The sequence below is a fragment of the Xanthomonas sp. NCPPB 3761 genome (assembly GCF_041475705.2).
GTDB classification, from domain to species: domain Bacteria; phylum Pseudomonadota; class Gammaproteobacteria; order Xanthomonadales; family Xanthomonadaceae; genus Xanthomonas; species Xanthomonas phaseoli.
This window is the reverse complement of sequence record NZ_CM191262.1, coordinates 4,335,001-4,448,975: the sequence shown is the minus strand read 5'-3', so window position 1 is coordinate 4,448,975 and position 113,975 is coordinate 4,335,001. Positions and strand designations below refer to the sequence as shown.

General features: G+C 65.5%; 103 protein-coding genes, 1 tRNA gene, 1 rRNA gene, 1 other RNA gene and 4 pseudogenes (2 of these 110 only partly in view). 51 read left to right on the top strand and 59 right to left on the bottom strand.

Translation table 11 applies throughout. The features are described from left to right. Positions 1-890 carry the 5' portion of an IS256-like element ISXax1 family transposase gene (locus ACCQ00_RS19455; protein WP_011345585.1) on the bottom strand. It extends 337 nt beyond the left edge of the window, so the window shows 890 of its 1,227 coding nt (coding positions 1-890); it begins with the start codon at positions 888-890; the stop codon falls past the left edge of the window. Between the two features lie 67 nt (positions 891-957). Here ACCQ00_RS19455 and ACCQ00_RS19450 point away from each other — a divergent pair. The 10 genes and pseudogenes from ACCQ00_RS19450 to ACCQ00_RS19405 all read left to right on the top strand — a co-directional run. After that, positions 958-1,248 (top strand): annotated as a pseudogene (locus tag ACCQ00_RS19450) (DUF6624 domain-containing protein); the annotation flags it as partial. Between the two features lie 392 nt (positions 1,249-1,640). Further along, positions 1,641-3,146, top strand: coding sequence for a catalase KatB (gene katB / locus ACCQ00_RS19445; protein ID WP_170922321.1), 1,506 nt, complete (start codon positions 1,641-1,643; stop codon positions 3,144-3,146). 59 nt (positions 3,147-3,205) lie between these two features. Continuing rightward, on the top strand, positions 3,206-3,811 hold the full coding sequence (locus ACCQ00_RS19440; RefSeq protein WP_046831395.1) for an ankyrin repeat domain-containing protein: 606 nt from the start codon (positions 3,206-3,208) through the stop codon (positions 3,809-3,811). 575 nt (positions 3,812-4,386) lie between these two features. Then, positions 4,387-4,611, top strand: coding sequence for a hypothetical protein (locus tag ACCQ00_RS19435; protein WP_010374918.1), 225 nt, complete (start codon positions 4,387-4,389; stop codon positions 4,609-4,611). Positions 4,612-5,067: 456 nt separating this feature from the next. After that, positions 5,068-6,072 carry a tRNA dihydrouridine(20/20a) synthase DusA gene (dusA, locus tag ACCQ00_RS19430; RefSeq protein ID WP_039568430.1) on the top strand — a complete coding sequence of 335 codons (1,005 nt, stop codon included), beginning with the start codon at positions 5,068-5,070 and terminating at the stop codon, positions 6,070-6,072. Between the two features lie 266 nt (positions 6,073-6,338). Continuing rightward, complete coding sequence (locus tag ACCQ00_RS19425; RefSeq protein ID WP_017154912.1) at positions 6,339-6,701, top strand: hypothetical protein; 363 nt, start codon at positions 6,339-6,341, stop codon at positions 6,699-6,701. A 72-nt stretch (positions 6,702-6,773) separates the two neighbouring features. Then, complete coding sequence (locus tag ACCQ00_RS19420; RefSeq protein WP_002808458.1) at positions 6,774-7,457, top strand: response regulator transcription factor; 684 nt, start codon at positions 6,774-6,776, stop codon at positions 7,455-7,457. A 74-nt stretch (positions 7,458-7,531) separates the two neighbouring features. Further along, complete coding sequence (locus ACCQ00_RS19415) at positions 7,532-8,902, top strand: ATP-binding protein (protein WP_008576455.1); 1,371 nt, start codon at positions 7,532-7,534, stop codon at positions 8,900-8,902. 118 nt (positions 8,903-9,020) lie between these two features. After that, complete coding sequence (locus ACCQ00_RS19410) at positions 9,021-10,610, top strand: DUF1800 domain-containing protein (protein WP_039568433.1); 1,590 nt, start codon at positions 9,021-9,023, stop codon at positions 10,608-10,610. 114 nt (positions 10,611-10,724) lie between these two features. Beyond that, the gene (locus ACCQ00_RS19405; RefSeq protein WP_017154910.1) at positions 10,725-11,909 is read left to right on the top strand and encodes a DUF1501 domain-containing protein; all 1,185 of its coding nucleotides are present in this window, start codon (positions 10,725-10,727) and stop codon (positions 11,907-11,909) included. 148 nt (positions 11,910-12,057) lie between these two features. On the opposite strand, the gene ACCQ00_RS19400 is transcribed toward ACCQ00_RS19405, so the two are convergent. Together ACCQ00_RS19400 and ACCQ00_RS19395 are read right to left on the bottom strand one after the other, a co-directional pair. Further along, positions 12,058-12,813, bottom strand: a complete 756-nt coding sequence (locus tag ACCQ00_RS19400) for a M90 family metallopeptidase (protein WP_039568436.1) — start codon at positions 12,811-12,813, stop codon at positions 12,058-12,060. A gap of 8 nt (positions 12,814-12,821) precedes the next feature. Continuing rightward, positions 12,822-13,136 (bottom strand): hypothetical protein, encoded by a 315-nt coding sequence (locus ACCQ00_RS19395; RefSeq protein ID WP_008576447.1) that lies wholly within the window; start codon positions 13,134-13,136, stop codon positions 12,822-12,824. A 355-nt stretch (positions 13,137-13,491) separates the two neighbouring features. Here ACCQ00_RS19395 and birA point away from each other — a divergent pair, with 355 nt between their 5' ends. The 4 genes from birA (at position 13,492) to ACCQ00_RS19375 (ending at position 16,202) form a co-directional block, all read left to right on the top strand. Next, the gene (birA, locus tag ACCQ00_RS19390; protein ID WP_031327612.1) at positions 13,492-14,457 is read left to right on the top strand and encodes a bifunctional biotin--[acetyl-CoA-carboxylase] ligase/biotin operon repressor BirA; all 966 of its coding nucleotides are present in this window, start codon (positions 13,492-13,494) and stop codon (positions 14,455-14,457) included. Further along, complete coding sequence (locus tag ACCQ00_RS19385) at positions 14,454-15,182, top strand: type III pantothenate kinase (RefSeq protein WP_017154906.1); 729 nt, start codon at positions 14,454-14,456, stop codon at positions 15,180-15,182. The genes birA and ACCQ00_RS19385 overlap by 4 nt, the downstream gene beginning before the upstream one ends. A gap of 9 nt (positions 15,183-15,191) precedes the next feature. After that, positions 15,192-16,094, top strand: a complete 903-nt coding sequence (locus tag ACCQ00_RS19380) for an SPOR domain-containing protein (RefSeq protein ID WP_080948928.1) — start codon at positions 15,192-15,194, stop codon at positions 16,092-16,094. A gap of 32 nt (positions 16,095-16,126) precedes the next feature. Beyond that, a tRNA-Thr gene (locus ACCQ00_RS19375) sits at positions 16,127-16,202 on the top strand. Between the two features lie 306 nt (positions 16,203-16,508). On the opposite strand, the gene tmk is transcribed toward ACCQ00_RS19375, so the two are convergent. From tmk to ACCQ00_RS19350, 5 genes are all read right to left on the bottom strand, one after another. Next, positions 16,509-17,192, bottom strand: a complete 684-nt coding sequence (gene tmk / locus ACCQ00_RS19370; protein ID WP_039568445.1) for a dTMP kinase — start codon at positions 17,190-17,192, stop codon at positions 16,509-16,511. A gap of 468 nt (positions 17,193-17,660) precedes the next feature. Beyond that, on the bottom strand, positions 17,661-18,203 hold the full coding sequence (locus ACCQ00_RS19365) for a GTP-binding protein (RefSeq protein ID WP_372354009.1): 543 nt from the start codon (positions 18,201-18,203) through the stop codon (positions 17,661-17,663). Continuing rightward, the gene (locus tag ACCQ00_RS19360) at positions 18,200-19,117 is read right to left on the bottom strand and encodes a hypothetical protein (RefSeq protein ID WP_039568451.1); all 918 of its coding nucleotides are present in this window, start codon (positions 19,115-19,117) and stop codon (positions 18,200-18,202) included. Before ACCQ00_RS19360 ends, ACCQ00_RS19365 begins: the two co-directional genes overlap by 4 nt. 96 nt (positions 19,118-19,213) lie before the next feature. Beyond that, on the bottom strand, positions 19,214-19,573 hold the full coding sequence (locus ACCQ00_RS19355; protein WP_003486613.1) for a roadblock/LC7 domain-containing protein: 360 nt from the start codon (positions 19,571-19,573) through the stop codon (positions 19,214-19,216). Positions 19,574-19,636: 63 nt separating this feature from the next. Next, positions 19,637-20,089, bottom strand: a complete 453-nt coding sequence (locus ACCQ00_RS19350; protein ID WP_017158238.1) for a roadblock/LC7 domain-containing protein — start codon at positions 20,087-20,089, stop codon at positions 19,637-19,639. Positions 20,090-20,409: 320 nt separating this feature from the next. Here ACCQ00_RS19350 and rocF point away from each other — a divergent pair, with 320 nt between their 5' ends. From rocF to ACCQ00_RS19320, 6 genes are all read left to right on the top strand, one after another. Beyond that, on the top strand, positions 20,410-21,333 hold the full coding sequence (gene rocF, locus ACCQ00_RS19345) for an arginase (protein ID WP_039568453.1): 924 nt from the start codon (positions 20,410-20,412) through the stop codon (positions 21,331-21,333). A gap of 106 nt (positions 21,334-21,439) precedes the next feature. Continuing rightward, positions 21,440-21,592, top strand: coding sequence for an entericidin A/B family lipoprotein (locus ACCQ00_RS19340; protein ID WP_039568455.1), 153 nt, complete (start codon positions 21,440-21,442; stop codon positions 21,590-21,592). 74 nt (positions 21,593-21,666) lie between these two features. After that, the gene (locus ACCQ00_RS19335) at positions 21,667-21,801 is read left to right on the top strand and encodes an entericidin A/B family lipoprotein (protein WP_005914328.1); all 135 of its coding nucleotides are present in this window, start codon (positions 21,667-21,669) and stop codon (positions 21,799-21,801) included. Positions 21,802-22,030: 229 nt separating this feature from the next. Then, positions 22,031-22,240 (top strand): CsbD family protein, encoded by a 210-nt coding sequence (locus tag ACCQ00_RS19330; protein WP_003486601.1) that lies wholly within the window; start codon positions 22,031-22,033, stop codon positions 22,238-22,240. 181 nt (positions 22,241-22,421) lie between these two features. Next, positions 22,422-23,711: a tryptophan--tRNA ligase gene (locus ACCQ00_RS19325; protein WP_039568540.1), complete on the top strand. Its 1,290-nt coding sequence runs from the start codon at positions 22,422-22,424 to the stop codon at positions 23,709-23,711. A gap of 129 nt (positions 23,712-23,840) precedes the next feature. Further along, positions 23,841-24,785 (top strand): MBL fold metallo-hydrolase, encoded by a 945-nt coding sequence (locus ACCQ00_RS19320; protein ID WP_039568459.1) that lies wholly within the window; start codon positions 23,841-23,843, stop codon positions 24,783-24,785. Between the two features lie 67 nt (positions 24,786-24,852). On the opposite strand, the pseudogene ACCQ00_RS19315 reads toward ACCQ00_RS19320, so the two are convergent. Both ACCQ00_RS19315 and ACCQ00_RS19310 read right to left on the bottom strand, forming a co-directional pair. Then, positions 24,853-25,108 (bottom strand): annotated as a pseudogene (locus ACCQ00_RS19315) (hypothetical protein). Positions 25,109-25,161: 53 nt separating this feature from the next. Continuing rightward, positions 25,162-25,238, bottom strand: a non-coding RNA gene (locus ACCQ00_RS19310) — sX9 sRNA. 179 nt (positions 25,239-25,417) lie between these two features. Here ACCQ00_RS19310 and ACCQ00_RS19305 point away from each other — a divergent pair. Beyond that, positions 25,418-27,070, top strand: a complete 1,653-nt coding sequence (locus tag ACCQ00_RS19305; protein WP_419745758.1) for a M28 family metallopeptidase — start codon at positions 25,418-25,420, stop codon at positions 27,068-27,070. A gap of 337 nt (positions 27,071-27,407) precedes the next feature. Here the strand turns inward: ACCQ00_RS19305 and ACCQ00_RS19300 are convergent, their stop codons facing one another. Further along, entirely contained in the window at positions 27,408-27,881 is a 474-nt protein-coding gene (locus ACCQ00_RS19300) for a Rap1a/Tai family immunity protein (protein ID WP_039568543.1), read from the bottom strand. Positions 27,882-27,912: 31 nt separating this feature from the next. Here ACCQ00_RS19300 and yedA point away from each other — a divergent pair, with 31 nt between their 5' ends. Then, complete coding sequence (gene yedA, locus ACCQ00_RS19295) at positions 27,913-28,857, top strand: drug/metabolite exporter YedA (protein WP_180301631.1); 945 nt, start codon at positions 27,913-27,915, stop codon at positions 28,855-28,857. Further along, positions 28,854-29,761, top strand: a pseudogene (gene rarD / locus ACCQ00_RS19290) (EamA family transporter RarD). The gene yedA and the pseudogene rarD overlap by 4 nt, the downstream one beginning before the upstream one ends. Before the next feature lie 70 nt (positions 29,762-29,831). On the opposite strand, the gene ACCQ00_RS19285 reads toward rarD, so the two are convergent. From ACCQ00_RS19285 to ACCQ00_RS19265, 5 genes are all read right to left on the bottom strand, one after another. Beyond that, positions 29,832-30,947 (bottom strand): alpha/beta hydrolase family protein, encoded by a 1,116-nt coding sequence (locus tag ACCQ00_RS19285; RefSeq protein ID WP_039568466.1) that lies wholly within the window; start codon positions 30,945-30,947, stop codon positions 29,832-29,834. 192 nt (positions 30,948-31,139) lie between these two features. Further along, positions 31,140-32,423 carry an ABC transporter permease gene (locus tag ACCQ00_RS19280; protein ID WP_162292278.1) on the bottom strand — a complete coding sequence of 428 codons (1,284 nt, stop codon included), beginning with the start codon at positions 32,421-32,423 and terminating at the stop codon, positions 31,140-31,142. 49 nt (positions 32,424-32,472) lie between these two features. Continuing rightward, entirely contained in the window at positions 32,473-33,633 is a 1,161-nt protein-coding gene (locus ACCQ00_RS19275; protein WP_039568468.1) for an ABC transporter permease, read from the bottom strand. A gap of 12 nt (positions 33,634-33,645) precedes the next feature. Continuing rightward, a complete protein-coding gene (locus ACCQ00_RS19270; protein ID WP_005914341.1) occupies positions 33,646-34,335 on the bottom strand; it encodes an ABC transporter ATP-binding protein in 690 nt (229 codons plus the stop codon). A gap of 370 nt (positions 34,336-34,705) precedes the next feature. Beyond that, positions 34,706-35,950, bottom strand: coding sequence for an efflux RND transporter periplasmic adaptor subunit (locus tag ACCQ00_RS19265; protein ID WP_372354008.1), 1,245 nt, complete (start codon positions 35,948-35,950; stop codon positions 34,706-34,708). A 448-nt stretch (positions 35,951-36,398) separates the two neighbouring features. On the opposite strand from ACCQ00_RS19265, the gene ACCQ00_RS19260 reads away from it, so the two are divergent. The 3 genes from ACCQ00_RS19260 (at position 36,399) to ACCQ00_RS19250 (ending at position 39,422) form a co-directional block, all read left to right on the top strand. Next, positions 36,399-37,577, top strand: coding sequence for a sensor histidine kinase (locus tag ACCQ00_RS19260; protein ID WP_039568475.1), 1,179 nt, complete (start codon positions 36,399-36,401; stop codon positions 37,575-37,577). An 85-nt stretch (positions 37,578-37,662) separates the two neighbouring features. Continuing rightward, complete coding sequence (locus ACCQ00_RS19255) at positions 37,663-38,265, top strand: response regulator transcription factor (RefSeq protein WP_039568477.1); 603 nt, start codon at positions 37,663-37,665, stop codon at positions 38,263-38,265. A 368-nt stretch (positions 38,266-38,633) separates the two neighbouring features. Continuing rightward, on the top strand, positions 38,634-39,422 hold the full coding sequence (locus tag ACCQ00_RS19250; RefSeq protein WP_039568549.1) for a ThuA domain-containing protein: 789 nt from the start codon (positions 38,634-38,636) through the stop codon (positions 39,420-39,422). A gap of 455 nt (positions 39,423-39,877) precedes the next feature. Here the strand turns inward: ACCQ00_RS19250 and ACCQ00_RS19245 are convergent, their stop codons facing one another. Next, entirely contained in the window at positions 39,878-40,417 is a 540-nt protein-coding gene (locus tag ACCQ00_RS19245) for a cytochrome b (protein ID WP_039568488.1), read from the bottom strand. After that, on the bottom strand, positions 40,414-41,463 hold the full coding sequence (locus ACCQ00_RS19240; RefSeq protein ID WP_039568489.1) for a catalase family peroxidase: 1,050 nt from the start codon (positions 41,461-41,463) through the stop codon (positions 40,414-40,416). Before ACCQ00_RS19240 ends, ACCQ00_RS19245 begins: the two co-directional genes overlap by 4 nt. Before the next feature lie 199 nt (positions 41,464-41,662). Here ACCQ00_RS19240 and ACCQ00_RS19235 point away from each other — a divergent pair, with 199 nt between their 5' ends. After that, positions 41,663-42,178 (top strand): RNA polymerase sigma factor, encoded by a 516-nt coding sequence (locus tag ACCQ00_RS19235; RefSeq protein ID WP_039568491.1) that lies wholly within the window; start codon positions 41,663-41,665, stop codon positions 42,176-42,178. Beyond that, positions 42,175-42,927: an anti-sigma factor family protein gene (locus tag ACCQ00_RS19230; RefSeq protein WP_039568493.1), complete on the top strand. Its 753-nt coding sequence runs from the start codon at positions 42,175-42,177 to the stop codon at positions 42,925-42,927. Before ACCQ00_RS19235 ends, ACCQ00_RS19230 begins: the two co-directional genes overlap by 4 nt. 55 nt (positions 42,928-42,982) lie before the next feature. Here ACCQ00_RS19230 and ACCQ00_RS19225 read toward each other — a convergent pair whose 3' ends face one another. From ACCQ00_RS19225 to ACCQ00_RS19195, 7 genes are all read right to left on the bottom strand, one after another. Continuing rightward, the gene (locus ACCQ00_RS19225) at positions 42,983-44,353 is read right to left on the bottom strand and encodes a leucyl aminopeptidase family protein (protein ID WP_039568496.1); all 1,371 of its coding nucleotides are present in this window, start codon (positions 44,351-44,353) and stop codon (positions 42,983-42,985) included. Between the two features lie 41 nt (positions 44,354-44,394). Next, entirely contained in the window at positions 44,395-45,132 is a 738-nt protein-coding gene (locus ACCQ00_RS19220) for an HAD family hydrolase (protein ID WP_017158217.1), read from the bottom strand. Positions 45,133-45,247: 115 nt separating this feature from the next. Beyond that, on the bottom strand, positions 45,248-46,354 hold the full coding sequence (locus tag ACCQ00_RS19215; RefSeq protein WP_039568499.1) for an AI-2E family transporter: 1,107 nt from the start codon (positions 46,352-46,354) through the stop codon (positions 45,248-45,250). A 638-nt stretch (positions 46,355-46,992) separates the two neighbouring features. After that, on the bottom strand, positions 46,993-47,376 hold the full coding sequence (locus ACCQ00_RS19210; protein ID WP_017158215.1) for a hypothetical protein: 384 nt from the start codon (positions 47,374-47,376) through the stop codon (positions 46,993-46,995). Beyond that, complete coding sequence (locus ACCQ00_RS19205) at positions 47,373-47,858, bottom strand: hypothetical protein (RefSeq protein ID WP_017158214.1); 486 nt, start codon at positions 47,856-47,858, stop codon at positions 47,373-47,375. The genes ACCQ00_RS19210 and ACCQ00_RS19205 overlap by 4 nt, the downstream gene beginning before the upstream one ends. Positions 47,859-47,861: 3 nt before the next feature. Then, the gene (locus ACCQ00_RS19200) at positions 47,862-48,224 is read right to left on the bottom strand and encodes a hypothetical protein (RefSeq protein ID WP_008574792.1); all 363 of its coding nucleotides are present in this window, start codon (positions 48,222-48,224) and stop codon (positions 47,862-47,864) included. Positions 48,225-48,340: 116 nt separating this feature from the next. Continuing rightward, positions 48,341-49,777 (bottom strand): Do family serine endopeptidase, encoded by a 1,437-nt coding sequence (locus ACCQ00_RS19195; protein WP_039568503.1) that lies wholly within the window; start codon positions 49,775-49,777, stop codon positions 48,341-48,343. Between the two features lie 243 nt (positions 49,778-50,020). Here ACCQ00_RS19195 and ACCQ00_RS19190 point away from each other — a divergent pair, with 243 nt between their 5' ends. Beyond that, positions 50,021-50,872 carry a histidine biosynthesis protein HisIE gene (locus ACCQ00_RS19190; protein ID WP_039568506.1) on the top strand — a complete coding sequence of 284 codons (852 nt, stop codon included), beginning with the start codon at positions 50,021-50,023 and terminating at the stop codon, positions 50,870-50,872. Between the two features lie 275 nt (positions 50,873-51,147). On the opposite strand, the gene ACCQ00_RS19185 is transcribed toward ACCQ00_RS19190, so the two are convergent. From ACCQ00_RS19185 to ACCQ00_RS19150, 8 genes are all read right to left on the bottom strand, one after another. Further along, entirely contained in the window at positions 51,148-51,810 is a 663-nt protein-coding gene (locus ACCQ00_RS19185; RefSeq protein ID WP_039568509.1) for a DUF3313 domain-containing protein, read from the bottom strand. Positions 51,811-51,874: 64 nt separating this feature from the next. Then, positions 51,875-52,159, bottom strand: coding sequence for a hypothetical protein (locus tag ACCQ00_RS19180; protein WP_017158210.1), 285 nt, complete (start codon positions 52,157-52,159; stop codon positions 51,875-51,877). A 376-nt stretch (positions 52,160-52,535) separates the two neighbouring features. Continuing rightward, the gene (locus ACCQ00_RS19175; protein ID WP_039568512.1) at positions 52,536-53,720 is read right to left on the bottom strand and encodes an ATP-binding protein; all 1,185 of its coding nucleotides are present in this window, start codon (positions 53,718-53,720) and stop codon (positions 52,536-52,538) included. Continuing rightward, positions 53,717-54,382 carry a response regulator transcription factor gene (locus tag ACCQ00_RS19170; RefSeq protein WP_039568515.1) on the bottom strand — a complete coding sequence of 222 codons (666 nt, stop codon included), beginning with the start codon at positions 54,380-54,382 and terminating at the stop codon, positions 53,717-53,719. The genes ACCQ00_RS19175 and ACCQ00_RS19170 overlap by 4 nt, the downstream gene beginning before the upstream one ends. Before the next feature lie 138 nt (positions 54,383-54,520). Beyond that, positions 54,521-55,408, bottom strand: a complete 888-nt coding sequence (locus tag ACCQ00_RS19165) for a TIGR01777 family oxidoreductase (RefSeq protein WP_039568518.1) — start codon at positions 55,406-55,408, stop codon at positions 54,521-54,523. Between the two features lie 206 nt (positions 55,409-55,614). Next, positions 55,615-56,208 (bottom strand): DUF4142 domain-containing protein, encoded by a 594-nt coding sequence (locus tag ACCQ00_RS19160; protein ID WP_017158206.1) that lies wholly within the window; start codon positions 56,206-56,208, stop codon positions 55,615-55,617. A 75-nt stretch (positions 56,209-56,283) separates the two neighbouring features. After that, complete coding sequence (locus ACCQ00_RS19155; RefSeq protein ID WP_039568522.1) at positions 56,284-56,559, bottom strand: hypothetical protein; 276 nt, start codon at positions 56,557-56,559, stop codon at positions 56,284-56,286. Between the two features lie 43 nt (positions 56,560-56,602). Continuing rightward, the gene (locus tag ACCQ00_RS19150) at positions 56,603-56,884 is read right to left on the bottom strand and encodes a hypothetical protein (RefSeq protein WP_003486531.1); all 282 of its coding nucleotides are present in this window, start codon (positions 56,882-56,884) and stop codon (positions 56,603-56,605) included. Positions 56,885-57,295: 411 nt separating this feature from the next. Between ACCQ00_RS19150 and ACCQ00_RS19145 the strand changes: the two genes are divergently transcribed. The 3 genes from ACCQ00_RS19145 to ACCQ00_RS19135 all read left to right on the top strand — a co-directional run bounded on the left by ACCQ00_RS19145 (position 57,296) and on the right by ACCQ00_RS19135 (position 59,511). Then, positions 57,296-57,460, top strand: coding sequence for a hypothetical protein (locus ACCQ00_RS19145; RefSeq protein ID WP_005914365.1), 165 nt, complete (start codon positions 57,296-57,298; stop codon positions 57,458-57,460). Between the two features lie 87 nt (positions 57,461-57,547). Beyond that, positions 57,548-58,642 (top strand): DUF3182 family protein, encoded by a 1,095-nt coding sequence (locus ACCQ00_RS19140; protein WP_039568527.1) that lies wholly within the window; start codon positions 57,548-57,550, stop codon positions 58,640-58,642. Further along, positions 58,642-59,511, top strand: coding sequence for an alpha/beta hydrolase family protein (locus tag ACCQ00_RS19135; protein WP_017158202.1), 870 nt, complete (start codon positions 58,642-58,644; stop codon positions 59,509-59,511). The genes ACCQ00_RS19140 and ACCQ00_RS19135 overlap by 1 nt, the downstream gene beginning before the upstream one ends. A gap of 263 nt (positions 59,512-59,774) precedes the next feature. Here the strand turns inward: ACCQ00_RS19135 and ACCQ00_RS19130 are convergent, their stop codons facing one another. From ACCQ00_RS19130 to fabR, 4 genes are all read right to left on the bottom strand, one after another. Then, positions 59,775-60,575, bottom strand: coding sequence for a hypothetical protein (locus tag ACCQ00_RS19130; protein WP_039568529.1), 801 nt, complete (start codon positions 60,573-60,575; stop codon positions 59,775-59,777). A 205-nt stretch (positions 60,576-60,780) separates the two neighbouring features. Then, positions 60,781-62,004: an RtcB family protein gene (locus tag ACCQ00_RS19125; RefSeq protein ID WP_039583438.1), complete on the bottom strand. Its 1,224-nt coding sequence runs from the start codon at positions 62,002-62,004 to the stop codon at positions 60,781-60,783. Positions 62,005-62,058: 54 nt separating this feature from the next. Next, entirely contained in the window at positions 62,059-63,183 is a 1,125-nt protein-coding gene (locus ACCQ00_RS19120) for a slipin family protein (protein ID WP_017159089.1), read from the bottom strand. A gap of 1,287 nt (positions 63,184-64,470) precedes the next feature. Further along, positions 64,471-65,118, bottom strand: coding sequence for an HTH-type transcriptional repressor FabR (fabR, locus tag ACCQ00_RS19115; RefSeq protein ID WP_005989260.1), 648 nt, complete (start codon positions 65,116-65,118; stop codon positions 64,471-64,473). 92 nt (positions 65,119-65,210) lie between these two features. Here fabR and ACCQ00_RS19110 point away from each other — a divergent pair, with 92 nt between their 5' ends. Further along, complete coding sequence (locus ACCQ00_RS19110) at positions 65,211-66,287, top strand: ferredoxin reductase (RefSeq protein WP_017158197.1); 1,077 nt, start codon at positions 65,211-65,213, stop codon at positions 66,285-66,287. 9 nt (positions 66,288-66,296) lie between these two features. Continuing rightward, positions 66,297-67,418 carry a fatty acid desaturase family protein gene (locus ACCQ00_RS19105; RefSeq protein WP_017158196.1) on the top strand — a complete coding sequence of 374 codons (1,122 nt, stop codon included), beginning with the start codon at positions 66,297-66,299 and terminating at the stop codon, positions 67,416-67,418. A gap of 64 nt (positions 67,419-67,482) precedes the next feature. Here the strand turns inward: ACCQ00_RS19105 and ACCQ00_RS19100 are convergent, their stop codons facing one another. Continuing rightward, positions 67,483-69,045, bottom strand: a complete 1,563-nt coding sequence (locus tag ACCQ00_RS19100) for an EAL domain-containing protein (RefSeq protein ID WP_372354007.1) — start codon at positions 69,043-69,045, stop codon at positions 67,483-67,485. A gap of 378 nt (positions 69,046-69,423) precedes the next feature. Between ACCQ00_RS19100 and ACCQ00_RS19095 the strand changes: the two genes are divergently transcribed. Next, a complete protein-coding gene (locus ACCQ00_RS19095; protein WP_017158194.1) occupies positions 69,424-69,600 on the top strand; it encodes a hypothetical protein in 177 nt (58 codons plus the stop codon). Positions 69,601-69,827: 227 nt separating this feature from the next. On the opposite strand, the gene ACCQ00_RS19090 is transcribed toward ACCQ00_RS19095, so the two are convergent. The 3 genes from ACCQ00_RS19090 to ubiK form a co-directional block, all read right to left on the bottom strand. Then, positions 69,828-70,325 carry a lipocalin family protein gene (locus ACCQ00_RS19090; protein WP_039568534.1) on the bottom strand — a complete coding sequence of 166 codons (498 nt, stop codon included), beginning with the start codon at positions 70,323-70,325 and terminating at the stop codon, positions 69,828-69,830. A gap of 332 nt (positions 70,326-70,657) precedes the next feature. Beyond that, positions 70,658-72,178, bottom strand: a complete 1,521-nt coding sequence (locus ACCQ00_RS19085) for a YifB family Mg chelatase-like AAA ATPase (protein WP_039568535.1) — start codon at positions 72,176-72,178, stop codon at positions 70,658-70,660. 15 nt (positions 72,179-72,193) lie between these two features. Next, positions 72,194-72,472, bottom strand: a complete 279-nt coding sequence (gene ubiK, locus ACCQ00_RS19080; RefSeq protein ID WP_017156738.1) for a ubiquinone biosynthesis accessory factor UbiK — start codon at positions 72,470-72,472, stop codon at positions 72,194-72,196. A gap of 153 nt (positions 72,473-72,625) precedes the next feature. Between ubiK and ACCQ00_RS19075 the strand changes: the two genes are divergently transcribed. Together ACCQ00_RS19075 and ACCQ00_RS19070 are read left to right on the top strand one after the other, a co-directional pair. Continuing rightward, on the top strand, positions 72,626-73,000 hold the full coding sequence (locus ACCQ00_RS19075) for a P-II family nitrogen regulator (RefSeq protein WP_008574841.1): 375 nt from the start codon (positions 72,626-72,628) through the stop codon (positions 72,998-73,000). A 483-nt stretch (positions 73,001-73,483) separates the two neighbouring features. Beyond that, positions 73,484-75,469, top strand: coding sequence for a glycoside hydrolase family 84 protein (locus ACCQ00_RS19070; protein ID WP_039573544.1), 1,986 nt, complete (start codon positions 73,484-73,486; stop codon positions 75,467-75,469). Positions 75,470-75,675: 206 nt separating this feature from the next. Here the strand turns inward: ACCQ00_RS19070 and ACCQ00_RS19065 are convergent, their stop codons facing one another. Next, positions 75,676-76,332: an RIO1 family regulatory kinase/ATPase domain-containing protein gene (locus ACCQ00_RS19065; protein WP_039573547.1), complete on the bottom strand. Its 657-nt coding sequence runs from the start codon at positions 76,330-76,332 to the stop codon at positions 75,676-75,678. Between the two features lie 548 nt (positions 76,333-76,880). On the opposite strand from ACCQ00_RS19065, the pseudogene ACCQ00_RS19060 reads away from it, so the two are divergent. Both ACCQ00_RS19060 and ACCQ00_RS19055 read left to right on the top strand, forming a co-directional pair. Further along, a pseudogene (locus ACCQ00_RS19060) lies at positions 76,881-77,701 on the top strand (hypothetical protein). A gap of 182 nt (positions 77,702-77,883) precedes the next feature. Next, positions 77,884-78,495 (top strand): PH domain-containing protein, encoded by a 612-nt coding sequence (locus tag ACCQ00_RS19055; protein WP_017156743.1) that lies wholly within the window; start codon positions 77,884-77,886, stop codon positions 78,493-78,495. A gap of 346 nt (positions 78,496-78,841) precedes the next feature. Here ACCQ00_RS19055 and speE read toward each other — a convergent pair whose 3' ends face one another. Beyond that, entirely contained in the window at positions 78,842-79,699 is an 858-nt protein-coding gene (gene speE / locus ACCQ00_RS19050; protein WP_039573550.1) for a polyamine aminopropyltransferase, read from the bottom strand. 237 nt (positions 79,700-79,936) lie between these two features. On the opposite strand from speE, the gene speA reads away from it, so the two are divergent. The 4 genes from speA to ACCQ00_RS19030 all read left to right on the top strand — a co-directional run bounded on the left by speA (position 79,937) and on the right by ACCQ00_RS19030 (position 89,313). Next, the gene (speA, locus tag ACCQ00_RS19045; protein ID WP_039573553.1) at positions 79,937-81,823 is read left to right on the top strand and encodes an arginine decarboxylase; all 1,887 of its coding nucleotides are present in this window, start codon (positions 79,937-79,939) and stop codon (positions 81,821-81,823) included. Positions 81,824-82,783: 960 nt separating this feature from the next. Then, complete coding sequence (locus ACCQ00_RS19040; RefSeq protein ID WP_236493328.1) at positions 82,784-86,725, top strand: non-ribosomal peptide synthetase; 3,942 nt, start codon at positions 82,784-82,786, stop codon at positions 86,723-86,725. Then, entirely contained in the window at positions 86,718-88,049 is a 1,332-nt protein-coding gene (locus tag ACCQ00_RS19035) for a glycosyltransferase (RefSeq protein ID WP_039583445.1), read from the top strand. Before ACCQ00_RS19040 ends, ACCQ00_RS19035 begins: the two co-directional genes overlap by 8 nt. A gap of 136 nt (positions 88,050-88,185) precedes the next feature. Beyond that, positions 88,186-89,313: an acyltransferase family protein gene (locus ACCQ00_RS19030; protein ID WP_039583446.1), complete on the top strand. Its 1,128-nt coding sequence runs from the start codon at positions 88,186-88,188 to the stop codon at positions 89,311-89,313. 267 nt (positions 89,314-89,580) lie between these two features. Here ACCQ00_RS19030 and ACCQ00_RS19025 read toward each other — a convergent pair whose 3' ends face one another. The 5 genes from ACCQ00_RS19025 to radC form a co-directional block, all read right to left on the bottom strand. Beyond that, complete coding sequence (locus ACCQ00_RS19025) at positions 89,581-90,336, bottom strand: SDR family NAD(P)-dependent oxidoreductase (RefSeq protein ID WP_372354006.1); 756 nt, start codon at positions 90,334-90,336, stop codon at positions 89,581-89,583. A gap of 37 nt (positions 90,337-90,373) precedes the next feature. After that, on the bottom strand, positions 90,374-90,907 hold the full coding sequence (locus tag ACCQ00_RS19020) for a hypothetical protein (protein WP_017158751.1): 534 nt from the start codon (positions 90,905-90,907) through the stop codon (positions 90,374-90,376). 6 nt (positions 90,908-90,913) lie between these two features. Then, positions 90,914-91,798, bottom strand: a complete 885-nt coding sequence (locus tag ACCQ00_RS19015) for an SPOR domain-containing protein (RefSeq protein WP_017158750.1) — start codon at positions 91,796-91,798, stop codon at positions 90,914-90,916. Positions 91,799-91,976: 178 nt separating this feature from the next. Next, complete coding sequence (gene argS, locus ACCQ00_RS19010) at positions 91,977-93,665, bottom strand: arginine--tRNA ligase (RefSeq protein WP_017156754.1); 1,689 nt, start codon at positions 93,663-93,665, stop codon at positions 91,977-91,979. 87 nt (positions 93,666-93,752) lie between these two features. Continuing rightward, positions 93,753-94,430: a RadC family protein gene (gene radC, locus ACCQ00_RS19005; protein ID WP_039572400.1), complete on the bottom strand. Its 678-nt coding sequence runs from the start codon at positions 94,428-94,430 to the stop codon at positions 93,753-93,755. Positions 94,431-94,526: 96 nt separating this feature from the next. On the opposite strand from radC, the gene coaBC reads away from it, so the two are divergent. Genes coaBC through ACCQ00_RS18990 form a run of 3 tightly spaced genes read left to right on the top strand, consistent with a single transcriptional unit; the run spans position 94,527 to position 98,624 of the window. Further along, entirely contained in the window at positions 94,527-95,801 is a 1,275-nt protein-coding gene (gene coaBC / locus ACCQ00_RS19000) for a bifunctional phosphopantothenoylcysteine decarboxylase/phosphopantothenate--cysteine ligase CoaBC (RefSeq protein ID WP_039572363.1), read from the top strand. Next, positions 95,798-96,265, top strand: coding sequence for a dUTP diphosphatase (dut, locus tag ACCQ00_RS18995; RefSeq protein ID WP_007964142.1), 468 nt, complete (start codon positions 95,798-95,800; stop codon positions 96,263-96,265). The genes coaBC and dut overlap by 4 nt, the downstream gene beginning before the upstream one ends. Positions 96,266-96,278: 13 nt before the next feature. Beyond that, complete coding sequence (locus tag ACCQ00_RS18990; protein WP_039572366.1) at positions 96,279-98,624, top strand: phosphomannomutase/phosphoglucomutase; 2,346 nt, start codon at positions 96,279-96,281, stop codon at positions 98,622-98,624. A 107-nt stretch (positions 98,625-98,731) separates the two neighbouring features. Here the strand turns inward: ACCQ00_RS18990 and ACCQ00_RS18985 are convergent, their stop codons facing one another. From ACCQ00_RS18985 to pyrE, 9 genes are all read right to left on the bottom strand, one after another. Further along, positions 98,732-99,304, bottom strand: a complete 573-nt coding sequence (locus tag ACCQ00_RS18985; RefSeq protein ID WP_039572368.1) for a hypothetical protein — start codon at positions 99,302-99,304, stop codon at positions 98,732-98,734. A gap of 415 nt (positions 99,305-99,719) precedes the next feature. Then, positions 99,720-100,061 carry a lipid-A-disaccharide synthase N-terminal domain-containing protein gene (locus tag ACCQ00_RS18980; protein ID WP_039572371.1) on the bottom strand — a complete coding sequence of 114 codons (342 nt, stop codon included), beginning with the start codon at positions 100,059-100,061 and terminating at the stop codon, positions 99,720-99,722. Continuing rightward, positions 100,061-100,783 carry a glycosyltransferase family 2 protein gene (locus ACCQ00_RS18975; RefSeq protein ID WP_039572373.1) on the bottom strand — a complete coding sequence of 241 codons (723 nt, stop codon included), beginning with the start codon at positions 100,781-100,783 and terminating at the stop codon, positions 100,061-100,063. Before ACCQ00_RS18975 ends, ACCQ00_RS18980 begins: the two co-directional genes overlap by 1 nt. Before the next feature lie 365 nt (positions 100,784-101,148). Then, positions 101,149-102,114, bottom strand: a complete 966-nt coding sequence (locus tag ACCQ00_RS18970; protein ID WP_039572376.1) for an SDR family NAD(P)-dependent oxidoreductase — start codon at positions 102,112-102,114, stop codon at positions 101,149-101,151. A gap of 204 nt (positions 102,115-102,318) precedes the next feature. Beyond that, positions 102,319-102,627 (bottom strand): helix-hairpin-helix domain-containing protein, encoded by a 309-nt coding sequence (locus ACCQ00_RS18965; protein WP_008571192.1) that lies wholly within the window; start codon positions 102,625-102,627, stop codon positions 102,319-102,321. A gap of 33 nt (positions 102,628-102,660) precedes the next feature. Then, on the bottom strand, positions 102,661-103,590 hold the full coding sequence (locus tag ACCQ00_RS18960; RefSeq protein WP_017156762.1) for a ParB/RepB/Spo0J family partition protein: 930 nt from the start codon (positions 103,588-103,590) through the stop codon (positions 102,661-102,663). Further along, positions 103,590-104,387 (bottom strand): ParA family protein, encoded by a 798-nt coding sequence (locus ACCQ00_RS18955; protein ID WP_005914407.1) that lies wholly within the window; start codon positions 104,385-104,387, stop codon positions 103,590-103,592. The genes ACCQ00_RS18960 and ACCQ00_RS18955 overlap by 1 nt, the downstream gene beginning before the upstream one ends. A gap of 114 nt (positions 104,388-104,501) precedes the next feature. Further along, on the bottom strand, positions 104,502-105,137 hold the full coding sequence (locus ACCQ00_RS18950; RefSeq protein WP_039583448.1) for a hypothetical protein: 636 nt from the start codon (positions 105,135-105,137) through the stop codon (positions 104,502-104,504). 49 nt (positions 105,138-105,186) lie between these two features. Continuing rightward, entirely contained in the window at positions 105,187-105,846 is a 660-nt protein-coding gene (pyrE, locus tag ACCQ00_RS18945) for an orotate phosphoribosyltransferase (RefSeq protein WP_017156764.1), read from the bottom strand. Between the two features lie 127 nt (positions 105,847-105,973). Here pyrE and ACCQ00_RS18940 point away from each other — a divergent pair, with 127 nt between their 5' ends. The 3 genes from ACCQ00_RS18940 to ACCQ00_RS18930 all read left to right on the top strand — a co-directional run bounded on the left by ACCQ00_RS18940 (position 105,974) and on the right by ACCQ00_RS18930 (position 108,678). After that, entirely contained in the window at positions 105,974-106,774 is an 801-nt protein-coding gene (locus ACCQ00_RS18940) for an exodeoxyribonuclease III (protein ID WP_039572384.1), read from the top strand. 322 nt (positions 106,775-107,096) lie between these two features. Continuing rightward, positions 107,097-108,392 (top strand): AmpG family muropeptide MFS transporter, encoded by a 1,296-nt coding sequence (locus tag ACCQ00_RS18935; RefSeq protein WP_039572387.1) that lies wholly within the window; start codon positions 107,097-107,099, stop codon positions 108,390-108,392. A gap of 58 nt (positions 108,393-108,450) precedes the next feature. Further along, positions 108,451-108,678 (top strand): hypothetical protein, encoded by a 228-nt coding sequence (locus ACCQ00_RS18930; protein ID WP_003489057.1) that lies wholly within the window; start codon positions 108,451-108,453, stop codon positions 108,676-108,678. A 43-nt stretch (positions 108,679-108,721) separates the two neighbouring features. On the opposite strand, the gene ACCQ00_RS18925 is transcribed toward ACCQ00_RS18930, so the two are convergent. After that, on the bottom strand, positions 108,722-109,855 hold the full coding sequence (locus ACCQ00_RS18925) for an anhydro-N-acetylmuramic acid kinase (protein ID WP_039572389.1): 1,134 nt from the start codon (positions 109,853-109,855) through the stop codon (positions 108,722-108,724). Between the two features lie 383 nt (positions 109,856-110,238). Continuing rightward, positions 110,239-111,657: a M23 family metallopeptidase gene (locus ACCQ00_RS18920; RefSeq protein ID WP_039572392.1), complete on the bottom strand. Its 1,419-nt coding sequence runs from the start codon at positions 111,655-111,657 to the stop codon at positions 110,239-110,241. 170 nt (positions 111,658-111,827) lie between these two features. Between ACCQ00_RS18920 and tyrS the strand changes: the two genes are divergently transcribed. Together tyrS and ACCQ00_RS18910 are read left to right on the top strand one after the other, a co-directional pair. Beyond that, positions 111,828-113,039, top strand: coding sequence for a tyrosine--tRNA ligase (gene tyrS / locus ACCQ00_RS18915; RefSeq protein ID WP_039572395.1), 1,212 nt, complete (start codon positions 111,828-111,830; stop codon positions 113,037-113,039). A gap of 719 nt (positions 113,040-113,758) precedes the next feature. Next, a 16S ribosomal RNA gene (locus ACCQ00_RS18910) occupies positions 113,759-113,975 on the top strand; it runs 1,330 nt beyond the window's last position.

Here is a 113,975-nt window from a genome sequence, read left to right as displayed (position 1 = left end):
TCGGCCTCCTCGACGGTGGCGCAGGCGTAAATGCGCTTGAGATCGGCGGCAACCTCGGCGCGGCGTTTCCACGAGACGTAGTTCAGGCTGTGCCGCACCATGTGCACGATGCACAGCTGCACGGTGGTCTGCGGGAACACCGCCTCGATCGCCTCGGGAAACCCCTTCAGGCCATCGACGCAGGCAATGAAGATGTCCTGCACCCCGCGGTTGCGTAGCTCCGTCACGACTTGCAGCCAAAACTTGGCACCCTCGGCCTGCGCCAGCCATAGGCCCAGCACTTCCTTCTCGCCGCCCATGGTGATGCCGATGGCCAGGTACACCGCCTTGACCCGCACCGCGCCCTCGCGCACTTTGACGTGGATGCAGTCCAGATAGACGATCGGATAGACCGGATCCAGTGGCCGCGCCTGCCACGCCTTGACCTCCTCGACGACCGCATCGGTGACTGAGGAAATCAGACTCGGCGACACCTCGGTGCCGTACATCTCCTCCAGGTGCGACTGGATCTCGCGCACGGTCATGCCGCGCGCGTACAACGACAAGATCTTGTCATCGAAGCCGGCCCAGCGGGTCTGGTGCTTGGGGATCAGCTGTGGCGCGAAGCTGCCGTGGCGATCACGCGGAATCTCGATCGGCAGCTCGCCGAACTCGCCCTTGAGCGTCTTGCGGCTGCGTCCGTTGCGCGTGTTGCCGGCCGCGTTGGCGACCGGCTCATGCTTGTCATGACCGAGGTGTTCGGTCATCTCCGCGTCCAGCGCCCGCTCCACCAACCGCTTGGTCAGCTGCTTGAGCAGGCCGTTCTCGCCGATCAGATCCTCGGGTTTGGTGTAGTTGACCAACAGGCTGCTAAGCAGCTCGTCGGGTACCTCATGTGTGCGTGGGCTCATGGTGTCTCCGGGTTAGGTGGCAGTCTCCTGCCTGTGGCCCGGTTACACAAAATCTAGGACACGCCCTGAGGATGGTGCGCATGCAGGCTTTTTGATCGCGCAGCATTCGACCGACCGGGCCTTTCGCGATGACTTCCTGCAAAAAATGCAGGCGGCCGCGCAACGTGGCGCCTACAGCACTGCGGACCTCGCGTTGTTCATCGATCGTAATCTCATCATGTCGGGCAAACCGCAGCGCTACGGAACGCAGCGCAGGGCCGACGGCAGCTTGTTCGAGCTGGAAAATCCTGCCGAGTTGAAAAAGCGCCGGGCAGAGGCCGGGCTGCCCGAGGAAGAGGACAGCGTGCGGGGGCGTTGATCCGGCTACAGCACAGGGGCCGCTCAGGTGTTCGTGCAGGGCGGCCGCATCGAGCAGTTACATGCCTGTAGTCGTGCTAATGGGTGATGGTACGCATCTTTGTTGTCGTGACCACGCATAGCGGGGATCCAATGACCTCTGCACTGCAGCAACTGCGTCCTTGCCAGCACATCCACGTGAGCGCGTTGAGCTCCTGCTGCCTACCGAAGGTGGAAGGCTGGTGCGTGATTTAAGACTCGCTGCCGACTTCTAATGCGATGCATATCACGCAACGCCGTCATCATCAGATTCCCCTATCGAAGCGATCATAACTAACGACTTCTCACGCTTCGGCCTGCTGGCGATGATTCAGCCTCCTCAAACGAGCTGACGCCATGCGCCCTGGACACCTCATGGTGCTAGCCCTGCTAGCCCCGACGTTGATCGCTCCGCCGGTCTTCGCCCAATCCGTTCTGACCCGCGACAATGGCGCCAAGGTTGGCGACAACCAGAATTCGCAGACAGCCGGCGCCACCGGCCCGACGCTGCTGCAGGACGTGCAACTGATCCAGAAGCTGCAGCGTTTCGACCGCGAGCGCATTCCCGAGCGCGTGGTGCACGCGCGCGGCACCGGCGTCAAAGGCGAGTTCACCGCCACTGCCGATCTCTCCAGCCTGACCAAGGCCAAGGTGTTCAGCGCCGGCGAAAAAACCCCCGTGTTCGTGCGCTTTTCCTCCGTCGTCCACGGCAACCACTCGCCGGAGACACTGCGCGACCCGCATGGTTTCGCCACCAAGTTCTACACCAGCGAAGGCAATTGGGATCTGGTCGGCAACAACTTCCCCACGTTCTTCATTCGCGATGCGATCAAGTTTCCCGACATGGTGCACGCGTTCAAGCCGGACCCGCGCACCAACCTGGATGACGATTCGCGTCGCTTCGATTTCTTCTCGCACGTACCAGAGGCCACGCGCACGCTGACCCTGCTGTACTCCAACGAGGGCACCCCGGCCGGCTATCGCTTCATGGACGGCAACGGCGTGCACGCCTACAAGCTGGTCAACGCGCAAGGTGAGGTGCACTACGTCAAGTTCCACTGGAAGACGCTGCAGGGCATCAAGAACCTCGATCCCAAGCAGGTCGCCGCGGTGCAGGCCAAGGACTACAGCCACCTGACCAACGACCTGGTCGGCGCAATCAAGAAGGGCGACTACCCGAAGTGGGACCTGTACGTGCAGGTGCTCAAGCCCGAAGACCTGGCCAAGTTCGACTTCGACCCGCTCGATGCCACCAAGATCTGGCCGGACGTGCCGGAGCAGAAGGTCGGCCAGATGGTGTTGAACAAGAACGTCGACAACTTCTTCCAGGAAACCGAGCAGGTGGCGATGGCGCCGGCCAATCTGGTGCCGGGTATCGAGCCGTCCGAAGACCGTCTGTTGCAAGGCCGTATTTTCTCGTATGCCGATACCCAGCTGTATCGCATCGGTGCCAACGGGCTGAGTCTGCCGGTCAACCGCCCGCGTGTGGCGGTCAACAACGGCAATCAGGATGGCCAGGGCAACATCGGTCAGACCACCAGTGGCGTGAACTACGAGCCGAGCCGCCTGGAGCCGCGTCCGCAGGACACAGCGGCGCGTTACAGCGAGCTGCCGCTGTCGGGCACGACCCAGCAGGCCAAGATCACCCGCGAGCAGAACTTCAAGCAGGCCGGCGAGTTGTATCGCTCCTACAGCAAGAAGGACCGCGCCGATCTGGTGCAGAGCTTCGGTGAGTCGCTGGCCACTACCGATACCGAAAGCAAGCACCTGATGCTGTCGTTCCTGTACAAGGCCGACCCCGAGTACGGTACCGGCGTCACCCGCGTGGCCAAGGGCGACCTGGCACGAGTCAAGCAGCTGGCCTCCAGCCTGCAGGATTGATCCGCTTCGACGACATCGCGGCCTGCGCCGCGATGTCGTCTTCGTTTCGGGAGATCGCTATGCGCACCCTGTTGTTTCTGATGCTTGGCAGCGCGTCTGCGATTGCAAACGCTGCATCACCTGCACCTGCACCTGCACCTGCACCTGCACCTGCACCTGCATCCGCTGCCAGCGCAACGGCCACTGCCACGCCTGAGCAGATCAAGCTGCAGCTGCGCGAGTATTTCTTCGACGCCGCGCGCGAGGGCCGCCAGGACATGCTGGCCGAGTTCATCCGCTCGCATTACGACCTCAATACCCGCGACGAAAAGGGCTACACCGCATTGATCTTGGCTGCTTACCACGGCCAGCGGCCGGCGGTGGAGCAATTGCTGAGCGCCGGCGCCGACCCTTGCGCGCAGGACAAGCGCGGTAACACCGCACTGATGGGTGCCATCTTCAAGGGCGAGCTGGGCATCGCCAAGCGCCTGATGCAGGCCGATTGTGCGCCGGACCAGCGCAACAACGCCGGCCAGACCGCTGCGATGTATGCAGCCCTGTTCCAACGCACCGACGTGCTCAAGGACCTCGCCGCCGAGGGCGCGGACCTCAGCCTCAAGGACGGGCAGGGCAACGATGTGACCAAGCTGCAGCGCGGCGAATTCGCTACCGCGCCGGCGCGCTGAGCGCGCCAGTCCCGCGCGCCTGCCGAGCCTGCCCCTCCCAGCGTGCCGCCTCGGCCGCGCCGCGCGTCTTGGTTGCGCATTGCCCGCTAGAGGCAGCAGGTGGCTGCTCGGAGCCAACGGCTGCCGTGCGGCAGGCAGGTAGCCATACGCGCTCTTATCGCAACGCTCCCCGGCTCTGGCGAAAGATGCCACGCCTGTGGATGCATGCCGCACCGCCACCTGGTTGTTGCGCAGCCATCGGCGCTTGCTGCACCTGCCATGTGGACGGCGTCGATCAGGGTCGCCGCCTCCATCGCAGCACTCGCACCGCCGTCTGCTACCCCAAACCGCGCCTTGCAACGCCGTCGGTTTTCCGCCGCGGCCGCGCTGGATCTCTGACAGTGGTGGTGATCATTTCGCCATTGCGTCAGGATTTTTCTGACGCGCAAAGCCTTGCGCGCCAAGGCTTTGACAGAAAACTGAGTGCTTGCTGACTTACTTTGAATCGCCTGGAAAAAACCGCAGAAAACAGTTCAAGAAAGCGCCGGGAACGCCGATGCTGCAGCTATCGCATCGCACCTTGGAACCCCCGGACCATGAAGCTCGATCCCTCCATCCCTTTCCTGATGTCGCTGCTGGCCATGGTGCTGTGCACTGCCACTGCCGTCGTCGCGCTGGTGTTCGGCCAGGTGCATGTGCTGGCCAAGTCGTGGAGCTTCTACACGGTCATGGGTACTGCCCTGATCACGCTGGTTGCCTCCTACCATGCGCTGGGCAAGCCGTTGAGCGCCGAAGAGCGTGTCGGCGTCCGTAACCCGTAAGCTTCGCTGCCGTCCGCACGCGGCAGTGGTTGCGGCACTGGACCGAGAAAGCTCCGCTCGTCATTGACGATGCAACGCGTTCGCTCTGCAGAGCGAACGCAGACAGGCACCGCGCAACTTGCCGTGATGCCTCCCGCTGCCGCCGGTCCTCGGCGAGCGAGGGAAAACCACTCCAATGCTCATGCGAGATGTTCACCCCTTCCGACGGCCGAGCATCGCTTTGATCCTGGCCGCCAACGCGCGCCACCAGCGGCATCTGCACTGGTGCCTAAGGTTTGGATTCGACCAAGCGGTCTGGCTAGATCATCCGGCACGCGGACAAGCGATCCTGCAGACAGGCGTGGGACGTAGGCGCCCCCGTATCCCGTGCCGCACTGCCGCAGATTCATCGGGGCCCGTGTAAGCTGTTGATCCTGCTTCGCATTCCCATGGCCGCTCGCTGCGGCTAACTCGTCGATGACTGCTCCCTCCGATCGTTACGCCGCTTCACTGCGCCTGTCCGTCGCTCCGATGATGGACTGGACGGACCGCCACTGTCGGGTGTTCCACCGTCTATTGGCGCCGTCGGCGCGCCTGTACACCGAAATGGTGCACGCCAATGCGGTGATCCACGGTGATCGCGCGCGCTTGATCGGCTTCAATGTGGTGGAGCATCCGCTGGCGCTGCAGCTGGGCGGCAGCGATCCGGCCTTGCTCGCACAGGCGGCGGCGATTGCGCAGGAATGGGGTTTTGATGAGATCAATCTCAATTGCGGTTGCCCGTCCGACCGTGTGCAGGCGGGGCGTTTCGGCGCCTGCCTGATGCGCGAGCCGGCGCTGGTGGCCGAGTGCGTCGCGGCCATGTGCGCGGCCAGCCACTTGCCGATTACGGTCAAGTGCCGCCTGGGCGTGGACGACGATGACGACTACGCGGTGTTTGCCCGCTTTGTCGACCAGGTGGTCGCGGCCGGCGCGGCCATGGTGGTGGTGCACGCCCGCAATGCCTGGCTCAAGGGCTTGTCGCCGAAGGAAAACCGCGAAGTGCCGCCGCTGCGGTACGACTGGGCCTACCGGCTCAAGCGGGAGCGGCCCGACCTGCCGGTGGTGCTCAACGGCGGCATTGTGGCCGTGGACGCGGCCATGGCGCATCTGCAGCACACCGACGGCGTCATGCTCGGCCGCGCCGCCTATCACGACCCGTACGTCCTGCATTGTCTGGATGCCGCCTTGAACCAGCGGCCCGAGCAACCACGCGAGTCCTTGCTGCGCGCCTATCAGCCGTATGTGGAATCACAGCTGGCACAGGGCCTGGCCTTGAAGCACATGACCCGGCACGTGCTGGGCCTGTTCCATGGCCAGCCTGGAGGCAGGGCGTTCCGGCAGGTCCTGAGCGAAGGCGCACATCGCCCGGGTGCCGGCTGGGATCTGGTCGAGCAGGCCCTGGAGCGCACCGATACGCGGCCCTGGCGAGTCGTTGCCTGACTTTGGCCCACCGCTTGCATTCCTGAACGGGCTGCCGGCTGTTTCAGGCGGCTGCTGCATCAGGCGCGTCCGCCCTGCCGCGCAATGGTCGTGCATGCTGGCCTGATCGCTATTCATTTCACTGAATGCCGTTAACGTGAAGCTAAAAAGTTCAGATCGGATTCACCCCGAAAAATCAAGAATTTGCCTCGATTTCGACGCTCGACCTTCAGCCATACGTGGTCGATTTCACAAATTTTGAATGTTTCTGAACAACCCGCTAGGATTTGTTTGTGACCCAACTGCCCTGCCGCGCTCGCCAAGTCGCTCTGGTTGCCCTCTGGGTTGCCATGGCCGCGCCGTCGGCCTGGGGCCAGGGCTACCCGATGGTGCAGAGCGGACGCGAGGCGATGCCGCCTTCGGCACGCGGCAACAGCCGCACGCTGTCGGACACCATTCGGCATGTGCAGCGGTCAACCGGTGGACAGATCCTGGGTGCCGAGCGCGTGCCGTTCGATGGCGGCAATCTCAATCGGGTCAAGTACATGAAGGACGGGCGCGTGCACACCGTGTATGAGCCGGAGCAGACGCAGGCCGCGCCTGCGCGGAACTCGCCGCCCGACGCGCCACCACGCGACGATAACCACTGAACGTAGATAGTTGTGCGTTCAGTCTTATAAATTCCCCCGGCCACTGGCCGACAACGTAACTAGGGAGAGTGCATGCGTATCCTTTTGGTCGAAGACGAAGCTCCCCTGCGCGAAACCCTTGCGGCGCGTCTGAAGCGCGAAGGCTTTGCGGTCGACGCTGCACAGGACGGCGAAGAGGGCCTGTACATGGGCCGTGAGGTGCCATTCGATGTCGGCATCATCGATCTTGGCTTGCCCAAGATGTCGGGGATGGAGCTGATCAAGGCCCTGCGCGATGAAGGCAAGAAGTTCCCAGTGCTGATCCTGACCGCGCGCTCGAGCTGGCAGGACAAGGTCGAGGGCCTCAAGCAGGGTGCCGACGACTATCTGGTCAAGCCGTTCCACGTCGAAGAGTTGCTGGCGCGCGTCAACGCGCTGCTGCGGCGTGCTGCCGGTTGGAGCAAGCCCACGCTGGAATGCGGCCCGGTCGCGCTGGACCTGGCGGCGCAGACGGTGAGCGTCAACGGCGCCAACGTCGATCTGACCAGCTACGAGTACAAGGTGCTCGAGTACCTGATGATGCATGCCGGCGAACTGGTCTCCAAGGCCGATCTCACCGAGCACATCTACCAGCAGGACTTCGACCGCGATTCGAACGTGCTGGAAGTGTTCATCGGTCGCCTGCGCAAGAAGCTCGACCCCGATGGTGAACTCAAGCCGATTGAGACCGTGCGTGGCCGCGGTTATCGCTTCGCCATTCCGCGTACCGAAGGCTGAGTCAGCGCGTCAACGAGCAGGAAGACCACGTGCCGGGCCGCTCCAAGTGGTATAGACGCTGGCGGCCGCGCTCATTGCAGGCCCGCCAGCTGCTGGCCGCCAGCCTCAGCCTGGTGGCCTTCCTGGCGCTGGCCGGTTACGCGCTGGATGTGGCGTTTGCCGACACCGCCGAGAAGAACCTGCGCGAGCGGCTGAAGAATTACGCCTCCGCGTATGCGGCCAATATCGATTTCGTCCGCGACGGGTCGCTGTACATCGGCGGTCAACCGCCCGACCCGCGTTTCGATGTGCCTGGCGGCGGGCTTTATGTAGAAGTGGTCCGTCCGGACGAAAGCTGGACCTCGATGTCGGCCGAAGGCCCGAACATTCCGCACGGCCGCATGCTGGAGCCGCGCCAGGAAGAGTTCATCGGCCCACTGGAAATGACCCAGATCGACGGTAGCCTGGGCCAGCTGTATCGCTACGGCTTAGGCGTGAGCTATGTCGAACGCGAACACGGCGGCGAGATTCCGTACACCATCTATGTGATGGAGGACGCGCGCTCGATGGGTGCGCAGCTGCGCGTGTTCCGTGGCGCAGTGTGGTTCTACCTAGGCAGTGCCGGTGTGGTGTTGCTGGTGCTGCAGGCCTTCATTCTGCAATGGAGCCTGCGTCCGCTGCGGCGGGTCATCAACGAGTTGACCAAGGTGCAGCGCGGCGAGATCCAGCGCATGAGCGAGCAGCATCCGCGCGAATTGGAGCCGCTGACCGACAGCATCAATGCCTTCATCGAAAGCGAACGCGACAACCTGGAGCGTCAGCGCAACACGCTGGCCGATCTTGCGCATAGCCTCAAGACGCCCATTGCCGTCTTGCGCACCCAACTGGATAGCGGCGCGTCCGAGCGCGATTTGCACGAAGAAATGGATGTGCAGTTGCGCCGCATGAACGACTTGGTGTCGTACCAGCTGGCGCGTGCGGCTTCCAGCGGGCACAAATTGTTCGCGGCACCGCTGCCGATCGAACCGACCGCCGAAGAAATCGTGCGTGGCCTTGAGAAGGTGTATTCGGTCAAGGGCGTGTTGTGCGAATTCGATATTTCCCCCGAAGCGCGCTTTCACGGCGAGCCGGGCGATCTGCAGGAACTGCTCGGCAACCTGCTGGAAAACGGCTTCAAGTGGGCGCGTAGCCGCGTGCTGCTGACCGCAAAACCGGGGCCCACCACCGGTAGCCGTCGTGCCGGCCTGATTCTGTCGGTGGAAGACGACGGCCCCGGCATCGCGCCGGAAGACGTGGCCAAGATTCTGCAGCGCGGTGTGCGTGGCGACGAGCGTGTGCAAGGGCATGGCATCGGCATGTCCATCGTGCAGGACCTGATCAAGGGCTATCGCGGCGAGCTGCAGGTGGTGCGCTCGCAGGAACTGGGCGGCGCCCGCTTCGATGTGACCCTGCCGCCGGGATTGTGACCGCCGCAGGTCCGATGAACCCGTGGCCAATGTGCGCTGGCGTTCCGACAACCGTTTAACGCCTCACGCGTTGGCTTACCCATACTGGACGGGCAAGCCGTTGCGATGGAGGGGCTGCATGATCGAGCAAGTTGGCCAAGCCGTAGGCGTGCATCCGCGTGTTACGCACGTGCGGCGCACGCGAGGATGGCGTGTGCTGCCGCTGTTGATTGGCAGCCTGTGCGCGCTTACTTGCACGGCTGCACAAGCGCCACTGACTCCATCGCAGATGCGCTGGCTGCAGCGGGCCACCTATGGGGTTGATGCCGGCAGCGCGGCGCAGCTGACACGGCTGGGCCCCAAGCGCTTTGGGGCGCTGTTGTTGCAGCCCAGCGACGACGCTGCGTTGCCCGCATCGGTGCGCGCGCAGCTGCAGCGCTTCGATGCATTGCACACCCCGCTGGTGGATTTGCTGACCCAGTACGAAGCCGACAAGGTCCGCCTGCAGTCCATGCCCGATGGCGATGAGAAGGTTGCCTTGCGCAAGCAGTGGCAGGCGCGCGGTGGTCAGATGCTGGTGCAGGCGCGGCAGGCGCAACTGTTGCGCGCGGTGTACGCGCCGGATCAGCTGCGCGAGCAACTGGTGTGGTTCTGGCTCAATCATTTCAGCGTGTATGCCGACAAGGCCCGGGTGAAGTGGATGGCGGCCGACTACATGGAAAACGCCATCCGCCCCAATGCCACCGGCAAGTTCGCCGACCTGGTGATGGCCACGCTGGAAAGCCCGGCAATGCTGGAATACTTGGACAATGCCAAGAACGCCAAGGGCAAGGTCAACGAAAACTACGCACGCGAGTTGATGGAACTGCACACGCTGGGCGTGCACGGCGGCTACAGCCAGCAGGATGTGCAGCAACTGGCGCTGATCCTCACCGGCGCGGGCCTGGTGCCGATCAAGGCCAATGGTGCACCGCCGTTGCCGCTTGCCGCGCCAGGGCAGGCGCAGGTCGTGCGCAAGGGTCTGTTCGAATTCAATCCGGCGCGTCATCAGCCCGGCGACAAGATGCTGCTTGGCCAGCGCATTGCCGGCGGTGGGCTGGATGAGATCGAACACGCCGTGCAGCTGTTGGTGCGGCAGCCGGCTTGCGCGCATTTCATTTCGCAGCGTTTGGCCGAGTACTTCGTCAGCGACGCGCCGCCTGCGGCACTGGTGACGCGCATGGCCAATACCTTCCAGCACAGCGATGGCGATATCGCCAAGGTCATGCAGACCATGCTGGCGTCGCCGGAGTTTGCGCAGGCGCAACCGCGCAAGTTCAAGGACCCGAACCGGTTTGTGGTGTCGGCGATGCGGGTGGCGTACGAGGGTCAACCGGTGATCAATGCCGCGCCAATGGCCAGTTGGGTGCAGCAGCTGGGTGAACCGTTGTTTGGTCGCATCACGCCCGATGGCTGGTCGCTGCAGTCGCAGGCCTGGACCAGTTCCGGGCAGCTGGCACGCAGGTTCGAGGTGGCGCGTTCGATCGGCGGTGGACCGAAGCAGTTGTTTCGTCTGGACGGCGACAACGACACGCCGATTCCGGCAGTGACGCAGATCGACACGCGCCCCTCGTACCGCTGGCTGGCGCCCTCGCTGTCTGCCGCGACCCAGCAGGCACTGACGCAAGCGCGCTCGCCCGCCGAATGGAATGGATTCTTGTTGTCGTCGCCTGACTTCAATTACCGCTGACGCAGTCACACCGATTCAGATCTGCTGCAACGCCGACGATTCAATGCGCGCAGATGCATAAACCGATCCAACGATCTAACCAGTACCAGGCGGTCAACGCCACGGGAGGACACCATGCAACGACGTCGATTTCTGCTTGCCTCTGCAGCCGCTGCAAGCATGCCGTGGGCCGGTCGTCTGTTCGCTGCGCCACGCGATAGCGCACGCATGCTGGTGGTGTTTCTGCGTGGCGGCTACGACAGCAATAATCTGCTGGTGCCGCATGGCAGCGATTTTTATTACCAGTCGCGGCCGAGCCTGGCGATTGCGCGGCCAGATGCCGGCAATCCAAACAGTACGCTGGCGCTGAATGCGCAGTGGGGTCTCAGCCCGGTGGTGCGCGAGACGCTGCTGCCACTGTGGGAACGCAAGCAAGTGGCGTTCGTGCCGTTTGCCGGCACCGACGACCTGTCGCGCAGCCACTTCGAAACCCAGGACGATATCGAATCCGGCCAGGCCGGCAAGCATCGCGATTACCGTTCCGGGTTCATGGCGCGGCTGTCGGGGGTGCTCAGTGGCGTGCCGGCCATCGCGTTCACCGATTCGTTGCCGCTGACGTTCCAGGGCGGCGGCGATCTACCCAACGTGTCGTTGCGCAGTATCGGCAAAGGCGGGCTGGATGCGCGGCAGGCACAGATCCTGTCGCAGATGTACGACAGCACGCCGCTGGCGGCCGCTGCGCGCGAGGGCTTGGCGCTGCGTCAGCAGGTCACCGCGCAGTTGCGCGAAGAGATGGAGCAGGCCGGCCGTGGCGCCGCCAGTGCACGTACGTTTGCCGATGAAACCCGGCGCATGGCCACCTTGATGCGCGAGCGCTATCGCCTGGGGTTTGTCGATGTCGGTGGCTGGGACACGCATGCCAACCAGGGCAGTGTGGAAGGTGGCCTGGCCAACAATCTGCGCAATCTCGGCGAAGGGCTGGCGGCCTATGCCGATGCGTTGGGCCCGGCCTGGAACGACACCGTGGTGGTGGTCATCTCCGAATTCGGCCGCACCTTCCGCGAGAATGGCAGCAAGGGCACCGATCATGGCCATGGCACGACCTACTGGGTGCTGGGCGGTGGCGTGCGCGGCGGCCGCATCGCGGGCGAGCAGGTGGCGGTCGAACAGGCGAAGCTGCTGCAAAACCGCGATTACCCGGTGCTCAACAACTACCGCAGCCTGTTCGGCGGGATGCTCAGCCGTTTGTGGGGGCTGTCGCCGGCGCAGTTGGAGCGGGTGTTCCCGGGTGCCACGCCACGCGATCTTGGATTGGTGTGAGTCTGGATGGCGAGCGACCGCACAGGCCAGGTCATGTGCGTGGTATCGAACGCCGGTTTGCATCGATGATGCGGCATCTGCTTCAAACCACGGCTGCAGGTTGCCTCTGCCAACGGCGATACCGCACGCCGCCCCGCGACGCGGCACATTACCGTTGCACGGAATCTGCAAACGGCGAGCGTCCGTAGAACCGTTCCAGGTGCAAAGCGACCTGCGGCATCGTGCGCAACAGCACGTGCGGTGCGGAGAAGTGATATTCGCTGACCACCGCGAAGAATTCCTCCGGGGCTTCGGCGGCATACGGATCGATCTGGGTGTCTTCGCCCGCATCGACGCGTTCGCAAAACACATCGTAGGCATGCTGGAAATCGCGTGCCCAGGCGCGTTGCGCATCGCGTGGCAGGGGCGGCGTGCCGTCGAGCGCGCCATCCAGTGCATCGAGCTTGTGCGCCATCTCATGCACGATCACGTTGAAGCCCGCCTGCGGGTCGTCCAGGTCGGCTTGTACGTCGGCCCAGCTGACGATCAGCGGGCCTTGCTCCCAGGCTTCGCCGATCAGGGTGTCTTCCCAGGCATGCATCACCCCGGCCGCATCCAGGTGGGTGCGCTGCACGCGGAACGCGTCCGGGTACACGATCAGCTGCGACCAGCCGCGCCAACCGGCGGCGCCGATTTCCAGCAGCGGCAGGCAGCAGGTCGCGGCTAGCACGAGTTGATCGTTCGGTTGCAGCAGCAGCCCGTCGACAGGCGAAATGGTCTTTTGCTGCAGGAACTGCGCGGTCAACGCGCGCAGACGTTGCTGGCGGGGCGGATCGAGCGCGGCGACCCAGGCGCAACTGCCGCACAGCCGCTGCCACAGCGCATCAGCAATGTCGGGAGGCGGCCGGCGCAGCCAGCGCGTCAACCACTGGATCAGCGGAACATGCCCGGCAGGAAACTGTGCCAGCGCGGCATCGTGCGCATGCGCGGGAATAACGAATCGCCATCGCTGCCACCGCCGCCGCCGGTGGACGGCGTGGCCTTGTGCGGGCTGTTGCGTGCCGGTGCCGCTTCGGGCGCCGGTGTCCTGCCGCGTGCGGCCGAATTGGTGCTGATGCAGCTGTCATGATCGCCGTCGATCAGCTGGTCCGATGCCAGGGCGGCAAGCGGAGCCAACAACAGGAGCAGGCAAACCGTGATTCGGCGCATCGTCCACATCCAGGGCAAGCGGCGTGAGTCGCCGATCATAACGCGCTTTTCACTCCCTCACGCAAGCCACGCTGGGCGCCCGGGAGGGCTTGGCGCATACTTTGGCGGATGGATTCGGGGACTTTGCGCGCAATGCACTGTGAGATGAAAGGCGCCGGCGGCCGGCGGTGCGGCGTAGGCGCTGCGGGAGATTGGTCGCGCGCGCGCGCTGGTCAGCGGCAGGGCGCAGGCTCGGTGCGGTCGGTCACCGCGCCGACGGTACGCATGGTCTGGCCCGTCGATGCTGCCTCGCGCGCCTCGTCCCGGCGACACGCCGGCTGCGCAGCGCAGGTATTGCCTCCAGGTGCTGCAGCCCGCGCCGTCGCCACCTCACGCCGCATCGCCCGCCGCAGCCGTGGATGACCGTGCGTTGCTGGCCAAACTCGCCGGTGGCCGGCTGTCCGGCGATGCGTTGGCGCGCGATGCCGGGCTGACCCGCGCGGCGGTGTGGAAGCGCATCCAGAATCTGCGCGCGGCCGGTGTCGACATCGAAGGACGTGCCGGTGACGGCTATCGCCTGGCCGCGCCATTGGATCTGCTGGATGCGGCGCGTATCCGCGCCGGCATGGCACCCGACGCGGCCGCTGGGCTGGCGGCACTGGATGTGGCCTGGACGCTGGAATCCACCAACACCACCTTGCTGGCGCAGCCGGCGCCCGACCAGGGCGTGGCGGTGCTGCTGGCCGAGCGTCAGACCGGCGGCCGCGGCCGGCGCGGGCGTCAATGGACCTCGCCGCTGGGTGCGCACATCTATCTGTCGGCCTCGCGCCGTTTCAATGGCGGGCTGGGCCAACTCGCCGGCCTGAGTTTGGCCGTGGGTGTCGCAGTGGCCGAAGCCTTGCGTGGTTGCGGGTTCGCCGATGTCGGGCTGAAGTGGCCCAACGATCTGCTGGCGCGGCAGCGCAAGCTGGGCGGCCTGTTGATCGAAGGCGGCGGCGAGATGGCCGGCAACGCGCGTGCAGTGATCGGGCTGGGCTTGAACGTGCACATGCCGGCGACGGCAGCGGCCGGCATCGACCAGCCATGGATCGACCTGGATACCCTGGCGGGCAGGCCGGTGTCGCGCGACCAGGTGACGGCAGCGGTGCTGTCCGGATTGCTGCCGGCACTGGACCTGTTCGAGGCGCAGGGCTTGGCGCCGTTTCTGGGGCGTTATGCAGGCCTGGATGTCTTGAGCGGGCGTGCGGTGCAGGTCGAAGAGGCCGGCACCTGCCATCGTGGCGTCGCGCTCGGCCTGGCGGCCGATGGTGCGTTGCGGGTGCAACTGGGCGAGACGGTGCGTCTGTTCCACTCCGGAGAAGTAAGCGTGAGACCTGCATGAGCGAGTGGTTGTTCGACCTGGGAAATTCGCGCTTCAAGTACGCGCCGCTGCACGGCAACCGTGCCGGCCAGGTGCAGGCATGGGCGCATGGCGCCGAGGCGATGGACGCCGCGGCGCTGGCGGCGCTGCCGTCCGGGCGTATTGCCTATGTCGCCAGCGTGGCCGCACCGGCATTGACGCAACGCATGATCGCCTGCCTGCAGGAGCGCTTTACGCAGGTGCGCATCGTGCGGACCACCGCCGAATGCGCCGGCATCCGTATCGCTTACGCCGACCCGAGCCGCTTCGGCGTGGATCGCTTTCTGGCGTTGCTGGGCGCGCGCGGCGACGCGCCGGTGCTGGTGGCCGGCGTGGGCACCGCATTGACCATCGACGTGCTCGGCGCCGATGGCCTGCATCACGGCGGCCGCATCGCCGCCTCGCCGACCACCATGCGCGAAGCGCTGCATGCGCGCGCGGTGCAACTGCCGGCCAGCGGCGGCGATTACGTCGAGCTGGCCATCGACACCGACGATGCCTTGACCTCCGGCTGCGATGGCGCGGCGGTGGCGCTGATCGAGCGCAGCCTGCAGCACGCCCAACGCAGCCTGGGCGTGCCGGTGCGGCTGCTGGTGCATGGCGGTGGCGCGCCGCCGTTGCTGCCGCTGTTGCCCGATGCCACGTTCCGCGCGGCCCTGGTGCTGGACGGGCTGGCGACGTGGGCGACCGCCGTGTCGTCACCGTAGAATCCAGGCATGTACGTTCGTGCGCTCATCGTCGTCTTGATCGTCCTCAATGCCGGGGTGGCATTGTGGTGGGCCTTGCAGCCGCCGCCGGCACCACCGCCGGCGCCGCTGCAGCCGACCGGTGTGGCGCGGCTGGAATTACTGCCGACGGTAACCGGTGCTGGCGGGCCCGTGCGGCCGGCTGCAGCGCTTACCGAATCGACGGCTGCGGCAGAGCGTGCGTCGACTGCACCGGCGCCATCGCCATCGCCAGCATCTGGGCCTGCAGCGGTACCCACGCCGGCAGTTGCCGGTCCTTCGGCGTCAACGCCTGCAGCGCCGCCAGCGGCCACCACTGCCGCAGCGCAAGCGCCGCGCGGTGCAGCTGAGACGTCGGCAGCGGCGAACGCCGCTACGAAAACGGCTAATGGCGTCGCCACGACGGCGGCACAACCATCGCCTGCGCCATCCCCGCCTGCCGCAGAGCGCTGCGCCAGCCTTGGGCCATTCGCTGCACGCGCCGATGCCGATGCGGCGCTGGCACGCGTGCGTGGGCAGGCCAGTCGCGCCAGCGTGCGCGAGGACAAGGACGCCGGTATCAGCACGTTTCGGGTGATGTTGCCCAACGTGGGCGATCGCGCGGCGGCACAGGCCCTGGTCAAGCGCATTGCCGCGGCCGGGATGGGCGATTACTACGTGATCGCGCAGGGCGAGGACAACACCGTGGCGCTGGGCCAGTACCAGAGCCGCGAGCGCGCCGAGCGGCGCCAGGCCAGCCTGGTCGGCGCAGGATTCCCGGCGCAACTGGTGCCCAGCGGCAATGGGCAGTCGCGCTGGTGGATCGATGTCCGCACCAGTACGGCCCCCAGCGTCCTGCAAGGGGCTGCCGGTGCCACGCGTCAGCGTTCGCTAGATTGCGCCGCGCTGCGCTAGAATGCGCACCGGCGCGCAACGCGCCTGCCTTCGCCGGCATAGCTCAGTTGGTAGAGCAACCGCCTTGTAAGCGGTAGGTCCCCAGTTCGAATCCGGGTGTCGGCACCATCTTCGATCCACGCAGACGTGGCAATCACAGTTGACGTTGCGGCGGTTCGAGCACGCGATGCGGTGTGGAATCTTTGCATCAACTGGTTACCAGGCACCATGGCGCGTTGCCTGCCGCCATCTGTCCCGACGAACCTTATCGCACCCAGCGTTTTGCAAGCCGGAGGGTGCGTCGCGCTCCGGTGCTTGAGCGCGCTATCCACGCTCAGCTGAAGGCTGTCCGCACCGTTTGGTCGCCGCTGCAAGTGGCGTGCACCATCTCAGGTGCATCGCGCGATGTCGATCGCGCGATGCGAGGTGCAGCAATCAGGCCGGGCGACCGGCCGAGAGCAGTTCCAGTGCGGCCTTGCCGGTGTCGGCCTTCGCTGCATCGTCGCTCAATCGGTCGGCCAATGCGGCCACGATGATGGCGTGGGCCTGGCGCAGCACGCTGTCGGCATCGGCACTGGCGTCCACCACGTGTTTGCCGGGCAAGTCCAGCGCGGCAAAAATCGCGCGGCAGCGTTCCAGGTTGTCCTGGGTTTCGAAGTGGTTGGGCGCATCGCCGCGGGCGCGGATACGGGCCAGGCCGGTGGGCGGGGGCAGGTCGAGCAGCAGCAGGACGTCGGGGCGCGGCGCGAAGGCGTTGCGCTCCAGGAGTTCGTCCAGCGGCAGACCGGCCGCGCCCTGGTAGGCCACCATCGAGGGAAAGTAGCGGTCCAGGATGACGATGTCGCCGCGTGCCAGCGCGGGCGCGATCAAGGTGTCCACATGTTCGTGGCGGTCGCGGATGAGCAGCTCGGCTTCTTGCTCTGCACTCAGGCGGCCGGTGGCGGCGGACTGGCGCAATTGGCTGCCCCACGGGCCGTTGGTGGGCTCCTTGCTCAGCACGACGCGCGCGCCGGCCGCTTCCAGGGTAGTGGCCAGGCGGCGGGCGAGCGTGGTCTTGCCCGCGCCGTCGATGCCTTCGATGGCGATCAGCAAGCCGCCGGGCTTCAGTTCGATTGTCATCGCGCTACTTTATCTGATCGTGGCGATGGACCCTAACCGGCAGCACCGCGATGAAGAGCATGCAGCCATCGCGACAGGCGCTGGCGAAACTCGGCCGCACAGCGCATGGCAGGCGCGACGCTGCAGTGCGGGCGCTGCCGTGACGTGCTTGAGGGGCACGGCGTCGATGGGGTCGAAGGATCCGACGCGCGCGGCGCCTCTATTGCCGATGACTTATCGGCGGTATGTCCTGCGCGATGTCGGAAATGTCCCGATATCCTGGCTTCTGCCCGCGGGCCATACTGAACAAGTCAGACACACTGCACACGCGTCTCGCGACTGAGTCGTGTTTTTGGCTTCAAGGAAAACGGACGCGTCGCCGCTACCCTAGAGGCGGCATCCCCCGCGTGACGCCCGCTCAGGCACCGTCGTGACCAGATTCCTTGTCTTGCGTGCCGTACCCAGTACCCGCGCCAAGCATGCTTTCGATCAGCTGTTCGCCGAGGTGTAGCGATAGGACAGCAGCGACTTCACCAGGAAGGTGATCTGGGTCGCCGAGCGCGCATCCACGCGCATGATCGGCACGCGGAAGCCTTCGGCCACCAAGGCGTCGCGAAAGGGCGGCACCAGGAAATCCTCGACTTCATCGGTCATGGTGATGCCCACCGCCAGGCTGGCCTCGGGCGCGATCTGCGCAAACTCGCGCAACAACTCCAGCGTGGCTGTGAGCATCTGCGGGTCGCGTGCGTTGGTCAGCACGATGACACCCAGCGCACCGTCGCACACCAGCGGCCACATGAAATCCAGGTATTTCTGGCCTGGCACACCGTAGACATGCAGCAGTTCGCCGTCTTCCAGCTCGATCGAGCTGTAGTCCAGCGCGACGGTGGTGTAGGTCTTGTCGCCGTAGGTATCCTGGCTGAGCGGCATTTCGGTGCTCACCGGCTCCACATCGGAGATGGAGCGCACCGCGGTGGTCTTGCCGGCGCCCATGCCGCCGACGAACACCAGCTTGTTGGCTGGAAGACTCATGACTGCGCCTGGAAGAGGGAAAGGCCGAACCGACGGGCGACCCAGGAAAAGAACCGCGTGTTGCCGCCATCTGGGCGGTGCTGGGTTGCAGGCACGGGAATCTCCGCAGTCTGGGCAAGGCCGCTGGCGAGTGCAGCGGCGAACAGGCATTCCACCGTCTGCAGCGGCAGCTTGCAAGCATTGGCCAGCGCTTGCGGGCGCCAGGGGCGCGCATGCAGGTGGGCGATGGCCAGCAACTGGGCTGGCGAGCTGGTTTCTGCAGTCAACTCCGGCCACTGGCGCAATTGCAGCGCATGGCTGGGTTCCACCGCCGGCAGCGCCTGGCGCAGATGCTCGGGCAGGGCGAAAAACAGCGCTTCGAAGGAAATGCGCTGGGGCAGCGCGGTTGCGGCAGGGTCGGGCACGACGTGCCAGCCCGAGCGGTCCAGCGCGGCGATCACCTCTGCCAGCGCCACGCCAGCGGGCAACTGCACGCACCCATTGCGCGGGTCCACACGCACGTGCAACTGCGCATGCTGCAGCGTCACTGCGCCGGCGCCGAATTCGCCGCGGCAGTGCCGCAGCAGCAAGGCCGGCTCCGCGACCGGGGTGGCGTGCGGCGAGGACAGCAGCAGGCGCACGTGTTCGTTGAGTTCGCGCACGGTGGCGCCGTGCTTGATCCACGCGCCGGCCATGGGTGTGCGCGACACCACCAGCACACGCACAGGTTGCCCCTGCAATGCCTGCCAGGCAGCCAAGCCATCGGCGCTGTCCAGGCCCAGGACCACCACATCGGCTGCGTGCTGCGGCCACGGGCCCAACTGCACGTCGATGCGGTCGGCGAGCAGCAGCGAGCACGCCAGTTTCAGGCGTGTGGTGTGCAGCAGGTCCAGGCCGGCCGTGGCGACCCGCATGGCGTTGATGGGTGTGGTCATGAGCTGGCGCCGTAACGGCGCATTGGATTGCGAGATGCCTGCCGGTCTGCACCGGCAGGCTGGATCAGGCGATGCGCTGGCGCTGCGCCGTGGGCATCAACCGAAATCGAGGGTTTTCTCGAACGCCTTGAGCTCGTGACGGGCCATGGCCAGGTTGGCCTTGGCACGGTCCAGCACGACATACAGGAACAGCGTGCTGTTGCTTTCCAGCGGGCGCAGCAGGTGGTACTGGCGTGCAAGCGTGATCAGGATGTCTTCGATGGTGTCGTTCAGGCCGAGCTGTTCGGCGATACGGCGCTTGGCGCGCACCACTTCGGTGTTGCCGGCCGCCGCCAGTTCCAGGTTGAGCTCGGCACCGCCGGTCATGCCCAGCGCCATGCCGCTGTCGCTATCGACCAGCGCCGCGCCGACGAAGCCGGCCAGCGAATGCAGGTGTTCCAGATTGAGTTTTGACACGTGTGGTCCTTACGAACGATGAGGAATGGGTGCCTTGCGGCATGCACGAACAGTGCCAAGTGCTCAGCCGTGCGGCGGCGTCAACACGGTGGCGAGGCGGCCGGCGCAATCGCGCGCGTTGAACAACAGCGCAGCGGCATTGATGTCGCTGCTGCCCACTGCGGTAAGCGTCAGTGGCTTGTCGGCGCGGATGCGGATCAGCACCAGCTGCCCGGCGCGCGTGCTGATGGTGGCGTAATCGGCCTCTTTCAGGCTGGATTCGCGCGCCAGGGTCTCGCCCAGGGTCAGGAACGAATTGGCCATCGCGGCAAGCCGGCGACTGTCCACATCCAGGCTGGAACGTTCGGTGATGGCACGCCCGTCGGCAGTGGAAAGCATCAGCAGACGGATGCCCGGCTCGCGTTCGATGGTCTGCGCAAACTCGTGACCAATGCGCGGCAGATCGTAGAAATGCAGCGCCCGCGGGACTTCACCTACGGCAGCCTTGACGACCTGGTTGACGGCGTTGTGCGGCATGAAAATCCCCCTGTTGCGTGATGGCCCGGGCGCGTACGTGCATGGTGTGGCGCGCCGGGCGGCGCACCATACCACCCGGATCCGAGCAGGCTGCCAGGCTCGCCCGTGGTGCTTAACTGGGCGGTCAGACAGGCAGAATCGGCAAAGTCCGGTGCGCCACAACGTGCCTTGGTACGTCACGTTAGCGGCGCGACGAGGCAGATCTAAACCTCGCGTTTGCGCGCAATGTTCAGTACGGGCGACATGCGTGCTGCGCTGCCGCGCGTCACTGTGCGGGCGGGCAACTAGACTGCACGGCTTTATCGCTACTGGAGCAATGTATGGCAACGCAGTACGTGCCGGTTTCCTTGATTGGCGTCCCCACCGACATCGGCGCGGGCCACCGAGGTGCGCGCATGGGGCCGGAGGCGCTACGCATCGCCGGCCTGCAGGAGGCGCTGGTCGGCCGCGGCGTGGAGGTGCGCGATCTGGGCAATCTGGATGGCCCGCGCAATCCCTGGCAGGCGCCACAGGCCGGCTACCGGCATCTGGACGAAGTGGTGGCGTGGAACCAGGCGCTGATGGACGCCAGCTATGCCGACCTGCGTGCCGGGCGCATGCCGGTCATGCTCGGTGGCGACCATTGCCTGGGCATCGGCTCGATCACGGCGGTGGCCAAGTACTGCCGCGAGCAGGGCAGGCCGTTGCGGGTGCTGTGGCTGGATGCGCATTCGGATTTCAACACCAGCGAGGTGACCCCTTCGGGCAACGTGCACGGCATGCCGGTGGCCTGCCTGTGCGGGCTGGGCCCCGAGGCGCTGACGCACCTGGGTGGCAGTGCGCCGGCGTTGTTGCCCGAGCAGGTGCGGCAGATCGGCATCCGCTCGGTGGACCCGGAGGAGAAGCGGCTGATCAAGCAGCACCGCATCGATGTGTACGACATGCGCTACATCGACGAAGCCGGTATGAAGCGCACCATGGAAGCGGCATTGCAGGGCATGAGCGCCGATACGCACCTGCACGTGAGTTTCGATGTGGATTTCCTCGACCCCAGCATCGCGCCGGGCGTGGGCACCACGGTGCCCGGTGGCCCCAACTACCGCGAGGCGCAACTGGTGATGGAAATGATTGCCGACACCGGGCGCATGGGGTCGCTGGATATCGTCGAGCTCAACCCGGTGCTGGACAGCCGCAATGCGACCGCCGAACTGGCGGTGGATCTGGTCGAAAGCCTGTTTGGCAAGTCGACGCTGATGCGCGATTGATCCGTACCGAGCGCACCGCGCCGCGTTCACATCAAATCCACGGCCGCGCAGTCAGATTTGGCGCCAAGCCAGGTGCGCTGGCACCGTGATAGAACGAGGACAAGCGATGAAGCGACTGCTGACACTGATGGTGCTGGGCCTGTTTTCGTCCGGCGTGATGACGGGCTGCAACACCGTGGCCGGCGCCGGCAAGGACATGCAGGGTGCGGGCAACAAGGTCGAGAAAACGGCCGAAAAGTGCAGCGACGGTAAGTGCTGATCCGCCACATCGCGTGGTCTTGTTGAATTGATCGATCTGCGGCAACGCGCCGCTTTACCCATGAGGAGTATGTTATGAAGCGTGCAATTGTGCTGCTGGTGCTGTCGATGTTGTCGGTGGGAATGCTGGCGGGTTGCAACACCGTCGCAGGTGCCGGCAAGGACGTGCAGGGCGCTGGCGAGAAGGTGGAAGACGCAGCGCGTAAGTAATCTTTCGCCGCGTGCAGAAAAACGGGCCGCAAGGCCCGTTTTTTTGTGCGCGCGCCACGTAGAAGGCACGCCTGCCGCCAGCGCTGCAGCGCGCTGCGAGGCCAGCGATGGCAGTGGGCAACGGTTCAGTGCAGTGATCGGCGGTTTGACACCTTTTGATCCAGGACCAACGCCCGCGTGGGCACGCTGGCGCCACGGTCAATCGCGACCGCATCAGCGGAGTCATCGCATGAACAGTGACATCATTTCCGGCAAGTGGACCCAGTTGAAGGGCAAGGCCCAGGCCAAGTGGGGCGATCTTACCGACGACGATTTCAAGGTTGCCGAAGGCAATGCCGAATATCTGCAGGGCAAGCTCCAGGAGCGCTATGGCTGGGATCGCGACCGCGCCCAGACTGAAGTGCGCGCATTCGAAAAGTCGTTGCGCGACGACACCTGAGACGACACCTGAAGGGTGCGCCGACCTGCCGCCGGTTGAGGCGAGCAGCGTGCAGACGACGGGCCGCCCAGTGCGGCCCGTCCTGCGTTCGGGCGTCGAGCCAACCCCCGGTGCCGGTGCGGCGGTGGCAAAAGTGCGGAACCGCTAAACTTGGGGGCTACCCCACCCTGGCATGACGTCGATGACCACCCGTGTCCTAACCGGCATCACCACCTCCGGCACCCCGCATCTGGGCAATTACGTTGGAGCGATCCGCCCGGCCATCCAGGCCAGTGCCGGTGCCGATGCGGAGAGCTTTTATTTCCTGGCCGATCTGCATAGCCTGATCAAGGCCCAGGACCCAGCGCGTACGCAGCGTTCGACGCTGGAAATCGCCGCCACCTGGCTGGCCTGCGGCCTGGACCCGGACAAGGTGTGGTTCTACCGGCAGTCCGATGTGCCCGAAACCACCGAGTTGATGTGGTTGCTGACCTGCGTGGCCGGCAAGGGCATCCTCAATCGCGCGCATGCCTACAAGGCGGCAGTGGACAAGAACCGCGCCGATGGCGAGGACGAGGATGCCGGTGTCACCGCAGGCTTGTTCATGTATCCGGTGCTGATGGCGGCCGATATCCTGATCTTCAATGCGCACAAGGTGCCGGTGGGGCGCGACCAGATCCAGCACATCGAAATGGCACGCGATTTCGCGCAGCGGTTCAATCATGTCTACGGGCGCGACTTTTTTACCTTGCCCGAAGTGGTGATCGACGAGCAGGTGTCCACCTTGCCGGGCCTGGACGGCCGCAAGATGAGCAAGAGCTATAGCAACACCATTCCACTGTTCGCGCCGCGCGAGGAATTGCGCAAGCTGGTATATTCCATCCTTACCGATTCGCGTGCGCCTGGCCAAGCGAAGGACACGCAGGGGTCGGCGTTGTTTCAGCTGTACCAGGCATTTGCCACGCCGCAGGAATCTGCGGCTTTTGCGCAGGCGTTTGCCGATGGCATCGGCTGGGGCGATGCCAAGCAGCAGCTGTTCGAGCGGATCGATCAAGAGATTGCGCCGCTGCGTACACGCTACGAGGCGTTGATGGCAGAGCCAGCCAAGATCGAAGCGATTCTGCGCGCCGGTGGTGCACGTCTGCGCGCGCGCTATGCCACCCCGCTGCTGGCCGAGTTGCGCGATGCGGTGGGCTTGCGCGATCTGTCCAGCCAGGCCGCCACCGCGGCGGTGCAGGCCAGCGAAAAGATCGCGCTGCCGGTGTTCAAGCAATATCGTGAACGCGATGGGCAGTTCTATTTCAAGTTGAACGATGGCGCCGGCGCATTGCTGCTGCAGAGCGATGGTTTCGCTTCGCCACGCGATGCCGGACAGGTGATCGCACGGTTGAAACAGGCTACCCAGGCCAGCGATTTGCAGCTGCCGGGCGTGCATGCGCAAGTGGATGCGGACGTGATTCTTGCCGCGATGGATGCCTTGCGCGAGGCGTGACCTGCGCGGTGCAGCAGGCGGAGAGGTGGGGCGTCGCGGCTGGGTAAGCTCGTGCCTGTGGCAACATGCACGACAGCGACGCCAGGCTTGGGCCTACACTGCAGTTTCGACAGCCGCCGCGGGGTGCCAATGACAGCGACAGCCGAGTTCAACATCCACACCATCGATACCGGCTTTGGTGGCGTGCAATTTGATGCGGCGTATCTGGTGGTCCAAGCGCAGCATGCTGCCTTGATCGATTGCGGTACCTCGCTATCGGTACCGCAGGTGCTGGCCGCGGTGCAGGCGGCCGGGTTGTCGCCAGCGCAGGTGGAGTGGTTGATCCTGACCCATGTGCATCTGGATCATGCTGGCGGTGCAGGTGCCTTGTTGCGACATTTGCCCAATGCGCAGGTGCTGGTGCATCCGCGCGGTGCGCCGCACCTGATCGACCCTGCGCGGCTGATTGCCGGCGCCACCGCGGTGTATGGCGAGGCGGAGATGGCGCGCAATTACGGCGTTATCGAGCCGGTGCCGGCCGAGCGCGTGGTGGCGGCGGGCGAGGGTCATACCGTGATGCTGGGCGAGCGCGCGCTGCGCACCCTCGAGACGCCAGGACATGCGCGCCATCATCTGTGCGTGTGGGATGCGCGCAGCCGCAGCTGGTTCACCGGCGACACCTTCGGCCTGTCGTATCGCCCGTTGGACAGTGCGCGTGGCGCCTTCATCCTGCCGACGTCTTCACCGGTGCAGTTCGAACCCGAGGCCATGCTGCAATCGATCGCGCGCCTGATGGACGCCGCACCAGAGGCGATGTATCTGACCCATTACGGCCGTGTCACCTCGCCAGAACCGTTGGCGCGGGCGCTGGGCGAGCAGATTCATGCGATGACCGACATTGCGCTGGGTTGCACGCAGCGTCCGGACCGGCATCGCTGCATGGTGGCGGCGTTGACCCAATTGTATTTGGAACGCGCGCGCCAACATGAGTGTCGGTTGGACGATGCCGCCGTGGAGCGGCTGCTGGCAACAGATATCGAGCTCAACGCGCAGGGGCTGGGCTGTTGGCTGGATCGTGCGGCGCCTACGGGTTAGCGCTCCTGGAGCGGCTGATACCGCCGCTCGAATGCTGTGGCGAATTGTCACGTTGTTTAAAAGCCGATCAGTCGAGTGCGCGGTGCCCTGGCCGCTTGCGGGACACGCCGCAAGTACGTCCTTGTAGGCTCGTTGGCGGCATCCATGCCGCCAACGGTCCCGCAAGCGGCGAGGACACCGCACCAGACAATTTGCTGGTTGTCTAAGTGAGCATTGTGCGCGGCGGCCATCTCAACGTGTCCCTGTCCGCTCACCGTCGTGGGACCTTCTGCGCAGAGTTCGTGCAGGAGCACGTCCAAGTAAGTACTTGCGGTGGTTTGCATGTTGGACGGGCAAGGGTTCTGCAGCCAAGCCACAGGTGATTTGCTCGTGAGCTGGCTAACTACAGGTAGCGAGCAGGCGGCGGGTGGATGTGGACAACGCGCTCAGAGCCGCGGCGTACGCGTGGCGCATGCCGATTCCGACCGGCGTCCGCACCTGCCTGGCGGCTGCGCAGTGTTGTTGTTGGCCCTTCTTCGCCACGCACGCAATCCCTGCGATCGACTGCATTCTCCCGTCAGAGCGCTCCTGGATTGGCTGCACGCTTGTAAACTATGTGTCATCTACCGTTGCAAGGCCTCTCCGTGAATCCGATGCGCATCCTGCTGTTGTCTGCCTGCCTGTTTGTGGGAGGTGTGGCGCAGGCCGCCAATGATCTGCCGGGTGGCGGCATCGATGCCGAGGCATTGTCGCGTCACGTGCGCTTGCTGGCGTCGGACGATTTCGAAGGGCGCGCGCCGGCCAGCGCCGGCGAGCAGCGCACGGTCGATTACCTGGTCGAGCAGTTCAAGGCGGCCGGCCTGGAGCCAGGCGGCGAGCAGGGCAGCTGGACCCAGGCCGTGCCGCTGGTGCGCGCGCAGGTGGATGGCCCGGTGCGCGCGAGTCTACGTGTCGGCGGCAAGACCCAGGCGTTGGTCAATGGCAACGATGTGACCCTGCAAAGCCTGCGCCCGCAGCAGGCGGTTGCGTTGAAGAACGCGCCACTGGTGTTCGTCGGTTACGGCATCAGTGCGCCAGAGCGCCAGTGGGACGATTACAAGGGCGTGGACCTGCGCGGCAAGATCGCGGTGGTACTGATCAACGATGCCGATTTCGAATCGCCGCAGCCGGGCGCGTTCGACGGCAAGGCCGTGACGTATTACGGCCGATGGACCTACAAGTACGAAGAGGCCGCACGGCGCGGCGCGGCCGGTGTGTTGATCGTGCACGAGACGGCGCCGGCGGCGTATGGCTGGGCCACCGTGCAGAGCTCGGGCATGTCGCCGTTGTTCGACATCGAGCGCAGTGATGCCGACGCCCGCGCGCAGCATGTGCCGGTGCGTGGCTGGATGCAGCGTGCACTGGCGGTGTCGTTGTTCAAGCAGGCCGGCCTGGATTTCGAACAGGCCAAGCTGCGTGCGCAGCAGCGCGACTTCGCGCCTGTGGCGCTGGGCGATGCGGCGTTGTCGGTGGATTTCAAGCTCAAGCGCGAGCGCGTGGTGACGCATAACGTGGTGGCCAAACTCACCGGCAGTGCGCATCCGGATGAGACGGTGATCTTTTCCGCGCACTGGGATGCGTTTGGGATCGGTAAGGCCGATGCCGGTGGCGATACGGTTCGGCGTGGCGCGGTGGACAACGCCACCGGCGTGGCCAGCGTGCTGGAGTTGGCGCGCGTATTCGCAGCCGGCCCCAAGCCGCAGCGCACGTTGTATTTCATCGCGTTGACTGCCGAGGAAAAGGGCCTGCTCGGCGCCAACTACTACGCCGCGCATCCGCTGGCGCCGTTGGACAAGACCGTGGCCGTGCTCAACATGGAAATGTTCAGCCCCGATGGCCCGACCCGCGACATCGCCTCGTGGGGACGTGGGCGGGTGTCGCTGGAAGGTGACCTTGAAACCGCCGCCAAGGCGCGTGGTCGCAGCTACTCGCCGGACCCGAATCTGGAAGCAGGCTTCTTCTACCGCGCCGATCATTTTGCGTTCGCGCGCATGGGTGTGCCGGCGATCACCGCCGGCCCCGGCCTGGACATGCTCGATGGCGGCGTCAAAGCCGGCAAGGCACTGCGCGATAAGTATTTCGCCGAGTGCTACCACCAGCCGTGCGATCGCTGGACCCCGCAATGGGATGCCAGCGGCCATGCCGCCGATACCACGCTGGTCTACGACGTGGGCGTGGCGCTGGCCAATGGCCGGCAGTGGCCGAGCTGGCAGGATGGCTCGGAATTCAAGGCGATCCGTGCCAAGAGCGATGCGGCGCGCAAGTAAGCGCGCAGGAGCGAGAGGGTGCCGTGCCCTTGATCGAGGCCAAGAGCAGCGATCAGGACGCCTGCGCTGATCGCCAGACGGGCGCAGCCGGATTCGATGCGGCATGTGCGCTCGTACACTTGGGATGCTGCGCGCTGTCCATGCGGATCGGATGACTGAGCGCTACGCCAAGCGAACGCAACCAATGCTCGGTGGCATGCACTTGCTCGTGCGTGTGCGCATCCCGCGCGCCGCCCACGCTCGCCAGACGGCTGCTCGGGACGTTGGTCCTCGCGCAGTGCACATGCTGGCGTTGTGATCAACGCCAGCGCATTGAACGACTGTGTATAGGCGTGCCCTACGGCTTGGCGGTATTGGGTGAGTTGCCGCTGCCGGCACGCCTGCTCTTGTCGCTGCCGCCGCATGGATAGCGCTTTGCCAGCGCCTGGACGATCAAGTCGGGTGCGGCTTGGTCCTGGCGTGTATCGGGCAGCGCGCCGATATCGGCGATGACCGCCTGCAGATCGGGCGTGCCGGTGCTGCCCGCCGGCATGCACCAGCCGGTGCGATAGCTGGCGCTGGCGACGCCGAGCAGATACGCGCCGGCGCGGCTGGCCGAGACAAGCACCTTGAACTCGCGTTGCTCTGGCGCGACGATTTCTGGCGCAAGCGATCCGTCCAGTCCGGCGTCGATCAGCTTGCGGCCGCTGAGTTCCCACGGCTCGGGAGCGCGTGCCGATGCCGTGGCGGATGTTGTGCACAGGGTGACCAGGGCCAGCCAGCGAAGAAGGCGATGCATATGCACGCTCGGATGCGGTGTGACGTGCACCATAGCGCGGCCGGGGTGCGGCGTGTGCTTTGCCATGTGCTCTAGAATTGAAGCTTCCGCTGCACTGCCTGGCACTGTTCCGATGTCTTCCTCTCACGATGCTGCCGCGCCTGCGCGCAGCGGGTTAGTCGTTCTCGCCTTGTTGCTGGTCTACGTGATGTGGGGCTCAACCTATCTGGCGATCCGATTTGCGCTGGAAGGTGGCGCGCAGCCGCTGACGATGGTGTCCGGCGCACGTTTCATCGTCGCCGGTAGCGTGCTCTACAGCGTGCTGCGCTGGCGCGGTGTGGCGGCGCCAACGCGTGCGCAGTGGAAGAACGTGGCGCTGATGGGGGCTGCGTTGCTGCTGCTGGGCAACGGCATGGTGGTGCTGGCCGAGCGCAGCGTGTCGTCCGGGCTGGCCGCCACTGCAGTGGCCTCGGTGCCTTTATGGATGGCCTTGTTTGGCGCGTTGCGCGGCCAGCATGCCAGCGGCGGCGAATGGCTGGGCATCGTGATCGGCTTTCTGGGCGTGGTGTGGCTCAACGCCGGCAGCAGCCTGACCGCGACGCCGGGCGGCCTGGTGTTGCTGCTGATCGCACCGATCGGCTGGGCATTCGGGTCGGTGTGGTCGCGCGGCCGCGATCTGCCTTCGCCGTTCATGACCGCCGCCGGGCAGATGCTGTGCGGCGGCGTGCTGCTGGTCAGTACCGGCCTGCTGATCGGCGAGCGCCCGCAGGTGTGGCCGAGTCCGCAAGGGCTGCTGGCGGTGGCCTACCTGTGCGTGTTCGGCTCGATCGTGGCGTTCACCGCCTACGTGTGGTTGCTGCATCACGTGCGCCCTGCGCTCGCCGGCAGCTACGCCTATGTCAACCCGGTGATTGCGGTCAGCCTGGGCGCCTGGCTCGGCCACGAGCGCTTCAGCGCGCACGACATCGGTGCGATGGCGGTGATCCTGGCCGGCGTGCTGGTGGTCACCTTCGCCAAGGCGCGGCGATGAGCGCGGTGTCGCCGCAGGAAGCGCGCCGCGGGTTGTTGATCACCGCTTCCACCTTCGTGCTGTGGGGGCTGGTGCCGGTGTACTGGCATCTGCTCAAGGCGGTGCCGTCGCTGCAGATCATCGCCCACCGCATCGTGTGGAGCACGGTGCTGGTGGTGGCGTGGCTGCTGGCGAGCTCGGGCCTGCGCTGGTGGCGCGGAATTGCCGCGCAGCCCGGCGCGCTGCGCATGCTGGCCGGCAGCAGCGTGGCGATCGCGTTCAACTGGGGCCTGTACATCTGGGCGATCAACGCCGGGCATGTGATCGAGGCCAGCCTGGGGTATTTCATCAACCCGCTGCTGAGCGTCTTGCTGGGCGTGCTGGTGTTGAAAGAGCGCCTGCGCCGCATCCAGTGGGTGGCGGTGACCTGCGCGGCAGCGGGCGTGCTGTGGCTGACCATCGATGCCGGCGCGCCGCCGTGGATTGCGTTGGGGCTGGCGGTGTCCTTCGGTATTTACGGGTTGCTGCGCAAATTGGTGGCGGTGCATCCGGTGGCCGGGCTGGGCGTGGAAGCGTGTACCTGTTCGTGCCGGCGCTGCTGCTGGCGGCGTGGGGCGAGCAGGGCCATGGTGGCGCCTTCCTGAGCGGCTGGAGCCTGCGCACCGATGCGATGCTGATCTTCGGCGGCGTGGTGACGGCGCTGCCGTTGATCGGTTTCGCCTACGGGGTGCGGCGCATTCCGTTGTCGCTGGTGGGCATCCTGCAATACATCGCGCCGAGCCTGCAGCTGCTGCTGGGTGTGTGGTTCTTCCACGAGCCGTTCGACCAGGGACGCGCGATTGGTTTTGCGGCGATCTGGGTGGGGTTGCTGCTGTTTGTCGGCGACAGCGTGGTGCGTTCGCGGCAGCCGGTGGTGACGCGCTGAGTCAGCGCTTCACCGCACGTCGTGCGTGTGGCATTTTCTCTGCGTCGCGTCAGCGTGCGCGATGTCGCGCTCAACTGCGCGGCGGCACGAACGGGCTGGCCACTGCCAGCGTGGACGCGGGCAGCGCCTGCGGTGCAGGGCAATGGCTGGGGTCTTGTTGCACCTGTGCCAGCCATTGGTCGATCGGTCCGCCGAGCACGTCCAGCCGCAGTGGCAGGCTCAAATGGTTTTCGCCAGGCAGTTCGAGGTAATGCGCACGCGCGCTGGCCAGGGCCAGTGCGCGGCCATGCGCCACAGGAATGTGCTGATCGGCATCGCCGTGCAACAGCAGCACGCAGCTGCGCGTGTCGGCCAGGGCGTGCGCGACATCGACACGGTCCAGGTCCAGCTTGAGCTGGGTGTCGGCCGCCGCAATCACCGCGTCGATATTCTGGTCGGCATAGCGCCAACGCGCATACGCCGCCACCGCCCGCCCACGCCAGCCGAGCGGTTGGCTGGCGAGCAGGTGCGGCACCATGTCGCGAATGCCGCGCCCGGCATTGGCGAAGGATTCCATTGCCACCACGCCGGTTACGCGCGAGCCGAGTTTGTCGGCAGTAAACAGCGCGGTGGCCGCACCGTAGGAAATACCGAACAGATACAGCGGCCCGCGGATTTCGCCGCGTGGTTGCAGTGAGTCGAGCACATCGATGACGTCGTCGGATTCGCGTGTGCCGTAGCCGGAGGGGCCGCCGCCGGAATGACCATGATTGCGAAGGTCGATGGTGACCACGCGGTAGCCGGCCTGCGCAAGCTGCAGCGACCAGGGCAGCAACGAGTCGCCATCCATCATCCAGCCGTGCAGCAGCACTACGGTGCCGCGCGGCACTGGCGGTTTGGCAGTCGGTAGCTGGAAACTGAAATCCACATCCAGCGCATGCGCCGGGTCGTTGCGCTGCCCCAGGTAGCGATAGTGCATGGCGTACTGGCCGGGGTCGATCGCGCGCCAGAAGATCGGCACGCCATCGCGCGTCACCACATGCCCGCTGCGGTTGGGCACCGTGGCGATGGTGGCGGCAATGCGTTCTTCGTCCAGTAGCGGCGAGGTGCCACCGGGCGCAACCAGGCGCTCGCTGAGCGAGGTCGAAGAAGAGGAGCAGCCGGCCAGCCACAGGCAGGCGCAGACCAGCACAAGCAGGCGCGTCATGGCGATCGATCGATGCAGCAAACGGCCGAGCAGGCTACGGCCTGCCCGACCCGCGCATCTACCGCACTGCAGTGACAAAACCATGACAGCCTGCAATGTGTTCAGCCGCAGCCGCCATGCGCTGTGCTCCGGCTGTCACCAATCCCCACTCCCGAATCCCGACTCCCGAATCCCTGCGGGCGAACAGCCCGCCTACACCTCACGCAACGCCGTGGTAATCGGCAGGCGCGCCGCACGCAGCGCCGGAAACAGCCCGCCCACCAGGCCGATGCCCAGCGCCCATTTCAGCCCGCTCCACAGCAGCTGCGGCGAGACCTTGAACTGGAACACCACCTGGCTGAAGTTGCTGCCCAGCGTGGAGACGGTGTAACCGTTGAACACCGCCCAGGCGATCGCTCCGCCCAGCAGCCCGCCCAGCAATGCCAGCAGCATGGTTTCCAGCATCAGCGCCATGATCACCGGCGTGCCGCGGAAGCCGATCGCGCGCATGGTGGCGATCTCGCGCGCGCGCGTGGCCACCGCTGCGTACATGGTGTTGAGCGCGCCGAATACCGCGCCCACTGCCATGATCGCCCCGATCACCGTGCCCAGGATGCTGATCAGCTTGTTCAGCCCGCCGCCCTGCTTGCCGTAATAGGCGCGGGTGGTTTCCACATCCAGCTTGAGCCGCGGATCGGCGGCCATGGCGGTCTTGAACGCGCTGAAGCCTGCCTTGCCGTTGGTGCGCACGCTGATCGATTGATAGGCGCTGCGGTTGTAGGTGGTGGCCAGGGTCTGCGCGTCGGTCCACAGCTCCGAATCGTGCGCATCGCCGGAGGCGAACACGCCCACCACCGTCCACTGCTGGCTGCCAAGCGTGAGGGTCTTGCCCAGCTCCAGTCCGCGGAACTGGTTCAACGCGCCCTTGCCCACCACCATTTCGCGCAGGCCGGTGTTGAAGCGGCGGCCCTGCACGATCTTGACCTTGTCATGCACGGCCCAGGCCTGTTCGCCCACGCCGCGCAGTTGTGCGTTGACGTCGGTGCCGTCGGAGCGCGAGGCGATGTTCACCACTTGCGAGAGTTCCGGCGACAGCATCGGGCGGCCATTGGCATCGGCGGCGATGCCGGGCAGGCTGCCGATCAGCGGCACCAGGTCGCGGGTGATCACCGAGTTGGTTTCGGCCTGCGAACCGCCGCGCAGGACAATGGCGGTGGTGTCGTCGCCGGTGCTGTTGAGCGTGGCCTGGAAGCCCTGGCCCATTGCCAGCATCGCCACCAGCACGCCGACCACGCCGGCAATGCCGACCACGATCACCGAGCTGGACCCCCAGCGCTGCGGCAGCGTGGCGATACCGATGCGTGCGGCAGCCAGCGAGAGCCTGCCGCTGCGGGTGGCCACCAGCCACACCGCCAGCAATCCACCGATCGGCAGCAGCACCATCCACGGCAGTGCGATCCAGGCAGCCAGCCCGATCGCCAGCAGCACGACCGACAGCGCGTTGACCCCACGATCTTTCTATTTGCGTTGCATGTGCATGCTCCTGTCAGCGGCCGGCGAGTGCATCGACGATCTTCAAGCGCTGCGCGCGTAACGCCGGCAGCACGCCCACCACGATGCCGATGCCGGCCATCAGCCCGAAGGCGACCAGCCAGGTCTGCAGCGGCACGGTCTGGGTCGGCATCAGCCCACCGCTGCGTGCTGCAACCGCCGGGATCACCAGCGCGGCCAATCCCATGCCGATCAAACCGCCCAGGCCGATCAGCAACATCGACTCCACCATCACCAGGCTCAGCACGGTGCGGTCCTGAAAGCCCAGCGTCTTGAGCGTGGCCAGCTCCGGAATCCGCTCGCGCACGGCCTGGGCCATGGTGTTGCCGGTCAGCAGCAGCAAGGTGAAAAACACCGCGGCCATGATCGAGGTGACGATCAAGCCGATGTCGGCGAACTGTTTGACGAAGGCCTGCTGAAATGCCGATTCGGTCTGCGACTTGGTTTCATGGTCGGAGTTGGCCGACAACGCATCGATGGCCTGGGCCACGCGCGATGCCTGGTCGGCATTGCGCAGCGTCACCGTGTACCAACTCACCCTGCTTTTGATGTAGTCGTTTGACTCGTCGAAGTACTTCCAGTTCATCATCAACTGGCGTTCCTGGTTGGCCGCCACGGTGCGGTCTTTCATGCGGAAGATGCAGACCAGTTGCAGCGGCCAGTCATTGCTGCCGCCGCGCGGAAAGATGGTGGCCTGCAGCGGAATGGTGTCGCCGATCTTCCAGCCGTTTTCCTTGGCCAGGCTTTCGCCAACGATCGCGCCGGTGCGCGTGGTCTGGAACGCCTTGAGCTGATCCTTGGGCAATTGATATTCGCTGTACACATCGAAGAAATTGGGCGCCACCGAAAAATTCGGGAAGAAATTCTTCGGGTCGCGGTAGATGCCGCCGAACCACATTGCCGAAGTCACATCGCGTACGCCCGGCACGCTGCGGATCTGGTTTTCCAGAGTGATCGGCAACGACTGGGTGATCGACAAGCGCGATGCCACCACCAGCCGGTCCACGCCGCTGACGCTACCGCCGGAGGTGAAGGCCACGCGCACCGAATCGAGCATGCCGAACAATAAAAACGCCGCGACCACCGAGAGCAGGGTCAGCAAGGTGCGGGTCTTGCTGCGGAACAACTGCGCCCAAACCAGCGAGAGATACTTCATGGCAGCGCTCCCTTACAGTGCAAGCGGCGCGTCGGCCAGCTCGCCCTTGTCCAGATGGATGGTGTGGGTGGCGTATTCGGCGGCCTTGGGGTCGTGGGTGACCATCACGATGGTCTTGCCGTGTTCGCGATTGAGCTCCTGCAGCAGGCGCAGGATTTCTTCGGCGTTGTGGCGGTCCAGGTCGCCGGTGGGCTCGTCGCAGATCAGGAAGGTGGGATCAGACACGATTGCGCGCGCAATCGCCACGCGTTGCTGCTGGCCACCGGACAATTCGCTGGGCTTGTGGTTGCGGCGCTCCTGCAGGCCGACCAGGGTCAATGCGATCTCGGCATTGCGCTTGCGTTGGGCGGCATTGAGCGAGGTGAGCAGCAACGGCAGCTCCACGTTCTTCTGCGCGGTGAGCATCGGCATCAGGTTGTAGAACTGGAACACGAAACCGACGTGGTGACTGCGCCAGGTCGCCAGCTGCCCACCGCTCATGCGGTCGATACGTTCGCCTTCGATTTCGATCTCGCCACCGCTGGGGTTGTCCAGCCCGCCGATCAGGTTGAGCAAGGTGGTCTTGCCGGAGCCAGACGGCCCCATCAGTGCAACGAAATCGCCGCTGGCGATCTCCAGATCGATGCCGTGCAGTACCTGCACCTGCTCGGGGCCGCGTTGGTAGGTCTTGGTGATGTTGCGCAAACTGACGAGAGCGGACATGGCAACTCCTGGCGGTGCGATGGAAGAGATGAAGCGCTGCGCAGAGCGATGGCGAATGTGAGGCGGCTGCAGTAGCACGGTGAGCTGAAATGCGATGAAGCGCTGCGGCAAGTGCAGGCAAGGCAACGAGTGCTGTTGCGACACATGTGCCACGCACGTTGCCGGTGTCTGAAACGTGCGTGCGACAACGCTGGCTGAAAATGGTGAAGACCTGCGCCAGCGCAGATGCGCGAACACGCGGCCGATACTGCATTACTGGATTCAGCAGCGTTATCGCTGCGCGGCGCAGGCGCCTGCACCGCTGCCGTTTCCATCAACGCGCTTTCCGTGCTTCTGAGTGGTTGCTGCCTGCGCGGTTTGTCGTAGTGCGTTACTCGGCAGCGTCCCGTTCCGCGTCGGTCACCTTGTCGCCATCCTTCAAGGCTTGCGGCGGATTCAGTACCACGCTGTCGCCTGCGGCCAGGCCCGAGAGCACCTGCCTGTCCTCGCCCATCACCATCCCGGTCGTGACGGCACGCGCGCTGACGATGTTCTGCTCGCCGACCACGAACGCAACCGTGCGCGTATCGCGCTCCACCAGTGCGGCGGCCGGGACGCGCACGCCCTGCGGCTGGGTTGCCTGTTGCGGTTTGGCCTGCTCCAGAAAGCTCACCCGGACACCCATTTCCGGCACGATGCGCGGGTCCTTGACCTTGAGCGCCACGCGCACTTTCACCGTGGCCTTGCCGCGGTCGGCGGTGGGGATGATGGCGATGACCTCGCCTGGAATCTTCCATTCCGGATAGGCATTGAGCACCGCTTCCACCGGCATCTTGGGTTGCACGCGGCCGATGTAGGACTCGCCCACTTCCACCTCGATTTCCAGCGATTCCATGTCCACGATGGTGCCGATGCCGGTACGGGTGAACCCGCCGCCGGCCGACAACGGCGAGACGATTTCGCCCGGCTGCGCGGCCTTGGCCGTCACCACGCCGGCAAACGGCGCGCGCACTACGTTGAAGTCCGAGCGGATGCCGGCGATGGCCAGTTGGTCGGAGGCGACCTGCACGTTGCGCTGGGCGTTCTGCAACTGCGCGCGCAAGGCATCGCGCTGCGCGATGGCCTGGTCGTATTGCGAGCGCGACACTAGCTGCGCACCCACCAACGATTGCAGGCGCGTGGCATCGGCGTTGGCCACCGCCAGTTGCGCCTGCATGTTGTCGACCTGGCTGTGTGCGGCCGACAACTGCGAGGCCGACAGGGCGCGCTGCGCATCGGCATCGAGCGGGTCGAGGGTGGCCATCACCTGGCCTTGTTCGACGCGCATGCCTTCTTCGATCATCACCTCGCGCACCTTGCCGGTGACTTGCGCCGACACCGTGGCCATGCGTCGTGCCACCACATAGCCGGAGGCGTCCAGCACCGATGCGCTGCTGCTACCGGCGCTGATCGCCACCACCGGCGCGGTCTGCACCTTCACCACCGGCCGGCGCGTGAACCACCACGCGACGGCGGCCAGCACGATGACGACGATCACTGCAGCGAGGATCCAGCCGGTACGGCGGGCGGGCGGCGGCGTGGCAGGGCGCTGGCGGTCGATGCGGAGTTGCTTGAGCAGATCGGCGGAAGTGTTCATCGATGACCAGGACGGAAGGCTGCGCGAAATGTGACGGTCTGCAGGCGATGCCGCAAGCTGCCGGAAGTCACCAACTGCGGTGCGGCGACGAACGGTCGATGCGCCGATGCCACCGCCAGATGGTGCGCAGCATGCAGTCAGCGCGGTACGCTCACCAGTGACAGCTGTCATCCGCACACCATGACACCGGCTACTCGTGCGCCAGCGCTGCGGGCGGCAATACTGGAAGCTCCTCGGCAACCCGCGACCGGCATGCTTTCCCTGCATTTGCACACTGCACGTCTCTGGCTTGCGTCTGCGCAGGCCAATCGCAACCTCGGCGGGCGATCGCAGCGCAGTCATCACCAGGAGCATGCATGAGGCCGCTCACCCATATCGTCCTGCATTCAGCCGCACGCAGGCGGGCCCGGCAGTGGCAGAATCCGCTCACCCACACGGACCTTGTCTGATGCGCCTCCGGTTACCCGCATGGCTTCGTCCCGCCGCCAGTTCGCAGGTGGCCGCGCGCCTGGCGCAGGGCCAATCGCCCTGGATGGATAGCGTGCATCTGTTCTGGTCGGCCTGGGTGTTCGTGGTGCCGGCGTTTTCTGCGCGTGGCTACGACAGGACCTGGCTGTTGTGCACGCTGGCGTCGTATCCGCTGTTTGTGCTGCTGTACGCACGCATGTTGCTGGCACCGCGCGGCACCTTGTACCGCTATGCCTGGGCGATGGCGGCGCTGAGCGCCGCCTTGCTGCCGGTGTACGCGGCAGGGCTCAGCTATTTCGTGTTCGCCTGCCTGACCTTGCGCCCCTCCACGCGGCACGCGTTGTGGCGGCACTTTGCGATGTTGCTGCTGATGAACGCGTTGTACCTGAGCTGGGCGCACTGGCTTGGCTTGAGCCTGCAGGCGCTGGTGTGGATGCCGGTGACGGTGCTGGGCATGGCCGCCGTGGGCGCGGTGTACAGCATCAACGAACGCAAGGACGCGTTGCTGCGCTTGTCGCAGGACGAAGTTCGCCGTTTGGCAGCCACTGCCGAACGCGAGCGCATCGGTCGCGACCTGCACGATCTGCTTGGCCACACCCTGTCGCTGGTGGCGCTCAAATCCGATCTGGCTGCGCGCCTGATCGAGCGCGACCCGCAGGCCGCACGCAACGAGATCGACGCGGTGGCGCAGGTCTCGCGCGAGGCATTGGCGCAGGTACGACGTGCGGTCACCGGTATCCGTGCTGCCGGCCTGGTAGCCGAACTGGCATCTGCGCGCGTGCTGCTGGACCTGGACGGCATTGCGCTGGAGCAACACCTGGAGCCGCTGGCCTTGCCGCCCGAGCATGAAACCGCGCTGGCCTTGGTCGTGCGCGAGGCGGCCACCAATGTGCAGCGCCACGCCCAGGCAAAACGTGTGCGTGTGCAGCTGCGCGCGCACGGCGAGCAGGCGATGCTGGAAATCACCGACGACGGCCGCGGCGGCGTGATCGTGCCTGGCAACGGCCTGGACGGCATGCGCGCACGCCTGCACGCCCTGGGTGGCGCGCTGGATGTGCAGGCCATGCCGCGCGGCATGCGATTGCGCGCCAGTCTGCCGTTGCCGCGGCCTGCAGTTGTCCCCGCAACGTCGCCGCCGGCGATGCCGCAGCCGCTTTGACGCGCCTTTGGTTGCGCTGCCAAGTGCACGGCATGTGGCAGCGCTGCTATCGTGCGCAACCGTTGCATGCATGCGAGCGCGACCGATGATCCGGGTGTTGTTGGCGGAAGACCAAGCCTTGCTGCGTGGCGCGCTGGTGGCCTTGCTCGGGCTGGAGGACGATATTGCGGTGGTCGGCAGCGCCGGCGATGGCGAAAGCGCATGGCGCGAACTGCAGTGCCTGCAGCCGGACGTGCTGGTCACCGATATCGAAATGCCTGGCCTGACCGGGCTGGAACTGGCGCAGCGGATCCAGCGCCAGGCGTTGCCGGTACGCGTCATGATCGTCACCACGTTCGCGCGGCCGGGATTTTTGCGCCGTGCCCTGGATGCCGGCGTGGCCGGGTATCTGCTCAAGGATGCGCCCGCCGAACAACTGGTCGATGCGTTGCGCCAGGTGCACCGCGGCGGGCGGGTGATCGACCCGCAGCTGGCCATCGATGCGTGGGTGGAAGCAGACCCCTTGAGCGAACGCGAACGGACGGTGCTGCGACTGGCCGGCGAAGGCCGCTCCGCCAGCGAGATCGCGCAGCAGTTGCAGCTCTCGCACGGCACGGTGCGCAATTACCTGTCCGAATGCATCGGCAAGTTGGGTGTGGCCAATCGGATCGAAGCGTATCGGTTGGCGCGGCAGAAAGGCTGGTTGTAACTGCTGGCGGACGCCGCGGTGCGTGATCGCCATCGGCGTGTTTAGCGTGCGCCATCGGCACAGTGCTGCTGATCGCAAAGCGGGCGTTGCCAGAGCGTTGAATCGGCACAGCTCATGCGAGCGGTTGGTCGCCGCACTGCAGCCATGCATCGCGTGCACACGTGTGCGGCATCGTGTAAGCAAGCGTGCTGCGACGTTGCACGCACGCACGCACGCATGCGTGCTTGCTTTGCGATCGCGTCGATACGCGTCTGCTTGCCTTGGCCATCGGTTGTAGGGCGATCAACAGCTATTCCAAATGCATGCGAAGGCATGCCTTCATCGCACAGGTACACTTCCGGATGATCGTCACCACCACGAGTAACTGCATGAAATCGATATGGCTGTTGGGCTTGCTGCTGATCTGCGCATTCAACGCGTCGGCCGAGCAATTCAAGATCTTGGTGGCCGCCATTCCCAATCAGTATCACCACGACTATATCCCCGTGGCCAAACCGCAATTCGAAGCGATGGCGCGCAAGCATGATGTTCAGATGGTGTGGGCGTGGAATGCCAAAGCCTTCGATGGCGATCTGTCGCACTACGCGGCCATTGTATTGCTCAATACGCCGGCCACCGATCTGGATCCCGCCCAGCGGGCCAACTTCCAAAAATATGTGCGCAACGGCGGCGGCGTGGTCGCGGTGCACAAGGCCTTTGCGATCAAGCGCGGTGAGTGGGAGTGGTACGACCACATGATCGGCCGCTCGTTCCGCACCCATCCGTACCTGCAAACGGCGATGGTGGATGTGGCCGAGGCCAATTTCCCGGCCACGGCCGGCCTGCCCAAGCGTTGGGTGTGGAGCGACGAATGGTACGAATACGATCCGCCCTACAGCGACGATCTGGTCACGCTGCTCACCGTCGACGAACGCAGTTACGACCCCACGCTGATCTGGCCAGGACAGGTCGCCAAGGGCATGGGCCAACAGCACCCGGTGGCGTGGTATCACCACTTCGAAGGTGGCCGCGTGTTCGCCACTGCGCTGGGCCACCAAGCCGAAGCTTATAACGACCCACGCTATCTGGAGCACTTGTACGGTGGGATCTATTGGGCGGCTACCGGCAAGGGCATCGAATCATCTGCGCCAGCGGCCAAAACACAACGCCGGCACTAGCCCTCTCCCCCGCGTGAGAGGGGTCGGGTGAGGGTATGCGGCAACGCCACTCCAGACGGCAGTTAACCCGCTGCTTTGCCTGCACCCTCATCCGCCCCTGCGGGGCACCTTCTCCCGGGGGGAGAAGGGAAATCAAAGCCCAGCTCCCGGCGTGCGAGTGGTTGGGGTGAGGGTATGCGGCAACGCCACTCCAGACGGTAGTTAACCCGCTGCTTTGCCCGCACCCTCATCCGCCCCTGCGGGGCACCTTCTCCCGAGGGGAGAAGGCAAATCAAAGCCTCTCTCCCGGCGGGAGCGGGGTTGGGGTGAGGGTACGGGGCGACGCCACTCCAGATGGTGGTTAATTCGCTGCTTCGCTCGCACCCTCATCCGCCCCTGCGGGGCACCTTCTCCCGGGGGGAGAAGGGAAATCAAAGCCTCTCTCCCGGCGGGGGAAGGGAGCCAACACCCATCCATCACCGCGCAGAGCGCTCGCCACGCGCCATGCTGGAAAACACCCCATCGCGGCGCACCCAGGCGTGATACAACGCCGCGCTTAGATGCCCCAACACGGTGGCGAACAACAGATACGCCAGCCAGCCATGCGCGCTGCGCAGCCAGGCATACAGCGCAGGGTCGTGTGGTGCGATCGCCGGCAGGTTCGCGCCTGGCCACAGCACGATCGGGTAGGCGCCGGCCGACAACATCGCCCAGCCGATCAGCGGCATGCCCAGCATCAATGCATACAGCAGCCAATGCGAGGCAATTGCCGCAGCCTTCTGCCACGCAGGCAAATCCGCAGGCAATGCCGGCGGTCGATGGCGCAGGCGGTTGATCAGGCGCAGCACGGCCAGGATCAGAATCGCGATGCCCAGCGGGCGATGCAGATCGATCAACCATGGCCGCTGCGTCACCGAGGCCACCATGCCGACACCGACGAACAGCATGGTCAGGATCATCGCGGCCATTAGCCAATGCAGTACGCGCGCTGGCAGATTGAAGTGGGTACGGCTCATTGGCGTGCTCCCTGGCCGGTGGCGGCGCCGCCCGTGCCATTGGCGATCTCGCGCTCGCGGCGATTGAACGATTGCGAATACACCGACGAGCGCGCTGCCAGAATCGGGTCATTCGATGCGGCAAGGCCCTTGGGCAAGATCAGCGGGTCGTAATTGAGATCGCGACAGGGGCCGCTGGCCTGAGGCTGCGCATGCTCGATCGAGAGCGTGCCGGCCACGATCTGCTTGCGGCGTTCCGGCCATGGCTGCGACGGGTCGTCCACCGCATCGCCGGGCTCGGCGATGGTCAGCACCATGTCCCAACGCAACGGCCCGTGCGCCAGCCGCGCGTCCAGGTCGGTGGCGAGAAAATCGCCATCGGCCTGCTTGCGTTGTTCGGCGCTCAATTCCTTGAATGGCGTATGCGGGCGCATCGACCAGCGGATGTAGCGTTCGCGTCCGTCGGCGGCAATCGCGCGGAACGCATTGACGCCGTTGTACTGCGTGTTGGCCCAGCTGTCCGACCACGGCGCGGTCTTGGCCCACTGCTGGAACTTGGCGGCTTCCGGGTATTGCTTGCCGAATGCCGCCAGTTTTTCCGGATCCGGCTTGCCGGTGGCCGGGTCGGGCTTGGAAGCCACGTTCAAGGCCTGGAAACCGGCCGGGGTGGCGACCACGAAGAACGGGAAGCTGTTCATCGCCGTGCGCCATTCCTGCCCATCGTCGCTGCGCAACAGCAGCGCCATGCTGCGTACGCGCGCCTGCCCGTCGGGTCCGTGCGGGTCGCCGCCGCCGATCGACATGCGTCCCAGTACCGGCGTGCTGGGCTGGCTGAAGATGCGTGCCGACGACAGCCAGGTGGCCTTGCCGCTGGACTGGAACTGCCCGCTCACGCACACACCCTTGGTATGCGCGCGGCGAAAGCCCGGATGCGGCGGCCCGCTGGATTCGATGGTGTCGGTCATGCGCGCGGCAGTGAGCCGGTCGCCACCGATCCAGCCGGCCGTCCAGGCGAACGCAAGCGCAATGCCGCCGGCAATGGCGGCAATTCCCAACAACGGCAGCACGGGGCTGCGCGCGCGGGGGCGAGGGAGGTGGCAACGTCATGGCTGGCTCCGGTGGTCGATACTGTGTGTGGTTGATACGGGTGAGACGACGTACGTGCCGCGTTATTCCCTTCCCACCGACGACGGTGGCACGCACCGATCGCGGGAATAATCCACGCTCCAGTGCGTCTAACGTGTGATGCCACCACCAAGCCCGCCAATGGATGCTTTGGACGATGACCAACTGCGCGCCGTGCTGCCGGCACTGCGCCGCTTTGCGCGCTCGCTGAGCGGCGAGCCCGCCAGCGCCGACGATCTGGTGCAAGCCACGCTGGAGCGCGCGCTGCGGCGGTGGCGCACCCGGCATACCGCCGACGCCCTGCAGCCCTGGCTGTTCGCCATCCTGTACCGGCAGTTTCTGGATGGGCAGCGGCGTGCCGCACGCTGGCAGCGGGTCGTGGGCCTGTTCGCGCCGCAGCAGCCCAGCCAATCCGCATCCCCTGAGCAGGTGCACGACGGGCGCGCCATGCTGGCCAGCCTTGCATCGCTGCCGGCCGAACAACGTGCGTTATTGCTCTTGGTGAGCGTGGAAGGCTTCAGTTATCGCGAGGTGGCCGACACCCTCGGCATCCCGATCGGCACGGTGATGTCGCGCCTGTCGCGCGCGCGCGAACGTCTGCGCGCATTGAACGAGGGGCATGTGAGCCACGCACCTGCATTGAGGATCCTGAAATGACCGCCACACCGCCGGACGAACACGCGCTGCACGCCTACGTCGATGGCCGCCTGGCGCCGGAGCAACATGCAGCAGTGGCCGCCTGGCTACACGCGTACCCCGCCCAGGCCGCACGCGTGGCGGGCTGGAAGCGCGATGCCGAAGCGCTGCGTGCCGCACATGCTGGTCTGGCGCCGGAGATGAGCGCCGTGGCATTCACGCCCGCAGCGATTCGCCGCGGGCTGCAACAGCGCCGCCGTGCCATGTTTGCCGTGGCCGCCAGTTGCGTGCTGGCACTTGGCTTGGGGACCGGGCTGGGCTGGCAGCTGCATGCGAGCCGGATCGCCAGCCAACGCGTGCCGATGGCCGATGCAGTAGCCGCCTACCGCCTGTTCGCCGATGCCGGCGCGCATCAGGGCGTTGCGTTGGACGTGCAACGCCGCGCCGAATTGGAACCGTGGTTGCGAACGCATTTCGGCAACGCAGGCGTCGTGCCGGATCTGCGTGCGCAGGGTTATACGTTGCGCGGTGGGCAACTGCTTTCCACACCGGAAGGCGCGGCCGCGATGCTGGTGTATGGCGATGCCGACGGCGCATGCATTGGCTTGTATCTGCGTCCACGCAGCGGACCGATGCCGACCGGCGAGCGCCGCGATGGCCGGCTGTTGGCGCAGTACTGGGCCGAAGGCGATACCGCGTTCGCGCTGGTTGGCCCGGCGACGCAGACACGCATGCGCACGATCGCGCCGTTGTTGCGTCGCCAGGGCTGACCAGCGCAGCGCAAAGGTTGTGTTCGCCTCGGCCTGATTGCAGCGCTGCCCGCGCTCAGCCGCCGTAGCGTTGCTGCAGCATCGCGAACGCCGAGCGCAGTGCCAGCGCTTCGCCGCCGGCGGGCCGGCCGGGGCGGTCGCTGTCGTTCCAGGCGTAGACGTCCAGATGCGCCCACGGCTGGCCGGGTGCCACGAAGCGTTCCAGATACAGCGCGGCGGTGACGGCGCCAGCCATGCGCGAGCCGGCGTTGGCCATGTCGGCAACATGGCTGTTGAGATAGCGCAGATACGGGCGCCATAGCGGCATGCGCCACACCGGGTCGCGGGTCTGTTCGCCGGCACTGATCCAGGCCTGCGCCAGCGCATCGTCGTTGGCAAAGAGCGCCGGCAGGTCCGGGCCCAGCGCGATGCGTGCCGCGCCGGTGAGCGTAGCGAAATCCAGGATCAGATCCGGATGCTGCTCGGTGGCATAGCTCAGCGCATCGCACAGCACCAGGCGGCCTTCGGCATCGGTGTTGTCCACTTCCACCGTCACGCCGGCGCGGGTGGTGATCACTTCTCCAGGGCGGAATGCCTCCGGGCCCACCGCGTTCTCCACTGCCGCAATCAGCAGCGTCAGCCGTACCGGCAACTGTTGCGCCATCACCAGCCCGGCCAGCGCCAACGCATGCGCCGCACCGCCCATGTCCTTTTTCATGTTGCGCATGCCATCGGCCGGCTTCAGATCCAGCCCGCCGGTGTCGAAGCACACACCCTTGCCGACCAGCACCAGATGCGGATGCGCGGTGTCACCCCACTGCAACTGGATCAGTCGCGGCGCGCGATGCGAGGCGCGCCCCACGGCATGGATGGTGGGGAAGTTCTGCGCCAGCAACGCGTCGCCGACGACTGCATCGACCTGTGCGCCATGCGCCTGTCCCAGCGTGCGTGTGGCTTCTTCCAGATGCTGCGGACCCATGTCTTCGGTGGGCGTGTTGACCCAATCGCGCACGCGCAGGCACGCCTGGATCAGTGCATGGGTGTGTGCCGATGGCGTTGCCGCCAGTTCGGCCGGCGCGCGCGGCACCTTGCGATACCGCGAAAAGCGATAGGCGCCCAATCCCCAGCCCAGATGCAGCAACGCCTGCTCGGCATCGCTCAGCGGGTTGGCCAGCGTCCAGCGGCTGGCCGGCGGCAAGGCCATTGGCGCATGCGCGTAGGCGTAGGCATCGGCGCGGTCGCCGATCCCCAGGACTGCTCCGGCCAGCCCGTTGTCGCCCGGCAACAACAGCACGCTGCCCGGCGCGGCATCGAAACGCTGCGCCTGCGCCCATGACAGCACACGGGTGGGCTGCTCCGCGCACCAGCGCGTAAAGCTCTCGCGGTCGAGCACATACAGCGGCAAGGCTGCGGCAGTGGGATCGGTGAAACCGGTCAGGTGCGACATGGGAATCCTCGAGTGCAGCGCCGTGCGCCGTGCAGAGTGGCTCAGGCGGGAAGGGTGATGCCGGCGCGCGCGGGGCCCGGATGCGGTTGCTGCGCGTCCAGCCAATCGGCCAGCCCGGTCATGCTGTCGAACTCAAGATCCGGCTGCTGGGTGGGGTGCGACCACACCGCGCCCTCGCGATTGATCCAGCAGGCACGCAGGCCGGCATCCAGCGCGCCCAGCACATCCATGCGCACATGGTCGCCCACATGCAGCACCTGAGCGGGAGGCACCTCGAGCCGCGCGCAGGCAGCCAGGAAGATGCTCGGGTCGGGCTTTGCGCTGCCGTGTTCGCGCGAGCCCAATTGAAACGCGAAGTGATGCATCAGCCCGATGCGCTGCAGATCGGCATTGCCGTTGCTGAGCGCGGCCACCGGCACATGGGCGGCAATGCGCGCCAGCGCGTCGAGCGCATCCGGATAGCATTCCACCTGGTTGCGCGCCGCATAGAACACTTCGTAGGCCGGCTCCAGCAACGCCAGGTCGCCGCCGCTCTCGCGCAAGGCCATTTCCAGCGTCAACCGGCGCAGTGCGCTGAGGTCGTGATGCAGGTGCGGGTTGTCGGCAAAGCTGCGCTCCCGCAGCTCGCGCATCGCCTCCACCGGAAAGCGCTCGGCAGTCACCGGGCTGTGCTCGCGCATCCAGTCGTACAGCACCTGGTCGATGCGCGCCCCGATCGGCGCAAAGGGCCACAACGTATCGTCGAGGTCGAGGGTGATGGCGCTGATTGGGAAACTCATTGCCGGATTTTACGGGTGTTGCGATAAAAAGGGGATTGGGGAGTCGGGATTGGGGATTGGCAACGGCAGCCGTGCGGTTGCATACCAATCCCGAATGCCGATTCCCCAATCCCGGCTACTCCAGTAGCCGCGCCCAGCGCTGCATCCCGTCCACCCGGCTCAGCACCATCTTGATGCAGACCAGCAACGGCACCGCCAGCAGCAGGCCGACCATGCCCCACAGCCAGCCAAACAGCATCAGCGCCAGGATCAGCATCAGCGGCGAGATCGCCATGCGTCGGCCCAGCACGATCGGTGTGACCACCTGGCCTTCGATCGTGTGCAGCGCCAGGTACAGGATCGCCGGCAGCAGCGAGGACAAGGTGGTACGAAATTCCACAAAACCCATCAGCAGCATCAGCATCACGCCGATCAACGGACCGACATACGGTGCGAAATTCAGCAATGCGACCACTGTTCCCCACAGGATCGCTTCAGGCAGCGGAATCTGCAGCACAGACAAAATGCCGGCAAATACCAGCCCGACCAGCGTGTTGATCACGCTGATGGTGAGCACGTAGCGCGAGACCTCGCGCTCGATGTCCAGCATGATCTCGGTGGTGAAGCGTTGCTGCTGCCGGTTCGGTAGCAGGGCGATCGCATGCCGCTGCAGGCTTTCGCCATACACCATGAAGAAGAACGTCAGCAGCACCACCGCCAGCACCGAGGCCGCCAGCTTGGGCGTGCGGACCAGTGCCTTGTAGGGGTCGTCCATCTGCGTGCGCACGATCTGCACGCCGCGCTGGCCTTCGCCACCGGCCGCGCGTGCAAAGTTTTCCGCTGCCTGGTTGGCTTGCATCACCGGCTTGGTGAGATCGCGCACATCGCGCGCAATCTGGCGCATCTGCCTTGGTGCCTGTTGCACCCATTCGGCGGCGGGGCCGGCCAATTGCGCGGCCAGCGTGACGGTACCGGCCAGGCCAAGGCACAGGATGAGCAAGGCGCCGAGAAATCGCGGGATGTACAGCTTGCGCAAACCCCGCAGGATGGGATTGCCGATCAGCGCGAAAAACGCGGCCAGCATGATCGGCAGGATGATCGTCTGCGCCGCCCATAGCGTGTAACCGATGGCGAGCGTGGCCAGTACCACCAGCGAGGCCGGCGCGCGCGGGCGGGGCGCCGGTGCGGGCGGAAGCGAATCTGCCGCGGTGGCGGCATCCGGTAAATCGACGGGAAGAGACATGCGCGCCCTGGCAGCAGACTGGCGTGCTGCCAGCGGTGCGCCATTATCGGTGCAATGCGTCAACGGCGCGCACAGGGCCTGTGGGCAGGATGTCAGCGAGCGAAGGCTCGTGGCGAACTCGGCCGCACGCGTCCTGGTGCAGGTCGTAAGGCGCCGAATCGCTCGTCGGGGTGGCATTGCCACCGACGCCAGGATCTGCCGCACGCTGCCATCTGCGACAGCACGCAGGCTGCGTGCGAACGGCCGTCAGACCTCGCCGCGATCGGCGACGCTTATTGGTCACCCGTGGCTTGCATTGGTCACCCATGGCGCGCGATCCCCACATCTCCGAGCCATATCGCCAGCGACCGTGGCGAGTATCGGCGAGTAACCACGGCGTGCGGTCATTTGGCGAGTTGGAACGCGCAGATTCGAACATCGCGGTTCGCGGTGCAACGGTTCTTTCGCCCGATCCCCAAGCGCAGTCGTGCGTGTTGCATGCAGGGCCAGCGTCCGAACACCTCCATCCGGCGCGCGTGTACAGTCCGGCGCGCGTGCACAGTCAAATTGGCGCTGGTACGCCGATGCCTTGCACAGCCAATCTGCCAGCCACAACGGCGGCGCAGCAATTCGCTAGCCGCCGCGAATGCCGTCCGCGCTCAGGCCGCGCGATCGGTCGGAACCTGCACCACGGTCACCGGCGGGTCGGCTGCCACTTCCTCGGCATTGTCTGCCGCACGTTCGGCCTGCTCGGAGGCTTCCTGCGCGCGGTGCGCGGTGAACAGCGCAGAGATGGTGCTGATCATCTGCAAAATCTTGGGAATCCCGCCAAGCTTGCTGGCGATGCTGCCCAATGCCGCCTGTGGCTCATGACGGCCGGTGACGAACCCGAGCCCGAAACCCACCGTCACAATCCGTAGCGGGGACCACCCGGCGCGCCAGGTCTGGCGCAGTTCGCTCCAATGCAGGCGCGTTTCCTGCGCGCGTCCTTCGACCAGGAATTCGGCGCGCTCGACGCGTTGACGCAAGGTTCCAAACTTCATGGACGTGCTCCACTGGCAGAGGTCGCCGCGTCGTCGTCCTTGCTGGGGTCATCGAAAATCCCCAGCTTGATGAGCTGACGGCGCGTTGCATTCATGCCGGTGTGGTCGAAGTAGAAAAACACCCGCCATGCCGCGATGCCGGTCACCAGCAGACTGCCCAACGCGGTGAAAAACATCGCCTGGAACCACGATAGTCCGGCACGTTGCAACAGCGCGATGATGGCACCGGCCAGCAGCAACCACGACGAGGCGCCGAACACCACGGCCACGCAGGCCCAGGCCAGGCCACGCCCGAATGCGCTGCGTGCCAGTTGCAGATCGGCCGACACCAGCCGACGCAAGGCGCGGCTGGTGTCCTTGGCCGAGCCCAGCGTTGCACGGCCGGCTGCGCCGACCGCGCGTACGCTTTCGTCCAGTCCTGGCGTCTGCGCGCGCGCGTCTGGCGCGTCGGTTCCGGCAGCGGGAGAGGCCTGATCGCTCACGACTTAGTTGTCGTTGCTGCGTGCCAGCTTGGCGATGACCCAGCCAGCAGCGAAGGCAACGCCGAAGGCAGCCAGCGGACGCTCGCGGATCAGATCGGTAGCGCTTTCCAGCAGATCGTTGCCCTTGGCGACCAGGACGTCCATCTGTTCCTTGGCAGCGGCACCGCCGAACTCGGCAGCGGCCATGCCGGCCAGCGCGGTGTCGGACAGTTCGGCCTTGACGTTGGCGCGACCGAGCTTGAGCTCATCGCCAGCGGCGCTGGTGGCACCGCGGACGGCTTCGCCAGCAGCGCTCGCTGCCGACTTCAGGTGGGTGCCGGCTTCGCTCAGGTTTTCCTTCAGCTGATCGGTATTGGTGGGGCTCATGCGATATCTCCTTCGGTCATTGATGGCAGCCGCCACTCACGTGCGGTCGAGCAGTAGCAATAGCATCGGGGGGGTGTAGGAGGCGTTAGTGGAAGCACCTTCCGGTGCACATCGCGTCAACGCATCAGCGCGTCGTATTGCGCGTTGCCACGCAGGATGCGCACGACAAGCTGCTGCGGCTTACGCTGGAAATTGGCGCGCCAGCTGGCAAGGTCGGCGAACTCGCCCACGCTGCTGGCCACGATCACATCGCCGGCGACCAGGCCGTTGGCGGCAGCGCGACCGCCGCGTTTGACCTCGCTCACCATTACCCCCGTGATGCCTGACTGACGCAGCGATTCGGGGAGATCGACGAAGGTCGCGCCGGTCAGTCGCGGGTCCAGCATATCGCCGGTGACGGCGCGATCCTGCTCTTTCAGCGTGGCCTTGAGCTTGAGCGGCTTGCCATCGCGACGGATATCCAGCGTCACCGCACTGCCCACCGCCTGCAGGCCTTCGTAGTTGTGCAGCGCTTCGGCGCTGTCCACGCGCTGGTCGTTGGCCGCCACCACCACGTCGCCCGGTTGCACGCCTGCCGCGGCCGCTGCGGAACCCGGCAACACCCGTGTCACCAAGGCGCCGCGCAACGAATCCACGCCCAGGCCCTGCAACATCTGCTGGGTGAGGTTCTGGGTCTCCAGGCCGAGCGTGCCGCGCACCACCACGCCCTTGGTCACCAATTGCTCGACCACATTGCGTGCCAGGTTGGACGGAATCGCCAGCCCAAGGCCGATATTGCCGGCCATGCTGCCCTGCGGATTGAAGCTGGCGGTGTTGATGCCAACCAACTGGCCTTGCAAGTTGACCAGCGCGCCGCCCGAATTGCCGGGGTTGATCGAGGCATCGGTCTGGATGAAGTTCTGATAGCCCAAGCCGCGAATTCCGCTGCGCCCCACGGCCGAGACGATGCCGGAGGTAACGGTCTGGGTGAAGCCGAACGGGTTGCCGATGGCCACCACAAAATCGCCCACACGCAGCGCGTTGCTGTCGGCCAGTTTGATATCGGTGAGGTTGTCGGCCTTGATGCGGATCAGCGCGATGTCGGTATCGGCATCGGAGCCGATGAACTCGGCCTTGACCGTGCGTCCGTCGCCGAGCGTCACCTGCACGTCGTCGGCGTTTTCGATGACGTGGTGGTTGGTCAGGACATAGCCTTTTTGCGCATCGATGATCACGCCCGAACCCAGCGATTCGTTGATGCGATCCTGCGGCACCTGCGGAAACAGCCGGCGCAGGATCGGGTCATTGAAGAACGGGTTGCGGACGCGCACCACCTGTTTGGTGTTCACGCTCACCACTGCTGGCATGGCCTGCTGCAGCATCGGCGCCAACGACGGCACTGGCTGGCCGGCCACCGCGGCTGGCAATGCGGCGGCCGTCGGCAGGGTGAAGGCGGCATTGCCGGGGGGCGTGGCTTCGGCGCGATTGTCGAGCCAGGCGTTGACGCCGGTGGCGGCAAATCCGCCGAAGGCGGCGGCCAGCGAAAGAGTCAGCAGGGTAGGCAGCGGTCGCATGGAACGGATTCCGGGTTACGCGGTGGATGAGGAATAGGGCGTCTGACTGCGTAAATCAAGCTGAACGAGAGTGCCTGCGCGCAATTTAACTGCCGGTGAAAGTGCCACGCATCCCTTGCCCTGATTGCGTTGACAGCCCGACGGGCCGGGCGTAGCGTCCGCTTGATCCGATGCCTGTTCAGCATGTTGCGTGCGGTCGCGCATCGCCTAGGTTTCCCGCACTGACGCCCTTAAGGAGGGTCTATGAGCAACGGCAATGGCGTAACGGCAACCCTGTCCGACGCCGTCGATAGCGTAAAAAGCACCGCCACCGAATTGACCGAGACCCTCGCCAGCACCGCCAGCGAGGCGGTTGCCAGCGTGCAGGAGGCGGCAGGCACGGCGGTGGAAGAGGTCAAGACGCAGGTGGCCAAAGCGCGCAAGGCAGTGGTCAAGGTCGAAAAGAACATGGCCAAGAACGCCGGCAATGCAGCCACCGCAGTGAAACGCAGCGTGGCCAGGACCAAGCGCTCGCTGGCGGCCACCAAGGACGCTGCCAAGGACACGCTGGTCGCCACCAAGGAGGCCGCCAAGCAGAAGCTCACCGCCACCAAGGACGCGGCTAAGCAAACGTTGACCTCGACTACGCAGGCCGCCAAGCAGAAGTTGAGCAGCACCAGCGCCGCGGCCAAGAAGAAGATCACCGACACCAAGGCCACTACCAAGCGCAAGCTGGAAACCGCCAAGGCCAATGCCAAGGCCGAGGCGGCCGCACTGAGTGCCAAGACCGCTGCCAAGAGCGCCGCACGCAAGACCGCCGTCGCAACGGTGAACGCGCGCACGGCGGCGAAGAAGGCTGCGAAGAAGGCGGTGGCCAAGTCGGCGGCAGCGAAGAAGCCGCTGGTCAAGCCTGCAGCCAAGAAGGCGCCGGTCGCCAAGCAAACCGCGACCAGGCAGGCCGCAGTAAAGAAGGCCCCGCTCAAGAAAGCCGTGACCAAGACTGCGTTGAAGAAAGCCGCCAAGGTCACCAAGACCCCGGCTACACGTGCCGTGGCAAAGACCACCGCCGCGCGCAAGGCAGTGGGCAAGAAAGCGGCAAAGCGCGTCACGCGCTGAGGTTGTCAAGCAGGGCGCAGGCGAGATGTGCGGGTCGCCAGGTAGCGTGGAAGGCGTGCAGCGCACGCGATAGGTGTCACCGACCCTGTGCAATGGTGAAAACGCCGGCGCTGTTCAACAGCGTCGGCGTTTTTGTTGCAGCAGCTTTGGCTAGCGCTCCCGCCTGCAGCCAACACGCTGATGACCCTGCACTGCGCGGGAGGATTGCCCGAACGTATCGCGTACGTGTACTCCGATACGCACAGGCATCGCGCATGCAATAAAAGGAACAAGGCCTAGCGCATGCCATCGACCAATTGTTTCGCACCCAGGACGATCCCTGCCTTGGCCGCGCCATACGCACCGAGGCTGGCCTTGATGTTCATCGCATTGGGATACTGCTTTTCGACATAGGCCGCCAGCAAGCGATCGCTTGACGCGTCGAAGATTTCCACCGCATAGCTGACCGAGCCGGAGAATGCGCCTTCCTTGCCACGCGCGGCCTGGACGGCATTGTAGGAGCCCCCACCGATATCGACCTTCATGAAGGTGCCGATGACCCGTTTGCTGGGTTTGGCGCCGGTCAAGGTGAGCCGCACACGCAAGGTGTCGCGCCCGATGGCAGTGGTGGGCTGCCAGCGCTGGCCAATTGCGTCGCCGAACTCGCGTTGCATGAAATCGGCGAGCATGCGTTTGTCCTGCTCGGGCACCTCTTCGAATTGCGCATCCGGACCGCGGTAAATGCTCACCGGTTCGACGAATACGGTCCGATACCGCGACCAATCGACCTCGCCGTGATACGCGTACGGCATGCGGCCGCCGCGGCTGCCATCGTGCGGACGCAGGTAGCTCGAAGATGGTAGTTGGCGATAGGGCACGGGGCGGGTGCTGGCGCAGCCGATCAGGCTGACGCTGACAACGGCGAGTGCGCAGTATCGAACGAAGTAGGAAGTCGACATTGAGAATGACCTGGTGCAAGAAGGTGGGTGGGCGCAGTCCCTGCGCGTTGTCGTGACCTGATGTTCAGTGCAATAGAACGCTGGCAGCTGCCAGGGCCAAGACCGCTATTGCGGCAGTGAACAACACGCCGCGCTTGGCCAAATACTGCAGGCGGCGGGCATCGCGCGCGCTGCGGATATCCGGCAACGCGCACCAGATGTCGCGGTTGCGCGTGCCGGGCAGGCCGCAGCGAAATTCCGGCGCGACAGGCAGCGGATGCGCGGCCACGGGGTCGTTGGCCGCGCACTGCCCGACCGCCAGCGATCGTGCGGTAGGGAGGTGTTGGGTGAAACGGATCGAGTGAGGCATCACCAGGCATCCTTGATGCGTGCGGTGAGTACACGGTAGGCAAACGAGTTTGGGAACTTATTGGTTCGTCGCGACGACGGCGCACCCCGGCGAAGGCAAGGTATTTCCGTGCGCCACACCAAAGTGTCCGCAGTAGAGCGCCTACCCAAACGGAGCGCGCAGTGGTCAGGTGGTATTGACGGCGCTCGGGAACCGCACCGTAAGCCGCAGATAGGCCGTATCGCGTTTCGCGCTGGGCCCGTGCGTGCGCAGTCGCGCATTCCACGTGCGGCCACTGGTCCATCGCGCTCCAAGCACTAACCGCGCCAGCCCGTGATTGCGTAGCCGTTTGGTTGGCCGCGTATCGTCGTGCTCTCGCGCTACAGCACAGGCAGATTCAGGCCGCGCCGGCGGGGCGGTCGCCGGCAAACACCACGCGCACGCAGAGGTCGCGTCCATCGTTGCCGTCGCCGGCTTCGATCGTTGCTCCGTGCAGGCGCGCAATGCCGGCGACGAGCGACAATCCGATGCCACTGCCCTGTACGGGGCGACCGGGCACACGATAAAACCGCTCGAAAATAGAGGTCTGCGCGCCTTCGGGTACACCGGGACCGTCATCGCTGACCTGCAAGAAGGGGTGCAATACGTCAGCACGCACACAATAGCCGCAGCTCACTTCCACCTTGCCATGCAGGCGGCCATAGCGGATGGCGTTGTCGACCAGGTTGCGGATCAGAATGCCCACTGCATCCACATCGCAACGCAGCAGGCAGGGCGATGCCTCAACCTGCAACTGCATCTGGCGTGCGTCGGCCTGCACGCTGAATTCGTCCATCACATGCGAGATCAGCTCGCCCATTTCGACTTGATGATAGGCCGCTGAACTGATGCCGGCATCCAGTCGCGCCAGATCCAGCAATTGTTCGGCCAGCCGATTGCTGCGACGCGCGGTTTCCAGCAGTTGGCCCAGCGCGGCGTCCTTGGCCTCCAGTGTGGGCGCGCGCAATGCGACCTCGGCGTAGGCATGCAGTGCCGAGAGCGGGGTGCGCAGTTCGTGCGCGGCATCGGCGACGAAATCGCGCTCGGCCTGCACGGCCTGTTCCACCCGCGCCAACAAGGTGTTGAACGAGGCGATCAATGGGCGGACTTCGTCGGGCGCCTGAGCCAGCGGCACCGGCTCGGTATCCAGGCCGGTGCGTTGCGCGATGGTGCCGGACAAGGCGCGCAGCGGCCCCAGCGAGGTCCGCACGGCCCACCACATCAATAGCCCCAGGATGCCCAATTGCACGGTGTTGAGCACCACCGCAATCAGGGTCTGCTTCACGCTCATGCGCGAGGATGGGTTGCCGATCGGGGTCGACGTTACCGCCGCGTCGGGCGGTTCTGCCTGCATATCGAAGCGCTGCTGGAGCGCGTCGGGCAAGATGGCGATCAGTCGATCGCCGAGCAGGTTGAGTTCCTGCTCGAACACGCTGTGATGACCCTGGGTGACCAGTGCGACCAGGATCCACAGAGAGGTGGACCAGCTCAGCAGAACGATCGCGGCCAGCGCCGCCAGCATGCGTGCCTGCAGCGACTTCATTCAGGGGTCTTTCCGACCATGTAGCCCTGGCCGTAGACGGTGGAGATCAGCGCATCGCCCAGCTTGCGCCGCAACTGGTGCACATACACCGCGATCATGTTGCTGCCGCCTTCGGATGGGCCGCCATAGACGCCTTCTTCCAGCTGATCCTTGGTGACCACGCGTCCGGCACGTTCCATCAACGCCAGCAGCAGGCGGTATTCGTGTGCGCTCAGCGCCACCCATTTGCCGTCCTTGGTGACCTTGCGGCTGCTCGGATCCATACAGACGTCGCCGTGGCTGAGCAGGGGCACCACGCGGCCCTGGCTGCGCCGGGTGACCGCCCGCAGCCGCGCCATCAGCTCGTCGAACTGAAACGGCTTGACCAGATAATCGTCGGCGCCGGCATCCAGACCGCGGATGCGGTCGGTGAGCTGGCCACGCGCGGTCAGCGCGATCACCGGGGTGGCATCGTAGTGGCTGCGCATGAAACGGATCACGCTCAGCCCGGACTCGCCCGGCAGGCCGATATCCAGCAACACCGCACTGTAGCGATGGTCCACCAGCACCGTCTTGGCGGCATTGGCATGACCGACATGATCGATGGTCCATGACTGCTGACGCACACCATCGCAGATGGCGTTGGCCAGCATGGTGTCGTCTTCGACGAGGAGCAGATGCATGGGTGTTCTGTCGTGCGCAGGGCCAGTCCGAGATCCGCAGCACTGTCGGTGATGAAGCTTAGGCAAATATTAGTGCATGGCCGAACCGCACGCAGGCCAGGCCATGCATGCCGTTCGGCCCCGTTTGGTCAGGCCCGCTCAGCGCTGCAGGATGGCGCGCAGCGCAGCGTCCAGGTGGAGGTACTGAAAGCGGAAGCCGGCATCGAGCGCGCGCTGCGGCAGCACGCGCTGGCTGATCAGCAGCAGGTCGGCCATCTCGCCGAAGCCCAGCCGCAGCAAACCGCCCGGCAATGCCAACAGGGCGGGGCGGTGCAGCACCTGGGCCAGCGTGCGTGCGAAGTCGGCATTGGTCACCGGATTGGGCGCCGTCGCGTTGTAGGCGCCAGGCTGGCCTTGCTGCAGCAACCACAGCAAGAGCGCGACCATATCGGCGCGGTGGATCCAGCTCATCCAGTGCCTGCCATCGCCGAACGGTCCACCGCCGCCGAATCGGAATGCCGGCAGCATGCGGGCCAGCGCGCCGCCATCGCGATCCAGCACGATCCCGGTGCGCACCCAGCTCACCCGCGGGCCGAGTGCGGCGATGGTGTTGGCTTCGGCTTCCCAGTCGCGGCACAGCACCGCGGAAAAGTCATCGCCGGCGGGCTCGGCTTCGGTCAACGCAGTATCGCCACGTTCGCCGTAGTAGCCCACCGCCGAGCCGGAAATCAGTACCGAGGGGCGTTGCGCGGCCGGCTGCTGCGCGATCCAGGCCTGCAATTGGCGCGTGATGCCCAGGCGCGATTGGCGGAAGCGCTGCTTGCGGGCGTCGGTCCAGCGGCCGGCGGCCAGCGGCTCGCCAGCCAGGTTGATGACTGCATCGGCCTGTACCCCATCCAGCGTGCGCACGGCGGTGATGCCGGGCAGGATGCGCGTGGCGCGCTGCGGGTCGCGGGTCAGCACGCTGACTTGATGGCCGGCCTGCAGCAATGCCGGGCACAGGGCCTGGCCAATGAAGCCGGTGCCGCCGGTGATGAGCAGATGCATGGAGGGCTCCTGGCCGAATCGATGCGGCACGATAGGCCAGGATCGCGCCAAGCGAGGTGAAGCTGGCGCGGGCATGCGGCTGTGCGCTGCGGCCGTCGGCCTGCAGCGTGGCCTACGACCTCGACGATAGCGGCGTGTGCTGCCCACCTAACGCAAACGCGCCGGACTGGCCGGCGCGTTTGCAGGGTGAGCGCTCGATCAGCTGCTTACTTGGACGATGACACCGCGTGGGCGCGTTCGAAGTGCGCCGAGACAACGCGGCGCGTCTGCTCCAGATGCTGCTTGACCGGCGCGCTTTCTGCGGCGGGCAGCAGCTCCGAATCGATGATCTTGATGGTGTCGCCATGGTCGATGACCATGGTGCGCATGAAGGCATTGCGGTAGGCGTCCTTGCCGTCCGGCAAGGTCAGCGTCTTGGACAGCGCTTCCACTGCCGCCTTGCCCTTGGCACGTATGGCCTGCGCGCGCGAGCTCTCGGATGCGCCAAGCGACTTGGTCTTTTCGAGGTTGGCTTCATGGTCGTGCAGCATCTGTTGCGCGAACTCGCCGGTGGCTCCGCCCAGATCCTGTTCGATGGCCTGCTTGGCGAGTGCGATCTCGTTGTCGTCGATCGCAGCCAGCACGCCCAGCACTGCCCCATCGCCCTTGGCCAACTCGGTCGCGCCGCTGCCACTGACGGGCGCGGCCGTCGGCTCGGGCGACACTGCTGGCGCAGTGCGCGAAGCATCGCCGCCGGGGCGATCGCAGGCAGTCAGAGAGAGCATGGCCAGCAGCGAAGCGGTGAGAAGCGTGACTTTCATGAAGATCCTGGAGTGAATCGGCAATTGCCGGAGGTGGAATGCAAAGGAGCCGCTAGGCGGCTCCGGGGAGGTTGGTCAGGCCCACTGCGGCTGGGCGACGGGGGCCAAGCCCAATGGTCTGGCAGGCACCTTGGGTGCACGCACGGCCTCCTGCGCACTGCGGCAGGTACGCGCCATGCGCGCGGTGCGTTCGCGAATCAACGCGTGCTCGCTGACCGGCGCGCTACCCAACAGACTGGCCACGTGGAAGCCAAGGATCTCCTCCGCGCGGTCGCCCTGGTCGCTGACGATGTGCGGCACCAACCGCTCCAGTCGTTCCAGCTCCTGCTGCACTTGATACGGGGTTTTCATGACGATCTCCAATGAAAAACAGATGTTGCTCGATACTGCGGACTCAACTATTGCGCGCGCCCAGGCGCTGCCAACAATCGGTTGCCAACTGTTCGTAGTTGGACTGTGTGCTGGAAGAAATGAAGTGGTGCTCCAAGCGGTCCCGAAATAAGCGCAGACGTTCCTGGTCGCTCGAACGCGGGGCTTGCAGGTAGATGTCGCAGGCCATTTTCACCACCGGGGACAACTCGCTGAACTTGCCTGCGCCCAGGTTGCCCTGGGCATGCCGCGCCTGCCAATGCGCGATTTCGGCCTGTACATCGATGACGGATGGATCTCTGCTCATGACTGGGGGTGTTCCGCTATAAACAAACTTGACCTGCAGGGTAACTGCGGGTATGTCAACGATTGATCATCGAACCCGACCATTGCAGCGCGTCGGCGCATTGCACGCTTAATTGGTCAGATTGTTCGAGCGCGTCTACACGCCACGCATGCAGGCGCGTGCAAGTGGTGCATGCGTACGACGTGACCGCGTTTGAAACCTTGTGGTCGAGGCAACGCGTTGGTCTCGTATTCGTTCCGATGTCGCCAAACTGGTGCGCCTGACCAACTTGAGTCCAGGCGCGTAATGGACAATCGGGCGAAAATCGCTTTCGCAATGCCGCATTTCACAGAAGATTCTGAACCGCTCCACACCTGTGTAACGTCTGATCATTAAGGTAGGGGGCGACGTAATGGAGCGAGAGTACCCAGGATGCAGGACAGCGAGACCAGTAGCCGTAAGCCGCATCATGCGAGCGGCACACCTGAAGCACGCGTGTGGTGGCATGCCTTGTTGGAGTTGCGCGGAGGCCGTATCGCCATCAGTTTGATCGTGGTGTTCCTGATCGTGCTTGGCCTGTATCTGGCCTTGAAGTAAGGCCAGACAACACCTGCTTTTTAGACCCGTCCCTCAGCTGCGACCGAGGCCAGTAACAACGCGCGATCACGCCGCAGGTGAGAGGTCATGGCACAGACGCACTATCGCCACGTGCTTGGGCATGCCATGCGCCGGGTGCCCGAGCACGGTCATGAGCGTGCCACACATGCATGGGTATGTCGCGAGATTGCGCGCTTGCTGGGTGTGCCCGATGCCGGCGTCGCCGGCCATGGCGTGATTGAAGGAGGAACATTCCACGTACCTGACGACACGCTCACGACTGCGCAAGCGCGTGGGCTTGGCATCCACGGCGTGGACGACTTGCTTGGCGGTATCGTGCCGCATGCATTTCTGGCCACCAAGGTCATCGGCCACCCATTGATTGGCGCCGATGCGGCACGTCCTGCAGGCTGGGATCAGGCGCTGGCCACGTCGCTGATTCCCGCCACGCTGCCGGGCTACACCGCGTTTTCTCGCCCGGATGCGATGCACGCATTCGAGGCGCTGTCTGGTGGTGGAGACGTGCGCCTGAAGCTGCCCACCGGCGTGGGCGGCAACGACCAGTGGCGCATCGCCGACGCATCGCAGCTAGCGCAGGTGCTGGACAGCCTGCCCGAGACCTATCTAGGCACGCATGGCGGCGTGCTGGAACGCAATATCTTGCAGCCGGTGACGCATAGCGTGGGCGAGTTGTGTTTGGCAGGTGTCCAGATTGCGTACTACGGCACGCAATGCAGCGTGCCCGATGCGGACGGCAGCGAGGTGTACGGCGGCTCGTCGTTGCGCGTCTTTCGTGGGTCGTTGGAGGCACTGATGGCGACCGCGTTACCATCGCTCGAACGGCAGGTGGTCGAGCAAGCGTGCAGATACGATCGATGCGTCACCGCCGCGTATCCTGAGCTGCAGATTTCCCGCCGCAACTACGATGTGGTCAGCGGTCGGGATGCTATTAACGTCCCGGTATGCGGCGTGCTGGAACAATCCTGGCGAATCGGTGGCGCAACCCCGGCCGAACTCGCTGCAATCGCCGCGTTCCAGCACGATCCCGCGTTGCAGTGGATCAATGCGTCCACACACGAAATCTATCAGGGCCAGCCGCCGGCCGATGCGCAGGTCTACTATCGCGCAACCCAATCCGGTCCAGGGCCGCGTTACAAATACAGGAGCATCTCTGCGACGTAATGGAAGCCAAACTTTCCAGTATCGATATCCCGGTCGGCCAGGACGCACTCAGTGGCACCTTGCTCACGCCCTCAGGCATGCCTGCAGTGTTGTTCGTGCACGGCTGGGGCGGCAGCCAGCACCACAGCCTGGTACGTGCGCGCGAGGCAGCAGGCCTGGGCTGCATCTGCATGACCTTCGATCTGCGTGGTCATGAGGGTTACGCATCGATGCGCCAGACCGTGACACGCGCACAGAACCTGGACGACATCAAGGCTGCGTATGATCAATTGGCGGCTCTGCCCTACGTGGATGCGCAGTCGATCGCCGTGGTTGGCCTGAGTTACGGGGGCTATCTGTCCGCACTGCTGACGCGCGAGCGCCCGGTGGAGTGGCTGGCGTTGCGTTCGCCTGCGCTCTACAAGGATGCCCACTGGGACCAACCCAAGGTCAGCCTCAATGCCGACCCGGAGCTGATGGCGTACCGCCGGCAGCGCCTGCGCCCGGCCGACAACATCGCCCTGGCCGCCTGCGCCGAGTACAAGGGCGATGTGCTGTTGGTGGAAGCCGAACACGATGTGATCGTGCCGCAGCCGGTGCTGCACAACTACGCGCGATCATTCGTGCAGGCGCGTTCGCTCACATCGCGCGTCATCGCCGGTGCCGACCATGCGCTCAGCATCAAGGAGCACCAGCAGCAATACACGCGCGCACTGATCGACTGGCTGACCGAGATGGTCGTCGGCCGGCGTATCGCATTGGCCAAGGAGGTGGTGGCCACGCGCAAGCAGTTGCTCAAGGATCAGCAAGGCGCTGCTGCGACCCAATTGGAGCAGAGCACTCCGGTCTTTCGCGGCGACATCCGGGCGGTAGAGAAGACCGCAGGTTAGGCGTCAGGAACGAGGTAGCGCGTGCAACACCGTGCGGGCGTGCATGCGTTGCTTCCACGGCGTGTTGGACGTCTAGTGCGCGCGGGCCGTCGTGTGGGTAGATCACCCTGGAATGCGTGTCGGCATCCATGCACTTCCAGTGACGCCCGACGAGCAACGAACGTTCATCACTCCACAATGCAGGGCGGGCCCGAATAGGCCCGCCCTGGGTCAACGCATTGCGCTCGCCGCGGCAATCTTTACCAGGCCGCTGCGATCAAGCCTCAGACGCGCGGATCGGTTGGGTTGCGGCGCGCCGCTGCATCGTGATGATCCGAATCGAACGCCTCACGCACCGCATGCTTGGCCTTTTCCCAGCTCAGACGCGAATTGGCCTTGAAGCGGTCCCAGCCATCGCCCAGGTCGCGTTCCAGATGGTCGTCCCACTGGCGACCGGCATGCTGCTGGCGCGCCTGCATGCCATAGCGGTAAGCCGGACGATAGTCGTCATACGAATACTCGGCATCGCGGTAGCGGGCGCTGTCGAAGCGACCGGCGTAGTGCGTATCGCTGTCGCGATAGACCGTGTGGGTACGGTCCGCACGCTCCCATGCGTCGCGTGCTGCAAGCCGGGCTTCGTCCCACTCCAGGCGCGATTGCCCGCGGTTGCGTGGCCATTCCCCAGCCAAGGTGGCTTCGGTTTCTTCCCAGGTGCTGGTCGGGCGGGTTTCGCGTGCCTGCAAACCGAATCCGTAGACGGTGGCGTAGTCGCGATCGTAGTCGGTGCCTTCCTTGTAGTAAGGACGGTTGCGATGCTCCTGCCGCCAGTATTCGGTCTCCACCGTGGGGTCGAGCCGTTCGGCCACGCCCTTGCCAGCTGCAGCGCCTGCAACCACACCGGCTGCTGCACCAATCAAGGTGCCAAGCGGCCCGAACACCGTGCCCGCCAGCGCGCCAGCTGCAGCACCGCCGGCGATGCCGCCCACGCCCACCCCAACCGGATGCGAACCAGGCGCTCCGGAGATCGGGTCGCGGTTCAAGTCCTTCGCTTCCTCCTTGCGTTCCTGCTTGTCGAGATTGCTCATACCGCCTCCGGATTATCTGTTGGATGCGCCCTGTAGATCAGACCGCGAACGAGGCGCCACGATGGCGTCGAAAGAGTGAAACGCGCGTGCTTTGATGTGAGCGCTGCCGCGACATGACTGAACTGTGCAGTGCATTGCGGATGAGGTTGCTCGCTCGCGCTTGCAACGTGTCTGTAGTGAAGAGGGCCGCAAGCGCGGCCCTCTTCTATCCCTTGATGCACACCACCTGGCGCAAGGTGTGCAGCACCTCGACCAGATCCCGCTGCGCCGCCATCACTGCATCGATGGACTTGTACGCGGCAGGCGACTCGTCGATCACTGCCGCGTCCTTGCGGCATTCCACATGTGCGGTGGCCTCGCGATGCTGTGCCAGGGTGATTTGCGCGCGTGCAGCGGTCCTGCTCATCACGCGCCCTGCGCCGTGGCTGCAGCTGTGGAAACTGTCGGCGTTGCCCAACCCGCGCACAATGTGGCTGCGCGTGCCCATGCTGCCCGGAATGATGCCCAGCTCGCCGGCACGAGCGCTGACCGCGCCCTTGCGGGTGATCAACAATTCCTCGCCACCGTGCGTTTCCTTTTGCACATAGTTGTGGTGGCAATTGACTGCGAGCTTTTCCAGCTGGAATTTGGGCAAGCGGTGACGCATCTCGGCCAGCACGCGCGCCATCATCGCCTCGCGATTTTCGCGGGCGTAATCCTGCGCCCACGACACCGCTTCGACATACTCGTCGAACAAAGGCTCGCCCTGCATGAAGAAGGCCAGGTCCTTGTCGGGCAGATGAAAACCCAATACGCGATGCGCCAGTTGCTCACGCGCGCGCTCGATGAAATACGTGCCGATCAGGTTGCCGGTGCCGCGCGAACCGCTGTGCAGCATCACCCAGACCGCATCGGTTTCGTCCAGGCAGATCTCGATGAAATGGTTGCCGCCACCCAGCGTGCCGATCTGGCAGTCCAGCTTGTCGGTCCGGATGCGCTTGTGCTGCTGCTTGATGGCGTCCAGACGCTGCACCAGCCCGGACTGCGCGATGCGGGTCTGGATGCTGTCCGGCAGCTTGCGGTGCTCGCCGCCACGGCCGTTGCCCACCGGCACGCTGCGCTCGATGCTGGAACGCAGCTGCGCCAGACTGTCGGGCAGGTCGTTGGCGCGCAGCGTGGTGCGCACCGCCGCCATGCCGCAGCCGATATCCACGCCGACCGCCGCCGGGATGATGGCGCCACGGGTCGGAATCACCGAGCCCACGGTTGCGCCTTTGCCCAGATGCACGTCTGGCATCACCGCGACCCACGGACCGACAAACGGGACCGCTGCGATATTGCGCAGCTGCGCATGCGCCTGCTCTTCCAGCGGCACGCCGCGTACCCAGCCCTTGATCGGGGTGCTGCTGCCTTCGGCGTGCAGAAATTCAAAGTGTTGTGATGTACTCATTGTTGTCATTACGTTGCGGCAGTGCGTGGCAGATCCTTCCGCCACGCGCAGCCTTCATTGCCTGATCGTCACCAATTGTTTCAGCACGCCATCCAGGCCGCCGAATACGGTGAGCTTGTCGATCTTTTCGGTGACCTTTTCCAGCGCCTCCAGTTCCTTCAAACGCATCAGTACCGGGCTGTCTTCGATCAGCTTGGCGGTGTTGAGCAACGAGCGCGTGGCGTTGGCCTCTTCGCGCCGACGGATGACGTTGGCTTGCGCCTGCTTCTCCGCCTGCACGACTGCGTTGAGGATCTCGCGCATCTCGCCCGGCAGGATCACGTCCTTGACGCCGACACCCAGTACCTCGATGCCGAAGCCGCTCACGCTGCCGCGCACATACCCGAAGATATCTGCATCCAGGCAGGCCTTGTCGCCCAACAACTCGTCCAGCGTCTTGGCCGAGACTGCGCGCCGCAAACCGTACTGCAACTCGCGATACAGGTAATCGCCGGCCTTGGCCACGCGCGTACGCATCGCCACGGCATCGGTGACGCGCATGCTGGCGGCCAGGTTGACCCGCAACGACACCTTGTCGCGCGTCAACAGCTCCTGTCCGGACACTTCGACCGACTGCACGCGCAGATCGATTACGTCGGTGCTGATGTTCTTCTGGAAATTCCAGAATGCATAAGCCCCCGGCCCGAACGGTGCAAGCAGCTTGCCGTCGACGAACACCAGCCCTTGCGACTCGGCCGGCACATCCATGCAGACCGCCACACGCGACAGCGTGCCGAGCTGGCGCAGCCTGCGCTGCACATCGGTGGGCACCTGCAGCCCGTCGCCCAATGGCAGGGTCTGCACCTCGATTGCCGACGGACCACGCCAGTAAAGCGTGCGCGTGCCCGGTGGCAGCACGTCGTCGAGCTTGCCGTTGCGGATCAGCAAGCCGACCTGCACGGTGCCGATGTCGGCCAGCACGAAGTGTTGCGGCAGGATGCTGCCGAGCGTGTCGATCAGCATTTCTGCATCGCAGCCCACATCGGCGCCTTGCGTGATGGCGTGGACGATGACCTGGCGGCGACCCAACGGGTCGAACAGGCGATAGACGCCGGGGACGAGCACGCGCTCGAACCGACGGTTGCGATACACCAGGCCGCGCTCGCCGTCACCGATCACGACCCTCTTGGTCCAGAACATGGCACTTCTCCTTGGGTTTGGCTCTGGTGGTCCGATCCGGGAATGCAGCCGTTCCGCCGCCCGGATCGGACTGCTGGCGGAACGTGTGCCGATGCAACGCGGCGTTGAAAGGTGGAAACGCCGGTGACGGCGGCCGTGCGGGGCGCAATGCGCTGTTGGCGCCTGCATTTGTGTGACTGCTGCGGTGCGATGGCTTGCGTAGCGGCAGCGAACGGCGCAGCACGCGCGTTCAGGGCAATGGCCCGGCAGGGGCGCCGCTGCTGCAGGCAGTCAGGCGATGGCTTGCCTGTTGCCTGCGGCATGGGCGTTTCCGTAAGGGGACTTGCGTCCCGAGGAATGACCGAGAAGGTCATGCATGGAGCGGGATTCGAACCCGCGACAGACAGATTACAAATCTGTTGCTCTACCCAACTGAGCTATCCAGGGGCGGGTATTCCGGAATCGAACCAGGACTACGGCTTTCGCCGCCGCTCCACCAGGAGCCGATACCCGTAACGAGAAACATGCCAAAGAGTTCGGTATACGCCACGGCATCGCCGCGCGCACCAGCTGGAATAAACTCCAGGCCGCTGAATATCTTTCGCAGTGTTTCTGATCACCGTTTTATTCAAACGGTAATTCTTGTCTGTGCATGACCACGCGCTACCCGTGCCCGGCACCTGGGCACAGCGCTCTCGCGCCTGGTCGCGTGCAACGTCCATGTTGTCGGGCAATCCATGCCCGGGTGCCTGGAAGGTCATCCACAAGATGTGATGCGAACGCACAACGAAAAACGCCCCGGGATGCAGCATCCAAGGGCGTTCGCGTGCCTCGGAGATCGAGTGACCGATCTCCTTGTGAGGGGATCAGTCGAAGAGGGTGATGCGCACGTCTGCTTTCTTCGTGCGCACATACGATGCCGCGCGGTGCGCGCTGGGCAGTCGATTGAATGTGGCGGAGTTGAGCAGGGACATGAGGTCGGTTCGGTGAAAGTGCAGACGTGGCTGCTGAGGGCGCGAACATTACCTGCGTCTTTTTAACGGTGCAAGCACTTTATGCAATTATTTTTCGGATTATCTTTCGCGAAGCGAAAGAGAATGCAGCTGTGTATCGGCTACAACGCGCTGATGGAATCGAAGAGGGCGGTGGAATCCGGCGATGATCTGATTCAAGCACCGCCGATGACGCATGCCGGTAGCGCGTCGTGAGCAGTCGTCGGAAAGTTTGCACGGCGCGCTCAAAATCGCTGTAGACACCCGGTCCATGCGCCGATGCCGATGCCCGCAGCGCGCGGACGCCGGCAAGCAATCAACCGCCGTGCGTGCCCAGGGTGCGCGCGCCGGTGAGGATCATGCGCAGCATCTGCGAGATCTGCTCGATCAGCTCGGGATCTTTTTCCGGCGGCGAATCCATCGCCACCGCGCCCATCGCAAACACCAGCCGGGTGATCGCCTTGGACACCAGGGCAGGAGCATGCAGCTTGGCGTTGTCGGCCGCGGCCAGGCGAATCAGGTCCACGCGCAGCTCGTCTTCGAAATAGGTCAGTTCGCGCTCCACTGCCTGCTTGAAGGCGTCAGAGCCCACCGCGCCTTCGCGCAACAGCACGTGCAGCAGCTTGTCGTCGGCGCGCAGCTGTTCCATGAAGGCTTCGACCGAAACACGGATGACACTGCGGTCGGTGGAGGTCGCGCGCTGGCGCGCCTGGCCGATGATGGTGCGCAGCGAACGCCCGGCCAGGTCGATCAAGGCCACGGCGAGCTCGTCCATGTCGCGGAACTGCCGATAGAAGCTGTTCGGCGCGATGCCCGCCTCGCGTGCCACTTCGCGCAGGCTCAGTGTGGACAGGCTGCGGTGCGGGCCAATCAAGGACAGTGCTGCAGCGATGAGATCCTCACGTGAAATCGCCGGCTTGCGGGACGGCGGCGCGTCGTGGGAAGGCAGGGCGATAGAGGTCATGAGGCTGCAGCCGGGCGTGGGCCTGAATCATAGCCCCTCTGGCAATATACAAGTGTATACACGGATGTGCATGCATGCGTATAGTGCGGCCCATGAACCTGGCATCTCCTCGCAAGTCCAAGTCCCCGCTGCCGGCACGCCTGGCGCGTCGGCTGGTGTCCCCGCAACTGTTCGATTTCTGGGCAACCCGGCTCAACCCGTTGTGGACGCTGGAACAGCCGATGGCGCGGCTGGTCCAGCGCACCCCGGCCAGCCGCGATGCGGTGACCCTGGTGTTGCAACCCAACGGCCATTGGCGCGGCCTGCAGGCCGGCCAGCACGTGAGCCTGGGCGTGGAAATCGACGGCCGCCGCCTGCTGCGCAGCTACAGCCCGACGGTACTGGCCGACGGCCGGCTGGCGATCACCGTCAAGGCGATCGAGGGCGGGCTGGTGAGCCGCTTCCTGGCGCACGATGCGGCCCTGGGCACGGTGGTGTCGCTGGCCCCTGCTTTCGGCGACATGCTGCTGCCGACCACGCCCACTCCGCTCCTGCTGCTGGCCGCCGGTTCGGGCATCACGCCGATGCGCGCGTTGCTGCAGGCCGCCGCGCAGGCCGGTATGCCGATGGACGTGGACCTGCTGTATTGGGTGCGCCAGCGCGACGAAGCCTGCTTCGTCGACGAATTCGCCGCGCTGGCCGCGACGCATCCGCGCCTGCGTGTGCAACTGTTGACCACCCGCGAAGGCGAGACCCCTGCAGAACGCGTGGACACCTATTCGTTGGACCACATTGCCGCGCTGGACCAGCGCCATGTGATGGCCTGTGGGCCGGGCGGTTTTGTGCAGGCCGCGCGCGAGCGGCTGCAGGGATGCGTGGCTGCCTTTCAGGCAGAGGCCTTCAGCGTGCCGGCACTGCACGAGGCCGAGACCGGGCAGGTGCAGGTCCAACTGTCACGCAGCGGCCGTACTCTGACCCTGCCGCGCGGCCAGTCGCTGCTGGAAGGGCTGGAAGCGCAAGGCCTGCGGCCCAAACACGGCTGCCGCATGGGCATCTGCAATACCTGCGCCTGCCCGCGCCAATCCGGCACCACCCGGCACCTGCTGACCGGTGAACGCAGCAACGAACCCACCGCACAGGTGCGCCTGTGCATCAGTGCGCCGAGCACTGACCTGATCCTGGATCTGTAAGGAATCTTCATGAGCCGAGTCCATAACCGTGCCCTGTCCGCTGCCGAACTGCAGTCTTTCGGCGACGAACTCGATGCCATCCGCGCGCGCGTGCTGCGCCAGGTGGGCGCCGCCGATGCGCGCTACATCCGCCGCATCGTGGCTGCCGTGCGCTGGACCGGCGTGGCCGGCCGTGCGCTGCTGTTCCTGGGTGCCTTCGTGCACAGCGTGCTGATTCCGGCATGGATCGCCGGCGTGCTGCTGCTGGCATTGTCCAAGATCCTGGAGAACATGGAGCTGGGCCATAACGTCATGCACGGCCAGTACGACTGGATGGGCGACCCGCAGCTCAACGGCAACACCTACGAGTGGGACATCGTTGCCACCGGCGACAACTGGCGCAAGACGCACAACTTCAAGCACCACACCTACACCAATGTGCGTGGCATGGACGACGACATCGGCTACGGCCTGCTGCGCATCTTCCCCGAGCAGCGCTGGCGCCCCTTCTACCTGCTGCAGCCCTTTATCGCGGTGGTGTTCGCGCTGCTGTTCGAATGGGGCGTGGCGATCCAGGACCTGCGTCTGGGCCGTTGGTTCGCCGGCAAGATGAAGGCCGCCGAATTGCGTGCCTCGTTCCTGCCGGTCGGCCGCAAGATGGGTCGCCAGATGCTCAAGGACTACATCGTCTTTCCGCTGCTGGCCGGCCCGTTCTTCCTGACCGTGCTGCTGGGCAATCTGGCGGCCAACGTGCTGCGCAGCATCTGGACCTTCGTGATCATCTTCTGCGGCCACTTCACCGCCGATGCGGAAGTGTTTCCGAAGGAATCCATCCGCAACGAATCGCGTGGCCACTGGTATCTGCGTCAGCTGCGTGGTTCGTCCAATCTGACCGGTGGCAAGCTGATGAACGTGCTGTCGGGCAACCTGAGCCACCAGATCGAGCATCACTTCTATCCCGACCTGCCGGCCAACCGCTATGCGCAGATCGCCGTCGAAGTGAAGCAGGTTTGTGCGCGCTACGGCCAGCACTACAACACCGGCTCGCTGCCGCGCCAGTTCGGCCAGGTGATGTGGCGGATCGTGCGCCATGCCTTCCCGAGCCGGCCCAAGCCGGTGCGGCAGAGCAGTGCTGCATTGCAGGGCGCGTGATTGGGTTGCGCAACGCCTGATCGACATCGAAAGGCCGCCAATGGCGGCCTTTTTCTTGCCGGGTTCACTGCGTCGCGCTGCGCGCCTGAGCGTGATAGGCGATGAAACCAGTGGCCGGCAATGCGCGCGAAAACAGCCAGCCCTGCGCCAGATCCACACCATGGGCGCGCAGATAATCGAGCTGTTCCTGCCGCTCGACCCCTTCGGCGATGGTGCGCAGCCGTAGCGTCTTGGCCATCTCGATGATGTGCGCGGTCACCGCACTGGTGGCCGAGTGGGTGCCGATGGTGTCCACGAACGATTTGTCGATCTTCAACGCGTCCAGCGGCAAGCCCTGCAGATACTGCAGGCTCGAATAACCGGTGCCGAAATCGTCGATGGACACCGTGTGGCCGGCACCGCGCAGATGGGTGATGGTGGTGCGTGCCACATCGATGTCCATCAGGCTGCGTTCGGTCGCCTCCACCCACAGCTGGCCGCTGTCCACGCCGGTGCCGCGCAACGCCTGCGCCAGCACGCCCTGCACGCGGCCACTCTTGATGTCGTCGGCGGAGACATTGATGGCCACATGCAGCGCTGGATCGGCGGCCAGGGTGGAGCCCAGTTCGCGGATGACTTCGGCCACCACCAGATCGGTGATCGGCAGGATCAGGCCGCTTTGTTCGGCCAGCGGGATGAAGGCGTCCGGCGGCACCAGCACACCGTCGGGCTGCTGCCAGCGCACCAGCGCTTCGGCGCCGACGCAGGCGCCGCTGTCGAGCGCAACGATCGGTTGGTAGTGCACGATGAACTCGCCGCGCTGCACGGCGATTTCCAGCCGCGCCAATGGCGACAGGCGCCGCCGCGAGACCCACAGCACCGCACCGACCAGCAGCAGCGCCACGGCAATGCCGATCGGTACCAGCTGCAACCGCGCCGCCGCCAGCGGCCCGCGCAGATAGGCCACCGGCTCGGTGACCACCGCGGCCCAGTCGCCACGACGGTCGCGCCCGAACAACACCTGCGAAAGCAAGAGGGCGCCCGGCTCACGCTTGGCCGTGGGGTCGATCAGCAAGTGTTCGGCGGCGGTGCCGGTGCTGCTGAGAATCTGCCCGTCCGGCGTGCCGATCGCCAGTTGCAGGCCAGGCGGAATATTGATGTCGGCCAGCGTGTCCGGGTTGATCAGGACGTTGTAGTCGCCCAGTTGCAATGCCATCAGCGGACGCTGCGGATTGGCCAACGGCAGCAGCCGCGTGGTCACCGCGATGCCGCGTTTGACCACGAAGTCGGCCGTGCGCTGCGGAACGGTGTTGCGCAGTTGGCCCCACGACGTACAGCTGAGACGACCTTGTTGAAACCGTCCCAGCTCGACGATGTAGTGGCTGGTCAGCACCAAGGCGCGCATCTGCGCCAGATGCGCAGGCGAGCACGGCGGCAACCGCGAGGCGGCCATGCTCAACAATGCGCCATGCGCCTCGTCGAAGGCGCTTTCGGTGCGCCGGATCGACAGCGCCGCCAACTGGCTCAGCTTGCCCTCTTCGCGCGCCAACGCCAGCCGCCAAGCCAGGTAGTAGGACAGGCCGATCGGCAGCGTTGCGCTCAGCAACACCAGCAGCACGGTGACGCTGATGATGCGTTGGCGCTTCATCCCACCACCCGCGACGGCCGTGCTGCCGGTTCACGCATGGCCCCTGCAGAAACGCCGCCAGCGCAGGCTTGCGCAGATCGAAGGTGCACGCCAACCGGCGTGCGCGAACGGCTCACGTCGCGATTGGTGACGCACGGCATGGACTGATGAGGCTGCACGTCGCGAATGTACGACACACGCGTGCATTGCGCGCGTTTGCGGAGCGAAGCGGCTGTGATTTTTTTCCGACCTTCTTGCGTTGCATCCTGGCAGTCGGGGCCGCCTGCGGATTCACGCGACTGCACGCAGGACCGCGCTAGGGTCGGATTGTCTGCGCTCCCGCCCGGGAGCAGCCGGATACCGGTCCCACGCAGGATGCTTTCACTGGAGGAATCACGCATGACAACGCAGAAAGAACGCGTCGGCGGCACCGATGCGGTGCCGATCTTCAAGATGCAGGAGACAACACGCGACGGCGAGCTGACCAAGTACGTGGTCGGCGACACCGGCGTGGCCTTCGACAGCCTGGAAGGTGCACAGGCCGCTGCCAAGGATCTCGGCACGCTCGACGACTGAGAGGTTGGGGTGCTGGTCTGCGCGGTGGAGCCGCCAGGACCGGTGCGCTGGGTCGCCACGCCAGTGGCCACGGCGACTGCGTCAGTGGGCGATTGTGGTCTGGATGCTCGTTGAGAGCATATGCCTATCGTCCACTGGTCAGTGCCTCGAGGTCACCAGGGTTGCAGGCGGTGCGTCGTTGCTGGCCTGACCAGTCCCCAGCCAGTCGGGGTCGCCTACGGAAGCGGTTACTCGGTCAGCCGCCCGGTGTGCGGGGTGTGGATCAGTGGCGACAGATCGAAGCCCTGTTCGCGCGCATGCGCCAGGTAGGACTGGGCGATGTTTTCGTCCAGCTGCGGCAAGCGCGCCAGTAGCCATAAGTACTTGCGATCCGGGCTGCCGACCAGTGCAGCCGTGTAATCGGCGTCGATGCGCATCACCCAATAGTCGCCCTTGGTGAAAGGGATCCAGCGCAGACCCTCGGGCAAGAAGGTCACTTCCAGCCGGCTGTGCGTGTCGTCGATGGCGCGCGCCTGGCCTACCGCTTCTTCCAGCTCGCCTTCTGCGGTGAAGCAGCGATTCTGGACGCGCACGCTGCCGTCGTCTTCCAGGGTGTAGTGCGCCGACACGTCGGTACAGTCGGCATCCTCGAAGCGGGTCGGCAGGCGGGCGATTTCGTACCACGTGCCCAGGTAGCGATTCAGGTCCAGCGAAGGGACCGTGGCAAGTTCAGGGTGGTGGCTCATACAGGCCTCTGCACAATGGAGTGCTGCCTGTTGTACGTGTCGCGCCATGAAATGCATGTTGGGATGTGGCGCCCGCGGTCGTGCAGCAAGGGCGGGCGTCCGTGAGGGCATCCGGCTCGGTGCGTGCTGGCGTTAGGCACGATGCCACGCGTGCGCCGATGCCGCGCGAGCGATCAATTGGCTGCATCCGATGAACACCGTGACGGCCAATGCTGTTGCGCACCGGCACCGGCACCGGCACCAGCACCACTTCCTGACAATGCGGGCGCCCTGCAGTAGCAGGATGCGCGCCCGCGCATGGCTTGCGGATCCGCTCCGGTTGACCTGCCGAACTACGCCGCGCTGGCGGCGCCAAGCGCACGATCCAGTTTGCGGTAGCCGATCGCTTCGGTGAGATGGCGTGTGGCGATGTCCGGGCTGTCGTCGAGATCGGCGATGGTGCGTGCAACGCGCAGGATGCGATGCATCGAGCGTGCGGACAGCTGCAGGTGTTCGATGGCGCGCTCCAGCAGCACCTGATCGTCGTGTTGCAGGCGGCAATGGCGGTCGGTGTCGGCCTGGTCCAGTTGCGCATTGGGCAGCGCGCCGCGTGCAAGCTGTCGTTGTCGTGCGGCGACCACGCGCGTCCGCACGCTGGCGCTGTTTTCACCAAGGTTGCCGCTGCGCAGCGCCTGAGGCGGAAGGCGCGGCACTTCCACATGCAGGTCGATGCGGTCCAGCAACGGGCCCGAGATGCGGCTGCGGTAGCGACGGATGCTGTCGCTGCTGCAGCGGCAGCGCCCGCTGCCATCGCCTGCCCAGCCGCACGGGCAGGGATTCATGGCGGCGATTAGTTGGAAGCGCGCCGGAAAATCCACGCTGCGTGACGCGCGCGCGATCGTGACCACGCCCGACTCCAGTGGCTCGCGCAACACTTCCAAGGTTTGCCGTTGCCACTCGGGCAATTCGTCCAGGAACAGCACGCCGTTGTGAGACAGCGAGATCTCGCCGGGGCGCGGGTGCGTGCCGCCGCCGACCAGGGCCACTGGGCTGGCGGTGTGGTGCGGGGCGCGGTAGGGGCGTTGCCGCCAGCGGGCCAGATCCAGCCCACGGCCGCTGATCGAGGTGATCGCTGCGGTTTCCAGTGCCTCTGCTTCGCTGGCCTCGGGCAATAGACCAGGCAGGCGCGAGGCCAGCAGGGTCTTGCCGCAGCCAGGGCTGCCGACCAGCAATAGATGATGCCCACCGGCGGCGGCGATCTCCAGCGCGCGACGTGCGTGCGGTTGGCCGCGTACGTCGGCCATGTCGGGCAGGGCGCGGGCGCCGAGCGCCTGCACTGCCAGCTCGGCGGCAGGCGCTTTCTGGCTGCCGTTGAGCGTGGCGCAGACATCCAGCAGGGTGCGCGCGGTGAAGGCTTCGACGTGCCCGGCGATGGCGGCTTCGGCACCGTTGGCGAGCGGGACGATCAGCCGACGCCCGGCCTGCGCGGCCGCCAATGCCGCGGGCAGCACGCCGTCGACGCCGCGCAGCTCGCCGGTCAGCGCAAGCTCGCCGAGGAATTCGTAATCGGCCAGGGCCTGGCGGTCGATCTGCCCGCTGGCAGCCAGGATGCCGAGAGCGATCGGCAGGTCGAACCGGCCGCCTTCTTTCGGTAGATCGGCCGGTGCCAGGTTGATGGTGATGCGCCGGGCGGGGAATTCGAACTGTGCGCACAGCAGGGCGGCACGCACGCGCTCGCGCGATTCGCGCACTGCCGCTTCGGGTAGGCCCACGATCTGGGTGGAGGGAAGACCGCCGGAGAGATGCACTTCCACCCGAACTTCAGGCGCATGCACCCCCACGCGGGCACGGCTGTGCACCAGCGCCAGACTCATGGTGGTGGCCTTCGCTCAGGGGGTGGTGGGGGGTGCAGTGGGTGGCGTGCCGGGTGCGCGCGCTTCCAGTGCGGCAACGGTCTGCTCCAGCGCGTCGAGTTTTTCGCGGGTGCGCAGCAGGACCGCGCGCTGCACGTCGAACTCTTCACGGGTGACCAGGTCCAGTTTGCCCAGCCCGGCCTGCAATGCGCCCTTGAAGGTGCTTTGCAGTTCTTCGCGCGATTGGCGCAGGCCCGGCGGCACCAGGTCGCTGAGGCGGCGGGCGAGGTCGTCGAGCTGGTTGAAATCGATCATGGTGTTCTCCGCAGGTCCGTAGGAAGCCTAGTGCAGGCCGGGACACGCGGGACATCGGCAAGGCAGTCGGCAGGCGGTAAGGATAGTCTCATTCGGCTGTCGTCCGCGGTGATGGCGGGGCGCGGTTGGATGAGTGTTGCGCCCGTCCACGGTATGCTGCGCGGCCGTCATGCCCTGGGACCTGCACCGATGAAAATGATCATGGCCATCGTCAAACCGTTCAAGCTCGACGATGTGCGCGAAGCGCTCGCCGGCTGTGGGGTGGCGGGCATCACGGTGACCGAGGTCAAGGGCTTCGGCCGCCAGAAGGGCCACACCGAGCTCTATCGCGGCGCCGAATACGTGGTCGATTTCCTGCCCAAGGTGAAGATCGAAGTGGCGGTGACCGACGACCAGGCCGAGCGCGTGGTCGAGGCGATCGTCGCGGCGGCCGGTACCGGCAAGATCGGCGACGGCAAGGTGTTCGTGTACGACCTGGGCACGGTGGTCCGTATCCGTACCGGCGAGCTGGATAGCGACGCGCTGTAGGTCGCAATGCGGCGCTTGCTGCTTGCCAGACGCGTGGCGGGCGGTGAGGGGTTCGATGCGCTCTGCCTGCGCAGCGGCGAGACCGCAGAGCCGTAGTGCTGCGCCAGCAATCCAGTCGACTTCACTGGATCAGGCGCATTGTGGTCGCACCGACCGCAGGAAACTCGGGCCGCCCAAGCCATGCGACGTGCGCGCCGCGCGTGCATTAAATGCACTGGCGGTGGCGCGCATCACCGCCGCAGATGGGCGTCTGGGCGTGTGCGGGCCAGGCCGCTACCGGGCGCGAAGGCGCCACCGTCCATCTTGTCAGACCATTTCAATACCGCCACCGATTGCTGCCGCACCTTTCTGGCGTGCAATGCAGAAACATCCTGAAGTTACGGCGTTCCAGCGCTTAACATCGAGCAATCGCGGCCGCGCTTGTCGCCGCCGCCCGACTTGCCTACTCTAGGGCGTAATACCATTCCAATACCGGAGTTCGAGATGAAGCGACGCAACTGCACGCCGGGCGTGCGCCTGCTTTCGGTATTGGTAGCGCTGGGCCTGGCTGCTCCGGCGCTGGCACAGGACGTGACCGAACCGGTTACCCAGCCGGCGATCTATCCGACGCCGGTCTCTATGATGCTGGATGGGGCAACCGTCACCTTGGGCCGCTCGGTGGTGCTGGTGGTCGCCCCTGGCGCGGACAAGGCCACGGTGGCGCTGGTGCGCAGCATTCTCGACAGCGCAGGCGTCACCAAGATTGCGACCGCCACACGCCTGCCTGCCACGCTGGACCGCCCGCACATCGTGCTCGGCACCGGCGATGCGGCCGTGGTGCGCGATGCGCTGGGGCGTAGCAAGGCGATGCAGGACACCCATAAGGAAGGCTACACGTTGGCCAGCGTTGCGCTCGATCGCGGCAGCCTGATCACGCTGGCCGGCCACGATGACGATGGCCTGTTCCATGCGGCGCAGACGCTGCGGCAGCTGGTCGAGCGGCCGGCCATCCCGACGCTGACGATCCAGGATTACCCGTCCATGCCGATCCGCGGCACCATCGAAGGCTTCTACGGCGCGCCGTGGTCGATGAGCGATCGCAGCAAGCACATCGATTTCCTCGCCCGCACCAAGGCCAACACCTTCATCTACAGCCCGAAGGACGACCCTTACGCGCGCGATCGCTGGCGCGAGCCGTACCCGAAGGCGACCTTGAAGGCGCTCGGCCAGCTGGCCGCCACCGCCAAGCGCCATCATGTCGATTTCGTCTACGCGATTTCGCCTGGCCCCACCGTGTGCTTCTCCGATCCGGCCGATGCCAAGGCGCTGTTGCGCAAGTTCGATGCGTTCCGCGCGCTGGGCGTGCGCAGCTTCTACGTGGCGCTGGACGATATCGAATACACCAAGTGGAATTGCGAACGCGACAAGACCACCTTCGGCGAGTCCGGCGCGCAGGCGGCCGGTATCGCGCAGTCGCATCTGCTCAATCTGGTGCAGGCCGATCTGGTCGCGCGCCACGATGCGGCCGCTGAACTCATCATGGTGCCGACCGAGTACTACGACGCCAAAGAGAGCCCTTACAAGGAAGCGCTGCGCAAGCATCTAGACCCGAAGATCGTGGTGCAGTGGACCGGTACCGACGTGGTGCCGCCGGCCATTTCCATCCCCGATGCGCGCGCAGCCACCAAGGCGTTCGGCCGCAAGACGCTGTTGTGGGACAACTATCCGGTCAACGATTTCGAAACGTCGGCCGGGCGCCTGCTGATGGCGCCGTATGCGCGGCGCGAGGCGGGTCTGTCGGCCGAGTTGTCGGGCATCGTGTCCAACCCGATGAACCAGGAAGCACCGAGCCGCGTCGCGGTGATGGGCGTGGCCGCGTTCGCCTGGAACGACAAAGGCTACGACGCGCAACGCACCTGGCATGCGGCGGCGCGCGATCTGGCCGGCGGCGATGCGCGCGTCACTGCGGCCCTGCTGACCTTCTTCGATACCCAGCACCTGGCGCCCACCTTTGGCAGCCAGCCATGGCAGGAACAGGCGCCACGCTTGAAGGCGGTGCTCGACCATGTACGCGAGGCAATCGCGCTTGGCGATTCGGCAACGCGCACGCAGGCGATTGCCGAACTGGCACGCACTGCCGACGAACTGGCTGCGGCACCGCAGATCATCCGCGACGGCGTGGCCGATGAGGGTTTTGCCGAGCAATCGCGCCCGTGGCTGGAGGCAATGGAAGACTGGGGCCAGGCCCTGCAGAAGACCGCAGCCGGGCTGGATGCGGCAAATCGCGGCCACACGCAGGCGCCGGCCTTGTTTGCCGAGGCGGCTGCGATCGCCGCCGTCGCGGGCCAGATCCAATCGATTCCCGGCGCCACGCGCTTCGGCGGCCCGGTCAAGATCGCTGACGGCGTGCTGGACCGCTTCATCGCGCAAGCGCCGCGCCTGATCGCTTATCGCCATGCGGCAGCGACTGAGTCGGCAGCAGCAAAATGAGTGGGTTAGTGCACAAACACTAACGACGCGCACGGGGAATTGTTCGCGTCGCTGTGCATGCAACTGCGCGGGCGCCATTGCCATCTGCATCGCAGCACCTGGCATGACGCGCCGGAAGGACGTCCGCGCTCCAGATCAAACCGACGACATCAGCGCGGCAGCTGGGCGTAATGGTGTGCTTAGTCGCCGTTAGTCGGCAGCGCTGGTCACGCCCTGCCTTTCAAGCGTCGATACAGCCGCTTCCAGCCGCTGCGAATCGCCTGCACCCAATGCGGTTCGGCACTGCGGGCCGATTCGTCGGCAGTCGGCGCGATGCCGGCAAGGCGCTGGCGCATTTTCTGAAAGTTGGCCACGTCGCTGCGCTGCAGCTGACGCGCCAACGTGCCGCGCCGCAGCCAGCGCGGGAATCGCCATGCCGAGGTGAAATCGATCAGCACCGGCACGCCGGCACTGACCACCACATTGGTGCCGTGCAGATCGTTATGGGTGATGCCGAACGCATGCAGCCGGCGCAGCGCCTGCTGCAATTGCTGGAAGACCTCCTGGCCTACGACGGTGCTGGCGCTGAGCGTGTCGCCTGGAATGAATTCCATGCCCAGCGCCAGCCCGCCCAGCGTGCCGAGCAAGGCCGGGGCATGCCGCCAGCCTTGCAACTGCCGCAGCATCCTGGCCTCGTGGCGCACCATGAGCCGGGCGATCGGCGACAACAGCGTGCGGCGATAGCGGCCGTAGTCCTTGACCACCGCCGGCTGCCCGTTCACGTGGGTGCGGTAGACGTCCGGCTCGAGCAGCCTGGTGCCTTGCTTGAGCAGAACAGGGGTGACGAGGTGCAGGCTGGACATGTCCAGCGGCTGGTAATGCATGGCAGTTCTCCAGACCTTGGCGGCGCGGAGATGTCACGCGTTGCGCAGGTTCACGGTGATCGCGAGGATCGGTCTGCCTAATTTTAGAACTTACGAGTATTGAAATTATATTTATTTAACAAATGAAATGTTCCGGGAGTGGAACAGCATTTGGAATCAGGCGTTTGACAGGACCCACCAGGATCGGAATGTACCGGCCAGTGCATACAGGCACGCCAGCCCAGGCCATGATTCGCCCCGCCGGCGTTGCGTCTTGCCTCAGGGTCGACGCTGTCAGTGCCGGCTGCTGAAGTGCGTTGACGGTCGCTTTGCTTCTTGACCGCGAATGAGACTCCAGACACTGTGCCGGCTGCGGTCAGGGGGCTGCAGCACGCGTTAACACGGGCACGCGCTTCGAGCGTCGCCCTGCATCGATGTCGCACGACATCCGGTGATGCCGAAACGCGCCCCGAATACGACTGCAACTTGCGCCACTTCCAGACGCCGTCAGGTGCCACCTGCGTGCGCAAGGATGCGGAAACGATGGAGCACGACTCATTGGGGATGCAATGAAAAGGACCGCAACACTGCTGTTGGCCTGCACGGCGTTCGGCGTCACGGCTCAGGCCTCGGCGCAGTCGTTGTCGCGCGGCTGGGACAGCTACCGTCAACAGCAAAAGCAGCAGACCGGCACCCAAGGCGTTGCCGCGCCGGCAGCGCCATCGTCGCGTCCGGCGCCAGCGGGCGTTGGCGCAGCGCCGGCCGCTGTCGGTGGAAGCGGCTCCGGCCAGCCTGGTGCGCCCGGCCGATTCACGACGGTGACCGAGCAGACTGAGGCCCAGGCAGGCCAGCCTGCCGCTGCTTACCCGGCAGCGCCTGTCCCCGCAGCGAGCTACACACGGGTGGAGGAATCGCGCATTGAAAGGGGCGCGTTCATCGGCGTGCAGCGTGGTCGAGGTGAGGTTTTCAGTGGCTATAAGCAAGACATGCTTGGCCTCAGCGCCGGCTATCGCTGGCGTGCTGGCTCGGTCACGTTGATCGGACTTAGGGATCGATTGGGCGCCTGGACCGCGGCGATACGACCGACGATGTCTTTATCCCCGCAGTGAAGTTTGGCGGCATCGGGGGTACGGCACGTTTCAATTTTGGTGACACTCCGCTGTTCGCGGTAGTCCGCCTTGGCTCTTGGTATGCCGAGGTCGCAGACATGAGCGACGAAATCTTTGGTGGTTACGCAAGCCTCGGCCTGGGCCTCGATATCGGCAAGCATGCGAGCGTGAGCGCGATGTACACCAACTACGTCTACGCCAGTGACTACTACGACTATGCCCAAGACATCACCATCAACCGTGCAGACGTACTGAACGCAGTACTGGAAGTCCGCTTCTAACTAGCGCTGGTCGAAGGGCGGGCGGCAGCGCTCGTCCTTCTGCGGCATGCCGCATGCACCGCGATGCAGCGGACAGCGATCCATCTGACGCTGCACCGCAAACGGTCGGCATTGCACCGCCATCCATGCGGCTTGCTGTAGTGTCCTGGTCAACGCACCGATTCAACCGTTGGCGAGGGCAGATGGACGCATTGGCGCAGTTTTTGACGGACGAACAGGACCCGGTGGCGGTGGGCAAGATCCTGCCCAAGATCACCGAGTTGCTGACCCGCGACGAGCAGGTCGAGTACATCGCCGTGCAGAAGAAAATGGTGATGAACCTGTCTCCGGATGCGGTGGTGCTGACCAACCGCCGCTTCATCGTGGTCTACCCAAAGCTGCTCGGCATGACGTTCCGCGATTTCCCCTGGCGCGAGGTGCTCGATGTGCACATGAGCGAACAGATGCTCGGAGCCACCATCATGTGCCGCACCACGCAGGGCGCCTACGCTTCCATCGACAGCCTGCCCAAGAAACAGGCGCGGCGCGTGTATGCCTATGCGCAGCAGGTAGAAGAATCCGCCTACGAAAAGCGCCAGCAGCTGGAGATCGACAAGTTGCGTGCGGCGGCCGGTGGCGTGGTGGTGCATGCGCCTGGTGCGCACGGTGCGGCAGTGGCACCGCAAGCCAGTGCGGTTCCTGCGACCGACGATCCGGTGCAGGTGCTGAGCAAGCTCAAGCAATTGCTGGAGGCGGGGCTGATCACGCAGGACGAATTCGACGCCAAGAAGACAGAAGTGCTGGCGCGCCTATAGCTTGCGCAGCGCATCGATGCATCGGTGGGCTTCACATACATCGGCCCATAGACCGCAGCAGTGACGCAGCAACGGCCGCGCTATCGGCGGATCGCTGTGCCAGAAGTGGGGGTGGCGCGCTGGCCTCACACATCACCAGCGTTGGGCGGCCACGGTAGACCTGATCGGTGTGCCAATGCATCGGCCCGCGCGCCGTAAGCACGCAGGCCATGCAGAAAACCCGCAAAACGGCTGGACCTCACCGCCAAGCGGGCGCGGCCGTTTGCAGGAACCGGCCGCGTCCATTCAGGCGCCATGCTTGAACACTTGCCGTTTGCACGTGCCAGCCATGCTCGGCCAGCCGCGATTACTCGCCCAGTGCCTTGGCCACGAACGGCGGGGCAACCAGCACGCCGGTGTGCAGGTGCGCGGTGTAGTACAGCGTGTCGAAGCCCTTGGCCTGCGCAGCGTCCTGGCGGAACGCGAAATTGGCCTTGGCCTGCTTGCTGGCCATGGTCACGCTCCACCAGCCGGTGGGGTAGCACGGCTGCGGGAACGGCAAGGTCTTGAACGACTGGAAGCCGGCCTTGCCCATTTCCGTGCGCATTTCGTTGATCAGGTCCAGCAGCGCCAGCGGCGATTCGGACTGCTGCACCAGGATGCCGTCGTCCTTCAATGCCTTGAAGCAGCTCTCGTAGAAGGCCTTGTTGAACAGGCCTTCGGCCGGGCCAACCGGGTCGGTGGAATCGACGATCACGATGTCCACGCTGCCGGCCGGGCAATTGGCCATGTAGGCCACACCGTCGTCGAACAGCAGTTCGGCGCGCGCGTCGTGGTTGGCGTCGCACAACTCGGGGAAATACTTCTCCGACATGCGGGTGACCTGCTCGTCGATATCGCACTGGGTGGCGCTTTCCACGCCGGGGTGCTTGAGCACCTCGCGCAGTGTGCCGCAGTCGCCGCCGCCGATGATCACCACGCGCTTGGGCGCCGGGTGAGTGAACAGTGCCGGGTGGCTGATCATCTCGTGGTAAAAGAAATTGTCGCGGCTGGTGAGCATCACCGCGCCGTCGATCAGCATCAGCTTGCCCCAATCGGTGGTCTGGTAGATCTCGATCTTCTGGAACGGGGACTGCACCTCGTCCAGCTTGCCGCTGATACGGAAGCCGATCGCCGAGCCGGTCGGCTGGAAGTGTTCGATGTACCAGTTGTCGTTGGTGCTCATGCGGACGTCCTAATCGAAAAGAAGCGGGCAGTTCCTTCTCCCACCGGGAGAAGGTGGCGCAAAGCGCCGGATGAGGGTCGGGCGCAGCCCCGTGCAGCCAAACTGCACAGCGGCTGACCCTTGCTCGGCCCCGCTCCAACCAGGAGAGGGGCGTGAAGTCGGCGCGGATTGTAACGGACCCTGCGCATGCCAGGCGTTACACTTCACGCCCTTTTTTATTCCAGCCGAGACAGCGAAATGAGCGATTGGTCCCTCGACCAAGCCCGCAAGACCTATTCGATCCCGCATTGGGCCGACGGGTATTTCGATGTGAACGCTGCCGGACATGTCGTGGTCACGCCGACCGCCGATGGCCCGGCGGTGTCGTTGCCCGAGGTGGTGGATGCCGCGCGCGCAGCCGGTGCCAAGCTACCGCTACTGGTGCGCTTCCCGGACATCCTGGGCCAGCGCCTGGGCAAGCTGCAGGCAGCGTTTGCGCAGGCGCAGTCGGAGTGGGATTACGCCGGCGGCTATACCGCGGTGTACCCGATCAAGGTCAACCAGCATCGTGGCGTGGCCGGCACCCTGGCCAGCCACCATGGCGAAGGCTTCGGGCTGGAAGCGGGCAGCAAGCCAGAACTGATGGCGGTGCTGGCGCTGTCGCGTCCGGGCGGGCTGATCGTGTGCAACGGCTACAAGGACCGCGAATACATCCGCCTGGCGCTGATCGGCCGCAAACTTGGGCTGCAGACCTTCATCGTCATCGAAAAGCCGTCCGAGCTGACCCTGGTGCTGGAAGAGGCGCGCGCGCTGGACGTCAAGCCCGGCCTGGGCGTGCGCATGCGCTTGGCCTCGCTGGGCGCGGGCAAGTGGCAGAACAGCGGCGGCGACAAGGCCAAGTTCGGGCTCTCGCCGCGGCAGGTGCTGGACCTGTGGAAGACGCTGCGCGACACCGAGTACGCCGACAGCCTGAATCTGCTGCATTTCCATATGGGCTCGCAGATCTCCAACGTGCGCGACATCGCCAACGGCATGCGCGAGGCCACGCGCTATTTCGTGGAGCTCTCGCGCCTGGGCGCAAAGATCAGCCATGTGGACGTGGGCGGCGGCCTGGGCATCGACTACGAAGGCACGCGCTCGCGCAGCTATTGCTCGATCAACTACGGCCTGCATTCGTATGCCAGCAACATCGTGCAGCCGTTGGCCAGCGCCTGCGAAGAGCATGGCCTGCCGCCGCCGCGCATCGTTACCGAGTGTGGGCGCGCAATGACGGCGCACCATGCGGTGCTGATCGCCAACGTGTCGGAAGTGGAGCAGGCGCCGGAAGGTCGCGTGCCGGACGCACACGACGATGAGTCGGCCGCAATCCGCCACCTGCGCGAGATCCACGACGAGCTCGATGTGCGTCCGGCGGTGGAGCTGTTCCAGGAAGCCCAGCATTTCCATGCCGAAGGCTTGAGCGCGTACGCGCTGGGCCAGATCGACCTGCCGCAGCGCGCGCGCATCGACGACCTGTTCTATGCCATCGCACATGGCGTGCGTGCGCGCCTGAGCTTCGACGAGAAGAGCCATCGCCCGGTGCTGGATGAGCTCAACGAGCGGCTGGTGGACAAGTATTTCGTCAACTTCAGCGTGTTCGAATCGATCCCGGACGTGTGGGCGATCGATCAGGTCTTCCCGATCGTGCCGATCGAGCGCTTGAACGAAGCGCCGCAGCGGCGCGGCATCATCGCCGACATGACCTGCGATTCGGACGGCATGGTCAAGACCTATGTCGAGAACGAGAGCCTGGACAGCTCGCTGCCGCTGCATGGTTTGAATGCCGGTGAGAGCTATCGTATCGGCTTCTTCCTGGTCGGCGCCTACCAGGAAATCCTGGGCGATATCCATAACCTATTCGGCGATACCGATGCGGTGGAAGTGGTGGTCAATCGCGATGGCTATCGCATCGCACAGCAGCGCCGCGGCGATACCACCGACGTGATGCTGGACTACGTGGGCTATCAGCTGGACACGCTGCGTGCCACCTATGCCGAGCGCATTGCTGCCGCACACCTGTCGCCGGAACGGGCGCAGGAACTCAGCGCTGCGCTGGAAGCGGGGCTGACCGGCTACACCTACCTGTCCGACGAGCCGCTGGGCTGATCGGCAATGCGCTGCGGCCCGGCCGCAGCGCGGGTGGTGCGCGACATGGCCCATCCTGCACGCGCTCGTGCCGCAAGCGCCGCCTGAAGCGGCAGGGACATCACCGGCATGGACGCTGCAGGTCCTGCGACGCGTCGATGCGCGATCGCGCAGACGTGCGCTGGTCGGCTGCGATCCTGCGCTTCATGCAGCCGTACCCCGCCGGATCCAACAAAGTGCCTGCACTTGTCATGCGCTGCGCCTTGCGATCGGCTCGAGCTTAGGTTCTTCGCGCGTTTGTGCTGCATGCCGATGACAATCAGGCGACCATCGCGTGATCGTGCACGCGAGGGAGTCAGACGCATTGAAGGCGTCTTTTCTCTCATAAAGTGATTTGCTGAATAACCTAATTCCAGTAACGCTCATTTGGAATTGGTCTTATTCAATGCGGGGTCTTATCTTCCGTGATGCGCGCATATTCTCCTTGAACTGCGTGCGTAGCCTCGACCATGCGGTATGCAGGGCGATGCACTGACGCGCGCCGGATACGGCGCGCAATTTGCTCGGATGTATGCACGCAGAACACTAGTTCAAATCACACTTCAGAGAGAAAATTTTCGGTATCACGCGATTTCCGTGATTTTTTGCACGGTTTCGGCCCCGCGCGAATTGTTAGTGTTCGTTTAACTTGTCGGGATACAAGTTGCTTCAACTAGTCACCTGCACATTGTTGTTCGATTGTGCGAGTCGCTGTGCTGTGCGTCTTCATCATGCGTTTCCATCGCGTATTACCGGCAATTGTCGGTGGTCGGCGGTGTTTCTTACCCCTCGTTTTCTCAAGCAAGGTGCTGATCCGGTGTCCATTGACCGATAACGGTTGAAGGGTGTCGACGGACTGCGCGCCACACCAGAAGGATGCACGCAATGCACGCTGACGCCTCTCCCGTTTTTCCCCTGACCAAGGCGCAACGTGGCCTTTGGGTGGCCAACAAGTTGCACACCGAAAACACCTTGATGTTGGCCGAAGTATTGGAAATGTTCGGCCCGCTCAATCCCCAGGTGCTGATCCGTGCCAGCATGCAGCTGACGCACGAGTTCGATACGCTGCGCCTGTGTATCGTCGAGCACGAGGGCGTGCCTTCGCAGGTGGTCTTGCCCGAGTACAACGGCACGATTCCATACTTCGACGTCAGCTCCGATCCGGCTCCGCGTAATGCCGCCGAACATTGGATCGACGAAGAAATCCGCAAGCCGGAAGACCTGCAGAACGGGCCGCTATGGCATTGCGCGGTGTTCCGTCTTGGCGAAGATCATCATATCTGGGTGCAATGCGTGAGCCATCTGGTGATGGACGGCTACTGCGCGTCGATCATGATGCAGCGCATGGCCGTGCTCTATAACGCCTACCTGGCCGACGTGGAGCCGGAGCCTGCGCAGTACGGCAGTGCATTGTCGCTGCTCGAAATGGAACAGCACTATCGCAACTCCGATCGGTTCCAGCGCGATCGCGAGTACTGGATGCAGCAGTTGGCCGATCTGCCGCCGCCGGCGACGCTGGCACGGCCGGGCAATCCGCTGTCCACCGGGTTGTTGCGCTGCACCGGGCAGTTCTCGCCGCAGCAGGTGGTGCGTCTGCGCGCGCTGGGCAAGGAGTACGGCGCCAGCCTGCCGCAGATGCTGATTTCGCTGATTGCCGCGTACTACTACCGCTGCACCGGTGCCGAGGATCTGGTGCTGGCAATGCCGGTGACCGGCCGCATCAACGCGCGCTATAGGCAAACCGCAGGCCTGGTGGCCAACGTGATTTCGCTGCGCCTGAAGATGGACCCGCAGCAGCCTATCCATACCTTGTTCGCGCAGGTGTCGTCGGTGGTCCGCCATGCACTGCGCCATCAGCAATATCGCTTCGAGGACGTGCGCCGCGATCTGGGCATGTTCGGGATGGAGCAGAAGTTCGCACGCCTGGCGGTGAACATCGAGGCCTTCGACTACACCTTGCGCTTTGGCGAGGCGTACGCGGTACCGCACAACCTTTCCAACGGCCCGGCCGACGACCTCACCATCTTCTGCTACGAACGCGGCGATGGGGCCGCGCTGCGTTTCGATCTGGATGCCAACCCGGCGTTGTACGACAGCGAGGAACTGGCCGAACACTGCCGTCGCCTGACCCATCTGGCCGACGCGGTGCTGGCCGATCCGGAATGCGCGCTGGGCCAGGTGGATGTCCTCGGCGACAGCGAGCGCCGACGTTTGCTGCACACCTGGAACAACACCGCCGCGCCGCTGCCGGAACCGGCCACGCTGTTGCACGGCATGCTGCAACGCGCCGAGTTGATGCCTGCGGCCGTGGTGGCGCAATACGACAACCGCACGCTCGACTACGCCACGCTGTCCGAGCTTGCCTCGCGCATCGCTGCGCAATGGGTGGCCGATGGCGTGCGCCCTGGCGATGTGGTCGCGGTGGCGTTGCCGCGCAGCGAACAACTGTTGGTGGCGTTGCTGGCGGTGATGTGGTCCGGGGCGGCGTATCTGCCGCTGGATCCGGAGAGCCCGGCCGCACGCAACCGCCAGATGCTCAACGATTCCGGTGCCATCGGCCTGGTCTGCGAGCCGGCGCTGTGCGAGCGCTACCTGCTCGGTGGCATGGTCTGGCTGGATCCGCGCCCGGCCGTGTTGCCGGAGGCGATCGCACCGCTGGCGACGCCCGACGGCACTGCGTACGTGCTGTACACCTCCGGCTCCACCGGCGCACCCAAGGGCGTGGAAATCAGCCATCGCAACCTGTTCAATTTCCTGCATGCGATGGAGCACGAGCTGGCATTGCGTCCGCGCGATCGTGTCCTTGCCGTCACCACCATCACCTTCGACATCGCCGGGCTGGAGTTGTACCTGCCGCTGCTGGTGGGTGCGCGCGTGGTCATTGCACCAGCCGGTATCAGCCACGACCCGCGCGGTCTGTCGCGGTTGATCGCCGACGAACACATCAGCGTGGTGCAGGCCACGCCATCGCTGTGGCGCATCCTGCTGGCCAATGAGGATCTGGTGCTGGATCGCATCCACGCGTTGATCGGCGGCGAGGCGTTGGTGCCGGAGCTGGCCACGCAATTGCTCAGCCGGGTAGGGCGCCTGACCCAGTTGTACGGGCCCACCGAAACCACGATCTGGTCGACCATCATGCCGTTGCAGCTGACCGATGCCGCCGCACCGCCGATCGGCAGACCGCTGCTCAATACGCGCGTCTATGTGCTGGATGCGCAGCGGCAACCGCTGCCGACCGGTGCGATCGGCGAGCTGTATATCGGTGGCGCAGGCGTGGCCAAGGGCTATCGCGGCAAGCGGCAGCTGACCAGCGAGCGTTTCATGCGCGACCCGTTCGCCGACGACGGCAGCAGCATGTACCGCACCGGCGATCGTGTGCGTCAACGCAGCGATGGCCTGCTGGAATTCATCGGGCGCGCCGATGCGCAGCTGAAGATCCGCGGGCATCGGGTGGAGCCGGCCGAAATCGAAAGCGCCTTGCTGCTGCATTCGCAGGTGGCACAGGCGGTGGTGGTGGGCCATGGCGATGGCGAGCATGCCTTGCAACTGCTGGCCTATGTGGTCGGCAAGCACGGCAACGCGCCATCGGTCGAGCTGCTACGCGCGCATCTGCAGCAGCGCCTGCCGGCATCGATGATTCCCACCCTGTGGGTGCCGCTGGAGGCGTTGCCGCTGACCCCCAATGGCAAGCTGGATCGGCGTGCATTGCCGGCGCCCGGCGCATTGCCGCAACGCGCGCATCTGGCGCCGCGCGATGCGCTCGAACGCCAGTTGGCAACGATGCTGCAGGAGGTGCTGGGCATCGAAGTGGTGGGCGTGGAAGACAACTTCTTCGAGCTTGGCGGCGATTCGCTGCGTGCGGCGGAAATGGCCGCGCGTTTCCCGCAGATGTTCGGGGTGGAACTGCCGCTGGGCACGTTGTTCCATGCACCGACGATCGCCGGCCTGCCCGAGGTGATCAAGCGCAGCGCACACACGCCCAACGACCCGTTGAGCGTGCTGCTGCCGCTGCGTGCAGGCACCGCCGGCACCACGCCGCTGTTCTGTATCCATCCGGTCATCGGTCTGGGCTGGTCGTATCTCACCTTGCTGGGTCAGCTGGATCCGCAGTGGCCGGTGTATGCGCTGCAATCGCCGGGCTTGAGCGACCCGCAGCACCGTCCGGAGAGCATCGAGGCGATTGCGCGCGATTACCTGGCGCGTCTGCGCAGCGTGCAGCCGACCGGGCCGTACCGTCTGCTGGGCTGGTCGCTGGGCGGTCTGATTGCGCACGCCATCACGGCCGAATTGCATGCGCTGGGCGAAGAGGTCCAGTTGCTGGCCATGCTCGACAGTTACCCGCATCTGGAACAGGCCGCATCGCTGTCGGAGTCGGAGAACGTGCGCGCCTCGGTGCACGCGTTGGCCTTGCATCTGGCGCCGGGCCAGCCGATGCCGACCACGGTCGCCGAGCTCGCCATCCTGTTGTGCGATCACTACGGGCTGAACGACTTGCCTGCGGTGCGCCAGTTGCTGGAGCAACGTCCCACCTTGCTGGACGATCTGGGCGCCCTCACCCAGCATCACCTGCAGCTGGCGCGGCGTCATCGGCCCAAGCCGCTGGACCAGGATGTGGTCTTTGTCGAGGCGAGGGTGCGCATGAGCTCCGGCGGCGACGATGCGCTGTGGGTGGATTACCGTCCCCAGGCGTGGCATCCGTACGTGCGCAACTTGCAGCTGCACGTTCTGGACAGCGACCACCATTCGATGCTCTCGCCGACTCATTCGGCCACGCTCAGCAGCGTGCTGCACGCGGCTACCGCAGAGGCTACCCGGGCGGTGCAGCCTGTGGGGCAGGCCGGCCATGGTGCGGTCGCCGGCGACGGAGTGACCGAATATGCCTGAGTCCGGAGCCGATCCGTCACGCCAGCGGCCGGTGGTGATCGCCACCCTCGGCACGCACGGGGACGTGCGCCCGATCATTGCGCTGGCGCTTGGCCTGCAGCGGCGCGGTTATCCGGCGCGGGTGCTGACCAGTTCCAACTTCGAGACCTTGATCCGTGCCCACGGCCTGGAATTCTTCCCGCTCAGCGGCGATCTCCAGACGCTGTTGCAAGACCATCCGGACGTTGCCGAGATGCGCGGCGCCCCTGGCATCTTGCGCAAGAAGTTGCTGGAGTGGGCGCGCGATTGGCCCGCGCAGGGCCGCGCGGCGTGTGCCGATGCCGGCTTGATCCTGGGCGTGGGCAGTGCCAGTTTCCTCGTCCACAGCCTGGGCGAGGCGTATGGCGTGCCGGTGGCGTTTGCGCAGTTGCAGCCGCTCACCGAGTCGCGCCACCTGCCGTTGATGCTGATGCCCACGCTGCGTCTGCCGGGAAGTGTCAGCGTGGCATTGCATCGCCTGATGCGCTTTGTCTGCTGGCAGCTGATGCGGCCGGCCTTCAACGATATCGTGCGTCCGGCATTGGGGCTGCCGGGGTATCCGTGGAGCGGTCCGGATCGCGGCACGCTGGGCGTGATCTACGGCTATAGCGCGCATGTGTGCCCGCGCCCGCCGGACTGGCCGGAGAGCGCGCAGGTGTGCGGCTTCTGGCAACTGCCGCCGTCGCAGTGGCAACCGCCGGCCGCGCTGCAGGCGTTTTTGCAGGCCGGGCCGCCGCCGCTGTATATCGGCTTCGGCAGCATGACCAGCAGCGCCGTCGCGCAGCTCACTGCCACGGTGAAGGCAGCGGTGCGACTGACCGGGCAGCGCGCGTTGCTCGCCAGCGGCTGGGGCGGCCTGGGGGCCGGGGATACCGCTGCCGCCGATGACGCCGAGCGCTTCTTCCATCTGGAACAGGCACCGCACGATTGGCTGTTCCCGCGCGTGTCGGTGGCCGTGCATCACGGTGGTGCCGGCACCAGCGGTGCCGCGTTGGCGGCGGGCATCCCCTCGGTGGTGCTGCCGTTTGGCTACGACCAGTCGTTCTGGGCGCACTGCCTGGCCCAGCGCGGGGTCGCGCCGCCAGCGCTGGCGCGTGCCGGGCTGCAGCCAGAAGCCCTGGCCGCAGCCATCCAGCAGGCGAGCACGCCGGCCATGCGCGCGGCCGCGCGCGCACTCGGTCAACGGATTGGCCAGGAAGACGGCGTCCGCAACGCGGTCGATCAGCTGGAAGCCTGGCACCTGCTTGAACCCACGGCAGTGGCGCCCGCAGTGGCCACACGGACCGAGCAGCACGCCAGCGCATAGGCGTGGCGATGCTGCGCATCCGCTGCCGCAGGCGATGCACGCACTGCGGCGTGGTGTAGCAGTGCGTGGTTGGCAGCGACGCACTGTGCGCTGCCGCATGCGGCACAATCGGGCTCCCTCGGTTGATCTGGCCCGCATGCGCTATCCCGCTCTGGACCTGTTGCGTGGCATCGCCATCGTGTGGGTGATGCTGTTCCATTCGTTCGTGGTCGGCGGGTTGGGGCCCGACTGGGAATGGCTGTCGCGCTACGGCTGGATGGGGGTGGACCTGTTCTTCGTGCTGAGCGGCTTTTTGATCGGCACCCAGGTGCTGACTCCGCTGTCGCGCGGCAAGCCATTGGACTTCGCCGATTTCTACCTGCGCCGCGCATTCCGCATCCTGCCCGCGTTTTTGGTGGTGTTGGCGATCTACATGGCATGGCCGGGTTTTCGCGAATCGCCCGGGCTGGCGCCATGGTGGATGTTTCTCACCTTCACCTTGAATCTGTTGGTCGATTACAGCGAGCAGGCCGCGTTCTCGCACGCATGGTCGCTCTGCGTGGAAGAGCATTTTTATCTGGTGTTTCCGTTGCTGGCGACGGTGTTGTTGCGGCGTCCATCGGCCGCGCGCGTGGTCGCGGTGTGCGTGGCGGTGGTGGTCGCCGGCATCGTGTTGCGCACCAGCGTGTGGCTGCACAACACGGCGCTGGATCAACTCGGCGGCGGCCAGCAGCGCAACTGGTTTGTGGAAGATCTGTATTACCCCACCTGGAACCGGCTGGACGGTTTGCTGGCCGGGGTCGTGCTGGCAGTGGTCAAGGTGTTTCGCCCGCACACGTGGCAGCGCCTGCAGCAGCGCGGCACGACCTGGGCGTTTGCCGGGCTGGCCGTACTGGCGTTGGCTATGTGGTTGTTTCGCGAACGTACCGGTTTGATCGGCAACGCAGTGGGCTGGCCGGTGCTTTCGCTGGGGCTAGCCTTGCTGGTATTGGCAGGCACCGCGACCGACAGCGTACTGGGCCGCCTACGCGTGCCGGGCGCCGCGTGGTTGGCCGCCATTTCCTACAGCGTGTATCTGACCCACAAGGCGATGTTCCATGTGACCCAGGGCTGGTTGGGCACCACGCTGGACAGCCATGGCGTGCTGGCCTTTGTGGTGTATGGCGTGGTGGCGCTGGCGGCGGGTGCGCTGCTGCATTACGTGGTGGAACGCCCGTTCCTGCAGCTGCGTGGCGCGTTGCTGCGAAGGCGTGCAGCCGTGCGCCGCGATGCCGAACTTGCATGATGCGATGGTTGCGGAGAACGGCGAGCGTGCACCGGTTGCACGTGGCGGCCGCTGCAGCACCTGGTGTCAGGCAACCGGTCTGCGCAATTGCTGCGAATCTGCAGCGCCGATGTAAAGAAAAGCCGCGCAGTGCGCGGCTTTTCGATGCTCCGTTCGATGCTCCGTTCGATGCTCCGTTCGATGCTCGGTAGCGCTTACGCGGCGCAGCGGGGGGTGTGGTTGGCGCACTGCGCGCTCACCGCCTAAGCCGCTGCTTCGTGCAACGTCTCACTGCGCGTCGCGGGCCACCTGGAACCCTGCAAAGGACTGCGTCACCGGCATGATTTCCAGGCGGTTGATATTCAAATGCGCCGGCAGGCTGGCGACATAGAAGATCTGTTCGGCGATGTCTTCTGCCGTCATCGGGGTGGCGCCGCGGTACAGCGTGTCCGAGGCGGCCTGGTTGCCGCCGGTGCGCACCAGGGTGAATTCGGTCTCGGCCATGCCCGGTTCGATCGAGGTCACCCGCACGCCGGTGCCGTGCAGGTCAGAGCGCAGGCCCAGCGAAAACTGCTGCACGAAGGCCTTGGTGCCGCCGTAGACGTTGCCGCCGGTGTATGGGTAGGTGGCCGCGACCGAAGCGATGTTGATGATGGCGCCGCGGCGCGCAATCAACGCCGGCAGCAGGCGGTGGGTGAGCGTGACCAGCGCCGTGACATTGGTGTCGATCATCTGCTGCCACTGCGCCAGGTCGGCCTGCTGCGCGGGCGCGGTGCCCAGCGCCAGGCCGGCGTTGTTGACCAGCACGTCGATCTCGGCGAATGCGACCGGCACCGCGTCGATCGCGTCCGACAAGGCGTGTGCATCGCGCATGTCGAACGCGGCGGTGTGTACCTGCCCGGCCGGCAGTTCAGCGGCCAGCGCCTGCAGGCGTTCGGCGCGCCGGCCGGTGGCGATGACCTTCCAGCCGGCTGCGGCGAAGCGGCGCACGGCGGCGCTGCCGAATCCGGAGGTGGCACCAGTGATCAGGACGGTCTTGGACATGGGGAACTCCAGGGAGGACAGGGGGCGGGAAGCAGATTCAGTGAGCAGGCCGCGGGTTCGCCGGTGCGGCAGGCCGCGCGCGCAGCAGCTCGTCGGTCAGGGCCTGGCGTGCGACGACCTGGCCACGCCGCAGCTGCAGCGCCACGTACGGGGCCGGTGCGTGCGCAGCGCTCGTGGCGGTGGCGGGCAGCGCCACGATCAATTCGCCATCCACCCAGGCGGCGGGCACTGGCGCTGGCTGGCCGGGGAACAGGACATCCAACGGCAGCGTGGGCGGTGCCTCGGCGCAGGCGCCCAGGACCACGCGATCGAGCCACAGTTGGTGTCCGTCCAAACGCCAGTAAGCGCGGTAGCCGCGCCAGTTGGCGCTGCAACTGCCCAGCGCGCTGCCGGCGTGCGCCACGAAGCGCTTCCAGGTGGCCGGGTCGTCTAGTGGGCCGGACAAGGGTTCGGCCAGCAGGGTCGCCTGCTGGCCGTCGATCTGGATCAGGTCGGGCAGCTGATCGGTGGCCTGCGCCGGGCCGGCCCACGCCAGGACGCCCAGCAACATGCCAGCGATACGTCGCAACACGGGCGTTTACTGCGCCTTGATCGCGATGGCGGACAGGCCACTGCCGGTGAGCTTCTGCTTGGCCTCGGCAAGCTCGCTGGCACTGCCGTAGGGCCCCATGCGCACGCGATAGACCGTCTTGCCGCTGATGTCGGCCGATTCCACGCGTGCGGCCAGGCCCATCATCGCCAGCTTGGCCTTGGTGGATTCGGCATCGCCGGAGGCGCCGAACGAGCCGGCCTGCAGGATGTAGCGGGTGTTGTCGGCGACCGCTGGCGCAGCAGCCGGCGGCGCTGTTGCAGCGGCGGCGGTTGCGGCGGGTTTGGGCGCGGCGGCGGCCGGCGTGGTGAGTGCGGCGGTACTGGCCGGAGCCGGCGTGGCGGCCTGGCGTGCCGGTGCGGCTTCCGGCAGCGGCTTGGGTGCGCTGGCGGTGGTTTCCTTCAATGGCATCGGGACGCTGGCGGCCGGTGTAGCGGCTGCCACGCTGGCGCCGGGTGCGGGGGGCACGGGTTTGCCTTCCAGCGCCGCACGCGCTCGCGCGGCCTCTTCGGCGCGCGCGCTGGCTGCCAGTTCGGCGTCGGACATCTGCACTTCCTTGCCAGGCAGCAAGGTATAGAAGTCGTACTGGGTCTGCGCATCGCCGGGTTTGGCCTGCGGCTTGGGCGGCTGCGCGCTGGGCTTGGGCAGTTCGGCCGGCGTGTCCACGTCGGCATCGGCCACCGGCTCGGGCTGCGCATCCGGATTGGCACGCGGGCCCACGCGCAGGAAACCGTCGCCGTCCTTCTTGAACAGGTTGGGCGCGGCCAGGAAAATCACTGCCGCAATCGCGGCGCCAGCCACCAGCCACACCCAACCGGGGGTGCCATTGCTGGTGTTGCGCCGGGCCTGACTCTTACCGCGTCGTGCTGCCATCTACCACTTCTCCGAATCGTGTCGTTGCGGGCCCGCTGGCCCGCGTGCTGTGGCAACGCGCGCCGATGCGCTGATTGCCCGGTGAGCGCCATCGGCGCCCGAGGTGGCAGGCCGGCGCCTACCGCCGTGCCATGCGCTGCGCCGCTGCCTGCGATGGCACCCGGCAGCGGCCGCCTGTTTACATCTTTTCCGGAGCGCTGACGCCGAGCAGTTCCAGGCCATTGGCCAGCACCTGTTGGGTGGCGACCGCCAGGGTGAGCTTGGCGTCGCGCTCGGCGGCAGCGTCCACCAGCACCTTGCTGTTGTGATACCACGTGTGGAAGGCGTGCGCCAATTCACGCAGGTACTGCGCGATCTGGTACGGCTCCAACGCCTGACCGGCGATTTCCACCACTTCCGGGTAACGCGACAGCTCCAGCATCACCGCCAGCGAGTGCTCGTCTTCCAGGCATGCGAGCTCGGCCAGGCCGTGGGCCTGGTCGTACTTGTAGCCCTTTTCCTGCGCCTGGCGCAGCACGCTGCACACGCGCGCATGCGCGTACTGCACGTAGAACACCGGGTTGTCGTTGCTCTGCGCACGCGCCAGGTCGATATCGAAGGTGAGCTGCGAATCGGGCTTGCGCGCGATCAGGAACCAGCGCACCGCATCGGCGCTGGTTTCTTCGATGAGGTCGCGCAGGGTGACATAGCTGCCGGCGCGCTTGGACAGTTTCACTTCCTCGCCGCCGCGCATCACCGTGACCATCTGGTGCAGCACGTATTCCGGCCAGCCCTGCGGGATGCCCAGTTCCATCGCCTGCAGGCCGGCGCGCACGCGCGTCAGCGACCCGTGGTGGTCTGCGCCCAGTTCGGTGATGGCGCGCTCGTAGCCGCGCTGCCACTTGGTCAGGTGATAGGCCACGTCCGGCACGAAATAGGTATAGGTGCCGTCGGACTTGCGCATGACGCGGTCCTTATCGTCGCCGAAGTCGGTGGACTTCAGCCACAGCGCGCCGCCTTCCTCGTAGGTGTGGCCGGAGGCGATCAGCTTTTGCACCGCTTCTTCGACCTTGCCGTCCTTGTACAGCGAGCTTTCCAGGAAGTAGATGTCGAAATCGACCCGGAACGCCGCCAGGTCGTGGTTCTGCTCGTTACGCAGGTACGCTACCGCGAAGCGGCGGATCGATTCGAGATCGGCCGGATCCTTGGTGCCGGTGACCAGATGGCCCTCCAGGTCGACGGTCTCGCCGGCCAGGTAGGCATTGGCCACATCGGCGATGTAGTCGCCGCGGTAGCCGTTTTCCGGCCAGCCGTCGCTGTCGGGGGTGAGCCCCTGCGCACGTGCCTGGACCGACAACGCCAGGTTCTCGATCTGCACGCCGGCGTCGTTGTAGTAGAACTCGCGCTTGACGTTCCAGCCGTTGGCGTCGAGCACGCGTGCCAGGCTGTCGCCGATGGCCGCGGCGCGGCCGTGGCCGACATGCAGCGGGCCGGTCGGGTTGGCCGAAACGTATTCCACGCCCACCGAACGGCCGTTGCCGGCCAGCCCGCGGCCGTAGTCGTGACCCTGCTTGATCACATGCGCCACTTCGCGCTGGTAGGCGGTGGGAGCCAGATGGAAATTGATGAATCCGGGGCCGGCGATCTCCACCTTGGTCACGTCGTCGCTGGCCGGCAGCGCGGCAACCAGCGCCTGCGCCAGTGCGCGCGGATTGCTGCGCGCAGCCTTGGCCAGCAGCATCGCGGCGTTGGTGGCGAAGTCGCCGTGCTCGCGGGTCTTGGGTCGCTCGACCACAAAATCCGGCGGCAGGGTGTCGGCGGGCAGGGTGCCATTGGCGCGCAAGGCTTCAATGCCTTGGCCGATCAGTGCGCGGAGTAGGGCTTTCACGTGGGATCTGCTTGGAACCAAACCAGCGATTTTACCCGACCGCGTGCCGCAGGGTCCGACCGATGGTTCAGGTCAGCGCACCACTGCTCATTCCAGCCAGCCGCGCTCGGCGAACGACACTGGCCGACCATCGCCGATGACGAAATGGTCCAGCAGGCGGATGTCCACCAGCTCCAGGCTGTCCAGCAGCCGCTTGGTGACCGCGCGGTCGGCCTCGGAGGGCTCCGGATTACCCGACGGGTGGTTATGCCCGACGATCACCGCCGCCGCGTTGTGCAGCAGCGCCCGCCGGACCACTTCGCGCGGGTGGATGTCGGCACCGTCGATGGTGCCGGTGAACAGTTCCTCGAAGGCGATGGCGCGGTGACGGTTGTCCAGGAACAGCGCCGCGAACACTTCATAGGCCCGCGCGCGCAGCCGCTGCGAAAAATAGCGGCCCACGCTGGGCGGGTCGCTGAGCGCCTGGCCACGCTCCAGCGCGCTCATCAGGTGCCGCTGGGCCAGCTCCATCCCGGCGGCGAGCTTGCAGGCCGAGGCCGGGCCCAGCCCGGGCAGGCGCGCCAGCGTCTTGGCCGGGCGGTCCAGCAACAGACGCAGCGGGCCGTGCCGGTGCAGCAGATCGCGCGCGGTCTGCACCGCATCCTGGCCACGCAGACCGGAGCCGACGAAGATCGCCAGCAGCTCGGCATCGGACAAGGCAGTGGCCCCGCGCGCCAGAAGTTTCTCGCGCGGGCGTTCGTGGGTGGGCCAGTCGTGTATGTGCATATGGCGAGATTGCCGGTGCTCATCGCCGACGCCCATCAGGCCAAGCAGAGGCATCGGCTAATCTAGTTGTCCTTGTAACCGTAGGACGACCCCGACGTGATCGGCTCCACTCAGGCCCGCCCCCTGGACGGACAGCGTTTGCTGCTGTGCGTCGGCGGAGGCATCGCCGCTTACAAATCGCTCGAACTGGTCCGTCGCCTGCGCGACGCCGGTGCGCAGGTGCAGGTCGCCATGACCGGCGGTGCGCAACAATTCGTTACCCCGCTCAGCTTCCAGGCATTGTCCGGGCAGCCCACCCGCACCACGCTGTGGGACAGCGCCGCCGAGCAGGCGATGGGCCACATCGAACTGGCGCGCTGGGCCGACCGGGTGATCGTCGCCCCGGCGACCGCCGACCTGCTGGCGCGTCTGGCGCATGGTCTGGCCGACGATCTGGTCACCACGCTGTGCCTGGCCACGACCGCGCCGCTGACCGTGGCGCCGGCCATGAACCACCGCATGTGGCTGCATCCGGCCACCCAGGCCAATATCGCCACCCTGCGCGCGCGCGGGGTGACGGTGGTGGGCCCTGACGATGGTCCGCTGGCCGAGGGCGAATCCGGTCCCGGCCGGCTGGCCGAACCGGCGGCGATCATTGCGGCGCTGGCCGGCGGCGTGGCGGTCGTCAACGCTGCCCCGGAGGGCGCCAAGAGCGTCGCCGCGCCCGTCTTCATTCCCAGCAGCGCCCAGCTGGAAGGCCTGCGCATCGTGATCAGCGCCGGCCCCACCTTCGAAGACCTGGACCCGGTGCGCTACGTCGGCAATCGCAGCAGCGGCAAGATGGGCTATGCCCTGGCCGCCGCCGCTGCCAGGCAGGGCGCCGATGTGGTGCTGGTCAGCGGGCCGGTGCATCAGGCCACCCCACCCGGCGTGCAGCGCATCGACGTGCGCTCGGCCGCGCAGATGCGCGACGCGGTGCTGGGCGCATTCCCGGCCGACATCTACATCGGCGCTGCCGCCGTGGCCGACTACACCCCCAAGCGGGTGGTGTCGCAAAAGATCAAGAAGACCGGCGAAACGTTGACCCTGGAACTGGTGCGCACCCCGGACATCCTGTCCGAGGTCGCCGCGCAGACCGGCGCGCTGAAACTGGTGGTCGGTTTTGCTGCCGAAACGCATGACGTGGAGCATTACGCCCGTGGCAAGCTGGCGGCCAAGCGGCTGGATCTGATCATCGCCAACCAGGTGGGGATCGAAGGCGGCGGATTCGAGAGCGACAACAACGCAGCCACGGCCTATTGGCAGGGCGGCGAGCGCGTGTTCCCCAGCAGCAGCAAGACCGAGTTGGCAGACCAGCTGCTGGCCCTGATCGCGGAGAGATTGCAGGCATGAGCCCCCCAACCCAGTCCTTGCAGGTGAAGTTGCTCGACCCGCGCTTCGGTGATCTGTGGCCGCTGCCGGCCTATGCCACCGAATCCAGTGCCGGCATGGACCTGCGCGCCGCGCTGGAGGCGCCGATGACGCTGCAGCCGGGCGATGCGGCGTTGATTCCCAGCGGTATCGCGATCCATCTGGCCGACCCGCAGCTGTGCGCGGTAATCCTGCCGCGCTCGGGGTTGGGCCATCGCCACGGCATCGTGCTCGGCAACGGTACCGGTTTGATCGATGCCGATTACCAGGGCCCGTTGCTGATCAGCACCTGGAATCGCGGCCGCGAGGCCTTCACCATCGAGCCGGGCGACCGCATCGCGCAGCTGGTGATCCTGCCGATCGTGCGTATGGGCTTGCAAGTGGTGGATACTTTCGTCGACAGCGCGCGGGGAGCGGGTGGATTCGGCCACACCGGCGTGCGCTGACAGGGGAAATGACATGAGCAAGACGAACGAGCGCAGGCAGGGGATGTCGAGCGTGCGTACGAGTGGTCCGGTGTTGGGGGGCATCTTGTTGCTGCTGGCTGCCTGGTTCGGCTGGAACAGTTATGCGCAATGGCGCCAAGACACGGTGGCGCAGGGGCTGGAGCAGGCGCGCGACCGCGCCGTGCAGGACCTAGGCCAGGCCATGGCCACGCAGGCCAGCCAGCTCGATGCGGTGCTCAAGCAGCCGCCGGTCGTCGCTGCGTTGACCGGTGGCGACGCACTGGCGGCCGCATCGGCCATCCGCGAGCGTTTCAAAGGTGCCGAGGATGTCCAGGTGCTGCCTGGGGACCTTGCCGCGGCCTATGCCAACCCAAAGGATTTCGGTTACGCGCGTCTGAGCCTGCTCGAATCGGCGCAGGTGGCCGACCGTGCCCAGGTCCGGGTCGTGCGCGACGCCAAACAAGTCCGCCTGGGCGTGGCTGCCGCGGTGCGCCTTGGCGGGCAGCCGGCGGTGGCGTATGCGCGGTTGCCGTTGCTGCGCCTGACCGGCCCGCTGGATGCAATTGCGGCACCAGGCAGCGCCTACCTGGCCCTGCGCCAGGGCAGCTACAACGTGGCCCAGCAGGGCGATATGGCACTGGCCGATGCCGCCGAAACGCTGGCCAGGCCGCTTGGGAACAGCGGCTTGCGCGTGGCTGCGGCGGTGCCGCAAGGCGATAGCGGCCCGCTGGGCCTGGGCGCCGTCGGTTGCGCCATCGTGGCGGCATTGCTGCTGATCATTGCGGTGCTGCTGGTGCTGGCCAGCCGGGGGCAGGTGGCCTTGCCGCGGCGCCGGGTTGCCGACCAATCCGGCGCCGATGAACCCACCTTCAGTCAAAGCCTGCAGCACGACGCCAGCGTTGCCAGCGAAGCACGCGCGCTGGACGTCGAGGCACCGCCAGCACCGCCAGCGCTGGTGCCGGCAGTGCAGGTCGCCACCGAGATGTTCCGTGCCTACGACATCCGCGGCGTGGTCGGCCAAGACCTCAACCCCGGCGTTGCCGCCTTGATCGGCCAGGCCATCGGCAGCGTGATGCAGGCGCAGGGACTGCGCGATGTGGTGGTCGGTCGCGACGGCCGGCTGTCCGGACCGGAGCTGAGCAATGGCCTGATCGAAGGCCTGCGCCGCGCCGGCTGCAACGTCACCGACATCGGCCTGGCACCGACGCCGGTGGTGTACTTCGGCGCGTACGAACTGCGTGCCGGCAGCTGTGTGGCGGTGACCGGCAGCCACAATCCACCGGACTACAACGGCTTCAAGATCGTGATCGGCGGCGAGACCTTGTCCGGCGCCGCCATCGCCGAACTGCACCAGCGCATCAACGAAGGCCGCCTGCATACCGCTGCCACGCCTGGCGAGCTGGAACAGCGCGACATCAGCGATGCCTACATCCAGCGTATCGCCGACGACGTCCAGCTGGACCGCCCGATCAAGGTCGTGGTGGACGCCGGCAACGGCGCGGCCGGCGAGATCGCACCGCGCCTGCTGGAAGCGATCGGTGCCGAAGTGATTCCGTTGTACTGCGACATCGACGGCACCTTCCCCAACCATCACCCCGATCCGAGCGAGCCGCACAATCTCAACGACCTGGTGAAGATGGTGCAGCGTTTCGATGCGGATATCGGCGTGGCGTTCGATGGCGATGCCGATCGCCTGGGCGTGGTGACCAAGGAAGGCGCGATGGTGTTTCCGGACCGCCTGCTGATGCTGTTCGCCGCCGATGTGCTGCAGCGCAATCCTGGCGCATTGGTCATCTACGACGTGAAGTGCACCGGCAAGCTGTCCGACTACGTGTTGCGCAACGGCGGCAGTCCGCTGATGTGGAAGACCGGTCATTCGTTGATCAAGTCCAAGATGCGCGAGACCGACGCCGAACTGGCTGGCGAGATGAGCGGGCACTTCTTCTTCAAGGAGCGCTGGTACGGCTTTGACGACGGCATCTACGCTGCCGCACGCTTGCTGGAAATCCTGGCCCAGCGCGAGCAGACGCCGTCCGAGGTGCTGGACGCCTTGCCTGAAAGTGTCGCTACGCCGGAGATCAAGGTGCCGGTGGAAGGCGATGCGCATGCGCTGGTGGCGCGCTTTGTCGCGCGTGCGCAGACCGGCGAAGAATCGCCGTTCGAATCGGCGCGGCTGTCGACCATCGATGGGCTACGCGCGGACTTCATCGACGGCTGGGGTCTGGTACGCGCATCCAATACCACGCCGATCCTGGTGTTGCGGTTCGAAGCCGACAGCGAGGCCGCATTGCAGCGGATTCGCACGCTGTTCCGCAACGAACTGCAGACGTTGTTGCCGGAGCATCCATTGGCGTTCTGATTGCCGGATGCGCGGATCGTCCGCTGCGTTGCCTGTGCAGAGGCAACGCAGCTGGACCGGTGCGCGATGCGCCGGGCCGTCATTCGGCATCGTGCCGGTGTATGCGGTCACCCGTGTGTTCCACCTGTTCCGGTTGGCTCGGCGCGACCGCATTGCGTGGTGATCGATGCGGCGCCGTGACCGCCCGGCAATAGCCAGACTGCGTCCCAGTACGGATACCCGCCCACCTGCTCGGCCAGGCCCGCCCGCAGGGGTAAGGCGACCAGCGTGCGGGCGAACTGTCGATGATCGCTTTGCAGCGGGAGCGCCGAGACCTGCATCTGCGGCTGCCACACCGTTCCACCACGCCCGCGTGCGCGATTGACTGCATCGGTAGTCTTCAGTCGCGCCGCCGTGGCCAATTGCAGCAATGCCGCCTTGCTCGGTGCCTGCAGCAACCCGCACCAAGTGTCAGGCAACAACACCCAGCACAACAACTGCGCACCTTGCCAATGGCGTGGTAGCGCCAGGCTGGCCGCCGCGGCGCGAGCGCAGCGCCAATCCGCGAATAGCGGCACGTGCTGATGCGTGGGCAGCCGCAGGTGCCAATACGCTGCTTCAAGCGTCGGCGTGGACAGGGGGCGAGGACGGAGCGCTCTGGACATGGTGACAGCGTGCCCGCGGCGCAGGAACGGCGACATCGGCAGGCAACCCACGATCGCGTCGGCCGCGCGCGCAGTGGCGTGTCCGAAAAGTGGGTATCAGCGGTCAACGCTATCGCCGCGCCTCCGGCAAGCTGCGCTGCATCGGGTGGATGCAGCGGGTGACGTCAAGGCGCGCAGGCGCTCGTCAATCACGTGCATCACATCCCAAAAACCTGGTCGCTGAGATGCAGTGGGCCCGGATCGCTTCTGTCGCAGCGCGCCCGGATCAATTCCGTACGCTGAGGCAGCGCCAACCACGATGGATTACCAAAAATCAGAGCGGCAATGGATTTTGCAGCGACACGCACTCGTATCCATCTCAACCACCACGGCGCTCACCAATTGCGTTCGATCCAGCAACTATTCGGCCCAGGCAATTCGAATCCCGAATCCCGAATCCCGAATCCCCGCCTCAATGACCGGCCCGGTCGCGTTTCCACCCGCGATGTTTCACATCCAGATACAGGCTGTAAAACGCGGTAAACGCCGGGAACAGGTTCTGCAGCACACCCACCGAATCCTGCTTGGCCGAAAACACGAAGTAGCTCAGCGTCATCAGGCTGCCGACCACGCTCATGTACCAGAACAGGCGCGGAATCACCGGTTTGCCGGCGCGCTTGGAGGCAACGAACTGCACCAGCCAGCGGCCACCGAACATCAGCGCACCGACATAGCCGATCAGCTTCCACCCGGTCACATGGATGCCGGTCCAGTACAGCCAGGTCAGTTGCTGGTCCAGCAGGCTCGTTTCCATCAACGTTCCTCTACCACGGTGCGCTTGCTGCGGGTGATCAGCCACGCCACGCCGCGCAGGTCGCGGATGCCGACCAGGGCGCGATTGAGATTGTTGTACTTGGACACGCCGGCGGTGCGGTGGCGGTGGTTGACCGGCACGCTCACCGTGCGCCAGCCGGCGCGCTGCATCAACGCCGGCAGGTAGCGATGCATGTGGTCGAAGTACGGCAGGTCCAGGAACGCCTCGCGCTCGAACAGCTTGATGCCGCAGCCGGTGTCAGGCGTATTGTCGCGCAGCATGCGCGAGCGGATCGCGTTGGCCCATTTGCTGGCCCAGCGCTTGGAGCCGGAATCCTGGCGATTGACCCGCCAGCCGGCGAACAGCTTCACCTGTGCCTGCGCTTGACTGCGCGCGATGAGCAGCTTGGGGATGTCGGCCGGGTCGTTCTGGCCGTCGCCATCGAGCGTGGCGATCCAGCTGGCGCGTGCGGCCTTCACCCCGCTGCGCACCGCCGTGCTCTGGCCGCTCTGGGTCACATGATGCAGCACGCGCAGTTCCGGTGTGGTGCTCTTCAGGCCTTGCAGCACTGCGAGCGTGTCGTCGCGCGAATGGTCGTCGACATACACAATTTCGAAGGCCACCACGCCACGCAGGGCGCTGACGATTTCGCCCACCAGCGTGGCGACGTTATCGCGCTCGTTGAATACCGGGACGACGACGGACAGCTGAGGTTGGCTCATGGATGCGGGGTAGCCGGATGAAGGCTGAGCGAAAAAGATCGGGCATTGTGCCCTGACTCTCTGAGTCAGGCATGAAGCATGCACGCGTTATGCGCAGCGGAACGGTTGGAAGCAGCCTGTAGCGTGTGGTGGGGAGTGGCCAAGGCTGCAAATGCGTGGACTCGCTCGCCGATCACGCCTCGTCGCCCGCTGCAGCGCAGCCGGCACCCATCGCCATGTGCATCGCGTGTCTGCCATGCGGTCGTACGCCAGGGCGGCTGATCGAAGGCAAGCCCTGCATCTGGCTCGCATGGCGGCCTCGGCGCCCTGCGCTCCATGGGCCCATCGATGCCGTCGCGCACCTGCGCCGCAGACCCCACCAAGCGCTAGGCGCGCTCGCCGAAATACTGCCGGCACCAAGCCACGACCTGCGGCAAACCACGCTCGACCGGGGTCGCCGGATCGAACCCAAAGGCGGCCTGCGCACGCTGCGTATCGGCCATGGTGCGGAGCATGTCGCCCGGCTGCATCGGCCGGTAGACCTTCTCGGCCGGGCGGCCGGCGGCCTGCGCAATCACCTCGATGAAGCTCTCCAGCTCCACCGGCGTGTGGTTGCCCAGGTTGAACACCCGGTGCGGCACCGGCGCAGTACTGGGCGTGTCCAGCGCGCCCAGCACACCGGCCACGATGTCGTCGACGAAGGTGAAATCGCGCTGCATCTTGCCGTAGTTGAACACCTCGATCGGCCGCCCCGCCAGCACCGCACGGCTGAAAATCAGCGGCGCCATATCCGGCCGGCCCCACGGCCCGTACACCGTGAAAAAGCGCAGCCCGGTCGCGCGCAGGCCATACAGCTGCGCATAGGTGTAGCCCATCAGTTCGTTGGCGGCCTTGGTTGCCGCATACAACGAACGCGGCTGGTCCACGCGCTGCTCTTCGGAGAACGGCGGGGTGGCCGAATCGCCGTAGACCGAACTGCTTGAGGCATACACCAGGTGCTGCACGCCGCGGTGCCGGCACAGCTCGAGCATGTTGACGAAGCCAACCAGGTTGCTGTCGACATAGGTGTGCGGGTTTTCCAGCGAATACCGCACGCCCGCCTGCGCCGCCAGATGCACCACGCGGGTTGGCTGGATCTCATCGAACAGTGCGGCCAGACCCTCGCGATCGGTCAGATCCAGCGTGCGGATATCGATGCCGGGGCACAGCGCCGCCACCCGGTCGTGCTTGAGCTGCGGGTCGTAGTAGCTGTTGTAGTTGTCCAGCCCCACCACCGTCTCACCGCGTGCAGCCAGCGCGCGGCAGGTATAGGCACCGATGAAACCGGCAGCGCCGGTGACGAGAATGGTCATGGCTGTGATCCTGGGAAATGCGGAAATAAAAGGCTGGCGCTCCGGATGCGCACGCGCGGCGCATTGCAGGCGCCGCCGCAAGTGGGTTCGGCATCTTCCTGCTGCCAACGCGCCTGCCGTGCGCAGTGCGCCAGGCGCGATTGGCGGTGCTCGCAGCGCATGCGGCGCTCAACATCAAGGCTGCAGCGCACCATGCGTGGCCGCTCACCGCAGGGCGAGCGGCGCTTCGCTGGCAAGCTTGGCCTTGCGTTCGGCGCTGAACTTCCACCACGGCTGCGCCGCCTCGCCGTCCATGAAGCGCACGATCGACAGGAACACATCGATCACGCAGGGGTCGTGCAGCACGCCGGTGCGCAGGCATAGCTGTGCATGCATGTCGTAGGCATCGCGACCGCGCAGCTGCGCAGGCACGCGGATGCCGATCAGGCGCAGGTCCTTTTCGCAGGCCGGCCCGACGTTGGGCAGGTCGGTCAGCTGCAGCAGGTGCTGGCGGTCCACCTTGGCGGGATTCATGGCCGGCGAGGATCCTGTTGGATGGGCAAGCGACTAGCTGCGCTGCACGCGCAGGCGTTCGAGCACGCCGTCCAGCGTGTCCAGATCGGTGTAATGGATCACCAGCTTGCCCTTGCCGCCGCGGCCGTGATTGAACACCACCTTGGTGCCCAGCGACTCGGACAGTTCGGTTTCCAGCGAGGCGATATCGGCCTGTGGGGCCACCGGCGCCGGCTTGCCCTTGCGCAGCGAGCCGGGCACCTTGCCGGCGGCGAACTGCTGCGCGCGGTGTTCGACTTCGCGCACCGACCAGCCCTGGTCGGCCGCTTCCTGCGCCAGCTTGCTGGCCAGCTCCGGCGCCAGGGTGAGCAGCGCGCGCGCGTGGCCCATTTCCAGTCGGCGGGTTTCCAGCAACACGCGAATGGCCACCGGCAATTCCAGCAACCGCAGCAGATTGGACACCGACGCACGCGAACGTCCCACCGCGCCGGCGGCCTCGGCATGGGTCAGCGAAAATTCGTCGATCAGCCGCTGCAGCGCCTGCGCTTCTTCCAGCGGGTTGAGGTCTTCGCGCTGGATGTTTTCGATCAGCGCCATCGCGATGACGGTGCGGTCGTCCAGCTCGCGCACCACCACCGGCACCTCGGTCAGCCCAGCCAGCTGCGAAGCGCGCCAGCGGCGTTCGCCGGCCACGATCTCGAACTGCCCCGGCGCCAGCTCGCGCGCCACGATGGGCTGGATCACGCCCTGCGCCTTGATCGACTCCGCCAGTTCGGCCAGCTTGACCTCGTCCATCTCCCGGCGCGGCTGGTACTTGCCCGGCTGCAGCTGGGTCACCGGCAACTGGCGCAAGCTATCGCCAGGCTGCAACGCCTGTTCGTCGGCACCGGCCGGTGCTGCGGCGGCGGCCGCACCCTTGGGCCCCAACAACGCTTCCAGGCCACGGCCCAGGCCACGCTTCTTTGCGGGCATCGGCTTGTTCATCAGACGGTCTCCACCGGCCGGACGGCCTTGTTGCGGTCGTTCTGGCGACGCACGATCTCGCCGGCAAGCCCCAGGTAGGCCACCCCACCACGCGAGGTGCGGTCGTAACCGACGATGCTCTGGCCATGGCTGGGCGCCTCGGCCAGGCGCACGTTGCGCGGCACGATGGTGCGAAACACCTTGTCGCCGAAATGCTCGGTCAACTCGGCCGATACCGCATTGGCCAGGTTGTTGCGGATGTCGAACATGGTGCGCAGCACGCCTTCGATTTCCAGCGCCGGGTTGAGGTTGGCGCGCAACGCTTCGATGGTTTCCAGCAGCGCGGTCAACCCTTCCAGCGCGTAGTACTCGCACTGCATCGGCACGATGATGGAATCGGCCGCGGTCAGCGCGTTGAGCGTCAGCAGCGACAACGCCGGCGGGCAGTCGATCAGGATGAAGTCGTACTCGTCGCGGATCGGCGCCAATGCGCGCTTGAGCCGCTGCTCGCGCTCGCCCTGGTCCATCAGCTGGATCTCGGCGGCGGTCAGATCGATGTTGCCCGGCAGCAGGTCGAAGCCTTCCGGCGCGGTGACCCGGATCTGCGCGGCGGTGTTTTCGCCCAGCAGCAGGTCGCAGGTGGAGGCGGCCACATCGCGCTTGTCGATGCCGCTGCCCATGGTGGCGTTGCCCTGCGAGTCCAGATCCACCAGCAACACGCGCTTGGGCGCGCGCGCCAGGCCGGCTGCCAGATTGACGGCGGTCGTGGTCTTGCCGACGCCGCCTTTCTGGTTGGCAATGGCGATGATCCGGGCCATGCGGGAGAGCCTCGTGGGCGAAGAGTAAGACCGGCCATTATGCGGGCAGGGCGTCGGATCGGGAAATGCCGCCCGCGGCGGTGCGCCGCACGGGCGGGATGCCGCAAGCGCCGGTCAGCCGGCGGGCGGCTCCTTCATGGCCCGGTAGCGTTGCAGGATGTCGGTGATCTCGCCATCCAGCGCCACCCGCTGCTGCTCGAAGCTGATCTGCAGACGCAACTGTGCCATCAGATCGCGGTGGCGCTGCTGGATGTCGCCGGCCAGCTTGTCGGCCACTGCCTGGCCGGCCAGCTCGCGGTCGCCGGCGCTGCGCAGCAGGCTGGCCAACCCCTCGCGCAGGCTGGTCACGTTGAAGCGCGCGGTATGGATGTTGTTGTCCACGATGGCGATGCGCTCCTTGAACACCCGGCGCAGGTCGTCCTCGCTTTGATAGGACATCAGCATCGCCTGGTCGGTGCGCTGGCGCATCTGCTCGGCGGCCAGATCGGCCTGGCGCTGCTGCTCGCTGGCCGCAGCGGCAGCGCGCTCGTCGCTGCTCATGGCGCGCTGCACCTCGGCGCTGCGCATCCCGCTCTTGACGTTGAATTCGTCGCGCGCCTGGTTCACCGCCTCCGGCGGCAGCGTATCGCTGCACACGCGGGCGCCGTTCTGGTTCCAGCAATACAACTTCTTGGCGGCCGGCTTGTCTTGCGCACCGGCCGGCGCCGCCATGACCCATGTCGCAGCGACAGCCGCCGCAACGGCGAACAACGCCGAACGTGTATGTATTGGCATCATCGCAGCCCCCTGTCGCCTGCCGTCAGCCTGTGGTGTCGGTCCCGTAGCGGCCACGATAGGCCAGCAGCGGTTCCTGGAAGCCCACAAGGTCGGCGTTTCCTGCCGCAAAAGCAAGCAGGTCGCCCAGGTTGGCCACTGCGATCACCGGGATGCCGGCCTCGGCTGCCACCGCCTGGGCGGCGGAACGGCGGTCCTGATCGGACGCGATTTCCTGCCGGTCCAGCGCCACCACGATCCCCGACGGCACTCCACCAGCGGCGCGGATGATGGCCAGCGCCTCGCGGATCGCGGTGCCGGCGGTGATCACGTCATCGACGATCAACACCTTACGGCCGGCCAGTGGCGCCCCGATCAGGGTGCCGCCTTCGCCGTGGTCCTTGGCTTCCTTGCGGTTGAACGCCAGCGGCAGGTCGCGCCCGCGCCCTGCGTAGGCGCAAGCCAGCGCGGTCGCCAACGGGATGCCCTTGTAGGCCGGCCCGAACAACAGGTCGAAGTCCAGCCCGGCCGCATCGATCGCATCGGCATAGCACTGCGCCAACTGCGCGGTCTTGGCCCCCGAATCGAAGCGCCCGGCATTGAAGAAGTACGGGCTGAGCCGCCCGGACTTGAGCGTGAACTCGCCAAAGCGCAGGGCATCGGCGTCCAGGGCCAGTTGCAGGAAACGGGTGCGGTGGTCGGTCATGGTGACGAGATTGGGGAGTAGGGATTCGGGATTGGAAAGCATAGCCGGTCGCGCCTTACGGCATCCGCCGATGCGGTATGCTTTCGCGAATCCCCAATTTCCACTCCCGAATCCCGGCTCTTCATCTATGCGCATCATCAGTTTCAACGCCAACGGCCTGCGCTCGGCCGCCAGCAAGGGTTTCTTCGCGTGGTTCGCCGCCCAGGACGCCGATGTGCTGTGCGTGCAGGAGACCAAGGCCCAGGAGCACCAACTGGCCGGGCCGGATTTCCTGCCCACCGGCTACAAAGCCTGGTTTCGCGACGCCAGCACCAAGAAGGGCTACAGCGGGGTGGCGATCTACAGCCGGCACGAGCCCGACGAGGTGCGCACTGCGCTGGGCTGGCCGGAGTTCGACGAAGAGGGGCGTTATATCGAAGCGCGCTTCGGCAACCTCAGCGTGGTCTCCTTCTATATTCCCTCCGGGTCCTCGGGCGAGTTGCGTCAGGATTACAAGTTCCAGGTGATGCAATGGCTGCGGCCGATCCTGGAGCAGTGGCTGGCCAGTGGCCGCCAGTACGTGCTGTGCGGCGACTGGAACATCGTGCGCACCGCATTGGACATCAAGAACTGGAAATCCAACCAGAAGAACTCCGGCTGCCTGCCGCCCGAGCGCGATTGGCTCAACGGCCTGTGCGCCGACGCGCCGGAAGACGCCGACCCCGCCGACGGCCGTGGTTGGGTCGACAGTTACCGCGTGCTGCATCCGCGAGGCCAGGACTACACCTGGTGGAGCAATCGTGGCGCGGCGCGCGCCAACAATGTCGGTTGGCGCATCGACTACCAGCTGGTCACCCCCGGCCTGCGCGACACCTTGAAGGCTTGCTCGATCTACCGCGACGAGCGCTTCTCCGACCACGCACCGTACATCGTGGATTACGCACAGTGAGGCAGGCCAAGTCAGGGGGTTGCGTCATAGCGCGCCCGCATGTTGCCGAACGGGGCCAGGACTTTGCCGGCAACAGGGCCATCTGGCGGCACCTTGGCTACCGCAGCACGCGTGGTGGCGCTCATTGGCCATTACGCAGCCCGCTGATGCTTTTCGGATCGTTATTCTTTGACACGGATGTGCGTCGTTGCGGGACTGCACAGACCGCGCAAATCCAGACGCGTGAGGCGATGACAGTCGTCCGCGTCGGGCCGCATGCAGCGATGCCATGGGCATTGCCAGCCACCACGATCACGGGCGTTCTCGCTCGCTGGTGTGAGGCATGACCACGCCCGCATCCACCTATAAAGGCTGGCGCGGCATCCAGCGCGCCTTCGCCACGCCATCGGCGGCGACCATGGCGCTGCTCGGCTTCGGCAGCGGCTTGCCGTTCCTGCTGATCGCCTCGCAGACCTTGTCGACCCGTTTGCGCGATGTGGGGCTGGACCTGGGCAGCATCGGCTTGATCAGCCTGGCCAGCTTCTTTTACCTGCTCAAGTTCCTGTGGGCGCCGCTGATCGACCGCTATGCGTTTCCGCTCACCGCGTTTCTGGGGCGCCGTCGTTCCTGGCTGCTGGTGGCGCAGATCGGCGTCACCATCGGCCTGTTCGCGCTGGCATTTTCGCGCCCGGATCTGAGCGTCACCGGCCTGGTCGCTTGGGTGTTGTTCGCCTCGTTCTGGGGCGCTACCCAGGACTCGGTGGTCGATGCCTATCGCATCGAAATCGCGCCGGATGCCGCGCAGGCCGCGTTGGCGGCGACCTACACGCTGGGCTACCGCATCGGCCTGATCCTGGGCGGTGCCGGTGCGTTGTACATGGCCCAATACCTCGGCTGGACGTGGGCGTACGTGGGCATGGCCGCACTGATGCTGGTGCCGATCGTCACCACCTTGGTGTGCCGCGAGCCCGACCGCCCCGAAGCCACGGTGGTGCGCCGCGTGGACGTCGCCGGTGCGTTCTGGCAACCGATTTCCAGCTTCTTTTCCAGCAATGGGCTGGCGCTGGGCATCGTGCTGCTGCTGTTCGTGGGCCTGTACAAGTTTCCCGACCAGGTCATCGGCGTCATGGCGGGGCCGTTCTATCTGGATTCGGGATTCACCAAGGCCGATATCGCCACCGTTTCCAAGCTGTTCGGCGTGTGGATGGGGATTGTCGGCGCCTTCGCGGGCGGCGCGGCAATTGCCGCGTTCGGGTTCCGGCGCATGCTGCTGGTGGCCGCGCTGGGGGTGGCCTTGTCCAACCTGGCGTTCCTGCTGATGGCGCACAACCCCGGCAAGCTGTGGGCGTTCTATGCCGCGCTCAGTGCCGATAACCTCTTCCAGGGGTTCGCCGCCACCGTGCTGGTGGCTTTCATGTCCTCGCTGACCGACCGCAACTTCACCGCAACCCAGTATGCGTTGCTGGTCTCGCTGGCCAACCTGCCGGGCAAGTTTGCCGGTGGCGTGTCCGGGTTCGTCGTCCAGGCGACCTCCTACAGCACCTTCTTCATCCTCAGCGCCCTGACCGTCATTCCCACCTTGATGTTGCTGGCCTGGCTGTGGCCGCGGCTATTGGCGCACGACAGGCGGCCGGATTGAAACGTCCGCGAAGGTTGCCGATGATGCGCGCGGGGCAGCGCATTGCACGAGGCAGGGCATGACCGATCTGGTATTGCGTGACATCGACCCGGTGCTGGTGGACCGTATTCGCCGCATTTCCGTCGCACGGGGCTGGACCCAGCACCAGACCGTCATGCATCTGCTCGAACAAGGCCTGTTCGCCAGCGAATACGAAGTCACCGGCGGCCTGCAGCACCCGGAGGTCGATGCCCTGGCCGAGGCGATTGCCGCGCTCAAGGCGCTGCCGGCGGGAAACAATCCCTAGCGCTGCCGCGCAGCTCCATCCCAGCCGGCACAGCCCGCCCCGCTCACGCCGGATAGATCGCTCCCAACAGCCGAGGCCCGGCCGCCCCGGTCACCGAGGGCAGATTGGCTGCGCGTCCGGCCAGCAGCTCGGCCGCCAGCCAGGCAAAGCCCATCGCTTCCAGGTAATCCGGGTCCAGCCCGTACCGCGCGCTGGATTCCACCGCCATGCCCGGCAGTCGCGCCGCCAGTCGCGCCAACAGCACCGGGTTGCGTACGCCGCCGCCGCAGACCAGCACCCGGCGCGTGGTTGGCTGTAGCCGCAGCAAGGCATCGGCCACGCTGGCAGCGGTGAGTTCGAGCAAGGTCGCCTGCACATCGGCAGCCTCCAGCCGCGCGCTGCCCATCGCCTGCACGGCCCAGTCCAGATGGAATTGCTCGCGGCCGGTGCTCTTGGGCGGCGGCAACGCAAACCACGGGTCGGCCAGCAGCGCCTGCAGCAAAGCTGCATCCACGCGCCCGCTGGCGGCAAACGCACCCTCGGCATCGAACGGCGTGCCGTGATGGCGTTGGCACCAACTGTCCAGCAACGCATTGGCCGGGCCGGTATCGAATCCCAGCACCGCGCCATCGCGCGGAATCAAGGTCAGGTTGCCGATCCCGCCCAGATTGAGCACCGCGCGGTCTTCATCGCCTGCGCCCAGCATGGCCAGGTGGAAGGCGGGCATCAGTGGCGCGCCCTGACCACTGGCGGCCACATCGCGGCGGCGGAAATCGGCCACCGTGGTGATGCCGGTGTGCTCGGCAATTCGACTGGCATCGCCGATCTGCCAGGTGAACGCCGGGTTGGCGTTGGGCCGGTGGCGGATGGTCTGCCCATGCGAGCCGATCGCACGAATCTGCCGACGCGCCACGCCACTGTCGCCGATCAACTGATTGGCTGCCGCCGCGAATGCCAGCCCCACTTGGGCGTCCAGCTGGCCCAGCGCATCGATGGCCACCGTCTCGGCGCCCTGGCCGATCGCCACCAAGGTCTGCCGCAACTGCGGCTCCCACGCCACCGTCGCCCCGGCTACCAATTCGCAGCGGCGGTGGGTGGCGTCGGCAAAGCGCACCAGCGCGGCATCGATGCCGTCGGCGCTGGTGCCCGACATCAGGCCCAGATACAAGGGAGAGTCAGCGTGTTCCAAGACAGACATGCCGAAGCCAGAAAGACACGGCCGGCCAGCTTGTGCAGCCGGGCCGGGTCCGTCAACCGGTATGACGTGGGTAGCAGCCGTGCAGTTGGCGCGTCATCGCCGGGCCGGCATGGGCTGCAATCGCTGCCACGGCCATCGCCTGTGCCTCGAGACTCCCTGCCCACCTTAGGCATCGTCAGATCGGCAGTCGCGCCAGAAGCTGTCGGTCGACAGCGGGACCAGTGCCGGATTGGGAAGTCGCAGCATTCGCCATCCGCAGTTCGCTGCAGCAAGTAGCTGCACGGCAACGACCACGCGAGACAGTTGGAGGGAGCGCGCAGCCCTTGCTCCGCACTCAGCTAAGCAGCCGCAACGCAGCCGACGCAGTGACTAGCCGCAGGCGCTCAACTGCGCGACTTGCCCTTGGCCGGCTTGCCGGCGTCGGCGTAGATCAGCTTCTCCATGCCCTCGATGCGGGCCATGGCCGGCGCCGTCTGCGCGCGGAACGCCGCCAGTTCGGCGCCCTGCAGCGGCTCGGGCGGCGGCATCGTCACCGACATCGGATTGCGCTGCTGCCCGCCCACGCGGAATTCGTAATGCAGATGCGGGCCGGTCGCCAGGCCGGTCATGCCGACATAGCCGATCACCGTGCCCTGGTTGATGCGCTGCCCGGCCTTGATCTTGCCAAAGCGCGACATGTGCCCGTACAGCGTGCTGTAGTTCTTGCCGTGATCCAGGATCACCACGTTGCCGTAACCGCGCTGGGTTCCGACAAACACCACCCGCGCATCGCCGGCCGCCATGATCGGCGTGCCCGAAGCGGCCGCATAGTCCACACCCTTGTGCATGCGCATGGTGCCCAGCACCGGATGCTTGCGCGCACCGAAGGTGGAGCTTATCCGGCTATAGGCCACCGGCATGCGGATAAAGCTCTTCTTGAGCGGGCGGCCAGTGATGTCGAAGTACTCGGCCGGTTTGCCGGCACGCTCGAAGCGGAACCCCGTATAGGTCTTGCCACCCGTGGTGAACGTCGCCGCCAGGATGTCGCCGGTGCTGATCCTCTCGCCTTCGCGCCAGGTTTCATCCATGACCACGCTGAACCGGTCGCCGGGCTGCAGATCCTTGTCGAAGTCGATGTCGTACTTGAAGATCTCGTCGGTCATGATCGCCACCGCCGCCGGCGACAATCCGGATTTACCGGCCGAGGCATACAACGAACTGCTGATCTCCCCGCTGGCCACGACGGTGCGCGTGGTGGTCGCCCGCTCGGTCACGTTCTCGCGCACGGCGTCGCCCAGCAGGCGCAGTTCCACCCGATGACTGTCGTCGCGATCGAAGCGCAGTGCGCGCAGTTGGCCAGGCGTTGGCATGTCGAAGGCGATCTCGGTACCCGGGCGCAGCTTGGTCAGCGCCTCCTTGGTCCCCGGATGCGCCAGCACCTGGTACATCACCGCAGTCGGGATTCCCAGCTCGCCGAACAAGGTGCTCAGGGTCTGGCCCGGCTTGACCTGCAGAATTTCCCAATCGGTGCTCGGCGCCAGCTGCTTGCGGCTGGGAATCAGCGGCGGCAACGGCAACGCCAGCGTGGAATGGCTGGAAAGCGGCGTGTCGATGGCGTTGGAAAAACCCGGCACGATGGTGGCAACCAGCGCACCGATGGTGGCGAACAGGCTGGCGTGGATCCAGTGACGACGTGTCCAGCGGTCATTGAACGCGGCCGGCAGATGCGCCTTGAGCTTGCGATGCAGTGCAGTGTCGTGAAGGACGTGGAGGCGTTCGTGAAAGCGCCGCTTGCGTGCACGGCCCTGCTCTGAGTTCTGCATCGTTCAAATTCCTCGCTGGCTCGAAGTGCGAGCCCAATCGCCGGTACCATAGACAGCCTGTAACAGCGCGTCAAACCATTGAGCCTGTTCATTATTTTCACTTGGCGCGGAATTAACTCGCGTTTAACATCATTCACGTTTTTGACGGCAAGCGCCGCTGGAGTCTGTGGTTGGCCACTATCGAAGAATCCCTCGCACTCATCGGCCGTGGTGCCGAAGAGATCCTCAAGCTCGATCAGCTGCAGGCGCGGCTCGCCACCGGTAAGCCGCTGCGGGTGAAGGCCGGCTTCGATCCCACTGCGCCGGATCTGCATCTGGGCCATACCGTGCTGCTCAACAAGATGCGGCAGTTCCAGCAACTCGGCCATCAGGTGATCTTCCTGATTGGCGACTTCACCGGGATGATCGGCGACCCGAGCGGCAAGAACGCCACCCGCAAGCCGCTTAGCCGCGAGGATGTGCTGGCCAACGCGCGCACCTACGAAGAGCAGGTCTTCAAGATCCTGGACCGCGAACGCACCGAAGTGCGCTTCAACTCCGAATGGTTCGGCCAGATGAGCGCGGCCGACATGATCAAGCTCTCTGCCCAGCACACCGTCGCGCGCATGCTCGAACGCGACGATTTCGCCAAACGCTTCGGCGGCCAGCAGCCGATCGCCATCCACGAATTCCTGTATCCATTGGTGCAGGGCTACGACTCGGTCGCGCTGAAGGCCGACGTGGAGCTCGGCGGCACCGATCAGAAGTTCAACCTGTTGATGGGGCGTGGCCTGCAGGAACACTACGGTCAAGCCCCGCAGATCGTGCTGACCATGCCGCTGCTGGAAGGTCTGGATGGCGTGGCCAAGATGTCCAAGTCACTGGGCAATTACATCGGCATCAACGAACCGGCCATCGACATCGTCACCAAGACGATGAAGATCGGCGACGAGCTGACCTGGCGCTGGATCGATCTGCTGTCCTTCGATATCGGCCTGGCCGAAGCGGCGCGCCTGAAAGAGCAGGTCGCTGCCGGCGAACTGCATCCGCGCGAGGTCAAATTGCGCCTGGCACGCGAGCTGGCCACCCGGTTCCACGATGCGGCCACCGCGGAGCAGGCCATTGCCGGCTGGCATGCGGTGGTGACAGGGCAGGGCGACACCAGCCTATTGCCGCTCCAGGAAGTGGTCGTGCCGGCCGAAGGCCTGCGCATCGCCAGCTTGCTGACTGCCGCCGGCCTGACGCCCAGCAACTCCGAAGCCACCCGCAAGCTCAAGGAGCGTGCGGTCAAGATCGATGGCGAAGTGGTGGAGGATCCCGGCCGCGTCTTCACGCACGGCTTCGAAGGGGTCATCCAGGTAGGCAAGCGCAATTTTGCCCGCGTATTGCTCGTCACCGCCTAAAGCGCACCGAGGTTGCTGCGGGGCGGCAATCTCGGTGGCCTCACATGTCTTAACGTAGTAGATGGAAGTAGCAGCCCCTGGTACTGAAAGGCTTCCTGCCAGCGTAATTAATGCGTAGCGCTCGTTTTTGGCAGTGGCGTGAAAAATTTTTCACAAAACGCTTCCCAAATCGGTTCGGCGGGCATATAGTTCGCCTCCCCGCCGCAACGGCCTCCGCAAACGCGGAACCAGAGCGAAAGGGTTCGAAAATTCCTTGAAATTAAGGTGTTGACGAAACGAAAAAGCCGGCTATGATGGGCGGCTCGCTACACGGAAAGACGCTACGGCGGATCGAGGTGCAGCGGCGGCAACTTCCTCTTCACGAGGGGTTGACGAGGATGAAAAGCCTGCTAATATGGCCGGCTCGCTTCGCAGAAAACCTTCGGGTCGAAACGAAGCAGCGTCAACCACCTCGAAATGAGGTGTTGACGGCAAGAAAAAGTCCGCTATAATGAGCGGCTCGCTTCGACGGAAACGACGAAGCTGACGGGAACGGCGCTGAGGCCACTCCCCAGGTTCTTTGACAGTGTGCGCAGGTAATTTGTGCGGACGCCTGCAGGAAGGATGATTGTCCATCTTGCAGACGTTTAATCAAGCAACATATTAATTGCTTTGCAAGCGATAAGTTGCCAGTGGTTGGACTTCTGCAGCTAAAGTATTTGCCTTCGGGCATGTAATTTTAAGTGAAGAGTTTGATCCTGGCTCAGAGTGAACGCTGGCGGCAGGCCTAACACATGCAAGTCGAACGGCAGCACAGTAAGAGCTTGCTCTTATGGGTGGCGAGTGGCGGACGGGTGAGGAATACATCGGAATCTACTCTTTCGTGGGGGATAACGTAGGGAAACTTACGCTAATACCGCATACGACCTACGGGTGAAAGCGGAGGACCTTCGGGCT

Coding starts and splice junctions, on each gene's coding strand:
- dusA (WP_039568430.1), top strand. CDS start 5,068: ATGACTGCTCCCTCCGATCGTTACGCCGCTTCACTGCGCCTGTCCGTC.
- ACCQ00_RS19220 (WP_017158217.1), bottom strand. CDS start 45,132: ATGAGTTTCCCAATCAGCGCCATCACCCTCGACCTCGACGATACGTTG.
- ACCQ00_RS19235 (WP_039568491.1), top strand. CDS start 41,663: ATGGATGCTTTGGACGATGACCAACTGCGCGCCGTGCTGCCGGCACTG.
- ACCQ00_RS18920 (WP_039572392.1), bottom strand. CDS start 111,657: ATGCAGAACTCAGAGCAGGGCCGTGCACGCAAGCGGCGCTTTCACGAA.
- ACCQ00_RS19130 (WP_039568529.1), bottom strand. CDS start 60,575: ATGAGCAATCTCGACAAGCAGGAACGCAAGGAGGAAGCGAAGGACTTG.
- ACCQ00_RS19150 (WP_003486531.1), bottom strand. CDS start 56,884: ATGAGCAGAGATCCATCCGTCATCGATGTACAGGCCGAAATCGCGCAT.
- ACCQ00_RS19305 (WP_419745758.1), top strand. CDS start 25,418: ATGCGCATCCTGCTGTTGTCTGCCTGCCTGTTTGTGGGAGGTGTGGCG.
- ACCQ00_RS19340 (WP_039568455.1), top strand. CDS start 21,440: ATGAAGCGACTGCTGACACTGATGGTGCTGGGCCTGTTTTCGTCCGGC.
- speA (WP_039573553.1), top strand. CDS start 79,937: ATGAGCGATTGGTCCCTCGACCAAGCCCGCAAGACCTATTCGATCCCG.
- ACCQ00_RS19360 (WP_039568451.1), bottom strand. CDS start 19,117: ATGACCACACCCATCAACGCCATGCGGGTCGCCACGGCCGGCCTGGAC.
- ACCQ00_RS19320 (WP_039568459.1), top strand. CDS start 23,841: ATGACAGCGACAGCCGAGTTCAACATCCACACCATCGATACCGGCTTT.
- ACCQ00_RS19075 (WP_008574841.1), top strand. CDS start 72,626: ATGCTGCGCGGCCGTCATGCCCTGGGACCTGCACCGATGAAAATGATC.
- ACCQ00_RS19055 (WP_017156743.1), top strand. CDS start 77,884: ATGGACGCATTGGCGCAGTTTTTGACGGACGAACAGGACCCGGTGGCG.
- ACCQ00_RS19175 (WP_039568512.1), bottom strand. CDS start 53,720: ATGAAGTCGCTGCAGGCACGCATGCTGGCGGCGCTGGCCGCGATCGTT.
- ACCQ00_RS18940 (WP_039572384.1), top strand. CDS start 105,974: ATGCGCATCATCAGTTTCAACGCCAACGGCCTGCGCTCGGCCGCCAGC.
- ACCQ00_RS19105 (WP_017158196.1), top strand. CDS start 66,297: ATGAGCCGAGTCCATAACCGTGCCCTGTCCGCTGCCGAACTGCAGTCT.
- ACCQ00_RS19350 (WP_017158238.1), bottom strand. CDS start 20,089: ATGCCGCACAACGCCGTCAACCAGGTCGTCAAGGCTGCCGTAGGTGAA.
- ACCQ00_RS19160 (WP_017158206.1), bottom strand. CDS start 56,208: ATGAAAGTCACGCTTCTCACCGCTTCGCTGCTGGCCATGCTCTCTCTG.
- pyrE (WP_017156764.1), bottom strand. CDS start 105,846: ATGACCGACCACCGCACCCGTTTCCTGCAACTGGCCCTGGACGCCGAT.
- ACCQ00_RS19405 (WP_017154910.1), top strand. CDS start 10,725: ATGCAACGACGTCGATTTCTGCTTGCCTCTGCAGCCGCTGCAAGCATG.
- ACCQ00_RS19380 (WP_080948928.1), top strand. CDS start 15,192: ATGTACGTTCGTGCGCTCATCGTCGTCTTGATCGTCCTCAATGCCGGG.
- ACCQ00_RS19185 (WP_039568509.1), bottom strand. CDS start 51,810: ATGTCGACTTCCTACTTCGTTCGATACTGCGCACTCGCCGTTGTCAGC.
- ACCQ00_RS19250 (WP_039568549.1), top strand. CDS start 38,634: ATGAAATCGATATGGCTGTTGGGCTTGCTGCTGATCTGCGCATTCAAC.
- ACCQ00_RS19015 (WP_017158750.1), bottom strand. CDS start 91,798: ATGGCAGCACGACGCGGTAAGAGTCAGGCCCGGCGCAACACCAGCAAT.
- ACCQ00_RS19025 (WP_372354006.1), bottom strand. CDS start 90,336: ATGTCCAAGACCGTCCTGATCACTGGTGCCACCTCCGGATTCGGCAGC.
- dut (WP_007964142.1), top strand. CDS start 95,798: ATGAGCCCCCCAACCCAGTCCTTGCAGGTGAAGTTGCTCGACCCGCGC.
- yedA (WP_180301631.1), top strand. CDS start 27,913: ATGTGCTCTAGAATTGAAGCTTCCGCTGCACTGCCTGGCACTGTTCCG.
- ubiK (WP_017156738.1), bottom strand. CDS start 72,472: ATGATCGATTTCAACCAGCTCGACGACCTCGCCCGCCGCCTCAGCGAC.
- ACCQ00_RS19145 (WP_005914365.1), top strand. CDS start 57,296: ATGCAGGACAGCGAGACCAGTAGCCGTAAGCCGCATCATGCGAGCGGC.
- ACCQ00_RS19330 (WP_003486601.1), top strand. CDS start 22,031: ATGAACAGTGACATCATTTCCGGCAAGTGGACCCAGTTGAAGGGCAAG.
- ACCQ00_RS19215 (WP_039568499.1), bottom strand. CDS start 46,354: ATGTCTCTTCCCGTCGATTTACCGGATGCCGCCACCGCGGCAGATTCG.
- ACCQ00_RS19200 (WP_008574792.1), bottom strand. CDS start 48,224: ATGAGCCCCACCAATACCGATCAGCTGAAGGAAAACCTGAGCGAAGCC.
- ACCQ00_RS19245 (WP_039568488.1), bottom strand. CDS start 40,417: ATGAGCCGTACCCACTTCAATCTGCCAGCGCGCGTACTGCATTGGCTA.
- ACCQ00_RS19300 (WP_039568543.1), bottom strand. CDS start 27,881: ATGGTGCACGTCACACCGCATCCGAGCGTGCATATGCATCGCCTTCTT.
- ACCQ00_RS19135 (WP_017158202.1), top strand. CDS start 58,642: ATGGAAGCCAAACTTTCCAGTATCGATATCCCGGTCGGCCAGGACGCA.
- katB (WP_170922321.1), top strand. CDS start 1,641: ATGGTGCTAGCCCTGCTAGCCCCGACGTTGATCGCTCCGCCGGTCTTC.
- ACCQ00_RS18960 (WP_017156762.1), bottom strand. CDS start 103,590: ATGAACAAGCCGATGCCCGCAAAGAAGCGTGGCCTGGGCCGTGGCCTG.
- ACCQ00_RS19285 (WP_039568466.1), bottom strand. CDS start 30,947: ATGACGCGCCTGCTTGTGCTGGTCTGCGCCTGCCTGTGGCTGGCCGGC.
- ACCQ00_RS19180 (WP_017158210.1), bottom strand. CDS start 52,159: ATGCCTCACTCGATCCGTTTCACCCAACACCTCCCTACCGCACGATCG.
- ACCQ00_RS19195 (WP_039568503.1), bottom strand. CDS start 49,777: ATGCGACCGCTGCCTACCCTGCTGACTCTTTCGCTGGCCGCCGCCTTC.
- ACCQ00_RS19210 (WP_017158215.1), bottom strand. CDS start 47,376: ATGAAGTTTGGAACCTTGCGTCAACGCGTCGAGCGCGCCGAATTCCTG.
- ACCQ00_RS19395 (WP_008576447.1), bottom strand. CDS start 13,136: ATGATCGGCGACTCACGCCGCTTGCCCTGGATGTGGACGATGCGCCGA.
- ACCQ00_RS19420 (WP_002808458.1), top strand. CDS start 6,774: ATGCGTATCCTTTTGGTCGAAGACGAAGCTCCCCTGCGCGAAACCCTT.
- ACCQ00_RS19270 (WP_005914341.1), bottom strand. CDS start 34,335: ATGTCCGCTCTCGTCAGTTTGCGCAACATCACCAAGACCTACCAACGC.
- rocF (WP_039568453.1), top strand. CDS start 20,410: ATGGCAACGCAGTACGTGCCGGTTTCCTTGATTGGCGTCCCCACCGAC.
- ACCQ00_RS19190 (WP_039568506.1), top strand. CDS start 50,021: ATGAGCAACGGCAATGGCGTAACGGCAACCCTGTCCGACGCCGTCGAT.
- ACCQ00_RS18980 (WP_039572371.1), bottom strand. CDS start 100,061: ATGGAAACGAGCCTGCTGGACCAGCAACTGACCTGGCTGTACTGGACC.
- ACCQ00_RS19385 (WP_017154906.1), top strand. CDS start 14,454: ATGAGCGAGTGGTTGTTCGACCTGGGAAATTCGCGCTTCAAGTACGCG.
- ACCQ00_RS18930 (WP_003489057.1), top strand. CDS start 108,451: ATGACCGATCTGGTATTGCGTGACATCGACCCGGTGCTGGTGGACCGT.
- ACCQ00_RS18970 (WP_039572376.1), bottom strand. CDS start 102,114: ATGACCATTCTCGTCACCGGCGCTGCCGGTTTCATCGGTGCCTATACC.
- ACCQ00_RS19275 (WP_039568468.1), bottom strand. CDS start 33,633: ATGAAGTATCTCTCGCTGGTTTGGGCGCAGTTGTTCCGCAGCAAGACC.
- ACCQ00_RS19030 (WP_039583446.1), top strand. CDS start 88,186: ATGCGCTATCCCGCTCTGGACCTGTTGCGTGGCATCGCCATCGTGTGG.
- ACCQ00_RS18990 (WP_039572366.1), top strand. CDS start 96,279: ATGAGCAAGACGAACGAGCGCAGGCAGGGGATGTCGAGCGTGCGTACG.
- ACCQ00_RS19325 (WP_039568540.1), top strand. CDS start 22,422: ATGACCACCCGTGTCCTAACCGGCATCACCACCTCCGGCACCCCGCAT.
- speE (WP_039573550.1), bottom strand. CDS start 79,699: ATGAGCACCAACGACAACTGGTACATCGAACACTTCCAGCCGACCGGC.
- tmk (WP_039568445.1), bottom strand. CDS start 17,192: ATGACAATCGAACTGAAGCCCGGCGGCTTGCTGATCGCCATCGAAGGC.
- ACCQ00_RS18925 (WP_039572389.1), bottom strand. CDS start 109,855: ATGTCTGTCTTGGAACACGCTGACTCTCCCTTGTATCTGGGCCTGATG.
- ACCQ00_RS18985 (WP_039572368.1), bottom strand. CDS start 99,304: ATGTCGCCGTTCCTGCGCCGCGGGCACGCTGTCACCATGTCCAGAGCG.
- ACCQ00_RS19125 (WP_039583438.1), bottom strand. CDS start 62,004: ATGAGTACATCACAACACTTTGAATTTCTGCACGCCGAAGGCAGCAGC.
- ACCQ00_RS19085 (WP_039568535.1), bottom strand. CDS start 72,178: ATGAGTCTGGCGCTGGTGCACAGCCGTGCCCGCGTGGGGGTGCATGCG.
- ACCQ00_RS19100 (WP_372354007.1), bottom strand. CDS start 69,045: ATGAAGCGCCAACGCATCATCAGCGTCACCGTGCTGCTGGTGTTGCTG.
- ACCQ00_RS19260 (WP_039568475.1), top strand. CDS start 36,399: ATGCGCCTCCGGTTACCCGCATGGCTTCGTCCCGCCGCCAGTTCGCAG.
- ACCQ00_RS19365 (WP_372354009.1), bottom strand. CDS start 18,203: ATGAGTCTTCCAGCCAACAAGCTGGTGTTCGTCGGCGGCATGGGCGCC.
- ACCQ00_RS19255 (WP_039568477.1), top strand. CDS start 37,663: ATGATCCGGGTGTTGTTGGCGGAAGACCAAGCCTTGCTGCGTGGCGCG.
- ACCQ00_RS19090 (WP_039568534.1), bottom strand. CDS start 70,325: ATGAGCCACCACCCTGAACTTGCCACGGTCCCTTCGCTGGACCTGAAT.
- ACCQ00_RS19095 (WP_017158194.1), top strand. CDS start 69,424: ATGACAACGCAGAAAGAACGCGTCGGCGGCACCGATGCGGTGCCGATC.
- ACCQ00_RS19155 (WP_039568522.1), bottom strand. CDS start 56,559: ATGAAAACCCCGTATCAAGTGCAGCAGGAGCTGGAACGACTGGAGCGG.
- ACCQ00_RS19410 (WP_039568433.1), top strand. CDS start 9,021: ATGATCGAGCAAGTTGGCCAAGCCGTAGGCGTGCATCCGCGTGTTACG.
- ACCQ00_RS18965 (WP_008571192.1), bottom strand. CDS start 102,627: ATGAATCCCGCCAAGGTGGACCGCCAGCACCTGCTGCAGCTGACCGAC.
- ACCQ00_RS19110 (WP_017158197.1), top strand. CDS start 65,211: ATGAACCTGGCATCTCCTCGCAAGTCCAAGTCCCCGCTGCCGGCACGC.
- ACCQ00_RS19265 (WP_372354008.1), bottom strand. CDS start 35,950: ATGAACACTTCCGCCGATCTGCTCAAGCAACTCCGCATCGACCGCCAG.
- ACCQ00_RS19170 (WP_039568515.1), bottom strand. CDS start 54,382: ATGCATCTGCTCCTCGTCGAAGACGACACCATGCTGGCCAACGCCATC.
- ACCQ00_RS18975 (WP_039572373.1), bottom strand. CDS start 100,783: ATGAGCCAACCTCAGCTGTCCGTCGTCGTCCCGGTATTCAACGAGCGC.
- ACCQ00_RS19335 (WP_005914328.1), top strand. CDS start 21,667: ATGAAGCGTGCAATTGTGCTGCTGGTGCTGTCGATGTTGTCGGTGGGA.
- ACCQ00_RS19065 (WP_039573547.1), bottom strand. CDS start 76,332: ATGCATTACCAGCCGCTGGACATGTCCAGCCTGCACCTCGTCACCCCT.
- ACCQ00_RS19165 (WP_039568518.1), bottom strand. CDS start 55,408: ATGCATCTGCTCATCACCGGCGGCACCGGCTTCATTGGCCAGGCCCTG.
- ACCQ00_RS18955 (WP_005914407.1), bottom strand. CDS start 104,387: ATGGCCCGGATCATCGCCATTGCCAACCAGAAAGGCGGCGTCGGCAAG.
- radC (WP_039572400.1), bottom strand. CDS start 94,430: ATGCACATACACGACTGGCCCACCCACGAACGCCCGCGCGAGAAACTT.
- ACCQ00_RS19230 (WP_039568493.1), top strand. CDS start 42,175: ATGACCGCCACACCGCCGGACGAACACGCGCTGCACGCCTACGTCGAT.
- ACCQ00_RS19440 (WP_046831395.1), top strand. CDS start 3,206: ATGCGCACCCTGTTGTTTCTGATGCTTGGCAGCGCGTCTGCGATTGCA.
- ACCQ00_RS19120 (WP_017159089.1), bottom strand. CDS start 63,183: ATGTTCTGGACCAAGAGGGTCGTGATCGGTGACGGCGAGCGCGGCCTG.
- ACCQ00_RS19035 (WP_039583445.1), top strand. CDS start 86,718: ATGCCTGAGTCCGGAGCCGATCCGTCACGCCAGCGGCCGGTGGTGATC.
- ACCQ00_RS18935 (WP_039572387.1), top strand. CDS start 107,097: ATGACCACGCCCGCATCCACCTATAAAGGCTGGCGCGGCATCCAGCGC.
- ACCQ00_RS19070 (WP_039573544.1), top strand. CDS start 73,484: ATGAAGCGACGCAACTGCACGCCGGGCGTGCGCCTGCTTTCGGTATTG.
- fabR (WP_005989260.1), bottom strand. CDS start 65,118: ATGACCTCTATCGCCCTGCCTTCCCACGACGCGCCGCCGTCCCGCAAG.
- ACCQ00_RS19435 (WP_010374918.1), top strand. CDS start 4,387: ATGAAGCTCGATCCCTCCATCCCTTTCCTGATGTCGCTGCTGGCCATG.
- ACCQ00_RS19225 (WP_039568496.1), bottom strand. CDS start 44,353: ATGTCGCACCTGACCGGTTTCACCGATCCCACTGCCGCAGCCTTGCCG.
- ACCQ00_RS19140 (WP_039568527.1), top strand. CDS start 57,548: ATGGCACAGACGCACTATCGCCACGTGCTTGGGCATGCCATGCGCCGG.